Consider the following 115,343-nt stretch of genomic DNA (forward strand, 5'->3'; position numbering starts at 1 on the left):
ACAGGACTTATTCTTTGGATCCCCAAAAGTAAAAAAGCCCTTAAATACAGCCTTTGGTTCAGATGGAAGAAGAAAACCAAAATGTATAAGAAAGTATACGATTTACACAATATTCTTGGTTTTTATGCCGCTTTTATACTCCTTATCATTGGCCTTACAGGTATGGTGTGGGCACTGGAATGGTGGTCGCAGGGTGTATATAAGGTTACTTCGGGTGGCAGGATGATGCCTGAATGGAGAATGGCAAAATCCGATACATTGCATGTTGATACTCCTGCTAAAGATATTTATCTGGGAATTGATTCATTGTTTTCGGAGTTGTCGCAAAAAGCTCCTACAGCTCAAGCTTTTTCGATATATCTACCCAATGTAGAAGATAAGGCTTCAGCCATTATGATAACTGTATTCCCCGACAAGAAACTGTATTACAATGTAGATAGGTACTCGTTTGATAAATATACCTTTAAGCAGGTTGAGGTTGATCATCCGTATCAGGGCAAATATGAAAACAAAGATTTTGCAGACAAACTACGCCGTATGAATTATGATATTCATATCGGAGCCATAGGCGGTACAGCAGGCAGATTATTGGTATTTCTTTCTACTCTATTTGGTATGAGTCTGCCATTGACAGGATTGTATCTTTATATCAGGAAGAGAAAGAAGACGAAGGAGAAAAAGAGTAATATTGCTGAATAAGATTATCTACCCACTTGCAAAACTCTTTTAGTTCAGCTGCATTATAGCCATCCTTGCANNCCAATGATTTATTAGGGAATCGGACTTGTTTAATATCTGGTTTTCTATTGGTTTTATCTTTTGCAGAATGCCGTTGCCATCGGCGGTAATGAGTGCCGCTAGATTGATGTAGTCATTGCCTTCTCCCTTGTCTATGGGGAAGAGTTGTTTCTTTAGTTTCAGTGACCAATCGCATAGCTTTGCATTTCCTGTTTCATCGGCAAGCATCGTGGATGGGTACAAATTGTCTTTGTTGAGCCACACAGGTACAGCCACTGTGGTAAGTGGTGAACCTAATATCGTCCACATAGTGGTAAGCGTAGCCGGTTCCGCTTTCTTTACGCCTTGCACAACAATAACCGAAGAGGTAGAGTAGCGGGGTATATAATCTCTGAATGCTACAAAAACAGTCTTTGAAGTGTCTTGAGGCATCATGTCATATAAGTTTGTCCCGGTCAGCCCGTGTGTGAGATGACGTGAAACATCCTGTAACAAGAAACGATAAGAAAGTGATCCTGATAAAGCAGCCTTGTAAAATAACGGTTCGGCAGCCTGATAGCGGCTCAAGCCTTTATCTCTGGCTCTATCTCCCGAAAAAGAATAATTGGTACGTATAATATATCCCATAGGAGCTATGGACGGATCATTTGCATCGTATTTCTTGAAGGTATAATCGCCTGTTTCGTAATAGGCAGCTCCTCCTTGCGCATCTATCACCCCGAAGTTTGCATTTACATAAAGAGGCTTCGGCAATGTTTCCAGCATTTTTTCGAAATCGGCGAGCGTTGCACATTGTTGCAGAGCCATTTTTATGACGATACCTTCACGTTCTTCAGGTCCTACTTCTTTCTCATTCAGGTTGTACGATGCTGAGTTCATGATGGCAAAGCCTGTAGAATTATAACCTCCCCATAGTTCTTTGCCTGTCTTATCTGTACTGTTTACAATACCAATGTAATGATATTTGCCATCGCTAAAAGCCATTAGTTTATTCTGTAAGGCACTTGTATCCCTGTGTTTGTAGAGCAAGGGGCGTCCGTCGATAGTTCCTTTACCCGATATAATAGCGGTGGTACATGCTATGGCGTGACCGGAAATGATGAATAGCAAAAGATAAATAAAATAGGGGCGTTTCATAGTAACTGATTTTAAGACAGATAAAAGTAATATATTTTATTCTATATATATCATCTTTTTTGTCATACCTCCGTCAACTACAATATTTTGTCCATTAATAAAATCATTCGCCGGTTCGCAAAGAAACAGGCAAGTGCGAGCTATATCTTCGGGTTTGCCCACTCTGCCCGATGGGTGCTGCTTATGATCTTCGGGACGTAAATCGCCGTAATGCCCTGTGTCTATCCAGCCCGGACTGATACAGTTCACCGTTATATTATATTCACTCAGGGAAATAGCTAAAGCGTGGGTGAGCGATACGATTGCTCCTTTGGATGCGGCATAGGCTTCGGAATTCGGTTCGCTCATCAGGTAACGGGTAGATGCCATGTTGATTATCCGCCCGTAGGTGTTTAATTCTTTATTTAGTGAGCGGTGTTTTGCTAATGATTTGGCAAGTATGAATATAGGACGCAGGTTGATGTTCAGAACTTTGTCGAAGTCATCGACTGATACATCGAGTATTGACCCGAAATTGCTAACTCCTACATTGTTGATAATGATATCTATATTTCCTTTCTGGGAGATAATCGTATGAACAAGATCACTCAAAGCCCCTGCGTCAGCAACATCAAGTTGGGCGAACGAGCATTTATAGTTTCTCATCTCTTCGCTTAGTCGCTTTCCTGTCTCTTTATCCATATCACAAAAAGTAACATCTGCTCCTTCTTTGCAAAAAGCTTTTACTATACTTCTGCCAATGCCATTGGCTCCACCTGTGATAAATACTATCTTGTTTTGTAAACTCTCCATAAATTACTGTATTTATTTGGGGATGAATACCTCTTCAAATAATTTTTTCATTTTGCTTTTTACTTCCTCCATATCTACTTTATGCCCAAGCTCTTTTTCGAGCGATGTTACGCCTTTGTCAATAAACCCACAGGGATTGATAAGTGAGAAATAAGATAAATCTGTATTTATGTTGAACGCAAATCCGTGCATTGTCACAAAGCGGCTACTGCGCACACCGATTGCCGCAATCTTTCGTGTGCGAGCAGGGACTGTTGTGTCTATCCATACACCGGCTGCACCTTCCAGTCTTTCAGCTTTGATATTGTAAGATGCCAAAAAACGGATTATAATTTCTTCTAGGTTAAAGATATATTGTCTCAGACCGATGTCGTATGATTCGAGATCGAAGATAGGATAACCCACAAGTTGTCCCGGACCGTGATATGTAATATCTCCTCCGCGATCTATTTGGAAAAGTGATACTCCTTTTTCTTTTAGAAAATTTTCCTGAAACAGAAGGTTCTCATGCTTACCATGTTTGCCAATTGTGATCACATGTGGGTGCTCGCAAAACAAGAGGTAGTTTTCGGGCTGTTCCCCTTTCTCCTTAAGGGATAGGGCTTCAGCGAATAACTCTTGCTGGTATTTCCATGCATGCCCGTATTCTATGTTTTCTAGGTCTTTGTATATCATTGTGTTTGCTTATTTATTTAACTTTGCTCGGATTTTTATTTATAAAATCTTTCCAACTTGTAAATTTCTTTTCTTGTGTAGGGTTGTTTGTTTGGAAATAATGGCAAACTGCAGCGGCTAAACCATCGGTAGCATCCATCTGAGTTGGCATATTACTGTCGGATATATGGAGAAAATGTTGTAACATATAGGCAACTTGTTCTTTAGCTGCACGTCCATTTCCGGTAATTGACATTTTTATTTTCAACGGGGCGTATTCAAAAATGGGAATATCCCGCGATAATGCAGCAGCCATAGCTACCCCTTGTGCTCTACCCAGCTTGAGCATACTTTGCACATTCTTTCCAAAGAAAGGAGCTTCGATGGCTAGTTCATCGGGTAGGAATTCATCAATCAGCCCAATTATCCGTTCAAAAATCCGTCGGAGTTTCAGATAATGGTCGTCATACTTACTGAGTTGTAGTACCCCCATCGCTAATAGTTCGGGCTTGTTATTCACTACACGCAAGATACCGTATCCCATTACTTGTGTGCCGGGGTCGATACCCAATATTATTCGTTCTTTTTGTATCATACTACAAGCTTATTTCTTCCAATAATGTAACAAACCCCAAAGCCTTATTCCCAAACAGAGAGGTTAGCTCTTTCTGGAGGGCTTCGCCTTCTGTAGCATACCAGTGATTGAGCGTATCTACGTTCTTCACCTTGAACTGTAATGAATAGCTGGTTCCGCTTTCCTCATGCTGTGCGTGGATGCGTGCGAAACGAGGTTCGTGCAAGAAACCGCTATTCGTTGCTTTGATTATGTAAACATCTTTGATAAAACGGATATAATCGTTGCAGACTTCGTCTTCTACATGAAATGTAGTATTGAAAATGATCATTTGTCAGTGTTTTTTTTCTAAACAAAAATACGAAAAGTTTATGGGTTTTTCTTCAAGAATGAAACAAGCTGTTCTTGCTTATGGAATTTTATAGATTTAGATATCTATTAGAGAAAGATAATTATTGTAATTATGAGAAGTGTGTTTTTCTCCTGCTATTATCATTAATGTGGCACGTATAGAATAAAGATAAGGATACCCGACTGTTTATACTGATCTTACTTTACAAGTCATCTTTAAATTAAAGAGGTTGCTCCGAAAGAATTTTTCAGAACAACCTCTTTTAATATTTATATCAGTTAATTAAGGCTTTAAGTCGACAAAAGAAGACTTATTGTTTAGTACATTATTTACTTTTTCTGCAATTTTTGTTTCCGGCAACATAAATGATCCTTTCTGCTTTGTGTCTAGCGCTGATGCCGCCACTTCAATCTGATAAGAACCTTTGTCTGCTACCCATGCACTCTTTCCTTGATTGAAAGATGCCAGGTCGCGAAGAGTTAAACGTAAAGTTATTGTTTGTTCTTCTCCCGGTTTTAGCAATCGGGTCTTTGCAAAAGCCTTAAGTTCTTTTGCTGGTTTATCTATAACATTCGTTGGCGAGGATAAATATAATTGAACAACTTCTTTTCCTGCCACTTTCCCTGTATTCTTCACATTAACGCTTACATACAGTTCGTTGTCAAATACCTTATCACTTATTCTCATATCAGAATATTCAAATGTAGTATAAGACAGACCGTATCCAAACTCGTATGCCGGTTTCACGTTGAAGGTGTTGAAATATCGGTATCCTACATATACTCCTTCTTTATACATCACTTCGGTTGGTTTGTCGGCAGGAAGTCCCTGAAAATTGTCGGCAGAAGAAACGTCCTCATATTTTATAGGAAATGTCATTGATAATTTCCCCGATGGGTTTTCTTTCCCTGATAAAATGTCTGCGACAGAGTTTCCGGCTTCTTGCCCCGGAAGCCAAGCCATTAAGATTGCGTCCACTTTGTCTTTCCAGCTTGTAACTTCTATTGCTCCACCATTGTTGAGAACTACTATCACTTTTTTTCCTTGAGCGTGAAATATAGATGATACATTATCTATTAGGTTCAGTTCTTCTTGTGTCAGTTTAAAATCAGCTTCGATTTTTCTGTCGTCCAATTCTCCTGAACTTCTTCCGATGGCAATTATTGCAACATCATTTTTAGAGGCACTTTCTTTTATCATCGACTCTTTAAGCTTTGGCTGAGGTATGAGCGGAACTAANNGTTAGCCTTCAATGCTTCTTTTACTTTGGCTACCTCAGTATTTACAAATGGAGTATAAAATTGATCGAGCTTCTGATCTGTCGAATAGCCTGCATTCTTTAGTCCTTCTTTTAGTGATACAATATATGCCTTGTTTACATCTCCACTTCCCGTTCCTCCGGCAATGAGATTGTAAGATAAACTTCCGAAAACAGCCAGATTCTTTGTGCCCGGAGCAAGAGGCAGAGCATTCTCCTTATTTTCTAATAAGACCATACCTTCGGTTGCTGCCTGACGTGTGAGTTCTGCATGTTTTTTCAAATCGGGTTTATTCGAAAATTGATAATTTCTTATTTTGTTTGAAGATAAGATCATATCTAATATTCTCTTCACACAAATATCCAAATCCGCTTCGGTGAGAGCTCCCGATTTTAAATCATTCAGTATGTCTTCTTTTTGCGAAGGAATGCCCGGCATTAATAAGTCATTGCCGGCTTTTAGTTGTAGCGATGTGTTGTGTTCTTTCCCTTTACCCATCAGAGCCTCTAGTCCGTTGCTATATCCACCAAACCAGTCTGTTATAACTACACCTTTGTATCCCCATTCGTCTCTTAGTATTGTTGTCAGCAGATCATAATCGGCCGAAGTATATGTTCCGTTTATCTTATTGTAAGAAGACATTATGGTTGCCGGGTTTGATTCTTTAACTGCGATTTCAAAACCTCTTAAATAAATCTCTCTTAATGCCCTTTGAGATACGTTGACATTCAAGTCCATTCTATTTTTTTCACTGTTGTTTGCCGCAAAGTGTTTTACCGATGTTCCCGAGCCGTTCTCCTGTATACCGTTTATCATTGCTGCCGCAATTTTTCCTGTCAATAGAGGGTCTTCCGAATAGTATTCATAATTTCGTCCACAGAGTGGGTTACGCATAATATTGATAGCCGGAGCAAGTTGTATATCAGATCCGTATTCCAGCACTTCGTTTCCTATTGCTCGCCCTACCTGTTCTATCAACTTTGTATCCCAAGTGCAGGCTAATAGCGTACCCACAGGGAATCCAGTTGCATAAAATGTTTGATCTGTGTTCTTTCTTGTTGGACTGATGCGCACACCTGCCGGTCCGTCTGTCATTACAATGGCCGGTATACCATATTTATCAAGAGAATAAGTTGTGCCGGCTGCCCCCGGAACTAAATATTCCGTTCCTCCTACTACCATATCTTTAATCAGCCCTTCGAAACCTTTCATGCCCGTTCCCAACACCAGATTTATTTTGTCATCTAGTGTTAGGCGAGTCATTAAGTCTGAAATTCGTCTGTTGTGGGGTAAACGAGTGTCTTCATACGGTTGTAGTTTTCCGTCATTATTTAAGTCTAGGAATGTTTTTCCATCTACAACAATTTGTTTAGGTGGTTGTGCAAATAATTGAAAAGTTGCGACAATTAAACAAAAACCTGTTAAAATATATTTTTTTATCATATCAATATTTTTTTATCAATTTTATAATAACGTATTTTACACACCAAAGGCAAAATTAATACATATGCCCAAATGACGTATAATATACGCTATTGTTTTTCTATGTTGTATAACATACAGCATGAGAAATCATGTAATCAAAAAAAATAATATTAATTTAATAATCTAAAGAAGAGTTACTTATGGGGTCGTCGTACTTGGAAACGTTCAAAGCAGGGACAGAGAATATACACCCAGGACTATCTGTAGACTGTGTTATTATATCGTTTCATGAGCAAAAGATGAAGATATTGCTCAATAAATACAAATTGAATAAATTGTGGATGTTGCCGGGAGGTTTAGTCCATAAAAATGAAGATGTTGATGAAGCTGTGCAAAGGGTTTTGCTTCAGCGTACTGGATTGACTAATGTAAAGTTAAGGCAGTTTTATTTGTTTGGAAAGAAAGATCGTTGTAATATAGATAATAATAGAGAGTTGCTAGAAAGTTATGGTGTTAGTCCTGACGATATTCCCAACTTGATGAGCCGATATGCAACTATGGGCTATTTTGCTTTCGTGCGCTATGATCAGGTATCATTGAGCGAAGATGATGCAGACTTGAGTATGTGGTTTGATATAGATAAGATACCCAAGCTCAGTCATGACCATAATGAAATTATAAATCGGGCAATAAAGCATATACGACTGCTTATAGATATTATTCCTATCGGATATGAATTGCTTCCCGAAGAGTTTACGATAGTAGAGTTGCGCAAGATATATGAAGGTATATTGGGAGAGGAGCTTGATAAGCGTAATTTTAGAAAACGAATGCTGACATCTGAACTAATTGTTAGTCTCGATAAAAAGAGAGAAACCGATCCCTATCCTCAGCCAAACTTATACTGCTTCAATCTGACGAGGATCGAAGAGTTGCTGGATTTATGATATAATCATTTTGTTATTATTTATATGTATCCAAGTGTGTTTCATTCATGCTTGGATATTTTTTTCTTGTTTTATGTTTTAAAACATGTTATTTTGCAGTGACGTATATTGTACGCTATCGGATAATACTATACTTTTGTATCGCGTATTGAATACACCACATGTAATAATCTGAACTTAACAAAATTAATCCCTAATGTTTTAACATAAATATGAGAAATATAAATATTAAAAAAGGAATATATACCGCTGTCTTACTATCCTTGTTGGGTAGTACAACTATGTATGCGCAAAAGGTTGATGCGCTGAAGAAGGATACGGTTACAGCTGATACTAAGAAGGATGAAAAAAACATGATGTTGAATGCCAGTAGCAGTACCGGGCCTCGTACGGTAAATATCGGATTACCTGCGGGTGTTGCCGGGACATCGGTTATGGAAAATGGACTGCCTGTATCTTATTTTTACTGGCCGGTTCTTCCTACTAGAGCATGGCGATTGGATGCTTCAACTATAGGTTTCGAAACTCTTAACTTAAATCAGACAGCATTGCGTACGGGAGATGTCGGCATTTCTATCGCTACGTATGATAATCTCGGAACAGACAGAGTTTTTGGTAATTTTGATATTACCGGAAACCATTACGGCTTGATGAAAGCTACTGGTGCTATAAGTGCTCCGATCAATAAAAATGGACTTTCTTTTGCAGCAGGATTTTATCTTAATTATGATCCGGGAACATTAGATGTCCCTTTCAAAAAATACTATAGCGATCAAACCCAGATGTTTAAAGGTGCATTGACCCAGAAGTATAACGGAGGTAAAGATAAGATCAGCGTTATGTATAAATATATGAATACAAGAGGTATATCTATAAGTTATAGTCCTTTTTATTATAATGGTGATGGTAGTATAAAGGAAATTTCGGGTATAAAAATCGGACGATCTTCATTCTTTGAAAAATCAGGAAAGGTCTGGATGAAAGACATATATTCAGGTAATATGATTGAAGAAGATATGTTTGACCAAAATCGATGGAAAACGCATGAATTATATTTAATCGGTGAAAATAAATTTGAGAATAACTGGAAATTGAACTACACACTCAAATTGGCGCAAACTAAAGGTTCCAATTTGATTCAGGTATTGTTAGGCTCACATAATATTGAAGGTTATAATTATATGGATGGTAAACCTGTAGAAGGTAATGCCGGTATTCAACACTGGTTGTTTTCTACCCCTGAAATGACTATAAAAACTTTATCAGGTGTCTTGAATCTAAATAAAAAGACTAGCACGCATGATTTTAACATAGGCTTGATGGGTGCTATGTATAATCCCGGCGTTTTTTATACAAAAACTTCAACATACTACACTGATGTAAGAGAGAATCCATCAAAAGTTGTTGATAACTCTAGTCAAATATTTCAATTTGACCAATATGGGCAAATCAAAAGTATTTTGGGAAATGAAATGTATAATATAGGAACAGAATATGATAGTGGGTATGAAAGAAAATTAGCTTTGTATTTTTCTGATAAGTGGAGTGTGAGTCCAAACTTTAATATAGGATATGGTGCAAGGGTAGAATGGCAAAAAGTTAAAGGTACTTATGCACCTAGATATAGTAAAAATGGAGAACTTCTGTCTGTAACAGCACGTAATGCAGATGGTACATTATCGAAAGACAAATCTAAATATAAAGCAATAAATGATGATTATCTGAATCTTGTTTTTAATGCAGATGCTCTTTATAAGCTGACAAATAGCTTTGGATTACTGGCTGAGGCCGGATATAACAGGCAATCACCCCACTTGGAAAGCTATGCAGGCCAATACGAAGTAGATGCCAAACAAAATACAGTACTGAGTGGTGGTTTAGGTTTATATTTTAATCACCCGCTCGTAGAATTGGTGTCGAAAGGTACTTTTATCAGTAAAAATAATTATGTTGGACGTATGGACTTGAAATTAGGAAATGAAAGTGCTAATACGGTTATTTACTACGACATTCAAACGCTAGGATGGACAACAGACTTTATGTTTACGCCGTTTAAGTATTTCGATAATTCTTTGAAAAACTTTAATCTCCACTTTTTAGTGACATTACAAGACCCTGTTTACAAAAACTATTCGGTCAATCCTAAGTTCCCAAGTGGAGCGACGCTTCCGGAGCCTGTAAAATTTGATGATAAAAATGTACTTGTAGTTTCTAAGTTCTTACTCGAGATCGATCCTAGTTATTCATTCGGTATAGATAAAAATACAAATGCAAGAGTTTGGTTAAGTGGTCGTTATTATAGTAAGCAATATGCTAACTTGCCAAATAACTTATATTATAAAGGACATTGGGAAACATTTGGAGGTTTGAATATAAACTACAAAGGACACTTCGATTTTTATGCCAATTTTGTAAACCTACTTAACCAAGAAGGTATCGGAGGAACAATCGGAGGAACAGATCTTTACAATCAAGAGCAGGCGAATGCAGTCGCCGGAACTATACAGGGCGCAACCTATATTCGTCCGTTTACAGCAGAATTTGGTATTAAATACAGATTTTAATATAATATTTTAATAAATACAGATTATGAGAAAAGTTTTATTATTAGCTCTTTGGGGACTATCCTTATGTATGTATAGTCAAACCAAAGGCGATGCAAAGATGAATCAGTTTATAGATAATCTGATGCAGCAAATGACGTTTGAAGAGAAAGTGGGGCAGTTAAATCTTGCTGCATCACCTGCTCTGATGACGGGGACTACTTTTACTGAGAATATAAATGAAAAACTTACAAAAAGCCAACTCGGAGCTTTCCTGAATGTTATAAGTCCTGAAGAACAGAAAAAGGCTCAGGAAATAGTAACTACACAAACACGCATGAAAATTCCGCTTATTTTTGGATTGGATGTTATTCATGGCTACAAAACTATTTTCCCTATTCCGTTAGCTCTTTCATGTACATGGGATCCTGCGCTAATAGAGAAAACAGCACGCAGAGCGATTGTAGAAGCCACCAGTACTGGTATAAACTGGGTGTACTCACCGATGGTAGATATCTCTCGCGATCCGCGTTGGGGACGTGTGGCTGAAGGAGCAGGCGAAGATCCGTATCTTGGCGGACTTATTGCAAAAGCAATGATCAGAGGTATTCAGGGAGACGATCTTAGTGCTGATAATACAGCCATGGCATGTGTAAAGCACTTTGCCCTTTACGGAGCATCGGAAGCCGGGAAGGACTATAATACTGTGGATATGAGTAGGGTTCAGATGTTTAATTACTACATGGAGCCATATAAAGCAGCCGTAGAAGCCGGAACAGGAAGCTTAATGACATCATTCAACTTGGTAGAAGGAATTCCTGCTACAGGAAACAAATGGTTGCTTACAGATGTATTGAGAAAGCAGTGGGGTTTTGATGGCTTTATTGTTACTGACTTTACATCTCTCAACGAAATGATAGACCATGGTATGGGAGATCTGGAAGCAGTAACCGGCTTAGCTCTAAATGCGGGAGTAGATATGGATATGGCCGGAGAAGCTTTCTTAACGAAGTTAGCGGGATTAGTAAAAAAAGGTGTTGTAAAAGAAGCAGATATAGACGCAGCTTGTAGAAGAGTGCTTGAAGCTAAATATAAACTTGGTTTGTTTGAAGATCCTTTCCGCTATTTGAAACGTGTAGGAGAGCCATTGATAACACCGGAATCGAGAGCTTTGGCTCGTGAGGCTGCCAGAGAATCTGCCGTTTTACTGAAGAATGCAAACCAAACTTTGCCTTTACAGAAAAAAGGGAAAATTGCTTTAGTAGGTCCTCTTATGGATTCTAAATACGATATGATGGGTACATGGGCACTTACTGCAGACAAAAAATATTCGGTGACACTAAAGGAAGGTATCGAAAGTGCAGTGGGTAATAATGCGACTGTAGTATACGCAAAAGGTGCTAATAACGTTGATGATGAATTTATCTTTGATAAGTCAAATTTCTATGGTTTCCCTTTTGTATCCAAAGATCCAAAATCTCCGGAAGAGCTACTAAAAGAAGCTGTTGAAGTTGCAAAACAGTCAGACGTTGTAGTCGTTGCTTTAGGTGAAGGAAATAGCCAAAGTGGAGAATCGGCATCAAGAACAAATATTGATCTATTCGAAAACCAAAAAACATTGCTTAAAGAGCTTGTGAAAACAGGTAAGCCAGTAGTATTGGTACTGTTTAATGGACGCCCTCTTACATTAACTTGGGAAGATGAGAATTGTCCTGCCATCGTAGAGGCTTGGGCTCCGGGTAGTGAGGCGGGTAACGCTGTAGCAGATATCTTATTTGGCGATTACAATCCATCGGGCAAAATAACAATGACTTTCCCCCGTTCGGTTGGGCAAATCCCTATCTATTACAATCACATGAATACAGGTAGACCGTATGTAAAAGACGGGCCTCATAAGTTTAAAGCAAATTATATTGATGAGGTTAATGAGCCGCTTTATCCATTCGGGTACGGACTTAGCTATACTACTTTCGAATATGGAGATGTTAAGCTCAACTCAAATAAGATGAATGAGAACGGAAGTGTAGAGGCTAGTGTAACTGTATCGAATACAGGAAATAAAGATGGAAATGAAATCGTACAGTTATATATCAGAGATGAGGTTGCCAGTATTTCAAGACCGGTGAAAGAACTGAAAGGTTTTGAGAAAATCTTCTTGAAAGCAGGCGAAACAAAAACAGTTAAGTTTACAATAACTGCCGATCAGTTGAAATTTTACAATAATAATATAGATTATGTTTGTGAGCCGGGTATGTTTGAAGTCATGATTGGAAAGAATAGCCAAGATGTAAAATCAAGTAAATTTGAGTTGGTGAAATAATCGATTCTCTTAAATATTATAATTATAAAAGAAAACACCTTCGGATGAATAGTCCGAAGGTGTTTTATTATTATTTTGAGGTATCAGAAGACGAGGATGGAGATGCTCTGTTCTCAAACTCATACTTGTTTAACCATACTTTATTCCACCCCAACAGTTTGCCGTCCACAAACCTGAGTTTATATATTCCTTCATCAAACGCTTTATAGCCCCAGACTATGACATTGTCCTTAGCTTCCACTACTTCATATTGATCTCCCATAATAGAGGCAATTTGTTCTTGAGACATTCCTATGCTAATATTCCTGATGTTTTTATCTGCATTTTTCATGCTATTGTATGTGCTACATGAAAACAGGAGCATGCTGAAAGTAATTAAAAGTAATAGTTTTTTAGCCATAGCATTTGTTTTAGTTATTTTAGAATAAAGATAAAAAAAGTCCGTATAATATTATACGGACTTTACATATTTTATTTGATTACTCAAAATCTTAGTATCCTCTGATTGCTTTGATTCCCGGAAGAACTTTGCCTTCGATGAATTCAAGTAGAGCACCACCACCTGTAGAAACATAAGATACCTCATCTGCAAGGTTGAACTTATTTACAGCAGCAACAGAGTCACCACCACCTACAAGCGAGAAAGCTCCGGCTTTGGTAGCAGCAGCAACAGCTTCAGCAGTTACTTTTGTTCCTTGAGCGAAGTTGTCGAACTCAAATACACCTACAGGACCATTCCAAAGAATAGTTTTTGAAGCCATAAGTACATCTGCAATTTCTTTTTCGCCTTTAGGACCTATATCTAATCCCATCCATCCGTCAGGGATAGCGTTAGCTTCTGATATTTCAGTATTAGCGTCGTTGCTGAAAGCATCGGCTATTTTAGCATCACTTGCTATTACTAATTGTACGCCATTCGCTTTAGCTTTGGCTACAATTTCGTTAGCTAGGTCTAGCTTGTCATTTTCTACAAGAGAATTTCCGATCTTACCACCTGCTGCTTTGATGAAAGTAAATGCCATACCACCACCAATAACAAGATTGTTTACTTTATCCAATAGGTTTTCAATGATGTCGATTTTTGAAGAAACCTTAGCACCACCAATAATAGCAGTAAACGGACGTGCTGTATCTTTCAATACTTTTTCTACAGCGTCAATTTCTTTCTGCATTAGGTAGCCAAACATTTTGTGTTCAGCATCGAAGTAATCTGCAATAAGAGCAGTAGAAGCATGTGCACGGTGAGCTGTACCAAAAGCATCGTTTACATAAACATCCGCATAAGAAGCTAGTGTTTTAGTGAACTCTTTTTGGCTTTCTTTTATAGCTTTTTTTGCAGCAGCTTTTTCTTCATCGCTTGCATCTTCTGCCAAACCACGAGGTTTGCCTTCTTCTTCGGCATAGAAACGAAGATTTTCGAGCAATAATGCTTCTCCAGGTTGAAGGGCAGCAGCTTTTACTCCGGCATCTTCACCTACACAATCGTTTGCAAACTGTACATCTACACCAAGAAGTTTAGATACGTGAGCAAGAATATGTTTCAATGAATATTTTTCTTCTACTCCTTTTGGACGACCAAGGTGAGATGCTATAATTGGGCTACCACCATCAGCTACGATCTTTTTTAGGGTAGGCATAGCCGCACGAATACGAGTGTCATCTGTGATGTTGAATTGTGCATCTAGAGGCACATTGAAATCAACTCGTACAAAGACTTTTTTGCCTGCAAAGTTGAATTTGTCAATTGTAATCATGATTTGTTTTAGTTAAATATAAATAATATTATTGATTATCAATGCTTTGTTAGGGGCTGCCGCCCATTTTAAAAAGTGATACAAATATACTAAATTCTGTGAGAGATATTTTATGAAAAAATGAAATTATAGTAAAATTTGACAGAATATTAATTTAACCCGAAGATTTGTTAATCCGAATTTGCAAAAAAGATAAAACTTTAGCTCACTCATTTTATAGGTGATTAAAATGAGAATGTACTTCTCTATTTTCTATATTATATTTTTAAGATCAAAGGGTAAATCTTTAGCTTGGCTATAGTTCTTTTTGTACAATGCGTATCCGAAGATAATGTTTTTGTAGTGTTATGATTGTTAGATCACAATTAAGGAATGGAAATATAAAAAGTTGATTTATGTTATATCTGCTTTTTGATATTTATTTCTAGGCCTTTAAATACTTCATTCTGCTTAATTTTTTTTAACTCCGAATTATCGCTTTTAAGATTTAACATTTCTATTTTTGTCGTGCTTACTAAAAATGAAGATCAATATAAACTCAAAATAGAAGAAAAATATGGCACATGTTGATATTCGGGAGCTTACCGAAAGAATTCAAAGCAAAAGTTCATTCGTCGAATCACTCACAATGGGAATGGATCGGGTTATTGTGGGCCAAAAGCATCTGGTAGAGTCGTTGCTTATCGGTCTGCTCGCTGATGGACATATATTGCTGGAAGGTGTTCCCGGTCTCGCAAAAACGTTGGCAATAAAGTCTTTGGCGTCACTTATTGATGCTAAATATAGTCGTATTCAGTTTACTCCCGATTTGCTTCCGGCCGATGTGGTGGGAACAATGATCTATAGCCAGAAAACTGAAGAATTCTTAGTGAAACATGGGCCTGTATTCTCTAACTTTGTATTAGCCGATGAAATTAACCGTGCTCCGGCAAAAGTGCAAAGTGCTTTGCTTGAGGCTATGCAAGAGCGTCAGGTTACTATCGGAGAGAAAACCTACAAGCTGCCGTCTCCTTTTCTTGTAATGGCTACACAGAACCCGATTGAGCAAGAAGGTACTTATCCGCTTCCTGAAGCTCAGGTTGACCGTTTCATGCTGAAGGTGGTGATTAACTATCCGAAGAAAGAAGAAGAAAAATTGATCCTCAGAAATAACCTTGCCGGAGATTATGGTAGCCTTCAGCCGGTAATGAAAGCCGAAGAAATCATAAGTGCCCGTGAAGTGGTTCGTGATGTTTATTTGGACGAAAAAATTGAGAAATATATTGTAGATATAGTATTTGCTACTCGTTTCCCTGAAGATAACGGGCTGGCGTCTTTGAAAGGTATGATCGGGTTCGGAGCTTCGCCACGTGCATCTATCAGCCTTGCCCTTGCTTCAAGAGCTTATGCTTTTATCAAACGCAGAGGATACGTGATACCTGAAGATATACGTGCTGTATGTCATGATGTATTGCGTCACCGTATCGGCTTGACATACGAAGCTGAGGCAAATAATACTACATCAGATGAAATAATAAGTGAAATCTTAAATAAGATTGAAGTTCCGTAATTGATCACAGTCAACAGTTAACAGAGTGCAGTTAGCAATGTAATAAACTGAAATGATAACAAACAGTCTTGTATACGAAAAAGCTTATTCTTTTGCAATAAGAATTGTAAATGCTTATAAGTTCTTAAAAGATAAACAAGAGTTTGTTCTATCAAAACAACTGTTGAGAGCAGGAACTTCTGTCGGAGCTAATATAGCAGAAGCCAACGGCGCTATTTCGGATTCGGATTTTTCAGCTAAAATCAGTATAGCATATAAGGAAATATTGGAGACTAAATATTGGCTTTCTTTACTTAAAGATACCGGATATATTTCTCCTGATACTTTTAATGACGTGCATGAAGATGCTGATGAAATAGCTAAAATGTTATACTCTATATTAAAGATAACTCGAATAAATAAAATTTAATAATTGTTGACTGTTAACTGATAACTGTTAACTGAACAAGATGGAAACAAGCGAATTATTAAAGAAAGTACGTCAGATAGAGATTAAAACCCGTGGATTATCCCGCAATATTTTTGCCGGTCAGTATCACTCTGCTTTTAAGGGGCGTGGTATGGCTTTTTCAGAAGTGCGAGAATATCAGTATGGGGACGATATCCGCGATATAGACTGGAATGTAACAGCACGATACAACAAGCCTTATGTAAAGGTCTTCGAAGAAGAACGAGAGCTTACCGTTATGTTGCTTGTCGATGTTTCCGCCAGTCAGGATTTTGGTACACACCTTTCTGTAAAGAGAGATGTCGTAACCGAAATTGCTGCTACTCTGGCTTTTTCTGCTATACAAAATAACGATAAGATCGGAGTAATCTTCTTTTCTGATAAGATCGAAAAATTCATCCCTCCAAAGAAAGGGAAGAAACATATTCTGTACATTATCCGCGAATTGATCAACTTTCAGGCAGAAAGTCCCAAAACTGATATGGGAATGGCTCTGAAGTTTTTGACGAATGCTATAAAAAAGAGGTGTACAACCTTTATGATATCCGACTTTATTGATGTCAAAGATTACTACAATGCGCTTACGATAGCAAACCGTAAACACGATATTGTTGCGTTGCAGGTATACGATTCTCTCGAAACTCAGTTGCCTAGCGTTGGTCTTATGAAGATACTGGATGCAGAGACCGGAAGCGAACATTGGATCGACACATCGTCTCGTAAGGTAAGGCAGACGTATAAAGATTGGTGGCAGAAACAACAGGATAGTATGCAGACCTCATTCAATCGCAGCAAGGTGGACAGTGTATCGGTGCGTACCGATGAAGATTATGTGAAAGCATTGTTGGCTTTATTTAAAAAGAGAAGTTGAAAATAAAATCGATACATTGATATATGTTGAAATTGAAAAATATAATACTGCTTAGCTTATTCTTCTGTTTGAGTTTTGCGCTTCATGCACAAAAGTCGACCGTAAGGGCAACTATACAGCCGTCGGATATCTTGATTGGTGAGCAGGCAGTTATAAATGTAGAAGTTATTGCCCCCAAAGGGAAGAATATTATTTTCCCTGCCTACAAGGACACATTAATCAGGGGGGTAGAGGTTCTCGCGATGTTGAAGCCGGATACAACAATGACTGAGGTGATGACTATCAATCAGAAATACATTGTTACCTCATTCGACTCTACGCTGTATCATATACCTTATATGATGGTGATAGATGGCATAGATACCCTGAAGACAAATGATTTTGGGCTCAAAGTATCTGCTCCGCAACTGTCCGACTCTACGTTGGCATATCTCGAACGATTGAAAAATCATGAGACTGACTCTATCGATTTTGCCAAGCTTCAGATAAACGATATTAAGGATGTCCAATCTCCTCCATTTGTATGGCTCGATTATTTGGAATACTTGTATATACTTTTCTTGGCATCTCTTATTATATTATTGATCGCTGCCTTAATTTATCTCTATTACAGGAAAAAGAAAAAAGGATATTACTTTACTCCTAAAATTGTATTACCTCCTCACGTCGAAGCATTGCAGGGTCTTGATAAACTCAAGGACTCGAAAATGTGGCAGCGAGGGATGGAAAAAGAGTATTATACCGAGTTGACGGATATCCTCCGTAAGTATATTGGTCGCCGCTTTGATATTGCTGCTCCCGAAATGATATCGGACGATATTATTGCAGCTGTTCATCTAGTTACAGATACAAAATCTGCCACAGACGGACTTGCTCAAATCCTGAAACTATCCGATCTGGTGAAGTTTGCAAAATATACGCCTTTTGCCGATGAAAACGACCTTAGTTTGGTTAATGCATTCTTGTTTGTAAATCAGACCAAGATAGAAGAAAGACCTACTCTCGAAGAGCAGAAGGAAGGAAAAGAAGCGCAGGGAGCAACAAGTGCAACAGGAAATCAAAATATGAATAATAAACAAAGCTAAAAGATACAGAAATGGAATATGCCAATCCGAAATATTTATACTTACTCTTATTGCTTATACCTCTTATTGGGTGGTATATCTTTAAGCTAAGGAAAATGCAGGCTACATTCAAGTTGTCTTCTGGCTATGCATTCGAAAAAGCACCGTCGACACTGAGGGTATATATGCGTCACTTTCCCTTTTTGTTGAGGGTAATTGCTATTGCCCTTGTTATAATAGTGTTGGCAAGACCTCAGAGTGTCAATTCTTCAGATATATCCAAGTCGGAAGGGATAGACATTATTATGGCACTGGATATATCAGGAACCATGATGGCGAATGACTTCTCTCCAACTCGTTTGGAGGCTGCAAAAAAAGTTGCATCCGAATTTATCAACGACAGGCAAAGCGACCGTATCGGTTTGGTCATATTTGCGGGCGAGAGTTTTACTCAATGTCCCTTGACTACAGACCACCGGGTACTTCTCAACTTATTGAGCGAAGTTAAATTCGGAATGATAGAAGATGGTACAGCCATAGGGTTGGGACTAGCCAATTCCGTAAACAGGTTGAAAGACAGTCAGTCAAAATCTCGTGTTGTTATCCTGCTGACAGACGGTTCTAACAATGCGGGGCAGATTGCACCGTTAACCGCTGCCGAGCTGGCCGCATCATACGGAATACGTGTTTACACGATTGGTATAGGTTCGAGAGGAACGTCAGTGGCACGTGTCATGACTCCGTACGGAATGCAATCGATGAATGTATCGGGCGACTTTGACGAACGCACATTGACCGAGATAGCCTCTAAAACGGGAGGTTCGTACTTCCGTGCTACAGACAATACCAGTTTGAGTGGCATATATGACGAAATAGATCAAATGGAAAAGTCTCATATAAGTGTAAATACTGTGACAAAGCGTAAAGAGCTTTATTTGCCTTTTGCAATTATAGCTTTAGCGCTGATTGGAGGAGAACTTATTCTGCGACGTACATGGTTGAGAAATATTCCATAAATAAAATAAGTGTAAGCATTAATTATGAGTGTATTTAAGTTTGCAAATCCCGAATTCCTATATTTGTTCCTTGCCATACCGTTATTTGTCGTTGGCTTTATCTTATTGAATATAGCTAAACGTAAAAGTGTGGAAAAGCTGGGGACATTGTCTTTGGTGAAGAAAATGATGCCGGAACTATCGTTAAAACGTTCTTATCTTAAATTTTGGATAACGATGGTTGCTGTAGGATTTGGTATCATCGTTTTGGCTCGTCCGCAATTTGGAACAAAGGTTGAGAAAGTCGATAAAAAAGGGATAGAGCTGGTAATTGCTATAGACGTTTCTAATTCGATGATGGCGGAAGATATCAGCCCGAGCCGATTGGTAAAGGCAAAGCAAATATTGACTCGTATCATCGATGAACGTAAGAATGATAAGGTAGCAATTGTTGTTTTTGCAGGAGAGGCATTTATACAGTTACCTCTGACACCTGATAACCAATCGGCGAAGTTGTTCCTCGAAACTATCAATCCGAGTCTTGTGCCTGTGCAGGGTACTGCCATTGGTAGCGCTATAGATATGAGCATGAGTTGCTTTTCTAACGATGCGGATATAGATAAAGCTATTGTGCTTATCACAGATGGAGAGGGGCATGAGGGTAATGCAGAAGAGGCTGCTGCCCGTGCTGCGAGTAAAGGCGTGCATGTGAATGTAGTAGGAATAGGAACGGCAGAGGGTGCAATGATTCCCGAAGCTGAAAATTCACGAGACATAAAAAGAGACACACAAGGGCAACCCGTAGTTACCAAGCTTAATGAAGAAATGTGCCGTCAGATAGCCAAAGCCGGAGAAGGATTGTATGCGCATGCTGATAATTCTAACAGTGCGCTGAAAAGCTTGCAGGCAGAACTGGATAAACTACAGAAGAAGGAAATAGATGGTATCGCATATTCTGAATATGACGAAAAATACCAGATTTTTGCATGGGCTCTATTGGTTTTACTCTTTGTAGAGATTTGTATCTTCGAAAAGAAGAATAGAATATTCAGAAATATAAGGTTGTTTAAGTAAGATAAGTAATGCACGTTTTTTGTCATGCTAATTTAACGAAGAGCTTAGTCGGAGAGATATAAGATTTATTACTTTGTTTTGAAATGACATCATAATTGAATATCGACGAAATGAAAAAAATTATATTTATAACACTTTTTACCCTGATCGCAGTTAGTTTATCGGCTCAGAAAGAAGCACGCAAGGCCGTTCGTTCAGGTAATAAGGCATATAAAGACCAACGATACGGTGCTGCCGAAGCCGAATATCACAAAGCATTGAAAGATGATGCCGCATCTAAAGAAGCTTCATTCAATCTTGCAAATGCATATTACAAACAACAAAAATGGGATGATGCTTTGAAAGAGTATCAACATTATCTCACATTGGAGAATCAGAATCCCATCAAGATGAGTGCTGCTTGGAGTAATATGGGAAACACTTTCTTGAAAAAGAAAGCAAATGAAAAAGGACAAGGCCAACAAGCTCCCGTATCTCAGGGGCAGCAACCCCAACAACCCCAACAGCAGCAGGCGGATAACCTGAAAATGTCGATGGAAGCGTATAAGAACGCATTGCGTTTGAATCCGAAGGATGACAATACACGTTATAATCTGGCTGTTGTACAGAAAATGATACAAGACCGACAAAACGAAGATCAGAATAAGGATCAAAATAAAGATCAGAACAAAGATCAAAAACAAGACCAAAATAAAGATCAAAACCAAGACCAGAACCAGAACAAGGATCAGAAACAAGACCAAAAAGATCAGAAGGATCAAAATCAAATGTCGCAAGACAATATGCAGCAGATGTTGCAAGCTATAGAGCAAGACGAAAAAAATACTCAAGAACGCGTAAACCAAGCGAAGGCTCAGGAACGCAAGCAAAAGAATGAAAATAACAGAAAGCAGAATAAAGACTGGTAATAATGAAAAGAAGTAATATTCTCTCATTTCATCGGCTTTTAGTTTTGTTCTTCGCCTTATCTTTTTATATCTCTTTAGTAGGACAGGAGAACAAAGTGAGGATAAAAGCACCTGAAACGGTAACTGTCGGAGAGCAGTTTACAGTCGCTTATATTGTGGAAAGTGATAAGGAAGTGAAAGAACCTGTAATCATCAAAAATATGAATGGGTTTGAAATTCTTTACGGGCCTTCTTTGTCCGCATCAAGTTCTACCGTGTTTAAAAAAGGGAAGAGGGTACAGTCTTTTTCGGCTACATCAACCTATATACTTCGTGCACCCGAAAAGGGTAAGTTTTCTTTGCCACAGGCAGAAGTGAATCTCGATGGTAAGAAGTATAAATCGGAAAGTTTAAAGATAGAAGTACGATCACTGGAAGAGAATATAGCTAAGGTGAAGGATGTAGATGCTTTTCTAAAAGTGGTAGCCTCCAAGACCAGTGTTAACCTCTCGGATACGCTAACCCTCTCTTATCGTCTGTATACAACGAAGGATATATATAAGATCGTGGATGTAGACTTTCCGTATCTGAATGATTTCTATTCAAGTGATATAACCCGTTTGAGACAGTCATTTTCTGAAGAAGTGATAAACGGAAAAACATATAAAGTAGTGGAAATGCGAAAACTACTCTTGCAACCTCGCAAAATCGGAGAAATGGTATTGCCCGAGGGTTCAGTGACTGTTCAGTATTCGACTCCTACGGGACGTAAAGTAAGAGATATTTGGGGTGATGTATACGACGAGTCGGTGACTAACGACAAGGTGCTGAAAATAGATTCGGTGGTTATACGTGTTCAAGACTTGAAAGCTATATAAAGTAAAAATATTACTTTTGTGATAATCTTTAGAAAAATAAATTGAGAGAGTAATGAAGAGGTGTTCGTTTTTATTGATATTATTACTCATAAGTGTTTCAAAAATATTGGCCGATGACATCTCGTTTGTCATCAATGCTCCTGCGTCTACCGTAAAAGGAGCTCAGATACAACTGCAATATATATTGAAAGGAGGGAGTGGAAACAACATCCAGATTCCTGATGAGATAAGAGGATTTGATATTCTTTTCGGACCTTCTGTGTCTCAGGTTTATAGCTCTTCTAATATCAATGGGAAAGTTAGCTCTGAGAGCAATACAACTTTCACCTATGTGCTGATGGCTAATGCTGAGGGGACATTTACACTACCTGCTGCGTCAATTAAGGCTAATGGTAAGAATTATAGGTCGGGGACGGCTCAAATAAAAGTATTGCCACCCGATAAGAACGCACAGCCTCAACAGCCGGGACGTAATCCTCAAGTTATTACCCAGACATCAAAAGAAGGAAATGTGAGTCCTGATGATGCCTTTGTAAGAGCCATATTCTCTAAAACTAAAGTAAAAGAACAGGAAGCTGTTGTAGTAACATTCCGATTCTATACCGTACTTAATATCAGAGATGTTGGTAAAATACAATTCCCTGAATTTGAAGGCTTCATGACAGAGGATTTTGATATGGCCACAAACCGACAAATGACAGCTGAGCATTATAAAGGTCGAAACTACATGGCAATAGATGTAAAGAAGACCTTGTTGTTTCCCCAACGCTCGGGCAAGATAACCATTCCTTCGGGAACGATGGAGATTGTTTTTGAGGTTTCCTCAGGACGTAAAGTACAGACCTTCTTCGGACCTCAGGATGTGATGACAGAAGCTAAGAAGATATTGAAAACAACACCTGTTACTGTCGATATTTCGGCTCTTCCGTTACAAGATAAACCGGCTAACTTTTCGGGAGCAGTGGGTGCATTTACGTTTACGCCTACTATTTCTTCACAGAAAGTAAAAGCTAACGATGCTGTAACCATCAAGCTAAATATTTCGGGTACAGGTAACCTGAAGCTTATAAAGAATCCGGAAATAAAATTCCCTAAGGATATAGAGACTTACGATCCTCAGGTGAAAAACGATTATAAGTTGACTGAGAACGGTTTGTCGGGTACAAAGACGATAGAATATATGTTTATCCCTCGTTATCCGGGTAAATTTACTATTCCTCCTATCGAATTTTCATATTTCGATACACGTACCAATACTTACAAAACGGTATCTTCTCCATCTTACGAATTGGAAGTGGATAAAGATCCGAATGCAGGAAAGAATGTATCAACAAGTTATTCTAATCAGAAAGAACTGGAGATAAATCAGGATATACGCTATATAAAAACAGGCAGCTACTCATTTAAGAATCCGAACGACTTCTTTGTAGGCTCTCTTTCCTATGTTCTTTGCTATCTCATCCCGCTTGCATTATTTATTATATTCTCGATAGTATATAGGAAGCAAATACAGGCAAATGCAGATATAGCCCTGATGCGTACCAAGAAGGCAAATAAAGTTGCGACTAAACGTCTGAAACTGGCTAAACAATATTTGCTTACTCACAAAAAAGATAATTTCTACGAAGAGATACTTCGTGCAGTGTGGGGATATCTCAGCGATAAACTGACTATTCCGGTGGCTGATCTCAATAGAGAGAATATTGAAACAGAGCTTCGCAAATATGGAGTTGGAGACGATATTATAGGAACGTTTATAAATATACTCGATACCGGAGAGTTTGCACGTTATGCTCCGTCAGAATCGGACGATGCGATGGATAAGCTCTATAACGACACGGTAGATGCTATCGGTAAAATGGAAAATACAATCAAAAAAATAAAATAATGATGCGTGAGATGAAACGAGTCATATTATCATACTTATTCTTCCTTTTTGTATTCGTTATATCGTCGTATGCGCAAGATACGGCCAGTGTAAAAGTAGATAGTGCAACAGTCAAGCCTTCTGCTACGATTGCAGACAATAAGGGCGGTGATAATACTGTATTTGATAAAGCGAACGAGTTATACAATAGCGGAGACTTTCGCAAAGCAATAGATTTGCTCGAAAACGAAAAGAATGAACAAAAGAAACAAGGGTTAGAGTCTGCAGAATTATATTATAACCTTGGGAACTCATATTATCGAGTTAATGAAATTGCAAAAGCCCGCCTATATTACGAAAGAGCACATTTGCTCGATCCGGGAGACAGGGATACGAAGCATAATATAGATTATATTATGACTAAGATTGAAGATAAGATTCCTGTTGCTGATACGTTCTTTCTTAGCATCTGGTTCAATGGAGTGCAAAATCTGTTTAGCTCAAATAGCTGGGCGAATATCGGTGTTGTTTCATTTCTCTTATTGATCGGCTGTTTAGTGTTATTCTTCTTCACGAAACTGATTACGATTAAAAAAATAGCTTTCTATACCGGTATAGTATTCATTATAGTCGTTATATTTGCCAATGTGTTTTCGTTTAGGCAAAAGAGCCGCTTGGAATACCGGGACACAGCGGTAGTAATGGCTGCTTCGGCTCCTATGGTTAGCTCTCCCGATATAAATAGCAAAGAGCTTACCGTATTGCACGCAGGAACGAAGGTATCGATAACAAAAGAAGATCGTAACTGGCTTGAAGTAGAAATAGATAATGGTACAGTGGGCTGGATACAGCGCGATAAACTGGAAATAATCTGATTCCTTTTCTTCCATTTATATATTTACATGAGAATATTATTTTAATGAGTTTAGTAGAACGAATTTTACCCTATGAGAGGAATCTCTTTTTGTGGCTTAATGATCAGCATACCTCTTATTGGGATGTTTTTATGTGGATATATAGCGGCAAGCTTGTATGGCTTCCACTGGCAATCGTTGCAATAGGTGTTTTTGTCTACAAAATAAAATGGAAAGAGGCACTTCTATTATTACTATGTGCCGTTTTGGTTGGTGTGCTTTGTGACTATGTCTCTTCTTCTCTAATAAAGCCCTTTTTTGAACGTCTCAGACCTACCCATCATCCCGACTTTCAGAACTATGTAGACACTGTTCGTAATTACCGGGGAGGAAAGTATGGGTTTATATCCAATCATGCCGCTAATGGTTTTGGTATTGTCGCTTTTACATCTCTACTTTTCAGATATAAATATTATACAATCACCGTTCTTTTATGGGCATGCATAACAGGGTACTCCCGAATATACCTTGGTGTACACTTTGTATCCGACGTTGTTGGAGGTGCAATATGGGGTGCATTGGTCGGTATTTCTATGTATTATGTTTATTTAACCTCACGCAGGTATATCTTAAAAGTTCCTAAAGAAGAATTGAAAAATCCTGTCTACACAAAAGTTAGGGCTCAGATACTAATGTGCACGATTTGGGTTCTGGTGATTTCGATCGCCATTTATAGCGCAGTATTTAATATTCCCACATAAAATCCATTGTTTTTCAAAAAAGAATTTTATAACTTTAGAACATATTCCTAATCATTTACCATTTAAAACTTAGAGAGTATGACTAGAGTTATCAGATTTGCAGAGCTAAGAAGGATTAAGGACACCTTACCGGATGGAAGTATACACCAAATAGCAGAAAAGTTAGAACTCCCGGTGGAAACTGTATGGAACTACTTTGGCGGATATAGTTACGAAAAAGGTCAAAGCTGCGGAATTCATATAGAACCGGGCCCGGATGGAGGATATGTCTCTATTGATGATACCACTATTTTGGATATGGCTTTAGAAATGATGGAATCAAGGGAGGCCTAAGAGAATAAGAGAGACGAATACGCCAGAAAGTGTTCATCTCTTTTCAAATATATCTGAACGTTTTTAGCTGCAAACATGATAATTTGCAATACTGAGAAAAAACGATTACAAAATTTGTACAAGAAATTATATAAATATGCCGATTATGGAAGATAAATTAGTAACACTAGCTATTCATACAAATGAAAAAGCCCAAATATTAAAACATGTATTGGAAGGTGAGAACATTGAAGTACATATCAATGATGTAGATCTTGATAATCCCGGAGTATCAGCCGGAGTTCGTATCCGAATAAAAGAATCTGATCTTCCTAAGGCATTAAGTGTTGTAGAAAGTCGTCATTTGTTTAGCTACGATGAGGAAGAAACATATCGTACAGATGATGGACGACAAAGGATTTTAATCCCTGTGGACTTCTCCGATTACTCTCTTAAGGCTTGTCGTATCGCTTTCAATCTGGCTCGAGAGCTGGGTGCAAAGGTCAAAATACTCCATGTGTATTTCAATCCTTATTATCCTACTGCCCTTCCTATGGCAGAGGCTTTTGCCTATCAGGGGAAAGAGGAAAAGGAATTTCAAAACATAATAGAGAAAGTAAAAGAAAATATTCAACGCCTCTGCAATACCATCGATAAGAAAGTATCTGAAGGCGAATTTCCGTCAGTGAACTACTCTTATGTGCTTAGAGAAGGTTTGCCTGAAGAAGAAATAGTAACATTCACAAAGGAATATAAGCCATCAATCATCGTAATGGGCACTAGAGGGAAAGACCAGAAGGATGCCGACCTGATAGGTAGCGTAACAGCCGAAGTGATAGAAATGACACATGTGCCGCTGATAGCTATTCCCGAGAATACTCCGTTTAAGGATTTCAAGGATGTGAAACACATTGCATTTCTTACAAACTTTAGCCAAAGAGACCTTATTTCGTTCGACTTGTTAGCTAAATTATTACAACCTTATCAGGATATCCGTATCTCTTTGACTCATATTGCTGTGAAGAAATCGGATCAGTGGGACGAAATTAAACTTCAAGGTATTAAAACGTACTTCTCGAAGCAGTATCCAAATTTGAATCTCGATTATAAACTCATCGATACTTCCGATATGCTGAAAAGCCTTGACGAATATATCAAAGATGATGGAATACAGGTATTGGCACTAACAACCAGCAAACGCAATATATTTGCCCGGATGTTTAGTCCTAGTATCTCCCGCAAGATGTTGTTCCACTCAGATACTCCGTTATTTGTATTGAGAGGGTAGAGTGGCTTGATAAGACATATAGTTGTACTTTATATATCTATCCGTATCTCTGAAAAGATACGGATAGCTTTTTTAAAATAGAGCTTATGTAGCCTTATAATCTGGAATGCTACAAAGGAATAGTTTTTATTTGAAGTCTATACGAGAATAATATTATTGAATAATCTATATGAAATCGGAGATAAGAGGAATATTGGAAAATGGATTTATTTCAGAAAAAAAGGATTTAATAGAGCTGTATGATATAGATAATTATACGGAACGAGAATATGTTGTTGATTTCATTAAGAAAGAAAGTATTCGGTCTGTTGATGACTGGTTAAAGATAAGTCTAATAGATTTGGCTGCACGATTGAAGATAAATGATATTAATCTTTTAAATAATTACTTATCATATCTTGGCTCAGGTTATAGCTATTATCTGAAGTTAACCGTTCTTGATTATGCAGGTTATATGTACGAAACTTATAAGAATGAAAAGATAGATTATTCTTTTATAGAAGCTCTTTTGAGTAGTAATTATGATCGACTAATTGTAAAAATTCAAGCTTTGTTAATATTGATACTTATCTATCCGGGAAGAATAATATTCTATATGGAGAGGATCAAGAAATACTTAAAAAGATCAGAAGACTATAGAGCTCATATAAGATTGTATAATTCGTTTATGAATATAGATTACAGAATTCCAAAATCTTACATTGAAGACTTAATGCTAATAACAGAACAAAAAAGTTTATCTTCATCAAAAGCAGTGAAGAGTACTTTGGTTGAAATGAAAAGAAGCTTAGTTTAAAGAATAGACTATTTCATAGTATATTTGTAATTCGTTTACTTTTTTGAATAAACATTATCTAGATATGGTTAAGCTAGTGTAGAGCAAGAGAAAAGGTAACACGTAAAAACAATCAAAAAAGTGTCACTTTTGTCACCTTTTTGAGATTATAGATATAATGAGACTATCGAACAATAAATATATAACTCAATGAAAAAAACAGTATTAATTGCTATGACAGGATTTTCAATGTTGTTTGCAGGCTGTGGAGGAACGCAAAAAGCATCCCATGGAGAGGCTGCATTGACAGACTCTGTTCCTGCTGATTTTAAATATGAGGTTGATGCCTTTGCCGATCTCCAAATTCTACGTTATTACGTTCCTGGGTTCAATAACCTTTCGTTACAACAAAAGGAACTGGTCTACTATCTATCGATGGCAGCTATCGAAGGGCGTGATATTCTTTACGACCAAAATAATAAGTACAATTTGGCTATCCGCCGTGTGCTCGAAGCTATATATGAAAATTATAAAGGTGACAAGAATACGAACGATTATAAAGAGTTTGAGGTTTATCTGAAACGTGTATGGTTCTCTAACGGTATACATCACCACTATGGAGAAGAAAAATTCCTTCCGGGCTTTTCTAAGCAGTTTTTTGCCGAACAGGTTAAAGCCTTGCCCGATAACCTGATTCCAAGAACCCGTCGTTCGGGGAATGAATCTGTGAGTGCAGATGAATTTATAAAAGTGATTACTCCTGTCATGTTTGATCCGAATGTGATGGCTAAGAAAGTAAATCAGTCAGGTAACGACCTTATTCTTTCTTCAGCTAATAACTATTATGGAGAAGGCGTCACTCAGAAAGAAGTACAGGCTTTCTATGGAGCTATGAAAGATACGACAGATCAAACTCCGATTTCATACGGACTTAACAGCCGCCTTGTAAAACAAGGAAACAAGCTGGTAGAAGATGTGTGGAAAGTAGGAGGTCTTTATTCTCCTGCCATTGAACGAATCGTAGGATGGCTAGAGAAGGCTGAAACTGTAGCTGAAAATGATCAACAGAAAGCGGTTATCACTAAGTTGATCTCTTATTACAAAACAGGAGACCTAAAGACATTTGACGAATATGCGATAGCGTGGGTAGAAGATCTGAAATCTCAGGTTGATTTTGTAAATGGTTTTACCGAAGTATATGGTGATCCGCTCGGAATTAAAGCAAGTTGGGAATCGGTGGTAAACTTCAAGAATGTAGAAGCTACCAAACGAACAGAAGTTATCAGTACTAATGCTCAATGGTTTGAAGATCATTCTCCGGTGGATAAGCGTTTCAAAAAAGAAAGTGTGAAAGGGGTATCTGCAAAAGTAATTACAGTAGCTCAACTGGGCGGAGATTGTTATCCTGCAACACCTATCGGTATCAACCTGCCTAATGCCGATTGGATACGGAAAGATCATGGGTCAAAATCGGTGACAATAGAAAATATAATGGAGGCCTACGACGCTGCAGGAGCACATACAGGCTTTAATGATGAGTTTATGTGGTCTGAGCATGAAGTTAACTCAGTAAAGCAATATGGTTTTATAACAGACGTATTGCATACCGACCTTCACGAATGTTTAGGACATGGCTCGGGTAGATTGTTGCCGGAGGTTGATCCAAATGCATTAGGAGAATTCAGCTCGACAATAGAAGAAGCCCGTGCCGATTTGTTCGGTCTTTATTTCCTTGCCGATCCTAAGCTTGTAGAACTAGGCATAATACCGAATGCTGATGCATACAAAGCAGAGTATTATAAGTTTATGATGAACGGTCTTATGACTCAGTTGGTGCGGATAGAGCCGGGTAAGAATATCGAAGAATCACACATGCGTAATCGTCAGTTGATCGCTAAATGGGTTTATGAAAAAGGAAAAGCAGACAATGTAGTCGAATATAAAGTGAGAGACGGAAAAACATACGTTGTAGTGAACGATTACAATAAATTACGTACTCTGTTTGGGGATCTGTTAGCTGAAATTCAACGTATAAAATCGGAAGGCGATTTTAAAGGAGCAAAAGCGATTGTAGAAAATTATGCAGTCAAGGTAGACCAAAAATTGCATAGTGAAGTTTTGGCTCGTTATAAGAATTTGAATATGAAGCCTTACAAGGGATTTGTAAACCCGACTTTCGAATTGGTGAAAGATAGCAATGGTAAAATTACAGATGTGAAAATTAATTATAAAGAAGGTTATGCAGAGCAAATGATTCGATACTCGAAAGAGTTCTCTTCATTGCCAACATTTAATGATTAATGTTTTATAGACGTTAAGATAAATGCAAAAAAGATCGGAAATTATATCTCCGGTCTTTTTTATTTATATATTTGCTATGCTAAACACCATAAAAAAACATGTACTAGACGCAAATGAAAATCTTAATTATATCATCAATCTTCTTTCTTTCAACTCTTCCCTTGCTTTCGCAGTCCAAAAAAGATATTGCGGTACAAAAGGGAATAGAAGCAGTAAAATTAATGGACTGTGGAAAAGTAGAAGAAAGTATCACTCTGCTTAAGGAAGCTCAAAAGCTTGATCCGGCCAATATTGTGTATCCTTACGAAATAGCTTATGCGCATTGTCTCGAAGAAAATTATGAAGAGGCTATTAATATTCTGAAACCGATACAGGAAAATGAAGATGTTTCGGATACGTTTTTCCAGATGTTGGGTATTTGCTATAACTCTATAGGAAATAATGAAGGTGCAATAAAGACCTTTGAGGAAGGTATAAAGAAGTTTCCCGATTCAGGTGCTCTTTATTTTGAATTAGGAAATGCGTATATGGCTCAAGATGAAAAATACACTGCACTGTCTTATTTTGAGAAGGGAATCGCAGCAGATCCTAAATATCCTTCTAATTATTATTGGGCAGCTAAAATATATTTAGATACAGAAGATGAAGTATGGGGGATGCTCTACGGTGAACTGTTTATGAATCTGGAGCGTAATACACATCGCACGGTTGAGATGAGTAAGTTGCTCTATGAGACATATAAAAGTGAGATCACCATTGTGAGTGACTCTGCTGTGTCTGTCAGTTTTTGTAAATATGCAGGACTAGATTTAAAAAATAATTCGGAATCCTCTTTTGGTAGTGGTATTTACGAACCAATTCTTATGTTGTCTCTTCCGGATGTCAAAACTTTAGATTTGGCTACATTGAGTACGATTCGCACTAATTTTTTGAATATCTACTATAAAAATAATATAGAGAATATATATCCAAATGTACTGCTCGACTATCAAAAGTTGTTGATGAATGCCGGACACCTTGAAGCCTATAACTATTGGATATTGATGCAGGGAGATCCTTCCGAATTTCTTCAGTGGAAGTCGGCGAATGAAAGTAAATGGAAAAGCTTTACAGATTGGTTCTCCAACAATCCGATCAAGCTGTCTTCTAAAAACAAGTTTGTAAAAGACCAATATTGATTTTTAAAAGAATTGGAGCTTCAAACCAAACGATAATCTTAAATAGTCTTTTGGTTTAAGGTACTTGTTCGTAAAAGCACTTGCAAGATATAAGTCATTTGTACTTAGTTCGTAAAAGGCCGTAACAGACTTAGCAAAAAAACGCTTTTCGTGTGGAATCTTATACGTAAGCCTTTGTCCTATATAGACATTAAACCGCATCTTTGTAGAGAACGAATAGTAATCGTTTGGATATTTGTCGGGTTCACTTATCCAAAAATCGCCGTTAAGAATAGTGTTGATATACAAGCCACAGGCTAGCGGATCGATATAGAATCCTTTTGTCCCTATTGGCTTTGTCCAGGGAATAAAGTTTTGCTTCAAGGTAAAAGTTACCTTATTTTCTTTTGTTGAGTATTTAGGAAGAAATCCAAAGAACACATCCGTCTCCCATTGATTGTTTTTTCCATAATCCCATCCAGTTCCTATGGATATAAGTCCCATCCCGCCTGCATACTGAAATTTTATATGTGTAGGAATGAGATTGGCCCACTGATTCTGATATTTTTCTACACGTTTTTCGTAGCCATTCTGAGAATAGCCGGATAGGTTAAATAATAGGATGAGTGATAAAAAAGATATATATTTAATAAGCGACCACTTCATAGTCATAGGTGTTATCTGAATTTAATGTGAATAGTAAATATTTCTTTTTAGCTATATTGGGGGTGCCATAATAGATTATTCCATCATCGAAGAGATCGTCTACTGCTATGTTGTGATCGTGAGCATTGAGGCAAAATTGAAGATTCGGAAATTCTTTTATATAACGTTGAAATACATTGGCTATATTATTGTTGAACTGTTCTGAAAAAGGACGGACATGCATTGCCATTACTGTTTTATCGTATTCATCCTTCTTGTCTTTTATTTCTTGTTCTATAAATTGAAAGTCGGGTACAGGGAGCGAATAATCAAATTCCAAGGCATTGGTGTTTAAACATACAAATTTCGTCCTTCCGGCAATGAAAGAGAAATTTTCTTCTCCAAAAACCTTTCTAAAGACTTCTATTCCATTTGCGAGGCAATCGTGATTTCCCAATAAGACTACATAAGGTACTTTCAGTTTGTTTAGAATATCCCGTTGCCATAGAAATTCTTTGGTAAGCCCAAAATCTGATACGTCTCCTCCGTGAATAACGAAATCTATATCGTTTCTTTTATTTAGTGTATTCACAAAAGCCTCTGTTTCGTCATACCATCGTTGGGTATCGCCAATCATCGCAAACCGTATTCTTTCTTTGTTTCTACAAGTTTCCTCTATTCGCGCTATATTCTTTTTGTTGATATCTGTTTTCCCTGAAATGCGACCATCGTACGGATGATATTCGATCATCTCGCATGACTGAAATATACATAAAATACCAAGCAGTAATATTCCTATCGATTTTTTCATTTGACTTATTATTTGGAGGTACAAGAGTACTGCCAATAAATATAATTAGGAAAAGAAGCGAAGGCCTGTGCAATTTTATTGAGCTTTTTTAAGGATGTTTTAACGAAAAGTCCTTATCTATCCTTGATTCTTCGTGTCAACCATTCTCTAATAAATGATGCTTAGTGATTACTTGCGAAAAATATTCAGAGTTGTATCGTCATCGATAGAAACCAATCTCCAAGAGCAAAATAGGGACGTGATAAAAACAATAAAGAAGCGGAAGGTAATGGCTCAGAAATTTTATTTCGCCCCTGTGAATAAGTAGTTTATGTATATGTGTAAAAGGCTTCTTTGTTAAGGCTTATAAATAGGAGAGTTAATCAGGCCTTGTCTAATTAAATAATGCTTACCTTTATTTTCAAAATATATAACAATGAAGCTAAAAGAAGAACAAAAAAACAAATCGGTACTCACAACCAGTTATGTACTAACAAACGGCTCTCCGATAACTTTCGTTCTCTACGATGAGGACGGAGACTGGCAGTTGTTTGGTGATGATGAAGTTGATGACGAAGAGGATGCTTATCTGGTATCGGTAGACGAGATATTGGAAATGGAACCGATATTGAAGAAACTCCCTGATTTGCAACCGGGACAAGCTGCTACAAGAGAAAAAGATAGTACGCGCTGGTTTATAGTCGAGGATGAAGAATAAGGTACTCTAAGTCCCCGCGAAGAGTTATTGTCGTATTTTATATAGATATGTGACTAAGCATTTCCTTTTCTAAAGGCATTGAGATGTGAAGATGAGGTACGGCAATAAATACTTCAACCGCGACTTACCATCGTAGAATAATTCTTTCGCCTAATTCTTTTGCCAGAATCTTTTTTATTTCGTCCATTTCCTTAAGCTTTTGCATAAGGATAATAGCTCCGTCCCAGTCTTTCTCCTTTTGTCTCTTTTCCAGATCTTCTTTGATCTCCTTCATCTGCTTAGATATATGAGCATCTTTTAACTCGGTGACTGCACGAGGAACGTTTTTCCAGAGATGCTTTTCTTCGGCAAGAGGGGTGTCTTCCTTTTTAAGATTCTCACCGAATTGTTTTATATGCAGCTTACTCAATTGATACCTGTCGCTTACCAGCTCGGCTGCAATTTTGCTTATATGTGCGTCTGTATGCGCCAAAAAGTAACGACTTGGGTTGAAATATTCATTTGCCGAGTGTTCTATTGCATCTTCCAATATTGTTTTATACAGAGGATTTGTAAACCAAAAACCATCTCTTTGCAAGTCAAATTTTACCCAATCTATTACGGTTGTGGGCATATCGCCTGTTGCAGGATTGTTTTCTCCACCTTCGATCAATATTTCCATTCCATACCGGACAATAAAGTAGAGAATCGCTAACTCAAACTTATCAATGTTAGTCTTTTTTACAACGGGTTTTCCTCTATGCGCTTCAGACTGTGAGAGGTCAACGTTGATTGCCGATAGCTCAGGATCTATCTTCGGCTGAGGAGCCTTCTCTAGGTGAGCAAGCCTTTTCTTATTTACTTCCTGAATAAGTATCCGTTCGTCTATATTCAGTAGTATACTGCAATCTTTTATATATACACTGCGTATAATATTGTCGGGGATAACCGCAATGCTACTGACTATGTCGGAGATGAGGGTTGCTCGCTTTATAGGGTCATTGCCTGCATCATCTAATAGTAATTGTGTTTTGAAGCGTATGAAATCCACTTCATGTTCCTGTACATATTTTGTCAGCGACTCTGCATTTTGTTTGCGTGCAAATGAATCGGGGTCTTCACCATCAGGAAGGAGTACCACCTTTATTTTCATTCCTTCTTCAAGCAAGAGGTCTATCCCTCTCAGCGCCGCTTTTATACCGGCAGCATCACCATCGTAGAGTATAGTTACATATTCTGTAAAGCGATGAATGAGCCTGATTTGTCCGTGAGTAAGTGCTGTTCCTGATGATGCAACTACATTTTCTATACCCGCCTGATGCATCGATATCACGTCGGTGTATCCCTCTACCAGATAGCAGCAGTCGGCTTTGGTGATAGCTTGTTTTGCAAAATATATTCCATATAGTTCGCTGCCCTTGTGGTATATCTCACTCTCGGGAGAATTTACATATTTTCCTGTGTTCTCTGCCTTCTTTAGAATACGTCCTCCAAAAGCAACAACTTTCCCCGATAACGTGTGTACGGGAAATATAACTCGCCCCCGAAAACGATCGATAAGAGCGCCGTTACTCTCACTTTTTATAGTGAGACCTGTTTTTACAAGAAATTCTTCTTTATAGCCATTTCTTATAGCTTCCTGTGTGAGGCTGTCTCTTTGTTCGAGACTGTATCCGAGTTGGAATTTCTGTATAATATCTTCACGGAATCCTCTTTCTTTAAAATAGCTTAGACCTACAGATTTACCCTCGATATGTTCATGCAGAGTTTTTACAAAATGATTTCGGGCAAAGTCATTTAATATAAATAGGCTTTCACGCTCGTTGTAAGCTTGCTTCTGCTCATCGGTTAACTCCCGCTCTTGTATTTCGATGTTATACTTCTTTGCGAGATAACGTAGTGCATCGAAATAAGAGAGCTGCTCATGCTTCATAATGAAGTGAACAGCGGTTCCTCCTTCGCCACAAGCAAAGCATTTACATATATTCTTGGATGGAGAAACGTAGAATGACGGAGTTCTGTCTTCGTGGAACGGACACAGCCCTACATAGTTTATACCTCTACGCTTGAGCGTAACAAACTGAGATACTACATCCACTACTTGTGCAGCATCTATTATACGGTCTATGGTGGCTTGATCTATCATTTTTATTTACTAACACGAAAGTAATAAAAATATCCCAGTATAGATATTTTATATTTCTATGCCAAAGTTAAATTATACTTATCGGTCTTCCTCTTTCGTGAATATTCTACACAGTGTCTCTTATGATTAGGTTATTGGTATAGTGTAGAGATTTTTTACAAATTTTAGCAATGAAGATTGATCTTATTTGTAGATATATTTGTTACTATTTTTTAAGATTCTATCTATCAAGTATGTTTACTTATAAAGAACAAGCTATATTTGTAGATATTTCGGATAAAAATCTTGTATGATTGAAAGAATAAAAGAGTTTGTAAAAAGAATAATTCGATTTCTTACGTATGATATCTGGCGGATAAACAAACGCGAGAGATCGTCTCGTAAAATGGGATTGTACGATATTATTAAGTCTTTTATCCTCGCTATCAGGAATATTGATGGAGAGCAACTTTTTACACGTGCATCAGCATTGACATACAGTACCTTACTGTCTATCGTCCCCATGCTGGCTGTATTGTTTGCCATAGCTCGTGGGTTTGGTTTTCAGAATATTGTAAAGACTCAACTCTTTAGCTATTTTGCAGGACAAGAAGAGATCTTGAATAAAGCGACAGCTTTTATCGACAAATCAATTGAGTATGCTCAGGGTGGGATTTTCTTGGGCGTCGGCGTCATCTTGTTATTGTATACTGTAATCAATCTGCTTTCGAACATAGAAGATAACTTCAATAAAATATGGCAGATAAAAAAAGGACGTACCTATTTTCGGATGTTCACGGACTATCTGGCTCTTATCATTATTGCGCCTGTTTTTCTTATATGCAATGCCGGGGTTAATATTCTTTTGAGCACTACAGCTGAGCAACAGTATATACTGGGACTGGTTATTGGTCCTTTTATGAAAGTTGTTCCTTTTTTTATTACTATATTACTCTTTACAATACTCTATATTTACATCCCAAATACGAAGGTTAAGTTTACCAGTGCCTTATTAGGCGGTGTGTTTACGGGTATATGTTTTCAGGTATTCCAAATGCTGTATATCGGTGGTCAGATATGGATATCTAAATACAATGCGATATATGGTAGTTTTGCCGCTTTGCCTTTGCTGTTGCTATGGTTGCAACTGACATGGTTTTTTGTTTTGTTTGGTGTGCAGCTTTCTTTTGCTTATCAGAATGTAAATAAGTTTAGTTTCGAGCACGAAACTTCTAAAATAAGTCGTCGCTATAAGGACTTTGTTGCATTACTAATAATGACTTTGATCGTTAAGCGGTTTGAAAAAGGCGATATGCCTTACACTGCTGATGAACTTTCGGAGCAATATAAAATCCCGACAAAATTGACTAGTGATACTCTTTTTTATTTGCAGGATATCGGTCTTATTGTAGAGACTCCATCTCAAAACGCATTAGTACCCGCTTTTATACCTGCTTTGGATATCAATCATATTACCGTAAGTTATCTGTTTGAGAAAATAGAGATGTATGGTTCAGAGGATTTTGTGATTGATACAAATGTAAAATTCAGGAAAGAGTGGGAGACTATTTTAGAAATTAAAGAGCTTTCGGATAGCGAAAATGGGGACAAACTGCTCAAAAATTTATAATTCATACACGTGAAATCAGGTATTCATAATCTTACCGAGGGAAAAATATTCTCTACCTTAATACGCTTGGCTCTGCCGCTGATGGGTACAAGCTTTTTACAGATGGCTTACACGCTCATGGCTATGTCGTGGGTTGGCAGGCTGGGGACTGTATCTCATCCCGAAATAGCAACCAAATCGGAAGCTGCAATTGGTGCTATAGGGATGTTGTTGTGGTTGACTTCATCGGTCGCATATCTGGCTATGATCGGATCGGAGGTAGCAGTCGGTCAATCGATAGGTGCGAAGAAAATGAAACGTGCAGCTATATACGCCTCACATTCTACAACTACCTCTATTGTGCTTAGCGTGGTATGGGTATCTACACTCTTTATATTTGCTAATCCTATCTTGTCTTTTTTCAAATTATCTGCTGATATTACAGCCGATGCGGTGCTTTATTTACGAATACTCACTATTAGTCTTCCGTTTCAGTTCTTGTCCTATAATTTCGCAGGGATATACAATGGAGCAGGGCGAAGTACTGTTCCTTTCAAAAATAATGCAGCCGGGCTCGTGTTAAATATGATACTCGACCCTATATTGATGTTTGGTATGGGGATGGGATTGCACGGTGCCGCTATTGGTACAGTTGCTGCACAATTGTTTGTGTTTTCTTTGTTCTTTTATCAGATTAAATATGGTAATCGTATTTTAGGCAATTTCTCCTTCTTTATTAAGCCGAAAGGCATTTATCTTAAACGCATAATTTTTCTAGGAACGCCTGTTTCAATAATGAATTCATTGTATGCCATCATTAATATGAACTTGGCACGTGTTGCTTCTATTCATGGAGGGCATCTAGGGATGATGGCTCAGACAACGGGAGGACAGATAGAGGCAGTTACGTGGAATACATCACAGGGTTTTTCTACGGCGTTGAGTGCTTTTGTTGCTCAGAACTATGCTGCCAATAAATTGGAAAGAGGTAAAAAGGCATATATCTATACGATACGTGTTATGTTTACGTTAGGAATTTTTGTCAGTATTGCATTTATTTTGTTTGGTGCTCAAATTTTTGGAATTATTGTTCCTGAAGAGAATGCTATGCGAGCCGGAGCCGAATATTTGTTTGTAATGGGTTTAGTGCAGATTTTTATGATGTTTGAGCTGACTACACAAGGTATGTTTAATGGTATTGGCCGTACAGTAGAGCCTGCCGTGATAAGTATCACATTCAATGCGCTACGCATCCCTTTGGCTTATTATCTGGCTTCGCAAATGGGGATTGTTGGGGTGTGGTGGGCAATCGCTATATCTACGATATGTAAAGGCATAATACTGCCTGTTTGGTTTACGGTAGTCTATAAAAGAGTACAAAAACGAAGACCTAAGATTGCATAATCAGAATAAAAAAAGAGGCTTTAAAGCCTCTTAACTATTTATATATTTGCTGTGGGTTATGATTTATCAGACGCTCTTCTGCTAGTCGCTCAAACTTCGTACCCGGACGTCCATAGTTGCAAAACGGATAAATACTAATGCCTCCACGTGGCGTAAATATTCCTACCACTTCAATATACTTCGGATTCATCAGCTTAATAAGGTCTTTCATCATAATATTTACACAGTCTTCATGGAATGCTCCATGGTTACGAAAGCTAAATAAGTATAACTTAAGACTCTTGCTTTCTACCATTTTCACATCAGGTATGTAGTTGATGTGTATTGTTGCAAAATCGGGTTGCCCGGTAATAGGGCACAGACTTGTAAACTCCGGGCAATTGAATGTTACCCAATAGTCATTTCCCTGATGTTTGTTTTCGAAGGCTTCTAATACATCAGGAGCATAATTATCTTTATATTCGGTTTTTCCACCTAAATGGCTAAGTCCTTCTATTGTCATATTATAGTTTTGTCTTTAGATAGTTGTGTAATCCTTGTTTGCGCAATTTGCATGAAGGGCAGTGTCCGCAACCATCGGCAATGATACCGTTGTAGCAGGTCAGGGTTTGAGTACGAATGATATCGAAAACACCCAGTTCGTCAGCTAATTGCCATACAGCAGTTTTATCTCTCCACATCAATGGCGTATGTATTTGGAAATGTTCGTCCATTGCCAGATTAATAGAAGCATTCGCTGAAAGTATGAAAGTGTCTCTGCAGTCGGGGTAACCACTGTAATCGGCTTCTGATACTCCTGTTACAATGTGGCGTATACCGTGCGAGCGGGCAATGACAGCCGCAAAAGTAAGGAATAATAGATTACGTCCCGGTACAAACGTATTTGGATAAGAGTCTGCCGGTTTTTCCTGATCCATAACAATATCGTTTGTCAAAGAGTTGACGGATAGTTGGCTAATAATAGATGCGTCCAGCAGTTGGAACGGCACATTCGCTTTTTCGGCAATAGCCTTTGCTACTTCTACCTCTTTAGAGTGACGTTGCCCGTAGGTAAAACACAGCGTACGAATGGATGCGAAATTTTCTAATGCCCAGTAGAGGCATGTTGTTGAATCTTGTCCACCCGAAAACAAGACCAACGCTGATTCTGTTTTATTCATTCTATAACTTTGTTTTTTACGTGGTTAATCCTAAGATACACGGAGGAGAAATCTCTCTTCGGCTACAAAAGTAAGGATTTTAAAAGATTCTTTCCGAAAATATTTTCTTAAAAAGAATAATTATTATACTTTTGCACTCACCAAACGACTCCGTAGCTCAGCTGGTAGAGCAATTGACTCTTAATCAATGGGTCGAGGGTTCGAGCCCCTCCGGGGTCACATTTTACTGAGGATGAAGCTTGTAAATCAAAAGTTTACAAGCTTTTTTTATGTTTAGTTAGCTTTTGAATTAACGTAAGATTATCAAAGATTATGTTTATGTATTTTCAATTATTTTGGAATGCTTATAAATATTATTAATTTTACCCGCAATCTTTGAATAATCGTACCTTGATGAAAAACTCAGTACAAAAAAACCTTATATCCTAATGCGCAAATTCTCCAATAATGGATTTATCTAAACAGGTTTATGTAGACTTATTCGATAAGTATTATTTGGCATTGGTGAAATATGCATCCACTATTGTAGGTACAGATAATGCCGAAGATATTGTGCAGGATGCCTTTGTAGAATTGTGGGAACGAAGAAAGGAAATCGAAGTAGGAGAGCATATTTCTTCGCTATTGTATCGATTTGTGTATACAAAATCTATCAATAGGCTCAAACATATTGCGGTTATCAATAAATATTCTTCTGCCAAAATTGAGATATATAATGAAAAGCTGAAATATTTTTCTCCTGAAAACATCGATGTTTGGAAGAATATAGAAAATGCAGAATTGAAAGAGAAAATAGATAGCGCAATTGATACCCTGCCGCCTCAGTCGAAGAGTGTATTTAAATTAAGCTATATCTATGGACTGAAAAATAAAGAAATTGCAGAAACTTTAGCTATCTCTTTACGAACAGTAGAGGCTCATCTGTATCAATCCCGAAAGTTGTTGAAGGCGAGATTATCATATTTGTTGAGGCTTATTCTCGTTTTATGCTTCTTTAACTAAGTATGTTGTTCTATATAACTGTTTTAAGTATATCATAAAATAAATAAATGAGTACAATTGATAAAAGGATTATATTAGGATACCTTAATAAAACGGCTTCAGATGCAGAGTACGAAGCTATCTTAAAATGGATCGGTGAAGATGAAAATAATAAGAAATATCTTTTTGATCTAGAATCGCTTTACAATTCTATAGAATGGGATGACTCTTTATCCGATGGATACTTGGAATGCGAAAAAGATCGCCTATTAAAAAGGATATCCGATGTTCCACAAACAGATATGCCTGTAAAGAAGAAATTTAATTTTTCTTTCGTTAAAATTGCTGCATGTATTGTGGTGCTATTTTCAGCAATCGGATTTGGATATTTGTATCTTCACGACAATAAGAAAATGGGTAGAACAGGTTTGCTGTCAGTACAAAATGACGGAGTTAAAGCAAAGGAGGTTATCTTAGAAGATGGAACAAAGATTTGGCTAAACCAAAATTCAACGATTAGTTATCCGCCTACATTTGAAGGTGAAGAAGAAAGAAGAGTATATCTTACCGGCGAAGCTTATTTTGAGGTAACAAAAAATAAAAAATCTCCATTTTATGTCGAAAGTGAAGCTTTTAATGTGCGAGTTTTAGGAACTTCATTTAATATAAAGAGTTCCAATATGTCTAATATCTCTTCAGTAACTCTTGTAAATGGTGAGATTGAAGTAAAAGGCAATAATAATGAAGGGCATGTAACATTATCTCCCGGGCAAAAAGCTGAAATAAATCATACCGACCATCGGCTAAAAGTATACGAAACCAATGCCGTTCTTGATGTTTTATGGCATAATGATCTGATAACTTTCGAAAATGCGACGCTTCTAGATATCAGAGAAACTTTAGAGTCACTATATGAAGTTAAAATATACTTGGATCCTAGCTTAAATATCCGATCTAAATATTCAGGTGTTATAAAGAAACGTGATAGTATAGATTCCGTTTTGAACTCTCTCACAAATACAATACCATTCAAATATGAATATACTGGTAGAAGTATTCGAATATTACCCAATCAATAGCGTTGTATTGTTAATGAATATCAAAAAAGACACTTAGCCCTAAATTGGACTAAGTGTTTTTTGCTTCCAGCATGTTTTACTATTAAATAGAAAAATATTATTGTAGAACTAAAATCTAATTATTATGAAATAGAACCAATCGGGGCAGGCTTCCCAACCTATTTACAAATACAAGACGGTAACGTTAACCTTATTTTTATTAACGAAAAACAACAACTAAATGAAGAAAAGAAGCAATTCCTATTCTCCAAGGAAATATTTTACTCATTCAATGAGTGTCTTCTTCTTTTTGCTATGTTTTTGTATTGTAGCCAATGCACAAATAAACATAAACCAAAAAGGAGGTAAGTTTTCAGATATAATTAATATTATCAAATCACAATCGGACCATCAGTTTTTTTATGAAGACAAAATTGGGGATATAAAAGTCGGTCCATTAGAATTACATAATGCGAGTATTGAAGAGGTTTTGAACAAATCATTAGCAGGAAAAGGTGTGACATATAAGGTTGAAGATAAAGTTATTTATTTGTCTTCTGCCAACACGAATAACCCGACAAGGTCGCTCCAACAAAAAACAGTAACCATCAAAGGCAATGTAAAAGATGAAGCCGGAGAACCTTTGATTGGAGTAGCAGTCTCGGTAAAAGGAACTACTATAGGAACCTTGACAGATACCAAAGGGAATTATTCCATTACAGCAAACGAAGGTGATGAAATCGAGTTTTCTTACATCAGCTACCTCACTATAAAGCTTATTGCTAAAGGAGACATGACATATAACGTGGTAATGAAAGAAGATAACGTTGCTCTCGATGAAGTTGTAGTTACTGCTTTAGGAATCAAAAGAGAAGCGAAAGTGTTGACGTATAATGTTCAGGAACTTAAAGGTACAGAATTGACGGTTGTTAAAGATGCGAACTTTATAAATAGTCTGGTCGGTAAAGTTGCAGGTATGCAGATAAATCAGAGTGCATCGGGTATTGGCGGTTCGGCCAGAGTAGTTATGCGTGGGACGAAGTCAATTATGGGTAACAACAATGCGTTGTATGTTGTAGATGGAGTGCCATTGTATGATATAAGAGGTGAACAACCCGAAAATATATTCGAATCACCTGATGGTGGAGATCGCGATGCTTTTGCCAATATAAACCCCGAAGATATTGAAAGCCTATCGGTACTTAGTGGTCCTGCCGCTGCAGCTTTATATGGAAACCAAGGGGCAAATGGTGTAATACTAATTACGACCAAAAAGGGACAAAAGGGATTGAGAATTAATTATGCGAATAACTCTATTTTCTTAAAACCATTTGTTATGCCTGAGTTCCAAGATACATACGGCTCAAGAGACCAAAGCTTTCAAAGCTGGGGGGCTAAGAAAACTCCCGACATGCGNNTTCAGACAGGATATGTGGAGACAAACTCACTGACAGCCTCCTTTGGAGGAGAAACAAACACTACATACGTATCTTTCGCATCCACAAACTCGAGGGGAATCATACCAAATAATAAGTTGAACCGCTACAACCTTACAGTACGTAACACTGCTGATATTATAAAAGATAAACTTGAGTTTGACTTCTCCGTATCTTATATAAATGAAGATAACAGAAATATGATGACTCAAGGACAATATCATAACCCACTGCTACCTATTTATCTATTTCCGAGAGGCGATGATATCGATAACTATAAAATATATGAGACGTTCAACGATGTCCGCAATTTTAAGACTCAAAATTGGCCTTCAAAATATGGCAATCAGGGTTTAGGTATTGAAAATCCATATTGGACTGTTAACAGAAAGTTGTTCGAGAACAAAAGAGACCGCTACATCTTATATAGCGCACTAAAATATAAAGCTTTGGATTGGCTTAATCTGTCGGGACGTGCGAGAATGGATAATATGGAAAATACATTCGAAAGAAAAATTCATGCATCCTCTGATTTGCTCTTTGCATCCGAAACAGGAAACTATATGAACCAAAGAATGACAGACAAACAATTATATCTTGACTTCTTAGCTACAGCCGATAAGCGATTTGGCGATTTCAGTCTGACCGCTGCTTTAGGTACAAGTTACTTTGAGTACGACCAAAGACTTAATAGCTATGAAGGACATTTAGGTCTTGTTCCCAATCGCTTCTCTGAAGAAAATATAAATAAGAATGATCCTCAGACAAAAGTAAACCAAAGTGGGTTCAAAGACAATACACACGCTGTTTTTGCCACAGCTCAGTTGGGTTGGAAAAGCTTGGTGTTTTTAGATCTTACAGCTAGAAACGACTGGACTTCTACCTTAAAAGGTACTAGTGGTACAGGGGTATTTTACCCATCGGTTGGAGTTTCCGGGATTTTAAGCGATATGTTTGACATGCATAAAGCTCAAATCTCTTTTTTCAAACTGAGATTTTCATATTCGGAAGTGGGTAACCCGCCACCACGTTTCATCACGAAAGCTTCATACGAGTTGAATGATGGTAATTTGAAAACAGAGACGGCGATGCCATTCTCCAATCTGAAAGCCGAACGCACAAAGGCGTATGAAGCTGGTGCTAATATGAAATTTTGGGGTAATAGGATTAATCTCGATCTCACATATTACAATACAGATACTTACAATCAGTTGTTCCATTTTGAAGCAGCTCCAAGCTCAATATATTCCGACTATTATATCAATGCCGGAAAAGTAAATAACTGGGGTATTGAAGCTTCTTTAGGCTTTAGCGACAATTTCGGACCTGTCAGTTATTCTACCAGTGTGAATTTTACACTGAATAGAAATAAAATAAAAACGCTTATTCCTAAAGGAACTCTCGACCCAACTACCGGAACTCCCATCCTAGCCGAAGATGGTATAGACATGAGCTCTACAGGAACATATCGTATGCGACTTACGGAAGGCGGAACGTTAGGTGATATTTATGTTTCGACGCTAGAAAAAGATTCTAAAGGGAATATAAAAGTAGACCCATCTACAGGAGCGATAAACAGTGATCCTAACAATTGGGTGAAAGCCGGATCTGTTGCGCCTCGATACAATTTTGGATGGAATAATACGATTTCTTACAAAGGTTTTGATCTGAACTTCCTTGTAGATGCTCGAATAGGTGGAATCGGTGTGTCGGCAACTCAAGCCTTACTGGATAGGCATGGAGTTTCTAAAGCTTCGGCTATAGCACGCGATAATGGCGGTGTATTGGTGAACGGCAAACGAATGGATGCCGAGGCATATTATGCTGTTGCAGCCGGAGGAACAACAGGAGTCTTGTCCGAGTATGTATATAGTATGACGAATGTAAGGCTTCGCGAAGCATCTCTTACGTATACACTCCCTTCTAAATGGTTCAATCATAAAATAAGCTCTTTGTCTCTCTCTTTGATTGGACGAAACTTATGGATGATATATAATAAGGCACCATTCGATCCTGAATTGACTGCTTCTACGGGAACTTATTTTCAGGGACTGGATTATTTTATGCAACCAAGTCTCAGAAATATAGGATTTGGAGTTAAGGTTCAATTTTAAAGCAATGAATAATGAAAAATAATATATCTAAAATATTTAAGCTACTCTTCATGTCTTTGTTTGCAGTGATAGTATCTTATTCTTTTGTCTCCTGTCTTGAAGATAACGTAAATGAATATGCAGCTACAGAAGATGACATGAGCAAAGATGGTCTTTTTGTAGGAGGTCACTTCAATGCCATGCTTAAAGATGTAATACCTACATCGGATGTCGATGCTAACGACTATCAGCGTGCTCAAAATCTGACCGGTGATATTTTCTCCGGCTATATGGCTCATATCGGCACTTGGAACTCATCAAGTCACAACGGTACATATAATCTATATTTTGATAAATGGAACGATGTGGGGTTTGCAAATGGTTATACCAAAGTGATGGGACCTTATGCGAAGATTGTTGGTAAAACAAAAGACAAAGTATATTTGGCTATGGCTACCATCGTGAAGGTAATGGGGATGCACAGGCTGGTAGACAACTATGGGCCTATTCCTTACACCAAGTTCGGAACAGGAGGATTGACAACCCCTTACGATAGTCAGGAAGTTGTATATAAAGAATTCCTGAAAGAGCTGAAGGAAGCCACAAAAGAACTATCCGATTTTGTGGATGTAAATACTAAAGGGGATAAGCCTTTGGTGAAATACGATATGATATACGGCGGAGATGCTCTGAAATGGTTGAAGTTAGGAAATACGCTTCGATTACGATTGGCTATACGGATTAGTTATGTGGAGCCGGAATTAGCAAAGCTGCATGCCGAAGAGGCTGCAAATCAGAAGTATGGCTTATAGTCTGATGTTTCAGATATTGCACAACTGAAATCATACGGGGGGCATGCTGTTTATCATCCGCTGGAAACCGTATGGAACTCTTATGCAGATACAAGAATGGGAGCGTCAATGGACTCTTATCTGAATGGATTAAAAGATCCTCGTTTGCCTTCTCTTTTCCAACCGGCAGCAATTGATGGAGCTTATCATGGCGTTAGAAACGGATTATATATATTCGATAAGGCTCCGTATGAAAAAATGTCTGCGCCTAATGTTAGAAAAAATACACCAGTGTTATGGATGACCGCAGCAGAAGCTTATTTTTTGCGGGCAGAGGGCGCTATAAGAGGTTGGAATATGGGCGGTTCGGCAAAAGATTTCTATGAGCAAGGGGTGCGTGCATCTTTCACTCAATATGGAGTAAGCGGAATAGATGCCTATTTGACAAACTCTACTGATAAGCCGATCAGATTTCAGGATATGGTAGGATATTACAGTATAGCAGCCAGATCAACAATTACAGTAGCATGGAACGAAAGCGATTCTTTTGAAACGAAACTGGAAAGAATCATTACTCAAAAATGGATAGCAATGTTTCCCGAAGGGCAAGAAGCTTGGTCTGAATTCAGGCGTACCGGATACCCAAAGATATTTCCTATTATATATAATCGCAGCAGTGGTCAGATCAATACCACAGTTCAGATCAGAAGAATCGTGTTTCCTCAAGAGGAATACAACAAAAATAGGGAAGAAGTAGATAAGGCTATCGGCTTACTTAATGGACCTGATACGGGAGGAACTAAATTGTGGTGGGATGCTAAATAATTAAAAATATGAATGATATGAAAACATTATCAAATATACTGTTAATCTGTTTTTTGTTTTTTTCTCTGTCTTCGTGTTTAGATGAAGTAGATCCGGAAAACAAAATCGTAGGGCAGGTCGAGCCCAAAAGTGAAGAATATTATAAACAGTTGAGAGCTTACAAAGAATCCGACCATGCTGTGGCTTTCGGGTGGTTTGGCGGTTGGAATACAGAAACATCGTCTATGGGCACAAGATTAGTCTCGATACCCGACAGCGTGGACATTGTATCCATATGGGGCAAATATTGGGATATTACAGATGCGCAAAAAGCTGATTTGGCATATGTGCAAAATGTATTAGGCACAAAAGTTACATACACAATATTTGCGCACGAAGTGCCGGAGCCATTTGAAGCAACAACAGAGGGTGTAGGAAAGTACGCAAAAGCTCTTGCTGATACGATGTATAAATACAATTATGACGGACTAGACCTCGACTATGAACCCGGGTTTGGTGGCGTAGGTCCTCTTGTAGGGCATAACAATGCTTTGATGAAAGATTTTGTGTTGGCTCTCAGCAAGTATTTTGGACCTAAATCCGGAACAGGTAAACTACTGCTCATAGATGGCGTGCCTTATGCTGTACACCCCGAAATAGTGGAGTGTTTTAATTATGGAATTGTGCAAGCTTATGATTCTTCAGGCGAATGGGATTTGCAATATCGCTTTAATAATGCCTTAGCCAAAGGGTGGCCTGCCGATAAATATATTTTTACAGAAGACTTCGAAAAGTGGTGGAGTACAGGGGGAAAACCGAACGCAGTAGTCACAACTGCCGATGGGAAAGAATTCGTTGTACCTTCTCTTGAGGCCATGGCTCGCTTCAATCCTAAGGTAGATGATAAATATCAACGAAAAGGTGGTGTGGGTACTTATCATATGGAAAACGAATATAAACATACTCCTGATTATAAATATTTGAGGCAAGCTATTCAGATAATGAATCCGGCAAAAAAATGATTGTTAAACATTAATAGAAAATACATGAAACTAAATAATATTATAATTCTAAGTCTTTGCGCCATCATACTAATGGGATGTAAAGACAATGAAGACTATCGGGATGTTATTTATATGTCAGGTGTAGAAAACTCTGTTTCCAGACTGTTTACTGTAGACCCCGAACTAGCTGCATCTGAAATAGCATTTAATGTCTCGTCTTCAGACAAAATGGCTAAGGATATGATTGTCGATTTGAAGGCAGATTTATCTTTAATTGATTCATATAACAATCGGTTTATGAAAAATTATAAGCCTCTTCCTGAGGGTAGTTATAAACTGTCAAGACCAGAAATTGATACCAATGATACAAATAAAGAAAGTTTAAACCTGAACAGCAATCAGGTATTGATAAAGTCAGGGGCAAGTGTTTCTACTCCGATGAAGTTGTCTATAAGTGACCTCTCTAAGTTTGAAGAAGGTGTTACTTATGTTTTGCCGGTAAGTATCGTTAGTAATAATTTAGGGATGAGTATTCTGCGATCATCAGCAACAATCTATTTCGTTATTAATCAAACAATAGTTACGAAGGCTGCTGTTTTGACAAGTAATTATTTGCAAGTAGATTTCTCTAAAAACAATGATGTAAGTCTAACCGCTTTGCCTGCTGTAACTTATGAGACACGGATATATGTCAATAAATTTCAATCATATAATCCATATATCAGTAGTGTAATGGGACTAGAAGAAAACTTCCTTCTCCGATTTGGAGATACATCTATCAAGCCGAACCAATTGCAGATAGCCAAACCGGGTATTGCAAGTAAAACCGAGTTTTCGACAGAGAAATGGTTCCATATAGCAGCTGTTTTCGAAGGTGGAAATGTACGAATGTATGTGAACGGAGAGTTGGAGTCGAGCGGAAATATCGCAGGCGTTACAGCTTTAGACCTGACGCATGTATATGGTGACCCTATGTTTATGATTGGGCGCTCTGCCAAAGGACGAGGAATTGATGGGGCGGTGAGCGAAATGCGTGTTTGGAAAAAAGCATTATCTCCGGCCGATCTAATAAACAATATGTGTTATGTTGATCCTACTACTCCGGGATTAGTTGCATACTGGAGATTCAATGGTGCTGACGATAAAAAAGTAACCGATCTGACAGGGAATGGCTATGATGCAATGGCAGCTTATACGCTGAAGTTTATGGATCATGTAAGGTGTCCTGAGTAAGTAATCTTTATTTTATATAAGTACACAAAAAATCCGGCAAATATATTCTTTTGCCGGATTTCTTTTATCTTCGCCCTTAGTGCTGAAGCCTCTATGATATTTTTCTCATAAATTAGTGTTATTACCACCAATTATCACTTTCACTTATTGGCTTTGTTTCAATCTTTTTGTCTTGAATTATCGGGCTTTTTTGCTCTTTATTTGGTGGGTTGTTGAAAGCTTTTGAATCCTTTTGGGGAATTTCTTCTTCTACTTTGGAGAAAGAATCTACAGAAATCGTTCTTCCTTCTTTTTCAAGATAATTTTTTGCTTCTGTAATCTTTATACTTAATATAGGAACTTCCAGTAGAGGATCTAACACAACTTCACCATTAACAACGCAACCCGCATTTATGACAGCTGCCTTGGCTGTAATTGTACCTTCTATAACTGCTGTCGGGCCAAGTTCTAAACTCTCTGCACAAATTATATTACCTGTCACTTTGCCGTCAATGATGCAACCTGCGGCCGTTACACTACCGACAATGTGAGCATTAATGTCAACAGTAAGCGTATCGTCTACATAGAAATTTTTCTCTTGTCCCTCGGTTAGGTATAGTGAGCCTAATACAATTACGTCTCGTCCCAATTCTACGATTCTAGCAGGTTGAGGCTCAAGTTCATCAATTTTTCGCTTAAAGAGAAACATTCCTGATCTTTATAAAGTAATATTCTATACTATTATTTATTCTCCCGAAAAGTTAGCTACTACAGTAGTGGCATTTCCTATATCGATACCTACTGATGATTTAAATTTGCCATGTCCTACACGTAACGAGTTAATTGCATAGCCTCTACTTGCTAATGTTTCAGGATTATCTAAAACTGTTATTTCTGTGAATTTGCCGAATTCTTCCTTAAAGCAATCGATAAGTTCTTCATAATACATAGCACCTCCACACATGTATATACGGTTAGCCTTAACCAGGTTAGAGTCATTGATAACACTACGCAAGTTTGGAGATATTACTTCTTGATAATATGTTTGAATAACACTTTTACGTATTTCTCTTAAATCAATATTTTGACGATTCAAGAAAATATATCCGCGTTTGAATGCCTCATCAATTTGATGTGTATTTCTAAGCTCCAAATAATATTTGCTCTTCAGTTCATTTATCATCAGATTTACAGCATAACGAATTCCATGCGTACTGATCATTGTTTGCTCAATAATACCCGAATCTGTACTGAGGATAGATTCAAATGTTCCAAATCCACAACTGAATACAAAAAAATTTCCCGAAACCTGAGGTTCACCCTTGCGTATTCCGATTGTACATCCTACAATTTCAGGAATCACTTCAACCTTCTGTACTTCTAATATTACTCTTTTCTTATTCCCTGCATTATGTGTTGAAATGTCACAATCGAGCATATGAGTGCGTTGGAAAAATTCTATGGCTTTGTCTTTATAAATATAATAAGTAGAATAAGGAAAACCTGTGGTGATTGTTATCGGTTGCTCCACTTGATTTTCTACTAACAGCATAGCTGCTTTAGCTAATATCTGATAGTCTATATCATCCGGTGATGAGTTTATTAACTTATGAGGAGATTGACCTTCATTCAGGGCAAGGTCTCCGCAGATATACCATTTATTATTATGTTGAATTTTCAAGCCGTGAAGCAAATCCTTCGCTGTTTGTGACAGATTTGTATTATTGTTTTCAACTAAGCTGGGAAAAGATTGGATTTCATAAACCATAGCGATAAAATATTAGATTCGTTAATAATTATGGGGATAAATAAACTTTATTTTATGAAAGAAGAGGTTTCATAGCGATGAGTCCTTCGTATGTTGCGCCATGCTCTAATGCGAATATTTGCGCATTAAGTTTGCCCACTATTCTACCCGTACTTTTTATGGAGATAGATTCGGTTACGCATATATTACCTTCAATACGACCGAATACAACTAGATTTTTTGCATGAATATTTCCTCGAACTATGCCTGTTGTACCAATTACAACAGTATGAGCCTGTTTTATATCTCCTACTATAGTCCCTTCCGCGCGTATGTGATGCGTTTCTTCTACAGATCCATAGAGCACAAAACTTTTACAGATTATTGTAGGCGTTTGAGAGGAAAGATCAAACGAGTCTTGCCTAAAATCCTCCTTTTTAGCCATAGTCAATTACGTTAACAATATTTATATAGTCACATTTGTACAGAAATCCGGGCAATTCCTTAAAAACGAATTGTTGTTTACAAATATATATGAAAAGTAATATTAATCATTAAGAATTGCATATAAAATTTATTTTCATATGCAATTAATTCTCTTTGAAAAGTATAAAGGATATGATTTTGTTGTGGTGAATAGTCTGATAATTAGTTGTATATGCTTTCTCGTTTGTGCCAATTAATATAATAAGGGCTGGAAATAGAGGCTAAAAAACGAAATGAAAACTGCCTAATGTCGAAATAGTACTATTCATTCATCGGAAAAATGAAAGCTTGTTGAGTATCTGAAATATATATTTGGAGTTATAAGTCGTTGTAATAGAGTGGATGCTGACCGAATGAAAAAAAAGCTCATTCTAATTAACTTTTTATCTGATATTTCTTTAATGTTAGATTCAATGTCTTTGAATTTAATTCCTTAAGATATAATTATAGTATCACCACCCCTATTTATAATAGTAAGGATATGGAAACCGGTGGTAAGCTTGTAACAATTAAAAATCTAATTCAATCAAAGAAAACACAATCTCCTGTTTATTTATTGAATATAAAACCAAAATATAGTAATAAACCATTAAAATCTAAAATATATGGCTGGGAAAAGATTTCAAGGTGAATGGCCTAAAATCGGTATTCGTCCTACTATCGATGGACGCATGGGAGGGGTTCGAGAATCTCTTGAGAACCAAACAATGAATATGGCAAAAAGTGTGGTAGACTTGCTAACCTCTACTTTACGTTATCCCGACGGGTCGCCTATTCAGTGTGTTATTGCAGATTCCACAATTGGTCGTGTGGCAGAGAGTGCAGCCTGTGCCGAGAAGTTTCGTAGAGAGGGAGTGGGGATAACGATTTCAGTTACTCCGTGCTGGTGTTACGGTAGCGAAACGATGGATATGGAGCCGCATACAATCAAAGCTGTTTGGGGATTTAATGGTACGGAACGTCCCGGGGCAGTCTATCTGGCTGCAGTCCTTGCCGGACATGCACAGAAAGGATTACCTGCCTTTGGTATCTATGGACATGATGTTCAGAATGGAGGTACTACCGAAATACCTGGCGATGTAAGAGAGAAGTTGTTGCGTTTTGCTAAAGCTGCATTGGCTGTAGCAACTATGCGAGGTAAATCTTATCTTTCCATCGGTTCGGTGTGTATGGGTATTGCCGGTTCGGTAGTTAATACCGATTTTTTTGAAGATTATTTAGGTATGCGTTGCGAGAGTGTAGACGAGGTAGAAATTATTCGCCGAATGACACAAGGGATATACGATAAAGAAGAATATGAAAAAGCCTTAGCTTGGGCGAAGACCCACTGTAAAGAAGGCAAAGACACGATAAACCGGGACGATTTGAAAAAAGATCGTGCGGCAAATGATAAGGATTGGGAATTCATTGTAAAAATGACATTGATTGTTCGAGATCTGATGATAGGCAATCCTAAGCTGAAAGAAATGGGATTCGGAGAAGAGGCTTTAGGGCATAATGCTCTTGCCGCAGGCTTTCAGGGGCAACGCCAATGGACAGATTTTTATCCTAACGGCGATTTTACAGAGGCTATCCTCAATTCCTCTTTCGATTGGACAGGTATTCGCGCACCATATATATTAGCTACAGAAAATGATTCGCTGAATGGTACGGCAATGTTGTTTGGTTATCTTTTGACAAATACCGCTCAGATTTTTGCCGATGTGCGTACTTATTGGAGTCCTGAGGCTGTAGAACGAGTGACAGGGAAAAAGTTAGAAGGTTTAGCTTCAGGCGGCATGATTCATCTAATCAATTCCGGTGCTGCGTCTCTGGATGGGAGTGGTCGCCAAAGCGATGAGACAGGAAAACCTGTAATGAAACCTTTTTGGGATATTTCACAAGCCGAAGCCGAGTCATGTTTAGATGCTACTACATGGATGCCTGCCAACCGTGAGTATTTCCGTGGAGGAGGCTTTTCTTCTAAATTTCTTACTCGTGGTGGAATGCCATGTACCATGGTTCGACTGAACCTCATAAAAGGATTGGGTCCGGTATTGCAAATAGCCGAAGGGTGGACTGTAGATCTAGATCCGGATGTACACAAAATTTTGGATGAGCGTACAGATAAAGGATGGCCTACCACTTGGTTTGTTCCTCGCCTGACCGATGATCCTAATTTTAAAGATGTATATTCCGTGATGAACAACTGGGGAGCCAATCATGGTTCTATCAGCAGTGGACATATCGGAGCCGATTTGATAACGTTGGCTTCTATGCTTCGTATCCCTGTTTGTATGCATAATGTATCTTCGGATGATATTTATCGCCCCGCCGCATGGTCTGCTTTCGGGATGGATAAAGAAGGAGCTGATTATCGAGCTTGCCAGGTTTATGGTCCTCTTTATAAATAGTTTTTTGTACCTTCGACAATAAAAAACAGTATGATAAATAGTGAATATATAGAACGGTTTATAGAAGCTGCTCATCGTGTAGGACAAGAACGTCTACAGCTTTGTAGCAGTGGTAATTTGTCGTGGAGAGTGAATAAAGATTTAGCTCTGGTTTCGGGTACAGGTTCGTGGTTGCCACGTATTACCAAAGAAAATGTCGCTATCTGCAATATCTCCACAGGTATGCGTGTCGATGGTCCTAAGCCATCGATGGAAAGTGTTTTTCATCTCGGAGTTTTACGTCAGCGTAAGGATATGAATGTGGTACTACACTTTCAGTCAGAATTTGCGACAATTGTATCTTGTATGAAAAACAAGCCGAAAAGCTTTAATGTAGTTGCCGAAGTTCCTTGCTACTGCGGCAAAGAGATTGCGGTTATACCATATTATCGTCCCGGATCGAAGGAGCTGGCAGATGCTGTTACACATGCTCTGACAGATCATGATTGCGTGTTGATGAGTAAACATGGGCAGGCTGTGTGTGGAAAAGACTTTGATGATGCTTTTCAGAAAGCGGTTTTCCTCGAACTGGCATGTCGCATTATTGTGCGTGCAGGTGAAGGAAATTATGATATCTTGAGCGATGATGAAATTCGCGATTTGGAAGTTTATATTTTAGGAAAAACACAAAAATAATAACATGGCGTATTTGGCTCTGGATTTAGGGTCAGGAAGTGGACGGGCTATTGTAGGAACAATAGTGGACGGACGTATTTGCCTAGATGAGATCTACCGCTTTGGAAATGTTCCTGTAAAATTGGGAAATACATTGTGCTGGGATTTCTTGTCGTTATTCCAAAATGTAAAACAGAGCATTTATTTGGCCGTAAAGAAGGGGTATGATTTACAGGGTCTTGCTGTTGATACATGGGGCGTTGATTTTGGGTTGATAGACAGAGCGGGAAGATTATTGTCCAATCCCGTATGTTATAGGGATAGCCGTACGCAAGGTGTTTCTCAAAAAGCGGAGGCTATCATTTCTAAAAGAGACATGTATGCTATCACAGGTATTCAGCAAATGGAGATCAATACCGTTTTCCAGTTGCTGAGTATGAAAGAGCAGAACGCTCAGGCTCTTGCTATTGGCGATGGTTTATTATTTATTCCTGATCTGATAAATTTTTATCTTACAGGTAATATGTATAATGAATATACAATAGCCTCCACTTCGCAGCTGGTAAATGCTAAAACAAGAACGTGGGAAAAGTCACTATTCGATAAGTTGAATCTTCCTTTATATCTTTTCAAAAATATTATTGAGCCTTGTTCTCTAGTCGGAAATCTTACCGATGATATTGCACAAGAAACGAATACCCAAAATACTAAAGTATTTGCCGTCGGGTCGCATGATACGGCGAGTGCGATTGCTGCTATTCCGTTCGATGGAGAAGAATGGGCTTTTCTTAGTTCGGGAACATGGTCTCTGCTAGGGATACAAACGGACAACCCGATTTTGACGCAGGAGGCTATGGATAACGAATTTACGAACGAAGGTGGGGTTGGAAAGATCCTGTTTATGCGTAATATTTCGGGATTGTGGATACTTCAACAATTAATAGCCGAATGGGAGAAGAATGATGAAGGATGTTCTTACCAATACCTATTGTCGGAATGTGAAAAGTGTAAACCTTTCGGAAGCCTTATCAATAGCGACGATCCTGATTTTGCCATTCCCTCATCTATGAAAGATGCCATACAATCGTATTGCAAGCGGACAGATCAATCTGTACCTCAGACTAAAGGAGAGTTGGTTCGCTGTGTTCTCGAATCACTGGCAGTGAAATATCATTTTGTGATGAAGAAATTGGAGCAGTGTTCCGGCAGAACGATTAAATATCTTTCGGTAGTAGGAGGGGGAAGCCGCAACGAACAGTTAAATCAATTTATTGCAGATGCTCTGAATGTAGAGGTTGTGACCGGGCTAACAGAGGCTACAGCAATCGGAAATATTATTCAGCAAGCAGTAACAGATAAAAAAATAAAAAATATAAGGGAGGGACATCAGATTGTAAAAAACAGCTTTAACTTTAAAACCTATTATCCTCAGAATTCGAGAGAATGGGAGTTGTTTGCTACTAGAATGGAGCATTTGATAACGTAAAACAACAAATTTAAGACCAATATGAAGACCAAATCAGAAAAGCTTTTATTTATCGGAAAAGATGGACAAAACTATTTGTTCCCTTTTATTCTGATAACCTCTTTGTTCTTTTTGTGGGGATTTGCCCATAGTCTGCTGGATGTGTTAAACAAGCATTTTCAAGACTCGCTGCATCTATCAAAGGCGCAGTCGGGAGCTGTTCAGGCTTCGGCTTATGGGGCATATTTTCTGATGGCTATTCCTGCGGGATTAATTGCTCGTAAATTTGGTTATAAAAGCGGAGTCGTTGTCGGATTAGCTCTTTTTGCATTGGGGGCTTTCTGGTTTGTTCCTGCCGTAGAGATAAATACTTTTTGGGCTTTTCTTTTAGGACTCTTAATCTTGTTTTGCGGACTTACTTGCCTTGAGACAGTAGCCAATCCATATACTATTGTTTTAGGTTCGCCCGAAACTTCAGCAAGCCGTATCAATCTGGCTCAAACTTTTAATGCTATCGGTTGGATTTTAGGACCGCTTGTAGGCTCTATTCTTATATTTAAAAATGAGTCGGATCGGTCGACGATCGAATTATTTGTTGATGCTATTAAAAAAGTTTTTCTTGGTGCTAATGACGCGGTTGCAACTGTTGTAGAAACGGTTGGAGATCATACGAGCAATTCCGTTTTGATGTTTCCATACGTAGGATTGGGTTGTGTGGTAGTTATGGTTTTGGTGTTTTTCTTGTTTGCAAAATTGCCTGAAATAAAATCGGATAATCATAAAGATACGTCAATCCTAAGTAATAATACCGTAACGCTGGATCTGCCATTGATAAAACAAAGACATTTTGTGTTGGCGGTCGTTGCTCAATTTTTGTATGTAGCAGCGCAGACAGGTATTGGTAGCTTTTTTATAAATTACGCAATAGAAGTAAAAGAGTTGCAACTAACCGAAATACAGGCTGGTTTGTTACTTGGCCTAGGTGGTATGTCTTTATTTGCAATTGGTAGGTTTTCGGGAAGTATGATTATGAAGAAAATGAAGCCGGGATCTTTGCTTGGCTTGTGTGCTGCTATAAATACATTGCTGATGTTTTTTGTTATCATGAATCACAACCGGTTTGGGATAATTGCCCTGATAAGCTGTTACTTATTTATGTCTATCATGTTTCCATCTATATTTGCACTGGGTTTAAGAGATCTTGGTGATAAGACAAAAACAGCATCATCCATTTTGGTACTAACAGTTGTGGGGGGAGCCATCGCTCCATCGTTGATGGGGATATTAGGTGCCGAAAGTATGAATGTCGGATTTATTATACCGCTGATATGCTTCTTATATATATCGTTTTTTGGATATGTAGGTAGCCGGATAAAAGCTTAAATAGAATAAAACACTCTTTTCGTTTTTATATATTACTTTAATTAAATAAGGGACTATCTTCTATGGAGTAGTCCCTTTCTCATTCGTTTAATATGTTTTTGGCGGAATTAATTTATTAATAGAAATCGACTGATAAATTTTATTTCATGTCTTTGTTGTTGAATGCTTTTATTTACCTTTGTCAAAATCACAACGGGTTGGAGATAAGTGTTGAAAAACGTAAATAAGGATCGACTGTTATTCATGTATTTGATGATAGTTCTTATAGCTTTATATAAGGTTCCTTTAGCATTACAACTGATATTTTATTTACCTTAAGTTTATAATAACCCGGAAAATTAGTTTTCAGGAAGGAATCAAATAATAGCGTTGAAAGATGAAAGTAAGAACTCCTTATGACAGAAACGACTTAAATATTAAGAAGTCTGATAAAGTGCTGGAGGTGGGACCGGGGCATAATCCCTCGTTTCGCTCCAATGTTATTGCCGAAAAGTTTGTAGATACAAATTATCATCGGTGCGGAGATGTGAAGATTTTTCCTCATCAATCTTTTGTAAATGCTGATGGCGAAAATCTGCCATTCAAAGATAAGGAGTTCGATTATGTTATTTGCAATCAGGTACTGGAACATGCCGAAAATCCCGAACTGTTTGTCAAAGAGCAATCCCGGGTAGCATCCCGTGGATATATTGAAACACCCAGTCTTTTAGGGGAGTTTTTGTTTCCTAAAAAATCTCATAAATGGATTATACTCGATATCGACGGTAAGCTGGTGATGTATGAGAAAAGTAAAATGGAAGGAAACTATCTTAATAATTATGGCGAGCTTTTTCTGAATTACTTGCCTTATCAATCGCTCCCGTATAAACTCCTATGGCTTACCGATGGTGATATTATGATAAATCGCTATGAATGGGAAGGTGAGATTGATATTATTGTTAATCCGCAAGATGATTATTATTTATCGTTTTTTACCCGTCCTTGGGATAGAGAGATGGCTGCTAAAATAATTCCTCCTCGCTCTACCTCGTCCGAAATATGGACAGTATTACGTGCTTTGAGTTATATGGGCTTGTCTAAGCTGAAAAGCAAGTTTCAGCCTCACCCTATATTACTGAGCGAATATGTAAAGCAAAAAGAATTATCGGAAAAGAGCCCGAAATGATTTAACAATAATAAGAATGCAGGCATATTGTCGGAGCATTTTAATACCTTTGCAGATACTTGTAAAACGAATGGAAACTGAATGGTTACAGTATTATTATCAGGTGGATTAGGGAATCAGATGTTTCAGTATGCGGCTGCCAAGTCGTTGGCTATTCGTTTAAATACGACACTGTCTGTTGATCTATATACATTTTCTAAAAAAACGCAAGCTACGGTACGTCCCTACGAACTGGGTCTATTCAAGATAGAAGATGTAGTAGAAACATCGTCACTGAAAGCAAAAGCTGTAATTAAAGCCAGACCCTTTATTCAAAAGCACAGATCTTTTTTTCAGAGATTTGGAGTGTTTACCGATACGTATGCAATCTTATACCAACCGACTTTTGAAGCTTTGACAGGTGACGTGATAATGTCCGGCTATTTTCAAAATGAATCATACTTCAATAATATACCTGAGCTTTTACGGAAGGATTTTTCCTTCAAATATCCATTAACCGGGAAAAATAAAGATATTGCAGGGCAGGTTTCAGGAAATCAGTCTATTGCCGTTCATATACGCAGAGGGGATTATCTGAATAAGAATTCACAATCGAATTTTGCTATCCTTGAAAAAGACTATTACGAAAAGGCCATCAATTATATATCTGCGCATGTAAAGAATCCTAAATTCTATGTTTTCTCAGAGGATTTTGATTGGATAAAGGATAATCTTAACTTTAAAGAATTTCCTGTTACTTTTATAGATTGGAATAAAGGAAAAGACAGTTATATAGACATGCAGTTGATGAGCTTGTGCAAACATAATATTATAGCCAATAGTAGCTTTAGTTGGTGGAGTGCGTGGCTTAACAACAATGAAGAGAAAAGGGTAATTGCTCCCGAGCGATGGTTTGTGGATGAGCAAAAAAATAAATTGTTAGATTGTTTTTATCCTCAAGGGTGGATCAAGATCTGATAATATATTTTAGTGCCAAGATTATCTTATTATATACAGTTGAGTCTTTCAGGAGGGAAAAAGGTAACAGTATAATAACATACAATAAAGTGTCACTTTTGTCACCTTTTAACATAATTGTAAGATTATGCTGTTTATAATGAGTGTTTTACAAAAAGTGACAGTTTTTATTAAAATAGCCGATTATGCCAAAAGTATCGATATTAATGCCAGTTTATAATGCCGAGCAATATTTGTCTCAGGCATTAGACAGTATTGTATCGCAGAGCTTCGAAGATTGGGAGCTGATACTTATAAATGACGGGTCTACCGATCGCAGTGAGTCTATTATTATGGACTATGATGACGAACGAATTTTTTATATAAAGAATCCTGTCAATCTGAAATTGATAAAAACGCTAAATAAGGGTCTTGATTATTGCGGAGGACAATATATAGCTCGCATGGATGCAGATGATATTTGTCACCCCGATAGGTTGAAGCGCCAAGTTGAGTATCTCGACTCACATCCCCAAGTACTGATGTGTGGCACTGCCGCTACGGTGATTGATAATAGTGGGAAGCAGACAGGAAATATTCATAATCTGACGAGTGATGATTATCTTCAAATCAACCTGATGTTTTCCCCTTCTTTTATTCATCCGAGTATGATGATTCGCACCGAAGTGCTGAAACAGAATAAGTACGATGAGGCGTATAAGCATTTGGAAGACTATGACTTGTGGTGCAGGATAGCCAAGCTCGGCAGGGTTGCAAATATTGATGATGAACTACTCCAGTACAGATGGCACGACAGCAATGTATCGGTGTTGAATAGTAAAGTGCAGAGCGAACTGAAAGATGAGCTTATAAAAAGAGAGTTGAGCCGACTCGACTTAATCCCTACAGAATTGGAGCTATACTGCCATAAAGTAACTTTCCAGTTGTATGCATTGGGGAATAAGTTGGATGTCCCTGTTGACCGATTTGACGATATAGCCAATTGGTTTACGAAGCTGATTCGACAAAATGAAATAAAGCATATTTATTTACAGTCGGCACTGATTGCTTTTCTTTGGTCTCGCTGGGCAGTGTTGTGCATTTCGCAAAAGAAGTATGGGAAAGTATTATTCCCTCCTTTTGCTAAATATAATCCCGCTATATTGAGCCGACTAATAAAATTGATCTTTTTCTTAAGAAAAAAATAATGACAGATACAGAAGAACTTAGAGAAATATATAATCCTGATGGTTCTGAATTAAGGACGCTACAGCTGAAGATGTTGGATATATTATCTATTGTAGCCAATATCTGTGACAAGCATAATATCCCATATTGGATAAGCGGCGGTACTTTGCTTGGCGCTATCCGGCATGGAGGATTTATTCCCTGGGATGATGATATTGATATCGAATTGCTTTTTCCCGACTATCAGAAGTTATTGAAAATACTACCTAATGAGTTGCCGGACAGTCTGTACCTGCAAACGCCTAAAGAAAAAAGTTATAGGTTGTTGTTCTCTAAGGTGAGAGACAGACATTCTATTGTTTATTCCGAAGAGGAGGATATGGCGAGCTATAAGGAGAAAGGTATATTCATCGATATCTTTCCTGAAGAAAGAAGCTATCGGTGGATGAAGAATATTGTTGACTTCTTTTACGGAAGAGCATTTAGGCGTCTGAAGAGAGGGAGGCCATTCTTCTCACTGACATACTTTTATGAATACGCAACATCTTTGTTGTTATACCCTATAGGAGTGCTGTTGAAATATACAGCCAGAGGGATTTGTTCCATTACAAAACCTGATAACATACTACATAGCTATGGAATAGGAAACTCTACGAATCACAATGCAGGGTATATGTTTCCGGTAGGAAAAGTTATCTTCGAAGGGAAAGAATTTTCAGCACCGAAAGAACCTGAAACATATCTGAAAAAGCAATATGGCGATTACATTATCATTCCTCCCAAAGAGAAGCGGGCAACTCACTTTCTTAAAGTTGAATATTTATAGTCCCATCGTCTTGAAGAGCTCTCTTTCTTTCGCTTTTGCCTTGTTTAGAGATGCTTGATCCTGAAGATTTATTCCATACTTTGATGGAGAAGGGATGGTTAGTTTAGTTCCTAATGGTATGCTGTTGATATTCTTTATTTTATCTTTGTTCTCCTCATAGATATATACACAGAACGATTTGTGTCCATAATACTTTAGTGAAATATTACGTAAGGTATTACCTGGTTCTATCGTTATGATTGCCAGAGGTGTATTTCCTTTTGTGGCTGTTGGTTGCTCAGTCTTTTGAGTTTGAGGCTTTATCGAGTTTTCGCTCGGCAAGGTTTTCTCAGTTACAATGGCAATTGAATCTTGTTCTTTCGCTTTAGCTATAGAGTCGGAGGATACGGCAAGAGTATCAGTTTTTTTGTCATCAATATTTTGGTTGTCAGCAACTATGGCTGTGCTATTATTCTGAATAGGACCTTCGGTCAGGAATCTGGCAATTTCTTGGAAATACAATCCCCCGATCAGGAATGCTGCAATAATAAGGAATATAAAGAATCCTAAGGAAACGAATTTCTTTCTTCTCTTAGCAGCCTGTCTTGTCTCTTGCACTAGCTTTTCGTATTCTAGGTCTTTTTCTTTAGCAGCTAATTTAGCCTCTTCAATCCTCTGCTTATACTCTAGTATTCTTTCTTCAGAGACCTCATCGGTTAGTGGTTCAGATATATTTTCAGTTTCACTCGGAGTTATAGTATCATTATCAGATTGGGTCTCTTCTTCTTTAGGGATCTTTGTATCCTCTACCTCTTCTTCCTCTAATGGTGCTTCCTCTGTATGAGGGGCAGTGTTTTCTGTCTCTATTATAGTGGTGTCTCCACTTCCTAATTCAGGCGTAAAGTCTTCATTCTCTACTTCTTGTGGATCTGCTGTTCGGGTAGGAGAGACTTCATTTGTATCTTCATCTACAGAAACATCTTCTTCCTCATCAGCCTCTTCTATATTTACTGTTTCGTCTTTTTCTATATTATCAAAAGAAACACCTTCTTCTAAAACGACACTCTCGAAGTGGGCGAAAGGACGGTTTATAGCTTCCTTTAGTAACTTGTCAGGAGTGAAGCTCAGTTTATAATGAGCCGCTATTTCGATAGCTTCACCGGTATTTACATCTACACTTTTACGTGCATTTACTTTTACCAGTTTAAAAGTCCCAAAGTCTTTTATCTTTACAGACTCGTTGCTTTCTATCGTTTCTGATATAACAGCTATTAACTCACGCAGAAATACTTCGGCTTCTTTTTTTGTAATCTCCTGTTTCTTAGCCAGAAGATCAATCAAATCCTGTAGACTAAGACGGTCATTCATTTATTTCAAGTTTTTTGAGGTTCTCTTTTATGGTTTGTCCGGGGCGGAAAGATAAAGTGATTTTAGGAGGAACTAGAAAACGCTGTTTCGAAACAGGATTGACAGAAATACGCTCAGCCTTCTTCTTTGTTTCAAACAATCCAAATCCCTGAATATTAACAGAGTTGTTTTCTTCTAGGTTTGAATTGATGATAGAAACTGTGGCTTCCAACACTTCTGATGTCTGACGCTGTGTCCAGCTCAAACGTTTTGCCAGTGCGGCTATTAATTCCTGGTTCGTCATAGATATTCCTATTAAGGTTAAATAACTTCTCCGTACAGATCAAACGATTGGGTGTCAGTTATCTTAACATTATAAAATTCCCCAATATTAAGCATTTTATTTTTCTTTATCAAGACCTCGGGATCAACTTCCGGCGAATCGTACTCGGTACGACCTATGTAATAGTCGCTCTCCTCTTTATCTACAACCACTTTCAGAGTTTTGCCTATTTTCTCCTCATTCGTCTCGAAAGCTATTTTTTCTTGAGCCGACATCAACAAATCCATTCGTTCTTGCTTTGTAGCGTCTGATATGCTGTCCTTGTAATTATCGTATGCGTATGTGCCATCTTCATGCGAATAAGGGAAAGCGCCCATTCGTTCGAAGCGCATATCGTTTACAAACTGCAATAGTTCTTCAAAGTCTTTCTTTGTTTCGCCCGGATGACCTACCATTAATGTTGTACGCAGATGTATATCCGGTACTTCTTCTCGGATGCGCTTCATCAGGTCGTATGTGGCTTGCTTGGATATGTTGCGTCGCATTTTAGTTAGCATATTATCGCTAATATGTTGTAGAGCTATATCCAGATATTTGCACACATTATCGTTTTCTCGCATCACCCTTAGCAGATCGTAAGGGAAGTTTGCCGGATATGCATAGTGGAGGCGTATCCATTCCACCCCTTCTATTTTTGAAATACGTTCGATCAGTTCGGGGAGTTTGGCTTGCTTGTAATTATCGTATCCATAGAATGACAGATCTTGCGCTATCACCTGAAACTCTTTTACACCCGTAGCTACCAGATTCCTAACTTCTTCTTCTATCTCTTCTATCGGACGTGATTGGTGCTTGCCCGTCATGATAGGAATTGAGCAGTAAGAACAAGTTCTGTTACATCCTTCCGATATTTTTAAATAAGCATAATGTTTTGGAGTAGTTATGCTTCGCTCCAAGGCTATATCTTGCTTGAATGATTTTCCCAAATCAGAGATTAGCATTTTCCAGTTGAACTTACCATAGAAATTATCTACCTCCGGAATCTCGGCTTTCAGCTCGTCCATGTATCTTTCGGTGAGGCATCCCATCACAAAAAGCTTACTAAGTTTTCTTGCTTTTTTTGCTTCTGCAAATTCAAGAATCATATTTATGGATTCTTCTTTTGCATCCCCTATAAATCCGCAAGTATTGATTACAGCAATCTCTCCTTCCGGTTTATCGGGGTCGTGCTTTACTGTATATCCATTTGCTAAAAGCTGTTTCATCAACAGCTCTGAATCCACCAGATTTTTAGAACAACCCAGTGTTATAACATCGATTCTGTTTTTTTTCATTCTTTATGCTCCAAAAAGACTGTCGACAAACTCCTTGCGTGTAAAAACTTGCAAGTCGTCGATTCCTTCTCCTAATCCAATATATTTTACCGGAATTTTAAATTGATCGGAAATACCGATGACTACACCTCCTTTTGCCGTACCATCTAGTTTTGTGATAGCTAAAGCCGTAACATCGGTAGCGGCTGTAAACTGAGTGGCTTGTTCAAAAGCATTTTGTCCTGTTGAGCCGTCAAGCACAAGCAGAACTTCATGGGGAGCCTCGGGAACAATCTTTTCCATTACCTTTTTTATTTTGGTAAGTTCGTTCATCAGGCCAACCTTGTTGTGTAAGCGTCCGGCAGTATCTATGATTACCACATCCGCATTGTTTGCTTTAGCAGAGCTCAGCGTGTCGAAAGCAACTGATGCAGGATCGGAGCCCATTGCCTGTTTTATTACAGGTACGCCAACTCTTTCTCCCCAAATAACCAATTGTTCTACAGCAGCAGCACGGAATGTATCCGCAGCTCCTAAATAAACTGATTTGCCTGCTTTCTTAAACTGATTTGCTAATTTCCCGATTGTCGTTGTTTTCCCAACACCATTTACTCCGACAACCATTATCACATAAGGCTTGTAATTTTCGGGTGTAGAGAAGCCTTCTGTATCTGTGGTATTGTTTTCTGTTAGCAGATGAGCAATTTCCTCCCGAAGAATTGAATTTAGTTCATCTGTGTTGATATATTTATCCTTTGCAACTCTTTTCTCTATTCTTTCTATGATTTTTAATGTAGTGTTTACTCCTACATCCGAAGTGATAAGCACTTCTTCCAAATCATCTAATACGTCATCGTCTACCTTCGATTTGCCGGCTACAACACGTGATAGTTTAGAAAACATAGATTCTTTGGTTTTCTCCAAACCTTTATCTAGAGTTTCTTTTTTTTGCTTCGAAAAGAAATCGAATAGTCCCATAGTTTACTCTTTATTATCAAGTAATTATCGCATACTTGTTTAATGTTAAAACAGGCTTATTTCCTGCTATACAAAGCTACGAAATGGATAATAAAAAACCTCCCCACATGAAAATGAAGGAGGTTTTTTAGATATTTTTAACAAGATTATTTCGTGAAATAGTCTTTTACTGATTCATTCGGAACCATTTCTTCTTTAAATGTGTAAGCTCCTGTTTTAGGAGATTTTACCATTTTGATTACTTTTGCATAGTTACGACCGTCTTTCGATGAAGCGTCGCGGTAACCTGCTACTGCTTTCTTTGCCATGGTTTATATTGTTTTTACTTTATTTCTTTATGTACAGTAACTTTCTTAAGAACAGGATTGTATTTCTTCAATTCTAATCTTTCGGTAGTATTTTTTCTATTCTTTGTAGTGATGTAACGTGATGTGCCTGGCATACCACTTGCTTTGTGCTCTGTGCACTCAAGTATCACTTGGATTCTATTTCCTTTTGCTTTCTTAGCCATTTCTTGATCCTCCTAATTTATGCGTTCAAAAAACCATCTTCAGCCGCTCTTTTAAGCGCAGCATCCAATCCAATTTTATTGATTGTACGAAGACCGGCAGCAGAAACATTCAGGCTGATCCAACAATCTTCTTCTACCCAGTAGAATTTTTTTCTGAAAAGATTGACATTAAATTTTCTCTTAGTCTTTCTGTTTGAGTGAGAAACATTATTGCCAACCATAGCTTTCTTTCCTGTAATTTGACAAATCTTGGACATTGCTATTGTATTTATTATATGTTTATTTTTTAGTTTTATCGTGCAAAATCGGGTTGCAAATTTAGTTATATTTTTCAAACCTACAAATATTTAAAAGGTTAAAGTTACACTAAACGCAATAAATAAATTAATTGATTTTGAAAATGTAAGGAATACGCAGATTGTTGTAAATTTGTTCTCGATATGAGTACCAAACGTATTTTGATTACAGGAGCCAGTGGCTTTATAGGGAGTTTTCTTGTCGAGAAGGCTTTGGAGGAAGGGTATGAAACTTGGGCAGGCGTGCGTAAAAGCAGCAGTCGTGAGTATCTGAAGGATGATCGTATTCAGTTTTTAGACCTGAACTTTGGGGATAAAAATAAATTGAAAGAGCAGTTATCTGACTTTAAAGAGAAATATGGCAAGTTTGATTATGTCGTACACAATGCCGGAGTCACTAAATGTTTAGATGCCGAAGATTTTGATAAAATAAATTTTCGATATACAGCCAACCTTATCGATGCATTGCGAAAAGTAGAAGCTGTTCCCGATAAATTTGTATTGATGAGCAGTCTCAGTGCTTTTGGTGTAGGAGATGAAGAGGATTATACTCCTATTAAGATAACCGATACGCCGAATCCTAATACGGCATACGGGAAGAGTAAGCTGAAAGCAGAATGTTATCTGCGCTCGATGGACGATTTTCCTTATATAATATTGCGTCCTACAGGTGTATATGGGCCTCGAGAAAAGGATTACTTTCTGATGATAAAGACTGTCAAATCCGGTCTTGATGTGGGTGCGGGTTTTAAGTCACAACACCTGACTTTTATATATGTGAAAGATTTGGTGGATGCCGTATTTCTTGCGCTGAAGACGGAACTCAAGAATAAAGCTTATTTTGTAGCCGACGGAGATGTATATACAGACAAGGAATATACGCAGTTGGTAAAGCAAGTTATAGAAAAGAAGCACGTGTTGAGTCTTAAAGTTCCTTTGTGTATATTGAAGGCTGTTTCTGTAGTGGCAGAAAGTATTTCTAGGATAACGAAGAAGCCTTCTACCTTAAATAGAGATAAATATATAATAATGAAACAACGCAATTGGGAGTGTGATATAACCCCTCTTGTAAACGATCTAGGTTTTACTGCTAAATACAACTTGAAGGATGGGCTTGAAGAATCTGTGAGTTGGTATAAAGAAAATGGATGGTTGTAGAATTAGCTTTTATCTCTAAAAATGTGTAACTTTACATAGAGGTTTATGTTGAAAAAGATAAGTAGACCTGAAAATATTTAATGTGTAAAGTGGGGTTGCCTACTTTTTATCTGGCACATCTTAGTTTATCTATATCTGTAAAATATGTGTCACTAATCTTTTTGATTCTTCTATCGTGGGTCTTATAACTTCGAAAAAATATCTCAAATTGTTTCTAACAAAAACATCTTAAATAAAGTAAATGCGTATAAATAAATATATCAGCGATAGCGGTTATTGTTCGCGACGAGAGGCTGATAAACTGATAGAACAGGGGAGTGTTACAATTAATGGAAAAAGAGCTTCTATCGGAAGTCAGGTGCTGGCCGGGCAAGAAGTGAAAGTTTATGGAGAGACAGTTACCTGTAATACTGAGCCTGTCTTTATTGCTTACAATAAGCCGATCGGAATTGTAAGTACGACAGATTTGGATGAGCCCAATAATATTATTGATGCCGTGGGACATGACGAACGGATATTTCCGATAGGGAGGCTTGATAAGGATTCGCAAGGTCTTATAATCCTGACCAATGAAGGAGATATGGTGAATAAGATGCTGCGTGTCGACAATAATCATGAAAAAGAATACCATGTAATTGTGGATAAGCTTATAAATGAGGATTTCGTTAAAAAGATGCAAGGCGGAGTGCCAATACTAGGAGTTGTTACTCGTAAATGTGAAGTGGTTAAAACCGGGACTCATTCGTTTAATATTATATTGCGACAGGGACTGAACCGCCAAATACGGCGTATGTGCGAATATCTCGGATATAATGTAGTGAGGCTCGAGCGCATACGAATAATGCATATAAAGTTGGGTAATATAAAAGTTGGTCAATGGCGTAATATTACAAAAGAAGAATTGGAAATACTGCGTAAGAAAACAGCATCTTCTGTAAAAACTGAGAGTCCGCCGAAAAAGAAAACAAAACCACAAGAAACAAAGACTCCTCAAACTAAAGGCAAGTCTGCTAATTCATACAAAGAGAAAAAGATGCCGGTAGGATACAGAGAAGGCGGTAGTGGTATGAGAAATGGGAAATCAAGTGTAAGGAAGATAACCCGAAAATAAAAAGAGGGTGGCAGAGGGCCTTTTTTTTAGTCAAAAGAAATGTGTAAAAAAGATAACTCCACTTTACAAAAAGGCTAAAAAGGTGATTGTCACCATAACAAACAGCTTTATAGCCCTTAAAAATAATAAACAAAATTATTTGATAAGGAAAAAAATATTAACTTTGTACAGCTTTTCAGAAAGCATGTTTTATAACATAATTTCACATCTTCTCAAAAGCTTTTAAGTTGGATATACTCGATTTTTTAACTATAAAAATTAAAACAAAATGATTAAAGTAGGTATTAACGGTTTTGGACGTATTGGACGTCTTGTTTTCCGTGCTGCACAAAAAAGAAATGACATTCAGATTGTAGGTATCAACGACCTTATCGACGTAGAATATATGTCTTATATGTTGCGTTACGATACTATGCACGGTAGATTTGACGGAACAGTTGAAGTTAAAGACGGTAAATTGGTTGTTAACGGAAACGCTATCCGTGTAACTGCTGAAAAGAATCCTGCAGACTTGAAATGGAACGAAGTAGGTGCTGAATATGTTGTTGAATCTACTGGTCTTTTCCTTGAAAAGTCAAAAGCTCAAGGTCACATCGACGCTGGTGCAAAATATGTAGTAATGTCAGCTCCTTCAAAAGACGATACCCCTATGTTCGTTTGTGGAGTTAACACAGATAAATATGTAAAAGGAACTCAATTCGTTTCTAATGCTTCTTGTACTACAAACTGTCTTGCTCCTATCGCTAAAGTATTGCACGACAAATTTGGTATCGTTGAAGCTTTGATGACTACAGTACACGCTACTACTGCAACTCAAAAAACAGTNNTCTACCGGTGCTGCTAAAGCTGTAGGTAAAGTTATTCCTGAACTAAACGGAAAACTTACAGGTATGGCATTCCGTGTTCCTACATTGGATGTTTCTGTAGTTGACCTTACTGCTCGTCTTTCTAAAGAAGTATCTTACGATGATATCTGCAAAGCTATGAAAGATGCATCAGAAGGCGAATTGAAAGGTGTTCTTGGATATACAGACGAAGAAGTAGTTTCTTCAGACTTCCTTGGCGATGCTCGTACTTCAATCTTCGATGCAAAAGCTGGTATCCAATTGAGCCCAACTTTCGTTAAAGTAGTTAGCTGGTATGACAATGAGTGGGGATATTCTAACAAATGTCTTGATCTTATCGCAGCTATGGCTAAAGTAAACGGATAATACAAGTTATCAAATATAGAGAAAGCCTCTTACTTTAATTAGTGAGAGGCTTTTTGTTTGCTTTCAATTCTTTAATGCAACTTTTTTGTTTGTTTTTGCATCTAATAGTATATAAACTAAATATATCATTAATATGAAAAACATAACCTTATTCCTGTTTTTTGCTACAATAATACTTTTTTTGCCTGTAGCTGGATGTAGTGATGATAACGATGGTGAAATGGTCTTGGTTGAATATACTAATCCAAGCGAGAATAATCCAGTTAATACTCTTGGTTGGCTAAAAGAAAAGAAAGAAACTGTTAAAAAAGAGGTTGATGTGCGCTATGCCAGCAATGGAGGGTCAGCTAAAAATCTTGGAGGCTTTATTGAACAGCTTGCTTACAAAGGAGAAGATTACTATGAAATCAGATATGGAGAGTTTATTACAGGAAGTTCTTCCAAGTTAAAAGATTCTATGTTTGATTTTAATAGCAATGTCTATGATTCCCTGGGAAATCTGTGTGTCTCTATTATTGGAGGGGATGCGATAGCTACCCAGCCGGGTTATGAAAGTTTTTCTGATTTTTGGCAAGTAGCTACATTTAAAACTTTATTGTGGGAATATACAATAAAAGAACAATGATGTGTAAATGATTTTGAAAGATTCTTTATAGATAAACAAAGCCCACTCCATTTGGAGTGGGCTTTGTTTTCATATTATTATATTAGATCCAACGAACAAAAGCAAAATCCTGACGATGTGCCATATCCGCATGCTTCGGATATACACGGTAAGCAAAGTTGCATAGTCCCGGAATCTTGGCTATTGAATCCAATTCAAAATATAATTTCGAACCCTCTGCCTTAATAAGCTTAAAGTCTTGAGAAGAGATAAACTTGTCTGTTTTCTTATCCGCATCATATTCGGTAAGCACACAGTCTATGCCCAAATCGCCTTTCATATCTCTCTTGTCAATAACAACTTCCACTTTAATCTTTTCACCTTCAGTAAAATTGTTTGATGCAAGCGGAGTTCCGTCTTTTATATTCTGACCATTGAAAGTAATCTTCTCTACTACAAGCTTGTCCCAATTAGTGGCAGTATCTTCTTTCCATGCTGCCAATTCTTTCGCCTTAGCATAGTTATTTGCTGTAACCAGTTTGATGCGTTCTCTTTCAGGCTTATAGAAGTTCTTGATGTAATCATCAATCATTCGCTTAGTTGTATATTCAGGCGCAATATTAGCGATCGAGTTCTTTATAAACTGTATCCACTCAGGCGAATATCCTTTAGAGTTACGTGCATAGTAAAGAGGTAATATCTCATTCTCGAAAGTAGAATAGATCTCAGCTGCATCTAATTCATCTTGATAAGCCTGATTAGAATAAGTACGTTTATCAGTAAGGCACCAGCCGGCTTCTTTTTTGTAACCTTCGTACCACCATCCGTCAAGTACAGAGAAGTTAAGAACTCCGTTCATTTCAGCCTTTTCGCCTGATGTACCTGAAGCCTCAAGCGGACGAGTCGGTGTATTCAACCAAATATCTACTCCCGAAATTAAACGTTTCGCTAAACGCATGTCATAGTTCTCAAGGAAGATTATCTTACCAAGGAATTCAGGACGGCGTGATATTTCTACAATCTGTTTGATCAAGCCTTGCCCTGCTCCATCTGCAGGATGAGCCTTACCTGTGTATAAGAACTGGATTGGATATTTTTCATTATTTACCAGCTTTGCCAAACGGTCAAGGTCTGTAAACAGCAAATGTGCACGTTTGTAAGTAGCAAAACGACGTCCAAATCCAACGAGTAATGCGTCGGGGTTGATTTTATCTACAATATTGAAAATCGCTGAAGGAGCCTTCTGGCTCTTTATCCAGCCTTCTTTCATCTGTTCCTGCACATAGCTGATAAGACGTTTTTTCAAGATAGAACGAACATTCCATAGCTCTTCATCTTTTACACTATATATATTATCCCAGATTTCGTGATTGGACTGATCATCATAGAAACTCTTGTCAAATGTTTTTTCATACAACAACTTCATTTCTTTTGCTGTCCAAGTAGGCATATGAACACCGTTTGTTACATGCCCTACGTGTAACTCTTCGGGGAAATAAGCCGGCCAAACTGGCTGGAACATCTGACGAGAAACAATACCATGCAGATAACTAACTCCATTAGCCTCAAGACAAGTGTTCAGCGCAAATACACTCATGCTGAATTTTTCACCACTTCCCGGATGCTCACGTCCCATGTCTACAAAGTCTTGCCAAGAGATATCTAACCGTGCAGGATAGTTTCCTAAATATTTACCAAGAAGACCTTCGTCAAAATAGTCGTGTCCTGCAGGAACAGGAGTATGCACAGTATACAAACCTGAAGCACGTACAACCTCTAACGCTTGATTAAATGTAAGACCTTCTCCTTCGATCAGGTCGAGCAAACGCTGTACATTAATAAGTGCTGCATGGCCTTCGTTGCAATGATAGATTTCCTTTTTGATGCCTAATTTGTTAAGCAACAAGATACCTCCGATGCCAAGTAAATATTCTTGTTTCAGACGATTTTCCCAATCTCCACCATATAATTGGTGAGTAATAGGTTTGTCATACTCGCTATTCAAGTCGATATCCGTATCGAGTAAGTATAGGCTTATACGCCCTACATTCACTTTCCATATATTTGCGTATATATCTCTATCCGGATACGGAACAGCCAAAATCATCTGATTGCCATCCTCATTCAGCACGGGCTCGAGAGGAAGGTCTCCGAAGTTTTGAGGCTCATAGTTTGCTACCTGCTGACCGTCAGGAGAAATAGACTGGGAGAAATATCCGTAACGATAGAGGAAGCCCACTCCTGTAAGATCTACATGACTGTCACTTGCTTCTTTTAGATAGTCTCCGGCCAAAACGCCTAAGCCTCCCGAATATATCTTTAATACATGAGTAAAACCATATTCCATACTAAAATATGCAACAGACGGTTTTGATGTATCAAATTTTTGAGACATATATTTATCGAACTTCTTAATAACGTTATCTACTTTATTCATTAAGGTAGCGTCTTTAAGAATCTCTTCTATTCTTTCATTAGATAATTTATGAAGCAATAGAACCGGATTATTGTCTGAATCTTTCCAAAGTTCCGGATCAAATTCGGCGAAAAGATCAGTAGCTTCATTGTTCCATACCCACCATAAATTACGTGAAATTTTTTCAAGCGGTAATAATTCTTTTGGTAAGTTCACTTGTGTATGCGCACTTCTCCATGTAGGATTATTCGAATAACTTGCTTTAATTCTCATAGATGTTATATATTTAAACTTGTGATTATCTGATGTTGTTATGTATAATTGTAAAAATACAAATATAACATATTTAGCAACCTTTATCGTTATATTACCTAATTATAACTTTTATAAAAGCTGCAAACGTTTGCAAAGTTTAATTTACTTTCTTTCAGAAGCTTTAGCTAATGCTATATCATAGGCTTCTTCATAATATTTGAAAAAATGCCCCCAATCTGCCAATGCTGCCCTATCGAGTGCAGCCTTACGCAAGATACGTTCTTGCTCTGCACTTTTGGTCGTCATTTCAAACACTCTGTTACAAATATCTTCTGATACTTCTATAAAATTATAATCGTCTCTGGTTACCACTTCTGCTCCGTCATCCATTCCTTTTTCATCTCCCTCTTTACGCATCCACAAGCCAAATCCGGCTAAAGATGTAGTAATAGTAGGAACTGAAAAAGCAATACTTTCGTGAGGCGTATATCCCCAAGGCTCATAATATGAAGGGAAAACAGATACATCCATTCCTATCAACAAGTCATAGTAAGGAATATTAAAAATCCCATCATTCCCATTCAGATATGAAGGAACAAAGATAATTTTCACTCTATCTTCCTTTCTGTTCTGTAGGCGCAAATACGAAATTTGATTCAGGATAGAGTCATTATTCATATTTTTCAGCCAGTGAGTAATATGAGGAAAGGTCAATGATGTATCAGGGGTTCCCTTTTTGCTCAATCTTTCTTGCAGGTCTGTACGGGGAGTATCTATCCACGCCGGAACCATAATGAATGCAATCACATCTTTTTCGAGTTGCTTAATGTGCTCCAACCTATTCATAGCATCGATAAATACATCAAGCCCCTTGTTTCTGTATTCATAACGTCCGCTTGTTACCACCAGAAGGGCATCTTCTTGTATATCATATCCTAATAACTTTTCGGTAACATTGATTAGTTTTTTTCTTGCTGCAAGACGCTTGGCTTCGTGTTCTTCGCCAACAGGTATAAAGTCTTTCTCAAAACCATTTGGTGTTACCAAAGGTTCACGGTGAAGTAATTGCTTGCATTCTTTAGCGGTTATATCGCTCACTGTAGTAAAACAATCTACTTCCTGAGCAGCCGTTTTCTCCACAGAATGCTTTGCTTGCATATTTAATTCACGAGCCATCTGATCGCTATCGTATGCAAACAAATAGTTGTATAATGGTTTGCCATTCCCTGCTATAGAGCGGCCGATGGATGTAGCATGGGTAGTAAACAGTGTGCCAACTTTTGGCAAACGATCTTTTACATAGAGTGCGCCTATCCCGAGCATCCACTCGTTGAAGTGTGCTATGACTTTCTTTTTGTCAAGATTATAATATCCATAGAAACTTTCGATAATAGCACCTGTAGCATAGGCAAACATACACGCTTCGTCGTAATCGCCGTACGCATGCAGAGAGTCTACCCCAAATTTGTGCCACATGTAGCTATATATCTCATCTTTATGAGCAAAGAGGCTTTCAAAGTCAACAAGTATCACAATAGGTTCACCCGGAACGAGCCATCTCCCGACTCTTACCTTCAACCTATCGTATATCGAAATTGTCTTTACCCATTCGGCAAACAACTTGTTGTCTTCTTGAAACCAAGGGCTTGTAGTCTCTTTCCAAATATCAGGACCGATGAAGATTGTTCTGTCTTTATACTTTTCCTGCATTGTTTTTGCTTTGGTCGACAGCACGGTGTAAATGCCTCCAACCTTGTTACATACCTCCCAGCTTGTTTCAAAAATATAATCAGGATTATTGAGTCGCTTTGCCATAAATGATGCTAATTCGTGTCTTACGTTTATGAATAAATAGAATTAAATAAAAGCAAATAAGGGCTATCGTTCTCTTTTTTTAGTAACTTTGCCCTCGCTTTTAGAAACCGCAAAGGTAACAAAGATAATAAACATATAAATATATTTTGACTGTGAGTAGTAGAAGAAAGCTTAAAAAAAGTATAAACGAATCAATAGATTTATTATATACTGACTGTGTATTTTACAAAGTATTTGTAATAGATGCTGACCAGGCAGCTGCAGATAAAGTAATAACCCGAATAGTAGAAACTCAGGAAGAATTTCTGAAGAGAGTGAATGTAAACGAGGGAAAAGAAGTTAAAGGCAGAGTAAAAACTTATTACAAAAAGGTTAAAGCTGATTTCAAAGAGCAGATCAACTCTATTGCCAAAGAAATAGAATCTTTAGGTTAATGAAAAGTATATGTAATTTTATCCTCCGCCTTATAGGTTGGAAGATTACAGGTCTGAATAATTTACCAGACAAATGTGTTATATGTGTTGCCCCACATACCAGTAACTGGGATCTACCATTGGGATTGATTGTTTATAAAGCGATGGGACGAAAAGCATCCTTCCTGATTAAAAAAGAATGGTTTTTCTTTCCCATGAATCTATTATTCAAATTGTTGGGAGGGATTCCTGTCGACCGTTCCAGAAAGTCATCACTAACAGAGCAGATGGCAGAAATATATTCTAAAAGAGAAAATTTTCAACTAGCCATAACACCTGAAGCCACTAGAAAAGCCAACTCTGAGTGGAAAAAAGGCTTTTATTTTATAGCTATGGAAGCCGATGTGCCTATTGTAATTGCAGCTCTTGACTATGGCAAGAAGGAGGCAAACTTCAAGCAGATAATAATGCCTACTGGTGATGTAGAAGGAGATATTGCCAAAATAAAAGCCCTTTACAAAGATGTAGTAGCTCGTCGTCCCGAACACTTCTCGATATAAGAAAAAGGATAACAAAACAAAAATATTTATTATTTTTAAAACTCTGGCTTAAACATTTAAGTCAGAGTTTTTTGTTTGTTCTTGTTTCTTAATCTCATTTTTAATTTAGGCTTGAGTGAAATATAATCAAAAATCACCCCCCAATAAACGTTTGAACATAACACCTTAAATACTGTTTATTTATATACATGACCTTAAATTTATATTGTAAAAACAAAGTCTTGGTGATTTATAAAACAGGTGTGCATGCAACGAACCGACTCTATTTCCGTCTAAAAGATAATTTACAATATAAATGAATATGCGTATATACATTGCTTTATTTATATGTATAATTCCGGAGGATAATTCAATATAGAATATTAATCATAAAGAAAAAACTACATAAATATTGACAAAATTAAAAGATAAACATTATGAAACACTTTTTAAAATCAGCAACCTTTTTTGTTACACTTCTTACTTTAGCTTTCGTTATTCAAAGTTGTAATTCTGTAAAACCTATCGAAAAAGCTCAACTAGAAGGTGGTCCTTGGGTTTTAAAAACGCTCAAAGGAGAAGCTGCACAAACAGCATTTTCGGGAGAACTTCCGAATATAAATTTTGATTTTTCGAAAAACCTGCTATCTGGTAGTGGAGGTTGTAATCGTTATACAGGAGGTTTTACATTGAGTGAAAAAAATATATTTTCTGCGCCTCAATTAGCATCTACTATGATGGCATGTATGCATGCGAATAAGGAATCTGAGTTTTTAGCAGCTTTATCAACTCCTAACCTTGTGGTTTCTCTATCAAAAGAAGGGCAACTGACATTTTCGGAAGGAAAAAATGTATTATTAGAGTTCGAAAAGTCTCAAAAAACAGCCACTTCGGAAGTAACAAACATTGTTAATGTTGATAATATATCAGGAAAATGGACTTTGAGTTCTATCGAAGGGGAAGACATGGCAGCATTATTCCCCGACAAACTAGCCTCGATGGAAATAACAACAGACGGTAAAGTTTTTGGTAATGCGGGATGTAATACCTATCGCAGCACTTTCACTTTAGAAGAAAACACGATCAGATTTGGCCCTGCCATGTCGACCAAAATGGCATGTCCGAGCTTAAAAGGCGAATCTCTATTTCTTTCTAAATTGTCTACACCTCTACAAGCAGCTTTAACAGGAGATAAACTCACCTTTTTGAGCGAAGGCAAAGTTGTATTGGAATTTACAAAAGACACAGGCGATAAATAAATAACGATAAAAACAAGATAATATGGAGCTGTATTTAAGTAGAATACAGCTCTTTTTTTTATTCAATACTTTTTTTACATTTTCACTGTAACAAATTTTTGGGTTGTTTCGTCTTAGTAATAGAAAGTGGATGAAAGCGCACATCTAACAAATTTATAACGACTCAAATATAAAAACATNNTGAAAAAGTATTTAATTTGTCTAGTATTAACTATTGCGTTGGGCCAGATAGCATACGGCCAAAGTTTAAACAAGTTGATGGATAACTTATCTAAAGTAGAAAACATTGAAACCGTTAAAATCGGACCTTTTATGATGACTTTAGGAAAAGCATTCGGAGGAGTGGGTGATATGCCGGTTGCCAGAGGAATACATTCGATGGAAGTATATGACCTATCAAGCTGCAACTCTTCTGTAAAGCAAAATCTAACCGACCAAATGGCGAAATTAAAAGATGGGGACGGTTACGAAACGCTGCTCATGGCTAAAGACAAAGATGATAATGTACGCATTATGATGAAAAAGAAAAACAATACAATAAGCGACATGGTTATACTTTGTATGAGTGCAAACGACCCGACTATAGTGAAGTTTTCGGGTAAAATAAAAGAAGAGGATCTGACCCAATTAGTTCAGAAATACGACAAATAGCATCTATTAAAATTACGTAAACACAATTATAAATAAAAAAACAGAACATTATGAAAAAGTATATTTTTTCTTTAGTATTGACCTTCGTTGCAGTACAATTCACTTATGCTCAAGACTTGAATGGTTTTATGTCTGAGTTTTCGAAACAAGAAGGTGTACAACGACAATTAGTAGATCGCTCTATGCTCGATATGTCGATGAAGGCAGCCATGACTGCTGATTCAACCGGGCAAATGGTTTCCAAAATGCCGGCATTCATGCAAAAGATAGACTCTATAGAAGTTCTTGCTATTGAAAAATATAGTCCTGAGGTAAAAACTAAATTTCTGGAAGGTATTCAAAGTTTCAAAGATGGAAATGGATATGCAACCCTACTATCTGTGAATGAAGCCGACGACAATGTGAAAATTATCTCGCACAAAGAAGGTGACTTATTTACCGGTGTATACATTCTGGTATTAGATAATGAAGATGCTGTGATTGTAAAGATGTCCGGCAACCTTACCGAATCGGATCTGACGGAAATACTTAAAGAACAAAATAAAAACAAATGAGATGGATGCAGAAACTTTTAAAAAAGTGTTTCTACCATATCATCAGAAGTTATACCGAATAGCATACCGAATAGTACAGGATACAGCCAATGCAGAAGACATAGTGCAAGAAACGTTCATCAAGCTCTGGAACAAGAAAGACGAATTGGAGCAGATCGAAAATACAGAAGGCTTTGCCATTATCATCGTTCGCAACACTTGTCTCGATTACCTGAGAAAAGCAAAGAATGACTATCATACGTCATACGACACCGAAATACCCGAGAGCTCATCTCTGTCTAAGCAATTGGAAATACAGGATGACGCTGCATATGTAAAAGATCTGATAAATAAGCTACCCGATCAGCAACGGCAGGTGATAATGATGAAGCACTGGGATGGATATACCGATGAAGAAATAGAAAACATTACCGGAATAAGCCCCGGAAACATACGGGTTATACTATCCAGAGCAAGGAAAACGATAAGAGAGCAATACTCTAAAATAGAACAAAGATGAAGACAAGCGAAATAAAAAAATTAGTCGAAGCTTTTTACAATGGAGAGACTACAATAGAAGAAGAAAAGCTATTGCTAAGTTATTTTCAGAGTGAAGATATTGCGGAAGAATTGCTAAAAGAAAGGGATTTATTTCTCGACTTATACAAATCCAAGCCTATTGACGTTCCTCTTCATTTAGAAGCGAAGCTAGGCACTCTGATAGATGAACTAGCAGCAAAAGAAACAGTGAAGGTAGAACTAAAACCTGCATCAAAGAAGAAATATATACTGAGGTGGGCAGGAAGCATCGCCGCGGGTATAGCTATATTAATCACAGCAGGCATATATTTCAATAAACAGGAAAAGGCAACAACGGCACCTATAGCTCAGACCATTGATAAGACTATCGACAAGGCTGACGAACAAAAGATAAAGGAAGCGCAAGAAGCACTAGTCTTGTTATCGTCGAAGTTCAATAAAGGTATGGATCAACTGGCTTTAGTATCAACAAATCTGGATAAAACAAACGAAATATTAAATAAAACTTTCAACAGAAAAAAAGATAAAGAATCATGAAATTAAAAGGATTACTAACAGCATTTGTGTTTATGCTCAGCATTGTAGCTGTTCAGGCACAAGATAAAATGTTTGAAAGATTCTCTAACAACAAGGATATCACAACTGTATACATTTCTAAAGCTCTTCTGTCTATGGTTCCGAATATGGATACCGGAGGTATGAATGTAAAAGGTTTGGCAAATAAGTTGGAACAACTCGAAATATACACCAGCGAAAACAAAAACTCTGTCAAACAGATGATGCTTGAAGCTGAGTCTTTGAAGAAGAATAAGGCATTCGAATCTTTGATGTCTGTAAGAGAGAGCGATCAGATAATCAATTTTTATGCACAGAAAGACGGTAACAACAAATTCAAAGACTTGGTAATGGTTATAAGTCAAAATACCGAATGTACTATTATTCGTATCGTAGGTAGTTTTACGATGGAAGATATCAAAAAAGTAATGGATAAAGATAAATAGAAAGATATACTATCAAAAAAGACGCATTTTACAAAATGCGTCTTTTTTATTTATATCAGATAGTTAAATCCTTTTATGGAGATTATTCCATCTCTTTAGCCTGATTCCATAAAGCATCCATCTCGGCTAAGGTCATATCTTTTAAATTCTTATTCTGCTTTTTTGCTTCTTGTTCTATGTAATTGAAGCGGTGTATAAACTTCTGATTGGTACGTTCCAGAGCATTATCCGGATTGACTTTATACAAACGAGCTGCATTAATGAGGCTAAAAAACATATCTCCGAATTCAGCTTCTGTTTTATCTTCATCCATTTTTGATATTTCGTTTTTCAACTCTTGAAGCTCCTCAGAAACTTTATACCAAACGTCTTCTCGGTTTTCCCAGTCGAATCCTGCGTTGCGAGCTTTATCTTGTATACGGTGAGCCTTTGCAATAGATGGTAATGATGCCGGAACACCTTCAAGAATGGTTTTGTTTCCTCCCTTTTCTTTTAGTTTTAGTTGTTCCCACGATTTTTCAACCTCTCCCGCTGTTTTCGCAGCATCATCTCCGAATACATGAGGATGACGATATATTAATTTGTCACACAAAGAATGACATACATCAGCTACATCGAATGTTCCTTTCTCTTCGCCGATTTTTGCATAAAATATAACATGTAACAAAACATCTCCGAGCTCTTTTTTGATAGCCTCATCACTATTCTGAATAATGGCTTCGCAAAGTTCATAAACCTCTTCTATCGTATTGGTACGCAAGCTCTCATTTGTCTGTTTTGCATCCCACGGACACTTTACCCGCAACTCATCCATGATATCGAGCAAACGTCCAAAGGCTTCCATTTTTTGTTCTCTTGTATGCATCATCGTATATAAATTTAGAGAAAGCAGGCTGCTGCCTGCTTTCATTTTATTTTACTTCTTCTTTTTTCTTTTTGAAATTATCCAATCCTTTTTTCAGGAATTCGATGTATTTATTTACATCTTCATCGTATGCGTATGATGGTCCTATTGGTTTTCCGGCATGGTCTAAAAGAACATAATAAGGCTGAGAGTTTGTCGCAAATTTATGTCGTTGCAGATAACTCCATTTGTCACCAATAGTTCTCAATTTTGTAGTCTTACCGTTTTCCTGAACTTCCATCACTTCACTCAATTTGGTTTTGTCGTCTACCATCAGGGTGATGAGTACATACTCTTCGTCAAGCAATTGTTTTACACGCGGGTCTGTCCAAACAGAAGCCTCCATTTTGCGGCAGTTTACACAGCCATAGCCCGAAAAGTCTATAATAACAGGTTTGTTTTTCTCCTGAGCATATTTCATGCCTGCCTCATAATCTTCAAATTTGGCATGAACAACTCCATTATAAAGGCTAAAGTCCTGAGTATATAATGGTGGTGCAAATGCACTGATTGCTTTAAGAGGAGCACCCCATAACCCTGGAACCATATACACCGCAAAAGCAAATGAAACAATAGCCATAAGTAAGCGTGGAATAGATACATATTTCAGATCACTGTCGTGCGGTAGTTTCAATTTACCTAATAAGTAAACTCCAAGTAGAACGAATATCACAATCCATAATACGAGAAATACTTCACGGTCTAATATACCCCATTTGTATGCAAGGTCGGCTACTGATAAGAATTTCAGTGCCAGCGCCAGTTCTAAGAATCCTAATACAACTTTTACTGAGTTTAACCATCCGCCCGACTTCGGCATACTTTCGAGCCAAGAAGGGAATATTGCAAATAGAGAGAATGGAATCGCCAAAGCTACAGCAAAGCCCAACATCCCGATTGCGGGAGCTATTATGCTACCCGACCCGGCAGCCTGTACCAACAATGTGCCTATGATAGGCCCGGTACAAGAGAATGAAACGAGTGCTAGTGTAAAAGCCATGAAGAAAATACTGATAACACCTGTTGTAGAATCGGCTTTCTGATCCATTTTGTTCGTCCATGAAGACGGTAAAACCATCTCGAATGCACCGAAGAATGATATGGCAAATACAACCAACAAAGCAAAGAATAACAGATTGAATATGGCACTCGTAGCTAAATCATTCAGAGCACTGGCTCCAAATATTCCGGTTATTAATAATCCGAGGGTAACATATATAATGATAATTCCCACTCCGTAGGTAATCGCATCTTTTATTGCTTTTCCTTTGTTTTTCTTATTTCGTTTAAGGAAAAAACTGACGGTCATAGGTAGCATCGGCCATACACAAGGTGTAAGTAGGGCAATAAGCCCACCGCCAAAACCTCCCAAGAAAATCCAAAGGAGAGACATGTCTGAGGTATCACCCGCAGCACCATAAGCTTTCAGTTCGCTTATTACAGGTGTCCAAAGTTCTTCGCTACTTACGTTTGCTGTAGTACTTGATACCGATGAAGATAAGCTGTCGGCTTGAACTTGTTCGGCTGATAATCCTTCAGAGGCACTATCGGATTCGCCTGCTTTAGCTGCAATAACTGTAGCCGGTAAATCTTTTGATTTGAAATCCAGATCAATTTTTATTGGAATACACTGCCCGTCAATCTCGCTACATACCTGTCCACGAAAATCACCTTCGAGAGCAAAAGCAGCTTTGTCGGTTATTTTAAGTTTTTGAACAAAAGTAGCCTGATTCTCATAATAGCCATACTCCATCTGAAATATGTCGTCATATTTTTTCTTCAACTTGGAGTTGACTGCTTGCAGATTACCGATTTTAGTTGCACCCTTCAGCTTATCGATTGATATCGTTGTGGGCATCGGTCCATTTTCGGGAATAGTTATGTCAAAAATATGCCATGTAGGATCTATTCGAAAAGTTGTTGTTAATTCAACTTCTCCGTTTCCTTTATCAACAAGCTTGGTTGTCCACGACGCAGGTTGTTGCGCATAAAGCGATACTGACAGAACGATTGATAGGAAAAATAAAAATGATATTTTTTTCATAGAAAGTATCTATACGAATTATTTTAAAATAAGAAGTCCAAAGTTAGTAAAAAGACTCTATATAGATAGATAGCCCAATTGCTTTTATGATTAATTTACTTATTTATATTTATAGATATTTACTTATCGTAATAGTCTTTATTTTTTATTAATTAATACTTAAACTTGATATATTCGGGTTCTTCTTTTATTTCTGAATATGGAGAATAGCTTTGGTCGCTATGGCGCACATAGCGTCCGTCCTCAATAGATTTGTCTACGTACTTCTGTGGTATAATATATCCCATCATCTCAGCCAGTACATATATTGTGCTCGAATTGTTGATCAGCTTGGTTACAGGATCAATGTATTTATCCATTACGGAATTAATCCTACTTTCGTTCTTCTGTATGGTTATAAGTGGAATATCATATTGGGCAATACCATTTTTCCAAGGGCCGTGTCCTTTACCTAGTATCTCTCCATGATCCGAAAAGTGGAAAAAGACAGCCGTGGAGTCTTGTTGCATCACCTTGTATATTTCACGCATTACCCTGTCGGTATGATGTATAGAACGGTCGTAGTCTGTTTGCAGGGATGAACCCGAGCTTGGTATTGCTTCGGCATCTATATTATCATACCTATCCGAATAGTTATTATGGCTTCCTACCAGATGTATAATAAAGAACTGTTTTTTACCGGGTTTATGCTCTTCTTTTAGTATCGGGATAAGATCGAAATCGTCATTAGCTAGATACCCTCCTTTAGTAAATACCGCTTTGTTTGTTCCGGCAGCTAAATAACCTAAATAAGAATCTTGAATCCCCGACGCTCCTTGATTAGACAACCAATAAGTTTCATATCCCGCATCATTTGCTAGGTTTATAAGTGTTTTCTCTTGATAAAACGGGGTCATATCTGTTGGCGATGCAAAAGACAAGGCTATTCGTAAAGCATTTCGTGTAAAAGCTGCTGCCGCAATACCATCATAGTAATTTATAGAGGAGGGTGTAGTCTGTGCCAAGCTATCCAAAAACGGAGTTGTTTTTATCGGATAACCGTACAGAGAAAGATGTTTGCGATAGGCACTCTCTCCGATAACAATATATATTTTTTCGGGTTTTTGTACTGTATCGCTGAGTAGTAATCCTTCGGGAAGCTTTTTACTACTCTGATCAGAGAACTTTCGTAGTTGCGCCATCTCTTCTTGGTAAGCTATAATTGTTGCTATATTGCCATAGAGAATCGGTGCATACATATTTGCTTTATCTTGCCCTACCCGAATAGGGAATTCTGTAAACAGGTCTTCTTGATATTCGTAAGCGATGCGTTTATAGCAGACAAATGGTAGAAATAAAAAGATATAAATCAATAATCCGATTAAAGACCATTTTATAGAGAGCCTAGCTTCCTTAAGTTCTTTTTCGGATAACCACAGAAGAAGAGTTGTCGTAGTTAATGCTATCAGACCACCGATCACTACTCCACCTTTCAGCATACTCGCAGCTTCTGTCGTATGCGTTTCGAATATCGAAGCCATCATATCCAGCGAAATATCGCTCCCTAAGACAAATGCGAAATAGGCATTGAACGTAAGTATAAATGCGAGTATAAATGTAATTATAAATGTGTATTTGGTCTTGGCTAATATATTTAGGACGAATAGGAATGAAGCTGCATGTATGGCCATCGGAACACTGGGCGCTAAATCGATAGGCAGAAAGGCTATCAGACCAATATATATTAGAGCCAGTATAGTAAATTTATATCTGTATATAAGTTTTCCTATCCACTTTGTATATTCTTTAATCTTAGTCATTAACGGGGTAAAAAGTCGTGCTTAAGTTGATGAGCAAAGATATTATTTTTTGCTATGAAATTTATATTAAAAGATGTTCTTTTTTATTTAATTTTTTAATACATTCGCTTCCTATTTTAACATTTTACACTATGAAAAACTGAATTTATGAAAAAGAAATTATTTTTATGCCCATTTATTTCTTTAGTATTGTTAGCCTCTCTTAATGCCCAAAATAATTATAAAAAAGGCTATGTTATAACCAATGATAACGATACAATATCTGGCTTGATCGATTTTAGGACGGATGCCATAAATGCAACACGATGTACATTCAAATCTGAGCAGGCTGAAAAAACATATTATCCTGGTGATATTGCTGGTTATAGATTCTCAGATGAAGGAAAATATTATGTAACACGTGACGTGACAATAGATAGTATTCCCCAGAAATTCTTTCTAGAATATCTTGTAGAAGGTGTGATGAACCTTTATTACTATGATACGACTGCTAAAAAATACTTTTTCTTCGAGAAAGATGGTAAGATGATAGAAATCTCGAAAGTGCCAGATGTTGAAAGGGATCGACGTATTATTCTGGATAATAAATATAAGAATTTTATTAGCTATTATTTTAATGATTATCCATCTATTGTGAATAATTTGAATAAGATGGATTTTAGTCAAAAGACTTTTATTGAAATAGCAAAAACATATCATGATAAAGTATGTACTACGGGAGAAGAATGCGTTATCTTTGAAAATAAGCATCCGGATGAAAATTCTATCAAAACGGCATTCTCTGTTTATGCAGGAGTACAGCTACAAACTTATTCTTTGAATAGTTATTCGGGATATAGCTACTCTACCCTTAACAGAATGCAACCTGTTATAGGAGGAAAGATGAAATTGTTTAATCCTCGCTGGTCTAGATCATTTGCCTTGCAATTGGATATGTCTTTTTCGCGTTTTTCTTTTTCTCAAGCTCTTCCATATTTTCTTGATGGAGAATCAGAATTCAAATTGAAAGCTATAATTATTACAGGAAAGTTAGGTGCAGAGTACAAATTTTCATTAAACAAAATACAGCCAATGATAGGTGCCGGAATAGCTTATACAAACTTGCTGGGGGACGACAGTAAATTTATGGTTAGCGAATGGTCTGATAATTGGCAAAAATACGAACTTCGAAGCCCATTTGTAGGTTGTTATCTTAATATAGGAGCATCTTATATGCTGAAAAACAAACATTCTGTCTTTGTTCAGGCTTCAATGGAACGATATCTGAAAGAAGATACATCAAAAGAAAACTATAATGATCGATTCAAATCCTATAACATAGTTTTAGGATATACCTTCTAATGGGATAATACGAAATAAAAAATCCTTTACTTNNAAGTAAAGGATTTTTTATTTGTTCAACGCTTCTTTTAGAGCTTTTACTGCCTCTTTTATATTGGCACTTTCTTTTAGTAATGTGATAAATTTACTTCCGATAATTGCTCCACTAGCATTCCCTTGTGCTGCTTCTAACGTAGCTTTGTTAGATATACCGAATCCAATCAAACGGGGATTGCGAAGATTCATTTCGTTTATTTTTCGGAAATAAGCTTGCTTTTTATCATCAAAATTACTCTGTGCACCAGTAGTAGACGCAGACGAAACCATGTAGATAAAGCCATCGGTATGTTCATCTATCAGGCGAATACGCTCATCTGATGTTTCAGGGGTGATGAGCATAACTATTTTTATATCGTATCTGTCTGCTATTGGTTTATATTGAGATATATAGTCATTGAATGGCAGATCGGGAATGATAGCTCCGTCTATACCTGTTTCTTTGCATTGTTTGCAAAAGTTCTCAAAACCATATTGCATAATCGGATTGAGATAACCCATCAGGATGAGAGGTATCGTTACCTCGCTACGGATGTCTTTCATTTGTTCGAACAAGACCTTTAATGTCATGCCATTGCGAAGAGCAATTGTTCCACTTTCCTGAATAGTCGGGCCATCAGCCATCGGGTCTGAAAATGGAATGCCTATTTCTATCAGGTCCATACCGTTTGATTCTAATTCGCGAATAACATTGCAGGTATCATCTAATTGCGGAAACCCTGCAGTAAAATAGATGGATAATATATTCTTTTGTTTCTTTTCAAACAGTTGCTTTATTCTATTCATTTCTCAGTTGTTTTATAAATTGATCAAGTAGTTGTATGTCTTTTAACCCCGGTTCTATTTCAAATTTGCTATTAAGGTCTACTCCATATAGCCGAGGGTGCTTTATTGCTTTCATTTGCTGAATGTCTTCAGCTGATATCCCTCCACTAAGGAAAAATGGAGTATCTCCATTATAAGTATCTAGTATTGCCCAATCGAATTTTTTCCCTGAACCGCCATATTGTGGGGTTTTGGTATCGAATAAGAAATATCCCCGAAGCCCCTCGTATGCTTTAGTCTGTTCAAAGTCATAAGACTCGGAAATACAGAAAGCTTTAATTATAGGCATAAACTTGTTTAACTCGCTACAAAAGTTTGGAGATTCGTTTCCGTGCAATTGGATTAAGTCTAACTTATATTTGTCAATCATTTCAACGATGAAATCTATTCCTGAATTCACAAATACGCCTACTCTTTTGATATTACTAGAGTCTATATTCCCTACGTCTTGCCATAGTTGATAATCGATATAGCGGGGTGATTTCTGATAGAATATCATACCCATATAATCAATAGGTAATTTGTTTAACTCCTGTATATTCTCAGGATATTTCATCCCGCAGACTTTTATCTTCATGCCAATTGGTTTATAAAGTCTTCCAATGCTTTCCCCGGATTACTTGTTTTCATAAAATTTTCTCCCATCAGGAATCCTTTATATCCTGTCTGTTGCAGATCGATGACTGTTTGAGGTTCAGATATACCACTTTCGGATATCTTAATAAAGTCGCTCGGTATCTTATCTGCCAAGTCAAAAGAGATTTGTATATCTGTAACAAAGGTTCCCAGATTGCGGTTGTTGACCCCTACAACGTCTACTTTATCATTGATATGATGAAGTTCCTGCTCATTATGAATTTCCAACAAAACATCAAGGTGTAGTTCCTTTGCTTTCTGTGCCAGTTGTTTCGTTTCATCTATCGTCAGAGCTGAGGCAATCAGTAATATGGCACTGGCTCCCGATATTTTAGCCTGATACAATTGGTATTCATCCACTACGAAATCTTTACGTAATAATGGCGTTTTTGTAAGACTTCCGGCTAATTCTAGATCAGCTAATTCCCCTCCAAAGAAATCCATGTCGGTAAGTACAGATATTGCACTAGCACCGTTTTGGGAGTATAGAGGAATTACATCTTCTATTTTTGCATCTTTAAAAATCCAGTTACGAGAAGGTGAACGACGCTTAAATTCCGCAATAATTCCTGTTCTTGAATTCTTGATAGCTTCTTTAAAAGAGGCAGGAGTAGTGATTGTCGATAATCTTTTTTCTAACTCGTTGATAGAAGTTTCTTTTTTATTTCTTTCTACTTCCAACCGTTTGTTTGCAATTATCTTATCTAAAATACTAGTCATATCTTATTTCTTTTCTATTGTTTTTCTTTCTTCAGAACGTTAATAACAGAGGCCAATGCTACAATGCAAATGCCAAACATACCTATCAGTGCATAAGAATATCGCAAGTTGGTTGCACTTGCAATATAGCCAATTAGAGGAGGTCCCATCAAAAAGCCGAGGAAACTCACACTGGATACTAATGTCAGTGCTATACTTGTTGATATTTTTGTTTTCTGTCCGGCAATACTATACACTGTGGGCACAATACCCGCCGTACCCAATCCGATAATCATAAAGGCTATGATAGTAGTTATGAAATGCGGAAAAGCTACAGCAGCGAACAGTCCTGTTGCTATAAGGATACCTCCTACTTGAACAACACGTTGCGAGCCCCATTTCTGAGTGGCTTTGTCGATAACAAATCGTCCTGATGCCATGGTTATCATATATGCTGCGAGCCCGATAGGAGCCATATGTGCGGGAGTCCCTACTACATCTATCAGATAAAGCCCGCTCCAGTCGGCCATAGCACCCTCGGCAGCCATACCACAAAATGCAACAATACCCAGTAAGAACAGAAACTTCTCCGGCTTATTCTTTTTCCTAGCTGCAATATCCGACGGGTCTTTTTGCTTTTTAAGATCAGCCTGAAGATAGCGCATATTGAGATAGACAGCTATAAGAACAAGTGTTCCGATGATGCAAAAATGATAGATAGGTTTGAACTTTAGCGATGCCATTAACAGCCCTACGGATGCACCGGCCAATCCTGCCAAGCTCCACCCTCCATGAAAGGAGGCCATGATCGGTTTATTATAAGTAGCTTCAAGCGTTACAGCCTGAGTATTGACTGATATATTGCAGAAATTGCCGCAAAAGCCGAAAAATATAAGACTCATAATCAAGGCATATTCAGAACCAGAAAGCCCTATAAGTAGTAATGCTAAGACATAGCCTGTAAGAGCTAAGGGTAGAATACGTTTACTTCCTACTCTGGATATGAGTAAGCCTGATATAGTCATCCCGCATATTTGTCCGATAGGGATCATTAACAGGATAGTACCCCATGCGGCATCACCCAGTCCCAACGAATTCTTTATGTCGGGAATTCGGCTAGCCCAGCTGGAAAAGCACATACCCGAACAAAAATACAGACAGAAAATAGCTAGTCGTATACGTTCTTTCGATGTTGTATTGGTCGTTATATCCATTATTTACGAGCTAATAGCTCTATTTTGTTTAACCATTTTTCCCGTTGTTCGGGAGTCGATCCTTTTATTGTTGCCAGATAAGTTGTTCTGATATTTTTGATACCGCAAAATGCGCCGATATTTTTTCTTATCATTTTTCCTCCGATATCTTTCACTATCCATTTGTAATAAAAAACAGGAGCATCCATTGTACTGATGATTTCAGATGTTTTTCCCATCAATAGCTTTTTGGGAAACGGAGACTTTTCCTGATATTCAAAAGTGAATCCTGGAAGGAATAACCTTTCTATAAATCCTTTCAATAGAGCAGGAGGGGATGCCCACCATGTAGGGTAAATCCAAACAATATGTTCTGCCCATTGCAACTTGTCCCAAGCTTCCAACAGATCGGGTTCAAGTTCCGTTCTTTTGCGATAGCCATACATCAGTATGGGGTTGAAGGTCATTTCAGCGAGGATGATCTCTTTTACTTCATTTCCTTTTGCCAGAGTACCTTTCTTGTATTGCTGATGCAGCCCAAAGCAAAAGCTTTCTTTGTCGGGATGTCCGTTAATTATTAAAACTTTTTTCATATCAGAGTATCGTTGATATATTAAGTGTTTAACTCCAAGAATCTCAAAAATGTATCTTTTAGCCTTCCGCTTTCTATTGTTTCCCGCGCTTGTGCAATGCTATCTTCAAAAGACATATTCGGATCAATTGTCTGAATTGCTATAGCAGCATTTGCAATCACCGCATTTTTTTGTGCTTTAGTCGCAGTATTGCAGATGATATTATCAAAAATCTTAGCGGCATCTTCCGGCGTTGCGCCACCGTCCAGGTCGGCTTCTTTGCAACGTTCAAAACCAATTAGTTCGGGGCTGTATATTTTTTCTTCAAATTTATTGATTATTTTGAAATCTCCCGTTAATGATATTTCATCATATCCGTCTAAACTATGTACAATCGAATAATCTACATCCGTTTGTTGATACATATAGAAATATAGACGTGCCATTTTCAGATTGAAAACACCTAATACCGTGCGCTTTGGTTTTATTGGGTTAACCACAGGTCCCAGCATATTGAAGAAAGTACGAACACCAAGTGCCTTACGTACGGGGGCAACCACCTTAAGCGCATTGTTGAACAGTGGGGCATGTAAGTAAGCGATATTGGTTTTGTCCAAAGATGCTTCCAGCTTGCTTACATCGGATGTGAATTTCACACCGTGCTGTTCCATTACATTGGATGCTCCACTGACTGAGGTTGCACCGTAATTACCATGTTTGGCAACCTTATATCCTGATGCGGCAACAACGAAGCAAGACAGCGTTGAAATGTTGAATGTATTCTTATTATCTCCGCCTGTACCTACTATGTCGATAGGGTTGTAAGCCGCCAGTGCATCTACATTGGCTCGCAGATCTAAAAGTGCATCTGCAAATCCGAGAAACTCATCAACGCTGATGCTGCGCATAAGAAAGACGCTGATGAATGCTGCAATTTGCGAATCATTATAGTCTCCGGCAGCCATCTTTGTCAATATTTCCTTTGCTTCACATCTGTTGAGATATTGATGCTCAAAGAGTCTGTTTAATATTTGTTTCATGTCTTTAGCTGTTAACTTATAGCTTTTAGCCGTTATTATATTTGCTAACGGCTATCAGCTAAGAGTTTATTTTACGGAACCAGATGTTCTAGTGTATTTGTTGTTTTCGCAATCTCTTCGTCGCCTAGCTCATGGTTCGATAGTTCTCCATCGAAATAACGATCATACGCAGCCATATCGATAAGCCCGTGGCCCGAAAGATTAAATAGAATTGTTTTTTGCCTTCCTTCCTCTTTTGCTTTCAATGCTTCCTGAATAGCTGTGTGTATAGCGTGTGATGATTCAGGAGCCGGAATTATACCTTCCGCTTTAGCAAACAATATAGCCGCTTCGAATGTATCGAGTTGCTTTACATCTACAGCTTCTATATATCCGTCTTTTTTCAACTGTTTGACAATGGTTCCTGCACCATGGTACCGAAGGCCACCCGCATGGATATTTGCCGGCGCAAAATTGTGCCCAAGTGTGTACATCGGTAGTAGTGGTGTATATCCGGCTTCGTCACCAAAGTCATATTCGAATTTACCTCGGGTCAGTTTAGGACATGATGCTGGCTCTGCCGCAATCAGGCGTACTTCTTTTCCTTCGGTCAGTTTATGGCGCAGAAAAGGGAATGTGATACCGGAAAAATTCGATCCGCCGCCAAAACAGCCTATTACTATATCGGGATATTCTCCGGCTATTTCCATTTGTTTTTCCGCCTCCAACCCAATGATCGTTTGATGCAGAGATACATGATTCAGAACACTGCCTAATGTATATCTACAATTCGGTGTGTTTAATGCCAGCTCTATGGCCTCCGAGATAGCTGTGCCGAGGCTTCCCTGATAAGTCGGGTTTTCTGTAATTATTTTACGTCCGGCTTTCGTACTCATACTCGGCGAAGCTATAACTTCGGCTCCATATGCTTGCATAATAGATCGGCGGTAAGGTTTTTGGTGGTAACTGATCTTAACCATATATACAGCCAGATTCAGATCGAAATGACTTGCTGCATACGATAAGGCTGCACCCCATTGTCCGGCTCCGGTTTCGGTTGTGATATTTGTTATCCCCTGCTCTTTACAGTAGTATGCCTGCGCTATTGCCGAGTTTAGTTTGTGAGAACCTACAGGGCTGACACTTTCATTTTTGAAATAAATATGAGCCGGTGTGTCCAACGCTTTTTCGAGACCGTAGGCTCGTACTAGCGGTGTAGGACGGTAATTCTTATATAGTTCCCGTATCGGTTCGGGGATTTCTATCCAACGGTCGGTATCATTTAGTTCCTGTTTAGCTAGCTCTGTGGCAAATATTGGTTCCAGATCACTTACCTCTAATGGCTTTTTTGTTGCCGGATGAAGCGGTGGTAGAGGTTTGTTTTTCATGTCCGCCACAATGTTATACCAGCTTCTAGGAATGTCGTTCTCGCTTAATAAGATTTTCTTTTTCATTATATTAGTATTAATTATTGGTTCAGAAAGTTTTTTACTATTGTTTCTCCGGCAGGAGTTAAAACAGACTCGGGATGGAATTGTACTCCATGCACATCAAACTCCTTATGCTTTAGCGCCATTATCTGTCCGTTATTGTCCGTTGCTGTTATTTCAATACAGTCAGGAAGTCCGTTATTGTCTACTATCCATGAATGATAGCGCCCAACTTCTAATTCGCTCCCTAGCGTATCAAATATATAATCGGGTTGTGTGATGTTAATCCGGGTTGCTACTCCGTGATACACATCTTCTAGGTTTTTCAACTGAGCACCAAAAGCTTCGCCTATTGCCTGATGTCCAAGGCAAACACCTAATATTGGTTTTTTGCCTGCATATTGTTTTATCAGGGGTAATAATAATCCGGCTTCGGAAGGGACACCGGGACCCGGAGAAAGAATAATTTTATCATATTTAGCAACATCTTCAAGTGCTATTTTATCATTCCTGAAAACATCCACATCTGTATAGCCCAGCTCCTTTACCAAATGAACAAGATTGTATGTAAATGAATCGTAGTTGTCGAATATCAGAATTTTCATATCGAAAGTTACTTTTAATTTTTTAATTCTTCGGCAAACCGAATAGCTTTGGCTAAAGCTCCCAGTTTGTTTTTTACCTCCATTACCTCTGTCTCAGGATTTGACTTGGAGACAATTCCTCCTCCCGCCTGATAGTATAGTGTGTTATTACGACTTAAGAATGTACGTATCGTAATAGCCTGATTAAGGTCTCCGTTAAAACCGATATAGCCAATGCAGCCGCCATATACACCACGCATTTGTTTTTCGATATCTCGTATCAGTTGCATCGCGCGCACTTTGGGTGCACCCGAGAGTGTTCCGGCCGGAAATGTATCGGCAAAAACAGATATACTGTTATTGTCTCTATCTACAGTTCCACTGACACGAGAAACGAGGTGAATCACATGCGAATAGAATTGAACATTTTTGTAAAACTCTACTTGCACGTCGTGACAGTTGCGACTGAGATCATTCCTTGCCAAATCGACAAGCATGACATGCTCTGCATTTTCTTTTTCATCATTCAGTAAGTTCTCTGAAAGGATGCGGTCTTTCTCATCGTCTCCGGTGCGGAAATACGTTCCGGCAATGGGGTCTATATAAGCTTTGTCTTTTGTTACCTTGCAATGAGTTTCGGGTGATGAACCGAAAATGCGGTACGAACCAAAGTCGAAATAGAAGAGGTATGGCGAAGGGTTGATAGAGCGTAAAGAACGATATACTTTGAAGTCGTCTCCCGCAAATTTTTGAGTGAAGCAGCGAGAAAGAACAATCTGAAATACATCGCCACGCTTGCAATGTGCGATTCCTTTCTTTATCATTTCCTGATGCTCTTCATCGGTGATCATCGATTGCTCGTCTCCGATCGCTTCGAAATTGTAGGATGGGATATTGTTATTCGTTAGGATAGCTTCAAGTTCAGGTGTCTTTTCTTGGGTGCCTTCCACTATGTTTTCTACGATGGTAAGTTCATTTTTCAGGTGATTAATAACTAATATGAAACGGTACAATATGTAGTAAAATTCAGGTACATCCGCATTTCTTAGTTTTGTATTCACCGGATCAACAGCCTCAAAATAGCGAATGGCATCGTAAGAAGTATATCCAAAGAACCCGTTTATATTTGTCTTGTTTTCTCCTTGTACATCAAATTGCTTGATAAAAGCATTGAACTTATCTGTAAGCTTTTCGTGTCCTAGCAAGGTTTCCTGATGCGTTGTATTGTTCGGATAAGTCGTGGTTATTTCATCATTGTCTACTCTGAATCTAGCAATAGGACTTATTCCTATAAAAGAATAGCTGTTTTCTCCACCGTGATAATCGGAACTTTCCAGTAAGGCAGACTCCGGATACACATCTCTTACTTTTAGATAAATTCCGACAGGAGTCTGTAAATCTGCCAGAAGGTTTTTTGTCTTTACCTGTATATTGTATTTCATACTATTTAGCTGATATTGTTAATCTATTCTCTGTTTAGCGATTGCGATAGTTTATATAGGTTTCCATGTCTTTGTCGCCACGCCCGGATAGGCAAAGCACAACTACATCGTCGGCATTGAATTGCTTTTTGTTCAGAGCACCCAAGGCATGAGCCGATTCTATGGCAGGTATTATTCCTTCCAGTTTGGTGAGTTCAAAAGCAGCATCCATGGCTTCATCGTCTGTCACGGCAAGTACTTCAGAGCGACCGATCTGAGCAAGGTGTGCGTGCATCGGTCCAATCCCCGGATAATCCAGTCCGGCTGATATGGAGTAAGGCTCTTCTATCTGTCCGTCCTCCGATTGCATGAGCAGTGTTTTACAGCCATGTATAATACCTAATCTGCCTAAGTGGATTGTTGCAGCCGATTCACCTGAGTCTATTCCTTTTCCGGCCGCTTCGGCAAGTACGATCTTTGTTTGGGGCTCATCTATAAAGTGATAAATTGTCCCCGCTGCATTGCTTCCTCCCCCTACACAAGCGATCAGATAATCGGGCGTTTCACGACCTTCTTTTTCTAAAAGTTGCTTACGGATCTCTTTGCTTATTACAGATTGCAGACGTGCCACCATATCGGGATAAGGATGAGGCCCTATGGTAGAACCAATCACATAGTAAGTATCGGATGGATGACTGCACCAGTCACGGATAGCTTCATTTGTGGCATCTTTCAATGTCATGTTTCCACTGGTTACAGGAACTACCGTTGCTCCCAACATTTCCATCTTCTGTACATTGAGCTTTTGCCGTGCAACATCTGTTGCTCCCATATATACAATACACTCCATATTCATCAGAGCACATACTGTAGCAGTGGCTACACCATGTTGTCCTGCTCCTGTTTCGGCAAGTATGCGTGTCTTACCCATACGGCGGGCTATAAGGATTTGTCCCAAAGCATTGTTTATCTTGTGCGAACCTGTATGGTTAAGATCTTCACGTTTGAGATATATCTTGCATCCGTATTTTTGGGAAAGCCTATTTGCTAAATAGAGAGGCGATGGGCGTCCTGCATAATCTCTTAACAGGTCGTTATATTCTTTCTGAAAGCTGGGGTCGTTTATGATATCCAGATATGAGTTCTTTAATGTTTCCACATTGTCATATAAAATCTCAGGAATATATGCTCCTCCAAATTCTCCATAAAAGCCATTTGTATCAACTGCGAATTTTTCCATCTTATATAGTGTTTATTTTATTGTCATAAAAAAAGCCTATCGTGAGTTACGATAGGCTTTGTATTTTAAAAATTTTCTATTTGTAAATACACACCGATTTGGCTCACGACTTTTTGAGTTGAGAGTGCCACCACCAATATGTATTTGTTAATAGAAGATTCATTATACTTTCTTTTTGTTCTTGCAAAGATATAAAAAAAAAGAAACGAACAAATGCTTGACATATATTTTTTGATTTGATTAAGAATTGTTTAAATTTTAATCCTCCCTCTGCTTATCACTATGAAAGCCTATATCTTTGTTAAGACAGTATCAACCACCGAATCCTATTCGTACATAATAAATATTTAAACATGAAAAATATGCGTAATTTCATTCTCACTCTCCTTATCTTATTTTCTATCTCAGTGAATGCCCAACACAAGTCGCTAAGCTTTAATAACAATGGAAAATTTAAGATTATCCAGTTTACCGATATCCACTATAAGAAGAATGTTCCCGAATCGGCAGTTGCCTTAAAGCTAATCAGTGAAGTGCTTGATGCCGAAAAGCCGGACTTAGTTGTATTCACAGGTGATGTCATTTATGCGAAGCCGGTAAAAGAAGGACTCGATGATATCTTCAACCTTGTGATAAAAAGGAAGATACCTTGGGCCTATGTATTCGGAAACCATGATGACGAACACGAAACGTCTCGTCAGGAACTCATGGATTTCGTAACCCTCAAACCATACTGTCTTGCTCAGGCAGGAGACAAGTCTCTGAAAGGAGTAGGGAACTATATCCTCGAGGTGAAGGGAGCTTCGGAAGATAAGGTAAAGTCGGTTCTTTACTTTTTCGATTCAGGAGCTTATGCACCTATCAAAGAGGTTGGTCCTTATGACTGGCTTGCATTCAATCAGGTAGAGTGGTATAGAGCTCAAAGTGCTGCATACACCAAACAAAATGCCGGAGTGCCTTACCCTGCTCTTGCCTTTTTCCATATCCCGTTGGTTGAATACTCGATGATGAAAGCTGAGAAATACGACCAGCTGATAGGAAGCCGTGATGAGAAAGAATGCCACGGAAAGATGAACACAGGAATGTTTGCAGCCATGCGCGAAGCCGGAGATGTGATGGGTACTTTTGTAGGGCACGACCACGACAACGATTATATAGGAGAATACTATAACATATATCTCGCTTATGGACGTTATTCGGGAGGCAATACCGAGTACAACAACCTGGGTAAGAACGGATGCCGTGTCATAGAGCTCGAAGAAGGCAAACGAACTTTCTCTACTTATATCCGACTACTGGGTGGTGACAAGTTATACCCTGTAACTTACCCTGATACATTTGCCAAAAAAGCAGAAGTAAAACAATAAAATAAATGTAGAGAGGCTGTCAAAAAAACAGTCTCTTTACAATTCTACTCCTTCATATTTGGAAATCACTGAACGCCATACGTTGGGTATGCGCATCGATGATTGTGTATCTGCATCATAAGTAACGAAAACGGATTCGCAACGGCATTTTACTTCATCGTTTTTCACACTTCGTATTTGCTGAAGAAATACGCCGCTTTTGTCGCCCAGCTTTGTAATCTTGGTATCAACAACAATCTTTTCTTTGTAATAAATCGGGGAAAAGAAATCCACGTCGATATGCGCCAGTACAATCATTCCCTCAATCCAACTGACCGAAGCAGGCTTGATTACTTCAAAATAATTGGTTTTTCCTAAATCAAAAAAACTGAAGTATACATTGTTGTTTATATGTCCTAGTGCGTCTATATCGTTGAACCGGATTTGAACAGGGAGTGTAGCTTTAAATGTTTCTGGTTTTATTTCCATTTGTCTTATCTGAATACTATATCGTTTACAACAGGCATGCCTGCATGTTCATTCAATTTTGCTATTAATTTATCTTTAGCCATCATGAGCTCGGAACGTAATACCGATGAGCTGAGTGATACATATAGCACCCCATTCCGCAGGTAAATATTTGTTGTATAAGATGAAATCATAGACCCCAGAAGCTTCGACCAGCCTGTAACAGCCCTGCTCTCGGCAAACTTTCTTTTGAAGAATTGATTCTCTTCAAAAAACTGTCTGAGTACTTCACCTATACTTTCTGTATTTCGTTTTCTCATAAGGCTTTATTCTTCTTTTGTACGACTTCGCCACCGCTTACTTCGTAGAGGTGATAACTGCTGTTTGTATGTGACAGTATTTCGTCGAGATGTTCACGGTTTGTATCGGTAACGAATATCTGCCCAAAGTCTTTATCCAATACAAGTTTTACTATTTGCTCTACACGTGTCGAATCCAGTTTGTCGAATATATCGTCGAGCAACAGCACAGGTGTTGTTTCGGTTGCCTTGCGTAGAAAATCGAATTGGGCAAGCTTCAACGCAACAACGTATGTCTTGTTCTGACCTTGCGACCCTACTCGTTTTATCGAATAGCCATCCATCTGCATATCCAAGTCATCTTTGTGCACACCGATACTCGTGTATCCTAATATGCGATCTCGCTCCCGCTTTTGTTTCAGCGAACGTGCAAAGTCTGCATCGTCGAAATGCGATTCGTACCGTAGCTCTACTTTCTCATTTGATAAACAGATAAAATCATAGAAACGTTGAAAGATAGGAATGAATTTCTCGATAAAATCTTTACGTTTCGAATAGATAACCTTTCCTTCTTCTACCAGTTGTTCGTCCCAAAGGTCGAACAAAGTTTCGTCGATATACGAATCTGTTTTCAGGAGTGCGTTACGCTGTTGCAATGCTTTATTGTAGCGGATGAGAGAATGCAGATATTCCTTGTCGAACTGCGAAAGGAACATATCCATAAATTTTCTTCGCTCGTCACTTCCTCCATTTATAAGTTCGGTGTCGGAAGGAGAAACCATGATAAGAGGCAGAAAGCCGATATGATCGGATAGGCGTTCATATTCTTTTTTGTTCCGCTTGAATTGTTTCTTCTGTTTCCGTCTGAGGCTGCAAAAGAACTCTTCTTGCTTGTCGTCCAAGATATACCATCCCTGTATAACGGCAAAATCGGCATCGTGCCTTATATTTTGGCTGTCGATGGGGTTGTTGTGGCTTTTGCAGAACGAGAGATAATAGATGGCGTCCAACAGGTTTGTTTTTCCCATACCGTTACTACCCAAGAAGCAATTGATCTTGGGAGACAGATTGAGTTCTGCCTGCTCTATATTTTTATAGTTGAGTATGGATAACCGCTCTAATATCATGCTCTGTAGAATTAATAGAATACAAAAATACGATTTTTTGTGAGGGTTACTAAAGTTTTTAATCCAATAGTTACATCTAAACATCAAAGGTAATAAAACGGCATCAGTGTAACGTGTTTGTTCTTATTTGTTTACTATGAAAAAGGTGACAAAAGTGACACTTTCTAGTCAGGTCGTATTATGTCACCTTCTTTCACTTCGCTCCTTTTCACTTTTCGGTACAAATGGGGTGGAGGGAGGCAGTAATCCCTGATAAAGACATATTCCGATTCTTCTTTCTTTTGGGTTATTGTTTCCGCCTCATCTTCAATCTGTACATCCTGCAAATTATCTGAATCAGAAACCTGTTCGGTTGGTTCAAAAATAAGCTCTCCCTTTTCTATTTTCTTTTCGAACGGTGCATTATTCATCAGTTTCTCTCGCAGCTCATTCAAACTATCCTTCGTTTTAGGGTCTTGTACGATTATCGTTAGGGGTTGACTCTGCTCTTTGTTTTCTTCTTCCTTTGTTTCGTTGTGCGACAATACCAGCCTGATAGCGTGTGTGTCGGGGGCATATTCTTTTTGTCTGACCACACGGGTTTTCAGTACTAGTTTGTCGGGATTCTCTTTGTCAGGTACATAGGTCGTTCGCACCTCTGTGAGGGTGTAGCCTTCGAGCTTTTTCTTTAACGATCGGCGGGCAGTGATTGCCAGCGTCTCATCCCTGCTTTCAATTGCCGCTTCTATTGCTTTTCTAAATTCGGGCTTCTTGTCTCGCCATTCATAGAATGATTTGCGGGTTATTTTCAGGTGTTTGCAAATCTCTGTGATAGAGTATGTGTCTTCTTCTATCAGCGAGACAATCTTTTCTGCCAGTCTTTCTGTATACTTTGCCATATCTGTTATAATAATGTTGTTTATAATAGATAATTATTTAGAAAAGTGATGAATATGAATGAAAGGGCTTATTACGATAAAGAGTTGGAATGCTTCGTTACCTCAGTATGACGAGGGGAATAATGTCGTTGTTCTTTAGGGTAAATTATAGAGGAGATGATATTAATGATAATTATATCATATTTTTATCAAGCTATTATGGCTTTTATTTATATATTGCATTAGTTTCATTTAAAAATACTATTAATATGAAAAATCAAATAATATTAATGATATTTCTGTTTGGCTTTTTTGTTTCCTGCTCTGATGATAATTCGTTAGAGATAAAATCAGATCCTTTTATTCAAGTGAAAGCATTTTACAATATAGGCAATGCCAATGATAAACATCTAGATGTAAATTCGAAAGTTTTTGTATATTATGGAAAGTGTCTATGGGGAATTACTGATTATGAATTGAAAGATGATGGGAGATTTGTTAGCAGAGATGGAACTGATGTAATTAGCCCTGAACAACAAGGTGTAATTAGAGACATCGATGGTGTTAATTTTAAACTTTTATATCTGGACAAGGAAATTACTGTTTTCGTGAAAAGTAGTTATGGCAATATGCTTTCAGGTACATGTTATCCATCGGTTAGCGATTCCGCACAGTTAGTGTGTAATTTTAGTTATTGAATATAAGCTATACTATATCTGTATAGAATCCTTATTTGCATTTGCTGCGCTTCGGTCGGCATTATTTGTCATTCTGAGCGATAACGAAGAATCTTCTTTTTTTCATTAGAAAAAACTTCTTTATCAAATTGGCAAGATATATAAACAGAATAAATAAAAAACGGTCGGATTTTTTCCGACCGTTTATGATGATGAACCCGCTTTTTAGAGTTTTGTTTATAACAAGAAGTTATTTTATGTTCGAAACACTTCTCTGAGCTGTAATTGCTGAGCTCTTAGGTGTTGCCTTACGTGTTGTGAAATCAAACTCGGTAGACTTGTTGCCGCTGAATGATTTCCATTTCAATTTTAACTTCACTGTTTTACCTTCTGTGTCAGGTAAGTTGTTGATATTAAATGCTACTAGCCCATCAGCTTCACGTCCATAGGTATCTCCACTTGCATTATGTCTGAATTCCAGTTCATAAGGGTTTGATGGATTGGTATTTACTAACAGATTTACGTAATGAGTTTTACTTGCATCACCGAACAAAGTTCTGAATCTGAGAGTAAGATAGCCATCTTCGGCAATAGTTACCCAGTCGTTCACTATTTCGATAGGATCTGTTCCGTATTTTGCATCGTTTTCAGCACCTAAGTTGGGAACGGTTTGTTTTGTAAGGATGCTGTCTATCCAGTTTATATGTATAGCCTTCGTGTATCCTTGGCTAGGTTTGTCTACTTCGTCATAGTTGACAAGTGCCCTGACTTCTCTGTTGCCGTAAGGCGAAGTTGTCATATTGGTAGGCAGTAATGTTGTCTTTTCGTCCAGCTGTAGGAAAAAAGAATTTCCGCTAGTCGGCTTTACAGTTACAAGTGCATTTGGATACCTCCAACTTGAGTCATCATCATCATCCAAACACGACTGAAAAAAGATAGTCATGCCGATGATCCCAATAGTCATTAAAAAAAGTTTCAACGCTTTCATAGTTCTAACATCATTAATTATTTGATTCTATATATATGATGAGTTAGATGTCAGAAAAGTTGCAGCATGCTATAATTAAAAAATATTAATAAAACCCTCATCTATTAACAATACGGGAGATTATAGCCTGTTGTTGATTGGTTGACCCTATCTGATAGCCGGGAATATACTATGAACAATAGAATGTTTTTTTTACAGAAGTTTAAACGTGTACCCTTGTTCTTTTAGCCACTCTATACTTTGGGGTAAAGCATATTTCATGTTCTTCTCGGCTTTTAGCGAGTCGTGAAAAACGATCACAGAACCATCTCGGGTATATCTTTTTACGTTTTCGAATACCTTTTCAGGAGTAATTAGTTTACTGTAATCTCGGGTAACTACATCCCACATCACAATTTTATAATAGCGTCTCAGGGTAAAGAACTGAGATACTCGCATGTGACCATGTGGCGGACGGAATAGTTCCGAATCGATATATTCCGAAGCCAGTCGGGTATTTTCAAGGTATCTTTTTGAGAATTTGCGTATACCTTGCACATGGTTGAAAGTATGATTGCCTACACGATGTCCTCTTTCCAATACCATTTTATAGATATCGGGATGTTTGCGAACATTGTCTCCTACACAGAAAAATGTCGCTTTAATTTCATATTTGTCCAAAAGATCTAATACCCACGGGGTAATGTCGGGTATGGGCCCATCATCGAATGTGAGATAGACTGTTTTTTGTCCTTCTACAGGTTTGCGCCACAATGCTCCCGGAAACAGCATCCGGTATATCTTAGGGGGTTGTTCTATTAGCATAATCGATATAATAAACAAACAGATAATCGNNCGATTATCTGTTTGTTTATTTATTCTAGTTAGATCTGTATTTTTGCAAAAGACGAGGATTATATTTCTGCATCAGACCGGCGATGTGTTCGGCCATTGCATGTTCTTCTTTTTCCGCTATAGTATCTTCACCCGACAGGTAGAAGCCTCTCATTGTTACCCGCATAAGAAAATCGAGAGGGTGTCTGCTTTCACTGAAGCTTACCCCATTGCTAAGGTATAGTTCAGATAGGCTCATCAATTTGTTGAGGAGCACTTTATATTTAGCTCTGTCGTAGCGTTGATAGATATCCAATATCTGAATTTCGGTATTTATATAATCCCGTATATCAGAACTACATGTGATCATGTCTGTTTGTTTCATGCTGGCGTACCATTCCAAAGAGCCGTTTGATCTGTACATGATTTCGTCTATTATTTTTTGAGCCTTGTCAGCATGTCCGAGTTGGTAATATGCTTCAGCAAACATAACAGACTCTCCACCGCGCGGAACAGTGTTGCCCGGTATTTTTGTTATACATGCATCAAGGGCTTGGAGTGCTTTCTCATTGTCGCCTTTTTCTAACAAAGCAGAGATGAGTTCGCCAAACAATACACGGAACGTGCGGCACATTCTCAGGTTGTTTTCATCCAGATATACTTTCGGATTTTCGATACCTCCCCATTTGTACTTGTTGACCATATTGTCGAACATCACATCAGTATTTACTCCTGTACTGTCTGCTACACCCGGAATGATACGGCATATAATACCTTCTTTGATCGATTGTTTCTCCAATTTCAAAGGTGGTTCGCCGATAGTCATCGCATAATAGATGCCACGTTTCCAGTCGTCGTTGTTGATATTGTTCAACATTTCCAATATCATCATTTCCTGTCTGTAGATACCGCCCTTGTTGTCTCCAAGGTTGAATATAAACTGAGATTGCGGACTTGCACCCATTTTCTTCCAGTCTACTTTCGATTCATTCACAGACATTTTCAATACACTACTTGGTATTACAACACCTTTGTCGATGCCGAATGGATTGCGAGGGGCATAGTTGTCTTTGGTTTTCAGTATATCCAATACCTCGCTCACTTGCATGGTATCTTTATATGCTGATGTATCATAATAGTCGTTGAAGTTGATTCTTCCCAGCCATGCTCCGTCCTGAGAGTTTTTAAGCTCACGGGTAATAATACTTTCAATATCTTTTCGAGACAGAACGTAAGCCGATTGTCCTTTAGACCCTTGATAGCGGTCTGATTCCCAATTGATAGGCAGTGGCGACGAATCGTATGCCTGACGACGCATTTGGTCTACATACCAGTCTGTTTGCAGGTAGCTGAGGTTACATACACGCACATCGGTGCGGAAACCTTCTACTTCCTGAGCATACCATAATGGGAATGTATCGTTGTCTCCCATCGAGAATAAAATACTATTCGGCTCGCATCCTCTGAGGTAGTTCATCCCAAAGTCACGCATTGTATATCTGTCGGAGCGGTCGTGATCGTCCCAGTTTTGCCCTGCCATTTGTATCGGTATAAACAGCGATAAAGCTGTGGAGATTCCGGCTGCAACTGTGCTTGGTACCCATTTGCTTAATGTTTTCCATATAAAGGCAACACCAAACCCTATCCATATACAGAAGGCATAGAACGATCCGGCATAAGCATAGTCACGCTCACGTGGTTCGAATGGTTGCTGATTCAGGTATATGATAATAGCGATACCTGTCATAAAGAATAACATAAACGTTACAAGGAACTGTTGCTCACCTTTACGTCCTTTGGTCAACTGGAAAACAATACCGAGAATACCCAGTATGAGTGGCAACATGTAATATTTATTATGCCCTTTGTTCTCTGTAATATCCGGAGGAAGATTCCCTTGTGGTCCACGTCCGAGCAATTCGTCAATAAAGCTGATACCTGTAATCCAGTTACCGTTGCTTATATTTCCTACCGACTGGATATCATTCTGGCGGCCTGAGAAATTCCACATGAAGTAGCGGAAGTACATAAAGTCTAGCTGGTAGCTAAAGAAGAATTTCATGTTCTCAAACATTGTCGGAGGCACAGATGGGTCTTTGATGTTTGCCCAGATCTGATAACCCAGAACATGTCTGTCTTCGGTAGAATACATACGAGGCAACAGCATATTGTTCGTTGTAGCGTATGTAGGGATAGTACCTGTTACTACGTATTCGTCTTTTTGGTCAGGTGACTTCTTTACTATCTTATCGTATGTTTTCTTTTCGCTTTCAGGTGCTGCCATTCTGCCTGTAGAAGGGTCTTTCTTCTCGGTTGAAGCATACGTCCTGCCATAGAATAGCGGTCTGTCGCCATATTGTTCACGGTTGAGGTAACTTGCCAGCGTAAATACGTTTTCGGGCGAGTTCTGATCCATCGGAGTATTCGCTATCGAACGGATAGGTATTAAAGCAAAAGATGAATAACCTACCAGTATAACAAGTAGACACAGAACGGTTGTATTCAGAAAACGTGCGTTGATTCCTTTATAAAAGAATAAGAAGCCAGCGAGTGCAGCAATCAAAACGATCCACAGTACTACACTAGAGCCTATAAATACAACGCCGCTTAGAGCTAAAGCAATAAATGTAGCGATCTTGGCTCTTTTGATGCTTCCCTTCGATGAAAGAGTTTCATATATTGCCCAAACAATAGAAATTACTGTCAGTAGAATATATGATAACGCACCTGTATTATATGAGAATCCGAGGCTATTGACAAACAGCATCTCGAACCATGCTCCTACTTTTGTAAATCCCGGGATAATACCATACATAAGAATTACAATCAGCAACAGTGAGCCTGCCAAGGCAAGCAATATGCCTTTTACATCAGCGTGTTTTGCTTTTTTGAAGTAATATACCAAAACAATGGCAGGGATACAAAGCAAGTTAAGCAAATGGACACCGATAGATAATCCCATTGCATAGGCTATAATCACAAGCCACTTGTCTGCTCCCGGCTGATCGGCACGGTTTTCCCATTTCAGGATTAACCAGAATACAAGGGCTGTAAACATAGACGAATATGCATACACTTCACCCTCGACAGCCGAAAACCAGAATGTGTCGGTAAACGTATATGTAAGGGCTCCAACCAATCCGCTTCCGATGATGGCTATAAGTTGCCCCATAGTCATTTCTTTATCGGTATCAGTATATATGAGCTTTTTAGCAAGATGTGTAATAGTCCAAAACAAAAATAGGATGGTGAGTGCACTTAATAGCGCAGACATACTATTTATCATTGCAGCAACTTGGCTGGGATCGGAAGCAAATAACGAAAAGAACTTCCCTGTGAGCATAAAGAATGGCGCACCGGGTGGGTGTCCAACTTCCAATTTATAGGCTGAAGTAATAAACTCGCCACAATCCCAAAAACTGGCTGTAGGTTCAATTGTCATCAGGTAAACAATAGCGGCTACGGCAAAACTAAACCAACCAAAAATATTGTTTATCAGGTTATATTTCTTCATAATGAACAGTTATTGAATGATATGCTGCTTGATTAAACAGTTGTTTTTTATACATTTGGGTGCAAAGATAGTTAAATCACTGAAAGTATTATTTTTTATTGCTTGGTTTTTAGTTGCTAAATTCAAAAACTTCTTAAAATAGAGGGTTTTCCTTTCTCTTTGAAACAAGGGGTTAGATGATGAGTCACATTTCTTTAAATAATATGCGGGTATGTGTTCTTATTTTTTTCTACATTTGCTAAACAAACTAAGACTCAAAAATGAAACAATAAATAAAACTATGATGAGAAAATATTATTTCCTGTTCTTGGCTTTGGCCGTAAGTTTCTTTATGGTATCGTGTTCCGGTAAATACGATGGAGCCATATCAAGCTATATCGAGTCTACTGAAGGACAAACTTCTAAAATAGAAGTTAAGGTGAATGAAGTGAAGGAGTTAAAGAAAGTAACGGTAGGCGACAGTATCAACTTCCTTAATATGAAGGCTGAAAAAGAACTGAAAGCCCGGATCGAACAGGCTGAGAAAGAATTGGCAAGCTATCAGCAAGATCTTGTGAGAATAGGCACATCGTCGAAAGTTGTAACTGACGCATATACCGTTCAATTGACAAAGACCCAGCAAACAATTGATTCACTGAAAGCTGTAAAACCCGAACCTACTCGGTTGTATGAGGGACAAAAGACCGATCAGGTTTTGGCTGTTGTTGTGGAATGTAAGTATACAGTAACCAATGAGGCTAAAGAAAAAACAGATGTAGTGAAAAATTTTGTACTGTCGGTAGATGGCAAGACTTGCTATGGTGCAACGGATAATCCGGATATGAGTGCAGAAAAATAAATTAATAATATACGCGTTTGTAAAAGCTTCACTTTTTATATGGTGAGGCTTTTTTGTTAAATAGATAAATAAAAAAGTTTATTTTTATACTCGATGCAACTTTTTGAATTTAACTCGCATCTTATTTAATAGAGAGAAAAACGAATGGACGAACTGCAATTAATCACCGGATGTAAACGTGGTGAGTCATGGGCTCGTAAAGAACTTTATGAGTTACATGCTCCTGCCATGATGTCTGTTTGCATGCGGTATGTTAATGATAGGGAGACAGCCAAAGATTTAATGCAGGATGGGTTTGTAAAGGTATTTACCAAGATACATACCTATTCCGGAACGGGTTCTTTTAACGGTTGGATGCGTCGGGTTTTTGTAACAACTGCTCTTGAGCATTTGCGCCGCAACGATATACTTCGTGTGACTTCAGATATAAATGAGTATGACGAAGCGATGGAAAGCGGTGATGTTTCGGCATTGGAACAACTCTCTGTGAATGAGATATTGGCTTGTGTGGCTAAATTGCCTAACGGGTATCGCACTGTTTTCAACCTGTTTGTGATCGAAGGATATTCGCATAGCGAGATAGCAGATATGCTTGGTATAAACGAAAGTACATCCCGGTCTCAATTTATAAGAGCCAGGAAAATTTTACAAAAAAATGTGGAATCTTTAATTATGCATGAAAATGCAGCAGAACGAAAAAAAATATAAAGACCAACTTGACGATTTCAGTAAATTGATAAAGCAGCGGCTCGAAGATCACCGTATGCCTGTCGATGAAGATAGCTGGAATGCAATAGAGCAGCGCATCAAACCTGTGAGCAACAGGCGTACGATGTGGTGGACTATTGCCGGGGCTGCTGCTGCCGTCATTTTGCTAGTCTTGTTGATGTTGCCTCTAAAAGAACAGGACTATATTACCCAAATAGGCAGTGGTGCAACGCCTGCTAAAATAACAACCTTTGTAGAAAAAGATAATAATGCCGTAAATGGCAAGGATAATGTCGTAAAAGAAGAAAATAAAATAAAAATAACTAAGAAATCTTCAGGAAGCGTCCGGTTGATTTCGCAACAAGTAAGTGAAGCAGTATCGATAGATGACAGTTCGTCCGGCACAACGAAATCTGTTGAAAATTCTCTGTTAATGATAGATACTGTGCAGCTTGCTCAAATTGGCAATTCTCTCGGAGTTGCGGAGCCTGATAGCGAGTCCGATTTACCTGAAGTAAAGAAAGATTCTGTTCCTTCTCGTGTTTATAAAGATGTAAAGAAAAGTAATGAACCAACTAGAATCCTTATTGAAAAATCGAAGAGACAAGACAAATGGTTATTAGCCGCTTCTTTCTCTTCGGGAGGAAGCGCTTCATTTGGAGGAGGGGGACCGGATAAGAATGGTTATTATTCTATGATGAATTCCCTTCCTTCGAGTGAGAGCGGTGCACTTTCTGATGGAGGACATAATTCATACGGAAAGGAGTTTTTGGATTACAACGACTTTACAAATGTAAGTCACTCTGTTCCGTTATCATTTGGTGTTACTGTTCGTAAAGATCTGACTGATAGGATAGGTTTCGAGACCGGGTTGGTATATACTTACTTGTCTTCTAAATTTAGGAGGAGTGGAACATCTTATCACACCGCCAAGCAAGAATTGCATTATTTAGGTATTCCTCTCAATGCTGTTGTGTATCTCTGGAATAACCCGAATTGGAATATATACGTATCTGCCGGAGGAATGGTAGAAAAAGGTTTGCGAATGAATTATTCGCAGAGCGTTATACAGCGAGAAGAGTCTAATTCTTTAAATTATTCTACCCATCAGAGTGTTCGGGGTCTTCAATGGTCTTTGAATGCTTCTGTGGGCGTAACATATAAATTTTATAGTGATTGGGGAATATACTTCGAACCTCGCTATTCTTATTTTTTTGACAATAATCAGCCGTTTAGCATACGTTCAGAAAACTCTCATGTCTTTGGACTGAGTGGAGGTTTGAGATATTCGTTTTAGAGTTTACATATTAACCTTAAATAAAAGTACAATGCAAAAGTTATTTTACATGTTCTTTTTTCTTTTGATATCACTACTAATTGGTTGTAGTGATAAGGATGAGTCTGGAGATGGATATGAGGTGGTTACATATAAGATCAACGAACCCATATTTATGAAAGCTGCTGATTTTCGTAACTCTGTAAAAGTAAAAACTACTCCTGTGGAAATCAAAAAGCAGGGTAAAATTTCTTTCTATAAAGGCTATTTGTATATTTCTGAGCCTGAAAAAGGAATTCATATTATAGATAACAGAAATCCGTCTAATCCAAAGAATATAGGATATATAGAGTTGTTGGGAAATGTGGATTTGGCTATTCGAAATGATATTCTTTATGCCGATGCTTATGTGGATCTGGTGTGGTTTGATCTCACAAATCCGGCAAAGCCTGAATTGAAGGGACGCATAGAACAGGCCTTTACATATGCATTGCCTGAAACGCAAAATAATTTTGGTTATGATCATGATATGTGCTATACCCAAAATACGAATAAAAATATCGTAGTTGGGTGGAAAGTTGTAGAAAGAAAAATGTTAGGTTTAAAATTTCCATGGTCATCTCCTATTAATGATTCGGTGCTATCAAACAACAAAATAGAATCAGTAGTAAGTCCTTCTGCTTCGAAGATTACTTTTTATAAAGATTACTTGTATGTTGTTTTAAATGGCAGTGTGAAAGTTTTCTCATTAGGTGATAACAAAACAGTTAACCTAATTCATGAGTTGCCTTTTGACTACAGCATGAGGTCTATTATTCGTTATAATGATAACTTACTTATAGCAACATATCGAGGAATACTCATCTGTTCAGTTAAAAACTATCCACTATATCCTCAAAAGCAATCTTTTATAGAGCTTGTAGGTGATGGTTTCCCTATTGCTATAGACGGGAATTTTGTTTATGTGACAGTTGGCACAGGAAATAGTAATGAAGCAAATACTAACGAATTAGTTATAATTGATATTAGTGATGTGAAAAATCCTAATAAAATAATATCATATCCAATGACAAACCCTAAAGGGTTAGCTCTAAATAACGGTACTTTGTTTCTGTGTGATGACGGATTAAAAATATTTAAAACGGACGATCCTCTGAAATTAATGTCAAATCAATTGAAGCATTATAAAGGTATGGCTGGTTTTGATGTTATTTCTCATGAAAATCTGCTGCTGATGGCTACTGATGAGGGGCTGTATCAGTATGATTATTCAGACCTTCAAAATGTAAAAGAATTGAGTAAGATCGCTATAGAAAAGTAAATCAAATTTTTAATTTTGTTGGAGCATCAGTTTTTTATAGCTGGTGCTTTTTTATGGATAGAATATGCCGAACTGTTTAAGCTAAATAGAGGGAATACTTTCATATAACTAAAAAAGCATATCTTTGTGTCCAGAAAACTAGAGACATAATGAATTTCCTTGCACATGCTTACCTTTCTTTCGGAGATCCTGAAATATTAGTGGGGAATATGATTGCCGATATGGTAAAAGGTAAACAGATAGAACAATATCCCGAAGGGATAAAACGTGGTATACATATACACAGGCAGATAGATACTTTTACCGACAGGCATCCCATACCCTTGGATACGATGACTATATTCAAGGAATCGGCAGGCAGATATGCCGGTCCCTTTTTAGATGTCTCTTACGATCATTTCTTAGCTCTCGACGATAGTAGCGAGCCCGGGGAAGGTTGGGAGGCATTTGCTCAGAAATGTTATGCCCAGATAGAACAAAGTGTGAAGCATCTTCCTTCTAAGTTTTGCTCGATGTATATGTATATGAAAAAAGAAGATTGGCTTTATAATTATCGCCACAGATGGCTGATAGAACGAAGCTTCGAAAGGCTGAAAAACAGAGCAAATTATCTTGATGATGATGCACCTGTATTTGCCGACTTCGAAAAGCATTATAAAGACATACAGGAGAGCTATAAATTATTCTTCCCTCAGTTGAAGGCATACGTAGAGGATATATCGGGTGAAGATATATAATCCCGAGAGTCTGAATGATTATAGTACGAGGAGGATTCATATTACTGATCAATCTAAAATCTATTATCTTTATACACAAAATATAAACTAAAGTAGATTAGGGAGTTAAATTAGATATACACTTAATATTTTGCAAATACTATTAATATATGAAGATACTTTTGATAGGAGAATATAGTCGGGTGCATCTTACTCTTGCCGAAGGTCTGAGAAGTATGGGGCACGAAGTTGTAGTTGCGTCAGACGGAGACGGTTTTAAGAACTATCCGAGGGATATTGACTTGTCTCGTAAAAGTTCGGGTATAATAGATACTTTGACGAGTCTGATATCCGTTCTTGGAAAATTTAAAAAGTTTAAGGGCTATGATGTTGTTCAGCTGATAAATCCATGCTTTACTACCCAGAATGTAAAGGTAAATAATTACTTGTATAAGAAGCTGAAAAAGAATAACAAGAAGGTTTTTTTAGGAGCTTTTGGCGACGATTCTTATTGGGTAAAGGCATGTCTTGGCAACGAAATATTTGATTATTCCGAGTTTTTTGTTGACGGCAAACCTATAAATGTGGACTTCAACCAACGGTTTATCGACAAATGGATAGATACTCCTCTCGAANNACGAAGACTCTAACGTAATGATGGCAAATACATCCGATGGGATAGTTGCTTGCTTGTATGAGTATTATGTAGCTTATGAACCATTTTTTAAAGGTAAAGTAAGATATATCCCTCTGCCTTTAAATACCTCCGAAATAGAGTTTCAGCCCATAGCAGACGAACCCGAAAAAGTAAATTTCTTTATTGGGATCAACAAGGTAAGAGAGAAGTTTAAAGGGACTGATGTTATGGAACGGGCATTGGCCAGGGTAAAAGACAAATATCCTGATAAGGTGATTGTTACTCGTGTAGAATCGGTTAGCTATGATGTATATCAAAAGTTGATGTCGGAGGCACATGTTGTGCTCGATCAGCTGTATTCGCATACTCCTGCCATGAATGCGTTGCTGGCTATGGCGCAAGGTAAAGTGCTGATAGGAGGGGGAGAGCCTTATATTTACGATCTATACGGCGAATATGATAATAGGCCAATAATAAATGTGCACCCTACCGAAGATGATGTCTTCGAGAAGCTGGAATGGGTAGTATTGAATAAAAAACAAATACCCGAAATATCAAGAAAGAGTCGTGAGTTTGTAGAAAAAAATCATGATTTCCTTACTGTCACTAAGAAATATCTTGATTTTTGGAAATAAAAGTATTTATAGCAGATCTTCTCTTAGCTGTAAGAAATATTATAATAAAGCGAGGATAATTCGACTCTGAATTACCCTCGCTCTCTTTATTTACTACTCACTATAAAAACCTATATGCCTAATTTATCTGCTTATCTGCTTCTGGTCGCTCTTTCTCTGTTCGATGCCAGTCTGTAGTTTCCTCTTTCTTCAGAAGATGAACGTTTTACATTCGACTCTTTCCTGGTCTCTCTGCTGGAAGACGGTCTGCTGCTAATGTTATTATTAGTTCTTTCAGTTTGTCTGTTATCGTATCTTTGTTCTTTATTATTGTTTCTTCCGCTGTTTAAGTTTCTGTCGTTGTTGCGACTTTGTTCACGTCCATTGTAATTATAATCTTTGCGGTTATTGTCTTTTTTGTTATGGTTATATCTGTCATTATCTCTTCCGTTGTATTTATATTCGTTACCCCTATAGTTGTTGTGTTTGTTGCCCGAATACCATGCTACTCTATTGTTGCGGCTGTCTCTGTAACGATAATCACGGCTATCACGGATGATCACTTGAGAGTGGTGTCCTTTATAACGACCATAGTCTCTGCAGTGTATATGGTTGTATCTCCAAGGGTTTGCTACATTTACCAAAACTACTTTGTGCATTCCGTACAAATCGTAATTGCGATAAGCATATGGTAAATAACGAGCCGAGATCCATCTTCCTCTGTCAAAATAGAAGAATAGCCCTGAATTGACATTGAAGTAACAGTTAATATCAGGCATGTAGTAATAGTCTACATAATCGTATCCCACGGGTCCCCAAGCAGGTTGACGTCCTATATTGATACTAATATTTATATTTTGAGCTTCTGATGTATTGTAGAATGATGCTACACCGATCAATAAAGCGAATGCTAATAGAAACTTTTTCATGACTATATGTATTAAAAGGTGAATACTTTTTTTATCTCTTTGTATCTTTGATTCGATTAATATCAGAAAGATTAATCGGCAGAGACTTGTTTAACGTTAATTAACGAGGGGTTTCTTTTGTTATGCTGTGTAAATGTCTTATTTTTAATTTGTTGTTTGCATTTTGTGGATAAGTGAGCTATCTGCGTTTGTATATTAAAAAACTAAATAAGCAAGATTGGATAACCCTTCATCTTATCATATTTCCGTTATTTGTAGTGCTAATTAATTATTAATAAAACAAGAACTATTATGGATCAGAAATTTTGCCAAAGTTGCGGTATGCCTCTTAATGTGAATGAAGATTTCGGAAATAATGCCGACAACAGTAAGAACGAAGATTATTGTCGCTACTGCTTTGCTGATGGTAAGTTTACGCAAGACTTTACAATGGACGAAATGATTGTGCATTGTGCTCAGTTTGTAGATGAATTTAATAAAGACTCGGAGCAAAAGATGACAAAAGAACAAGCTATAGAACAAATGAAAATGTATTTTCCAAAGCTGAAGCGTTGGGCGCAAGCATAATTACTCTTAATGAAGAAAACTACCCAAAGCGAATACGAAAAAGCGGTAAATAATGTAGTTGATTATATCAATGGTCATCTGTTTGAAGTGCCCGATATAAAAAGGTTGTCTGAGATAGCTAATATCTCCGAATATCATTTTCATCGTATATTTAAAGCTATAATTGGGGAAAATATAGGGGAGTATGTCAATCGTCTTCGCTTAGAATATATTGCAGAATATTTGCAGATGACAAAGCATACGTTGAGCGAAATCGCCGTGAAAACCGGCTATGGAACAAAGTATGCCTTGTCAAAAGCATTTAAGAAGCATTTTGGTATTTCTCCTTCGGCTTTTCGTATGCAGGAAGAGGATGCGTCCAATTTTTTCAGAAAAACAGAGAGAGCGGTCATCGCCCTTGTTCCTGAAATAAGAAAAATCCCCTCCAAACAGGTTGTGTATATTCGTATAATAGACAGCTACGGTGCTGCGGAGTCATATACAATCGCATGGAAGAAACTGGGACAGTTTGCAAAAGAGAACAATCTTGTGAATGATAAAACTGAGTTTATAGGACTCAGTTTCGATAACCCAACTATAACACATCCTCAAAATTGTAGATTTTATGCTTGTTTTACCGTAGATAGAGAAGTGAGACCTCAGGGAGCTTTCGGCGTGCAAAAGATAAGTGGGGGGATGTATGCTATTTTTACACTTAGAGGTTCATATAGCGGATTGCTGGATATGTATTATAATATCTACCTCAGGTGGTTACCGCAAAGTGGCTATAAACTGCGGGGTGGGTATGCTTATGAAAAATATCTGAATAGTCCGAACAATGTTTCGGAGGATGATATATTGACTGAAATATACATTCCCATTTCTAAGTTGGAAAATTTTGATCAGCCACTATTTTTGTAATTTCTATTTTAGGGAGGTATAAACTAACCAAATCAAATTCAATTAGACTCTCCATCCCGAACCTCCCCAAAGGGGAGGTACTTGCTCTCAGAATGATGAGTTTTGATTCACTTTACAATTTATAGTTCTTCTGTAGAAGAATCAACGGTCGATGACCGAAGAAAGTTAAGGAAGGAAGTCAAAAAATAAAAGATCAAGAAAATTTCACTGTTAAAATCCATTGGTAACCGGAAGTCCGCAAGAAGCAAGAATTCCTCTCAGAATGTCGGTACGACTAGTGATTAAAAAATCGAATAATCAACGTCATTCAGACTGCGTTCATCCCAATATCCATTGGACGTATAAAAGTATGAAGAATCGAAAAGTATGCTGTTTCATATTTACAAAAAGTACTGTTTCATATTTACAAATTCGGCTACATTTATCGCCTCTTTTATAGTACAGATCAAATAATCGACTAGAAAATAAGACTATAGACAGAAGGCTCGATTGCCAGCTATTTTTATAATTATTACTTTTACAACAAGAGGAGTTAGAACCTTTATTTTTGAAAAATATGAATATAATCAAGCTTACAGAAGAAAATCTATTTACAGAACATATTTGCTGTGCAATTAGTAGTAAATCTACAGCCAAAGGAGTTGAAGCTAAGAAAGAGTGGTTGAGTAAACGGTTTAAGGAAGGTTTGAGATTTATAAAGTTCGATGTAAAAGGGAAGGTCTTTATAGAGTATATTCCTGCAAAGATTGCTTGGGTTCCTGTCGATGCGGAGGGCTATATTTTTATCAATTGTTTTTGGGTATCGGGCTCGTTTAAGGGAAAAGGTTACGGAAAACGTTTGTTGGCAGAGTGTGAAGAGGATGCCCGTTCACAGGGTTATAAAGGTGTGGTGTTGATCGTTGGAAATAAAAAGAAACCTTTCTTGTCAGACAAAGCTTTTATGCTTCATAATGGATATGAGGTGTGTGATACTTGTGACCCTTATTTTGAATTGATGGTAAAAAACTTCGATCAAAGAATAACAATGCCTTCTTTTAAGCAATCAGCAAAGTGCGGGATGGGAGACGGCGTAAGAGGTATCGATATTTTTTATACAGAGCAATGTCCTTTTACCGTTCCTTACATAAAATTGTTAGAGCCTATAATCCAAGTCTCAGACTATCC

105 protein-coding genes, 1 tRNA gene and 2 pseudogenes (1 of these 108 running past the window's edge) are annotated in these 115,343 nt (G+C 37.9%); 62 read left to right on the plus strand and 46 right to left on the minus strand.

Translation table 11 applies throughout. The features are described from left to right. The coding region (locus tag B3P17_RS11285) for a PepSY-associated TM helix domain-containing protein (RefSeq protein ID WP_291105522.1) at positions 1-699 on the plus strand (699 nt) is incomplete at its 5' end. A gap of 1,212 nt (positions 700-1,911) precedes the next feature. Here B3P17_RS11285 and B3P17_RS11290 read toward each other — a convergent pair. From B3P17_RS11290 to B3P17_RS11315, 6 genes are all read right to left on the minus strand, one after another. Beyond that, a complete protein-coding gene (locus B3P17_RS11290; RefSeq protein WP_252638285.1) occupies positions 1,912-2,667 on the minus strand; it encodes an SDR family NAD(P)-dependent oxidoreductase in 756 nt (251 codons plus the stop codon). A gap of 12 nt (positions 2,668-2,679) precedes the next feature. After that, positions 2,680-3,342 carry a lipoyl(octanoyl) transferase LipB gene (gene lipB, locus B3P17_RS11295; RefSeq protein WP_252638284.1) on the minus strand — a complete coding sequence of 221 codons (663 nt, stop codon included), beginning with the start codon at positions 3,340-3,342 and terminating at the stop codon, positions 2,680-2,682. 13 nt (positions 3,343-3,355) lie between these two features. Further along, positions 3,356-3,916 (minus strand): crossover junction endodeoxyribonuclease RuvC, encoded by a 561-nt coding sequence (ruvC, locus tag B3P17_RS11300; protein WP_252638283.1) that lies wholly within the window; start codon positions 3,914-3,916, stop codon positions 3,356-3,358. 1 nt (position 3,917) lies between these two features. After that, entirely contained in the window at positions 3,918-4,226 is a 309-nt protein-coding gene (locus B3P17_RS11305) for a DUF4286 family protein (protein WP_135103460.1), read from the minus strand. Positions 4,227-4,529: 303 nt separating this feature from the next. Beyond that, positions 4,530-5,447, minus strand: a complete 918-nt coding sequence (locus B3P17_RS11310) for a glycoside hydrolase family 3 C-terminal domain-containing protein (protein ID WP_291105527.1) — start codon at positions 5,445-5,447, stop codon at positions 4,530-4,532. Positions 5,448-5,482: 35 nt separating this feature from the next. Beyond that, entirely contained in the window at positions 5,483-6,949 is a 1,467-nt protein-coding gene (locus B3P17_RS11315) for a glycoside hydrolase family 3 protein (RefSeq protein WP_291105529.1), read from the minus strand. A gap of 182 nt (positions 6,950-7,131) precedes the next feature. Here B3P17_RS11315 and B3P17_RS11320 point away from each other — a divergent pair, with 182 nt between their 5' ends. From B3P17_RS11320 to bglX, 3 genes are all read left to right on the plus strand, one after another. Further along, positions 7,132-7,878, plus strand: coding sequence for an NUDIX hydrolase (locus tag B3P17_RS11320; RefSeq protein ID WP_252638281.1), 747 nt, complete (start codon positions 7,132-7,134; stop codon positions 7,876-7,878). Positions 7,879-8,090: 212 nt separating this feature from the next. Next, entirely contained in the window at positions 8,091-10,442 is a 2,352-nt protein-coding gene (locus tag B3P17_RS11325; RefSeq protein WP_291105531.1) for a hypothetical protein, read from the plus strand. Positions 10,443-10,467: 25 nt separating this feature from the next. Beyond that, complete coding sequence (bglX, locus tag B3P17_RS11330; RefSeq protein WP_291105533.1) at positions 10,468-12,741, plus strand: beta-glucosidase BglX; 2,274 nt, start codon at positions 10,468-10,470, stop codon at positions 12,739-12,741. Between the two features lie 70 nt (positions 12,742-12,811). Here the strand turns inward: bglX and B3P17_RS11335 are convergent, their stop codons facing one another. Together B3P17_RS11335 and B3P17_RS11340 are read right to left on the minus strand one after the other, a co-directional pair. Next, the gene (locus tag B3P17_RS11335; protein ID WP_291105535.1) at positions 12,812-13,141 is read right to left on the minus strand and encodes a hypothetical protein; all 330 of its coding nucleotides are present in this window, start codon (positions 13,139-13,141) and stop codon (positions 12,812-12,814) included. 91 nt (positions 13,142-13,232) lie between these two features. Next, positions 13,233-14,495, minus strand: a complete 1,263-nt coding sequence (locus B3P17_RS11340) for a phosphoglycerate kinase (protein ID WP_252638277.1) — start codon at positions 14,493-14,495, stop codon at positions 13,233-13,235. A gap of 556 nt (positions 14,496-15,051) precedes the next feature. Between B3P17_RS11340 and B3P17_RS11345 the strand changes: the two genes are divergently transcribed. The 16 genes from B3P17_RS11345 to B3P17_RS11420 all read left to right on the plus strand — a co-directional run bounded on the left by B3P17_RS11345 (position 15,052) and on the right by B3P17_RS11420 (position 31,597). Beyond that, a complete protein-coding gene (locus B3P17_RS11345; RefSeq protein WP_135103472.1) occupies positions 15,052-16,044 on the plus strand; it encodes an AAA family ATPase in 993 nt (330 codons plus the stop codon). 52 nt (positions 16,045-16,096) lie between these two features. Continuing rightward, the gene (locus B3P17_RS11350; protein WP_135103474.1) at positions 16,097-16,453 is read left to right on the plus strand and encodes a four helix bundle protein; all 357 of its coding nucleotides are present in this window, start codon (positions 16,097-16,099) and stop codon (positions 16,451-16,453) included. Positions 16,454-16,493: 40 nt separating this feature from the next. After that, positions 16,494-17,363 carry a DUF58 domain-containing protein gene (locus B3P17_RS11355; protein WP_252638276.1) on the plus strand — a complete coding sequence of 290 codons (870 nt, stop codon included), beginning with the start codon at positions 16,494-16,496 and terminating at the stop codon, positions 17,361-17,363. Between the two features lie 23 nt (positions 17,364-17,386). Then, complete coding sequence (locus B3P17_RS11360) at positions 17,387-18,448, plus strand: hypothetical protein (RefSeq protein ID WP_006844554.1); 1,062 nt, start codon at positions 17,387-17,389, stop codon at positions 18,446-18,448. Positions 18,449-18,459: 11 nt separating this feature from the next. Continuing rightward, positions 18,460-19,443 (plus strand): vWA domain-containing protein, encoded by a 984-nt coding sequence (locus B3P17_RS11365; RefSeq protein WP_006844555.1) that lies wholly within the window; start codon positions 18,460-18,462, stop codon positions 19,441-19,443. A gap of 24 nt (positions 19,444-19,467) precedes the next feature. Next, positions 19,468-20,496 (plus strand): vWA domain-containing protein, encoded by a 1,029-nt coding sequence (locus B3P17_RS11370; RefSeq protein ID WP_252638275.1) that lies wholly within the window; start codon positions 19,468-19,470, stop codon positions 20,494-20,496. 110 nt (positions 20,497-20,606) lie between these two features. After that, positions 20,607-21,404 carry a tetratricopeptide repeat protein gene (locus tag B3P17_RS11375; RefSeq protein WP_252638274.1) on the plus strand — a complete coding sequence of 266 codons (798 nt, stop codon included), beginning with the start codon at positions 20,607-20,609 and terminating at the stop codon, positions 21,402-21,404. 2 nt (positions 21,405-21,406) lie between these two features. Then, positions 21,407-22,261, plus strand: a complete 855-nt coding sequence (locus B3P17_RS11380; protein ID WP_252638273.1) for a BatD family protein — start codon at positions 21,407-21,409, stop codon at positions 22,259-22,261. Between the two features lie 52 nt (positions 22,262-22,313). Next, positions 22,314-24,149: a BatD family protein gene (locus B3P17_RS11385; protein WP_252638272.1), complete on the plus strand. Its 1,836-nt coding sequence runs from the start codon at positions 22,314-22,316 to the stop codon at positions 24,147-24,149. Positions 24,150-24,160: 11 nt separating this feature from the next. Beyond that, complete coding sequence (locus B3P17_RS11390; RefSeq protein WP_252638271.1) at positions 24,161-25,003, plus strand: tetratricopeptide repeat protein; 843 nt, start codon at positions 24,161-24,163, stop codon at positions 25,001-25,003. A 44-nt stretch (positions 25,004-25,047) separates the two neighbouring features. Further along, entirely contained in the window at positions 25,048-25,743 is a 696-nt protein-coding gene (locus B3P17_RS11395; protein WP_252638270.1) for a phosphatase PAP2 family protein, read from the plus strand. A 78-nt stretch (positions 25,744-25,821) separates the two neighbouring features. Then, the gene (locus B3P17_RS11400) at positions 25,822-26,076 is read left to right on the plus strand and encodes a DNA-binding protein (protein WP_135103488.1); all 255 of its coding nucleotides are present in this window, start codon (positions 25,822-25,824) and stop codon (positions 26,074-26,076) included. A 145-nt stretch (positions 26,077-26,221) separates the two neighbouring features. Further along, positions 26,222-27,343, plus strand: a complete 1,122-nt coding sequence (locus tag B3P17_RS11405) for a universal stress protein (RefSeq protein ID WP_006844563.1) — start codon at positions 26,222-26,224, stop codon at positions 27,341-27,343. Between the two features lie 169 nt (positions 27,344-27,512). Next, a complete protein-coding gene (locus B3P17_RS11410; protein ID WP_252638269.1) occupies positions 27,513-28,139 on the plus strand; it encodes a hypothetical protein in 627 nt (208 codons plus the stop codon). Between the two features lie 189 nt (positions 28,140-28,328). Then, entirely contained in the window at positions 28,329-30,419 is a 2,091-nt protein-coding gene (locus tag B3P17_RS11415; RefSeq protein ID WP_252638268.1) for a dipeptidyl peptidase 3, read from the plus strand. Positions 30,420-30,532: 113 nt separating this feature from the next. After that, entirely contained in the window at positions 30,533-31,597 is a 1,065-nt protein-coding gene (locus B3P17_RS11420; RefSeq protein ID WP_252638267.1) for a tetratricopeptide repeat protein, read from the plus strand. A 3-nt stretch (positions 31,598-31,600) separates the two neighbouring features. Here the strand turns inward: B3P17_RS11420 and B3P17_RS11425 are convergent, their stop codons facing one another. Together B3P17_RS11425 and B3P17_RS11430 are read right to left on the minus strand one after the other, a co-directional pair. Next, on the minus strand, positions 31,601-32,242 hold the full coding sequence (locus B3P17_RS11425; protein ID WP_252638266.1) for a hypothetical protein: 642 nt from the start codon (positions 32,240-32,242) through the stop codon (positions 31,601-31,603). Then, positions 32,223-33,032 (minus strand): metallophosphoesterase family protein, encoded by an 810-nt coding sequence (locus B3P17_RS11430; RefSeq protein WP_252638265.1) that lies wholly within the window; start codon positions 33,030-33,032, stop codon positions 32,223-32,225. Before B3P17_RS11430 ends, B3P17_RS11425 begins: the two co-directional genes overlap by 20 nt. Positions 33,033-33,447: 415 nt before the next feature. Here B3P17_RS11430 and B3P17_RS11435 point away from each other — a divergent pair, with 415 nt between their 5' ends. Beyond that, entirely contained in the window at positions 33,448-33,729 is a 282-nt protein-coding gene (locus tag B3P17_RS11435; RefSeq protein ID WP_006844569.1) for a hypothetical protein, read from the plus strand. Between the two features lie 124 nt (positions 33,730-33,853). Here B3P17_RS11435 and dnaG read toward each other — a convergent pair whose 3' ends face one another. Beyond that, complete coding sequence (gene dnaG, locus B3P17_RS11440) at positions 33,854-35,854, minus strand: DNA primase (protein WP_252638263.1); 2,001 nt, start codon at positions 35,852-35,854, stop codon at positions 33,854-33,856. 289 nt (positions 35,855-36,143) lie between these two features. Between dnaG and B3P17_RS11445 the strand changes: the two genes are divergently transcribed. Together B3P17_RS11445 and B3P17_RS11450 are read left to right on the plus strand one after the other, a co-directional pair. Continuing rightward, positions 36,144-37,463 carry a YihY/virulence factor BrkB family protein gene (locus B3P17_RS11445; protein ID WP_252638262.1) on the plus strand — a complete coding sequence of 440 codons (1,320 nt, stop codon included), beginning with the start codon at positions 36,144-36,146 and terminating at the stop codon, positions 37,461-37,463. Positions 37,464-37,472: 9 nt separating this feature from the next. Continuing rightward, positions 37,473-38,846, plus strand: coding sequence for an MATE family efflux transporter (locus B3P17_RS11450; RefSeq protein ID WP_252638261.1), 1,374 nt, complete (start codon positions 37,473-37,475; stop codon positions 38,844-38,846). 34 nt (positions 38,847-38,880) lie between these two features. Here B3P17_RS11450 and queF read toward each other — a convergent pair whose 3' ends face one another. Beyond that, entirely contained in the window at positions 38,881-39,348 is a 468-nt protein-coding gene (gene queF / locus B3P17_RS11455) for a preQ(1) synthase (protein ID WP_252638260.1), read from the minus strand. 1 nt (position 39,349) lies between these two features. Further along, the gene (gene queC, locus B3P17_RS11460; protein WP_252638259.1) at positions 39,350-40,006 is read right to left on the minus strand and encodes a 7-cyano-7-deazaguanine synthase QueC; all 657 of its coding nucleotides are present in this window, start codon (positions 40,004-40,006) and stop codon (positions 39,350-39,352) included. Positions 40,007-40,152: 146 nt separating this feature from the next. Between queC and B3P17_RS11465 the strand changes: the two genes are divergently transcribed. The 7 genes and pseudogenes from B3P17_RS11465 to B3P17_RS11495 all read left to right on the plus strand — a co-directional run bounded on the left by B3P17_RS11465 (position 40,153) and on the right by B3P17_RS11495 (position 49,406). Beyond that, positions 40,153-40,225: transfer RNA gene (locus tag B3P17_RS11465), tRNA-Lys, on the plus strand. A 228-nt stretch (positions 40,226-40,453) separates the two neighbouring features. Then, complete coding sequence (locus tag B3P17_RS11470; protein WP_252638258.1) at positions 40,454-41,008, plus strand: RNA polymerase sigma-70 factor; 555 nt, start codon at positions 40,454-40,456, stop codon at positions 41,006-41,008. A gap of 47 nt (positions 41,009-41,055) precedes the next feature. Beyond that, a complete protein-coding gene (locus tag B3P17_RS11475) occupies positions 41,056-42,066 on the plus strand; it encodes a FecR family protein (RefSeq protein WP_252638257.1) in 1,011 nt (336 codons plus the stop codon). Positions 42,067-42,337: 271 nt separating this feature from the next. Next, positions 42,338-45,595, plus strand: a complete 3,258-nt coding sequence (locus tag B3P17_RS11480) for a SusC/RagA family TonB-linked outer membrane protein (protein WP_422653395.1) — start codon at positions 42,338-42,340, stop codon at positions 45,593-45,595. A gap of 50 nt (positions 45,596-45,645) precedes the next feature. Then, positions 45,646-47,190, plus strand: a pseudogene (locus B3P17_RS11485) (RagB/SusD family nutrient uptake outer membrane protein). Between the two features lie 17 nt (positions 47,191-47,207). Beyond that, complete coding sequence (locus B3P17_RS11490; RefSeq protein WP_252638254.1) at positions 47,208-48,191, plus strand: glycoside hydrolase family 18; 984 nt, start codon at positions 47,208-47,210, stop codon at positions 48,189-48,191. Positions 48,192-48,215: 24 nt separating this feature from the next. Continuing rightward, positions 48,216-49,406: a DUF1735 and LamG domain-containing protein gene (locus tag B3P17_RS11495; protein WP_252638253.1), complete on the plus strand. Its 1,191-nt coding sequence runs from the start codon at positions 48,216-48,218 to the stop codon at positions 49,404-49,406. Positions 49,407-49,527: 121 nt separating this feature from the next. On the opposite strand, the gene B3P17_RS11500 is transcribed toward B3P17_RS11495, so the two are convergent. Genes B3P17_RS11500 through B3P17_RS11510 form a run of 3 tightly spaced genes read right to left on the minus strand, consistent with a single transcriptional unit; the run spans position 49,528 to position 51,577 of the window. Beyond that, a complete protein-coding gene (locus B3P17_RS11500) occupies positions 49,528-50,094 on the minus strand; it encodes a bactofilin family protein (protein WP_252638252.1) in 567 nt (188 codons plus the stop codon). A gap of 36 nt (positions 50,095-50,130) precedes the next feature. After that, entirely contained in the window at positions 50,131-51,153 is a 1,023-nt protein-coding gene (locus tag B3P17_RS11505; RefSeq protein ID WP_252638251.1) for a ParM/StbA family protein, read from the minus strand. 52 nt (positions 51,154-51,205) lie between these two features. Next, positions 51,206-51,577: a bactofilin family protein gene (locus tag B3P17_RS11510; protein ID WP_291105552.1), complete on the minus strand. Its 372-nt coding sequence runs from the start codon at positions 51,575-51,577 to the stop codon at positions 51,206-51,208. A 646-nt stretch (positions 51,578-52,223) separates the two neighbouring features. Between B3P17_RS11510 and B3P17_RS11515 the strand changes: the two genes are divergently transcribed. The 8 genes from B3P17_RS11515 to B3P17_RS11550 all read left to right on the plus strand — a co-directional run bounded on the left by B3P17_RS11515 (position 52,224) and on the right by B3P17_RS11550 (position 61,628). Then, positions 52,224-54,011, plus strand: coding sequence for an L-fucose isomerase (locus B3P17_RS11515; RefSeq protein ID WP_252638249.1), 1,788 nt, complete (start codon positions 52,224-52,226; stop codon positions 54,009-54,011). Between the two features lie 30 nt (positions 54,012-54,041). Continuing rightward, positions 54,042-54,686 (plus strand): class II aldolase/adducin family protein, encoded by a 645-nt coding sequence (locus tag B3P17_RS11520; RefSeq protein WP_252638248.1) that lies wholly within the window; start codon positions 54,042-54,044, stop codon positions 54,684-54,686. 4 nt (positions 54,687-54,690) lie between these two features. Next, a complete protein-coding gene (locus B3P17_RS11525) occupies positions 54,691-56,151 on the plus strand; it encodes a rhamnulokinase (protein WP_252638247.1) in 1,461 nt (486 codons plus the stop codon). 21 nt (positions 56,152-56,172) lie between these two features. After that, positions 56,173-57,513, plus strand: coding sequence for an L-fucose:H+ symporter permease (gene fucP / locus B3P17_RS11530; protein WP_252638246.1), 1,341 nt, complete (start codon positions 56,173-56,175; stop codon positions 57,511-57,513). A 376-nt stretch (positions 57,514-57,889) separates the two neighbouring features. Continuing rightward, on the plus strand, positions 57,890-58,678 hold the full coding sequence (locus B3P17_RS11535; protein WP_252638245.1) for a class I SAM-dependent methyltransferase: 789 nt from the start codon (positions 57,890-57,892) through the stop codon (positions 58,676-58,678). 81 nt (positions 58,679-58,759) lie between these two features. Then, the gene (locus tag B3P17_RS11540; RefSeq protein ID WP_252638244.1) at positions 58,760-59,635 is read left to right on the plus strand and encodes an alpha-1,2-fucosyltransferase; all 876 of its coding nucleotides are present in this window, start codon (positions 58,760-58,762) and stop codon (positions 59,633-59,635) included. Between the two features lie 185 nt (positions 59,636-59,820). Beyond that, the gene (locus B3P17_RS11545; protein WP_252638243.1) at positions 59,821-60,822 is read left to right on the plus strand and encodes a glycosyltransferase family 2 protein; all 1,002 of its coding nucleotides are present in this window, start codon (positions 59,821-59,823) and stop codon (positions 60,820-60,822) included. Beyond that, positions 60,822-61,628 carry a LicD family protein gene (locus B3P17_RS11550; protein WP_252638242.1) on the plus strand — a complete coding sequence of 269 codons (807 nt, stop codon included), beginning with the start codon at positions 60,822-60,824 and terminating at the stop codon, positions 61,626-61,628. Before B3P17_RS11545 ends, B3P17_RS11550 begins: the two co-directional genes overlap by 1 nt. Here B3P17_RS11550 and B3P17_RS11555 read toward each other — a convergent pair. The 7 genes from B3P17_RS11555 to rpmB all read right to left on the minus strand — a co-directional run bounded on the left by B3P17_RS11555 (position 61,623) and on the right by rpmB (position 66,296). Next, on the minus strand, positions 61,623-62,975 hold the full coding sequence (locus tag B3P17_RS11555) for an HU family DNA-binding protein (protein WP_252638241.1): 1,353 nt from the start codon (positions 62,973-62,975) through the stop codon (positions 61,623-61,625). The two genes, B3P17_RS11550 and B3P17_RS11555, sit on opposite strands and share 6 nt — an antisense overlap. Continuing rightward, positions 62,968-63,258 (minus strand): HU family DNA-binding protein, encoded by a 291-nt coding sequence (locus B3P17_RS11560; protein ID WP_006842170.1) that lies wholly within the window; start codon positions 63,256-63,258, stop codon positions 62,968-62,970. The genes B3P17_RS11555 and B3P17_RS11560 overlap by 8 nt, the downstream gene beginning before the upstream one ends. Before the next feature lie 17 nt (positions 63,259-63,275). Next, positions 63,276-64,571: a 30S ribosomal protein S12 methylthiotransferase RimO gene (gene rimO, locus B3P17_RS11565; protein WP_252638240.1), complete on the minus strand. Its 1,296-nt coding sequence runs from the start codon at positions 64,569-64,571 to the stop codon at positions 63,276-63,278. A 3-nt stretch (positions 64,572-64,574) separates the two neighbouring features. Then, positions 64,575-65,528: a signal recognition particle-docking protein FtsY gene (gene ftsY, locus B3P17_RS11570; protein WP_252638239.1), complete on the minus strand. Its 954-nt coding sequence runs from the start codon at positions 65,526-65,528 to the stop codon at positions 64,575-64,577. Between the two features lie 146 nt (positions 65,529-65,674). Beyond that, on the minus strand, positions 65,675-65,836 hold the full coding sequence (locus B3P17_RS11575; protein ID WP_006842173.1) for a DUF4295 domain-containing protein: 162 nt from the start codon (positions 65,834-65,836) through the stop codon (positions 65,675-65,677). Between the two features lie 14 nt (positions 65,837-65,850). After that, positions 65,851-66,039 (minus strand): 50S ribosomal protein L33, encoded by a 189-nt coding sequence (gene rpmG / locus B3P17_RS11580; RefSeq protein ID WP_006842174.1) that lies wholly within the window; start codon positions 66,037-66,039, stop codon positions 65,851-65,853. Positions 66,040-66,056: 17 nt separating this feature from the next. Further along, a complete protein-coding gene (rpmB, locus tag B3P17_RS11585; protein WP_006842175.1) occupies positions 66,057-66,296 on the minus strand; it encodes a 50S ribosomal protein L28 in 240 nt (79 codons plus the stop codon). A gap of 183 nt (positions 66,297-66,479) precedes the next feature. Between rpmB and B3P17_RS11590 the strand changes: the two genes are divergently transcribed. From B3P17_RS11590 to B3P17_RS11605, 4 genes and pseudogenes are all read left to right on the plus strand, one after another. After that, positions 66,480-67,493 (plus strand): NAD-dependent epimerase/dehydratase family protein, encoded by a 1,014-nt coding sequence (locus B3P17_RS11590; RefSeq protein ID WP_252638238.1) that lies wholly within the window; start codon positions 66,480-66,482, stop codon positions 67,491-67,493. 241 nt (positions 67,494-67,734) lie between these two features. Next, entirely contained in the window at positions 67,735-68,604 is an 870-nt protein-coding gene (rluF, locus tag B3P17_RS11595; protein WP_291105562.1) for a 23S rRNA pseudouridine(2604) synthase RluF, read from the plus strand. 268 nt (positions 68,605-68,872) lie between these two features. Continuing rightward, positions 68,873-69,815: pseudogene (locus tag B3P17_RS11600) on the plus strand (type I glyceraldehyde-3-phosphate dehydrogenase). Positions 69,816-69,948: 133 nt separating this feature from the next. Beyond that, positions 69,949-70,440, plus strand: coding sequence for a hypothetical protein (locus B3P17_RS11605; protein ID WP_252638236.1), 492 nt, complete (start codon positions 69,949-69,951; stop codon positions 70,438-70,440). An 82-nt stretch (positions 70,441-70,522) separates the two neighbouring features. Here the strand turns inward: B3P17_RS11605 and glgP are convergent, their stop codons facing one another. Beyond that, positions 70,523-73,108: an alpha-glucan family phosphorylase gene (gene glgP, locus B3P17_RS11610; RefSeq protein WP_252638235.1), complete on the minus strand. Its 2,586-nt coding sequence runs from the start codon at positions 73,106-73,108 to the stop codon at positions 70,523-70,525. A 144-nt stretch (positions 73,109-73,252) separates the two neighbouring features. Continuing rightward, the gene (locus tag B3P17_RS11615; protein ID WP_291105565.1) at positions 73,253-74,905 is read right to left on the minus strand and encodes a glycogen/starch synthase; all 1,653 of its coding nucleotides are present in this window, start codon (positions 74,903-74,905) and stop codon (positions 73,253-73,255) included. Between the two features lie 152 nt (positions 74,906-75,057). Between B3P17_RS11615 and B3P17_RS11620 the strand changes: the two genes are divergently transcribed. The 8 genes from B3P17_RS11620 to B3P17_RS11655 all read left to right on the plus strand — a co-directional run bounded on the left by B3P17_RS11620 (position 75,058) and on the right by B3P17_RS11655 (position 79,841). Then, positions 75,058-75,339 (plus strand): hypothetical protein, encoded by a 282-nt coding sequence (locus B3P17_RS11620; RefSeq protein ID WP_252638233.1) that lies wholly within the window; start codon positions 75,058-75,060, stop codon positions 75,337-75,339. After that, on the plus strand, positions 75,339-75,878 hold the full coding sequence (locus B3P17_RS11625; RefSeq protein WP_006842186.1) for a 1-acyl-sn-glycerol-3-phosphate acyltransferase: 540 nt from the start codon (positions 75,339-75,341) through the stop codon (positions 75,876-75,878). Before B3P17_RS11620 ends, B3P17_RS11625 begins: the two co-directional genes overlap by 1 nt. Positions 75,879-76,294: 416 nt before the next feature. Continuing rightward, on the plus strand, positions 76,295-77,116 hold the full coding sequence (locus tag B3P17_RS11630; RefSeq protein ID WP_252638232.1) for an META domain-containing protein: 822 nt from the start codon (positions 76,295-76,297) through the stop codon (positions 77,114-77,116). 258 nt (positions 77,117-77,374) lie between these two features. Next, a complete protein-coding gene (locus B3P17_RS11635) occupies positions 77,375-77,767 on the plus strand; it encodes a DUF4252 domain-containing protein (protein ID WP_291105567.1) in 393 nt (130 codons plus the stop codon). Positions 77,768-77,817: 50 nt separating this feature from the next. Beyond that, on the plus strand, positions 77,818-78,321 hold the full coding sequence (locus tag B3P17_RS11640) for a DUF4252 domain-containing protein (protein ID WP_252638230.1): 504 nt from the start codon (positions 77,818-77,820) through the stop codon (positions 78,319-78,321). A gap of 1 nt (position 78,322) precedes the next feature. Beyond that, positions 78,323-78,820, plus strand: coding sequence for an RNA polymerase sigma factor (locus B3P17_RS11645; protein WP_252638229.1), 498 nt, complete (start codon positions 78,323-78,325; stop codon positions 78,818-78,820). Then, positions 78,817-79,377 (plus strand): hypothetical protein, encoded by a 561-nt coding sequence (locus B3P17_RS11650; RefSeq protein ID WP_291105570.1) that lies wholly within the window; start codon positions 78,817-78,819, stop codon positions 79,375-79,377. The genes B3P17_RS11645 and B3P17_RS11650 overlap by 4 nt, the downstream gene beginning before the upstream one ends. Continuing rightward, a complete protein-coding gene (locus B3P17_RS11655; RefSeq protein ID WP_252638227.1) occupies positions 79,374-79,841 on the plus strand; it encodes a DUF4252 domain-containing protein in 468 nt (155 codons plus the stop codon). Before B3P17_RS11650 ends, B3P17_RS11655 begins: the two co-directional genes overlap by 4 nt. Before the next feature lie 82 nt (positions 79,842-79,923). Here B3P17_RS11655 and mazG read toward each other — a convergent pair whose 3' ends face one another. The 3 genes from mazG to B3P17_RS11670 all read right to left on the minus strand — a co-directional run bounded on the left by mazG (position 79,924) and on the right by B3P17_RS11670 (position 84,588). Further along, entirely contained in the window at positions 79,924-80,706 is a 783-nt protein-coding gene (mazG, locus tag B3P17_RS11660; protein ID WP_252638323.1) for a nucleoside triphosphate pyrophosphohydrolase, read from the minus strand. Between the two features lie 46 nt (positions 80,707-80,752). Beyond that, a complete protein-coding gene (locus B3P17_RS11665; RefSeq protein WP_252638226.1) occupies positions 80,753-82,789 on the minus strand; it encodes a protein-disulfide reductase DsbD family protein in 2,037 nt (678 codons plus the stop codon). Between the two features lie 152 nt (positions 82,790-82,941). Further along, entirely contained in the window at positions 82,942-84,588 is a 1,647-nt protein-coding gene (locus B3P17_RS11670; protein WP_291105573.1) for a phosphoethanolamine transferase, read from the minus strand. Positions 84,589-84,735: 147 nt separating this feature from the next. Here B3P17_RS11670 and B3P17_RS11675 point away from each other — a divergent pair, with 147 nt between their 5' ends. Continuing rightward, positions 84,736-85,929, plus strand: coding sequence for an outer membrane beta-barrel protein (locus B3P17_RS11675; RefSeq protein ID WP_252638224.1), 1,194 nt, complete (start codon positions 84,736-84,738; stop codon positions 85,927-85,929). Between the two features lie 48 nt (positions 85,930-85,977). Here B3P17_RS11675 and trpA read toward each other — a convergent pair whose 3' ends face one another. The 10 genes from trpA to trpB all read right to left on the minus strand — a co-directional run bounded on the left by trpA (position 85,978) and on the right by trpB (position 95,584). Then, the gene (gene trpA / locus B3P17_RS11680) at positions 85,978-86,751 is read right to left on the minus strand and encodes a tryptophan synthase subunit alpha (RefSeq protein ID WP_252638223.1); all 774 of its coding nucleotides are present in this window, start codon (positions 86,749-86,751) and stop codon (positions 85,978-85,980) included. Continuing rightward, positions 86,744-87,367 (minus strand): phosphoribosylanthranilate isomerase, encoded by a 624-nt coding sequence (locus B3P17_RS11685; RefSeq protein ID WP_252638222.1) that lies wholly within the window; start codon positions 87,365-87,367, stop codon positions 86,744-86,746. The genes trpA and B3P17_RS11685 overlap by 8 nt, the downstream gene beginning before the upstream one ends. After that, a complete protein-coding gene (gene trpC / locus B3P17_RS11690) occupies positions 87,364-88,146 on the minus strand; it encodes an indole-3-glycerol phosphate synthase TrpC (RefSeq protein WP_252638221.1) in 783 nt (260 codons plus the stop codon). Before trpC ends, B3P17_RS11685 begins: the two co-directional genes overlap by 4 nt. Positions 88,147-88,160: 14 nt before the next feature. Beyond that, positions 88,161-89,339 (minus strand): MFS transporter, encoded by a 1,179-nt coding sequence (locus B3P17_RS11695; RefSeq protein ID WP_252638220.1) that lies wholly within the window; start codon positions 89,337-89,339, stop codon positions 88,161-88,163. Then, positions 89,339-89,911, minus strand: coding sequence for an NAD(P)H-dependent oxidoreductase (locus tag B3P17_RS11700; RefSeq protein ID WP_252638219.1), 573 nt, complete (start codon positions 89,909-89,911; stop codon positions 89,339-89,341). Before B3P17_RS11700 ends, B3P17_RS11695 begins: the two co-directional genes overlap by 1 nt. A gap of 20 nt (positions 89,912-89,931) precedes the next feature. Next, on the minus strand, positions 89,932-90,930 hold the full coding sequence (trpD, locus tag B3P17_RS11705; protein WP_252638218.1) for an anthranilate phosphoribosyltransferase: 999 nt from the start codon (positions 90,928-90,930) through the stop codon (positions 89,932-89,934). A gap of 71 nt (positions 90,931-91,001) precedes the next feature. Then, positions 91,002-92,366 carry a TrpB-like pyridoxal phosphate-dependent enzyme gene (locus B3P17_RS11710; RefSeq protein ID WP_291105602.1) on the minus strand — a complete coding sequence of 455 codons (1,365 nt, stop codon included), beginning with the start codon at positions 92,364-92,366 and terminating at the stop codon, positions 91,002-91,004. A gap of 11 nt (positions 92,367-92,377) precedes the next feature. Next, positions 92,378-92,944: an anthranilate synthase component II gene (locus tag B3P17_RS11715; RefSeq protein ID WP_252638217.1), complete on the minus strand. Its 567-nt coding sequence runs from the start codon at positions 92,942-92,944 to the stop codon at positions 92,378-92,380. 14 nt (positions 92,945-92,958) lie between these two features. After that, positions 92,959-94,365, minus strand: coding sequence for an anthranilate synthase component I family protein (locus tag B3P17_RS11720; RefSeq protein ID WP_252638216.1), 1,407 nt, complete (start codon positions 94,363-94,365; stop codon positions 92,959-92,961). A 34-nt stretch (positions 94,366-94,399) separates the two neighbouring features. Continuing rightward, the gene (gene trpB, locus B3P17_RS11725; protein ID WP_252638214.1) at positions 94,400-95,584 is read right to left on the minus strand and encodes a tryptophan synthase subunit beta; all 1,185 of its coding nucleotides are present in this window, start codon (positions 95,582-95,584) and stop codon (positions 94,400-94,402) included. Positions 95,585-95,946: 362 nt separating this feature from the next. On the opposite strand from trpB, the gene B3P17_RS11730 reads away from it, so the two are divergent. Then, positions 95,947-96,951 carry a metallophosphoesterase family protein gene (locus B3P17_RS11730; RefSeq protein WP_252638212.1) on the plus strand — a complete coding sequence of 335 codons (1,005 nt, stop codon included), beginning with the start codon at positions 95,947-95,949 and terminating at the stop codon, positions 96,949-96,951. A gap of 36 nt (positions 96,952-96,987) precedes the next feature. On the opposite strand, the gene B3P17_RS11735 is transcribed toward B3P17_RS11730, so the two are convergent. From B3P17_RS11735 to B3P17_RS11750, 4 genes are all read right to left on the minus strand, one after another. Beyond that, positions 96,988-97,419 carry an acyl-CoA thioesterase gene (locus B3P17_RS11735; protein ID WP_252638210.1) on the minus strand — a complete coding sequence of 144 codons (432 nt, stop codon included), beginning with the start codon at positions 97,417-97,419 and terminating at the stop codon, positions 96,988-96,990. A 5-nt stretch (positions 97,420-97,424) separates the two neighbouring features. Continuing rightward, complete coding sequence (locus B3P17_RS11740) at positions 97,425-97,718, minus strand: DUF721 domain-containing protein (RefSeq protein WP_006842206.1); 294 nt, start codon at positions 97,716-97,718, stop codon at positions 97,425-97,427. After that, entirely contained in the window at positions 97,715-98,824 is a 1,110-nt protein-coding gene (gene recF, locus B3P17_RS11745; protein WP_252638209.1) for a DNA replication/repair protein RecF, read from the minus strand. The genes B3P17_RS11740 and recF overlap by 4 nt, the downstream gene beginning before the upstream one ends. Positions 98,825-98,988: 164 nt before the next feature. Then, positions 98,989-99,702 carry a hypothetical protein gene (locus B3P17_RS11750; RefSeq protein ID WP_291105582.1) on the minus strand — a complete coding sequence of 238 codons (714 nt, stop codon included), beginning with the start codon at positions 99,700-99,702 and terminating at the stop codon, positions 98,989-98,991. A 248-nt stretch (positions 99,703-99,950) separates the two neighbouring features. On the opposite strand from B3P17_RS11750, the gene B3P17_RS11755 reads away from it, so the two are divergent. Further along, entirely contained in the window at positions 99,951-100,379 is a 429-nt protein-coding gene (locus tag B3P17_RS11755; RefSeq protein WP_252638203.1) for a hypothetical protein, read from the plus strand. 229 nt (positions 100,380-100,608) lie between these two features. On the opposite strand, the gene B3P17_RS11760 is transcribed toward B3P17_RS11755, so the two are convergent. The 3 genes from B3P17_RS11760 to B3P17_RS11770 form a co-directional block, all read right to left on the minus strand. Further along, on the minus strand, positions 100,609-101,346 hold the full coding sequence (locus B3P17_RS11760) for a NigD-like protein (protein ID WP_252638202.1): 738 nt from the start codon (positions 101,344-101,346) through the stop codon (positions 100,609-100,611). Positions 101,347-101,538: 192 nt separating this feature from the next. Further along, positions 101,539-102,150, minus strand: coding sequence for a polysaccharide deacetylase family protein (locus tag B3P17_RS11765; protein ID WP_291105585.1), 612 nt, complete (start codon positions 102,148-102,150; stop codon positions 101,539-101,541). A 55-nt stretch (positions 102,151-102,205) separates the two neighbouring features. Continuing rightward, on the minus strand, positions 102,206-105,673 hold the full coding sequence (locus tag B3P17_RS11770) for a protein O-mannosyl-transferase family (protein WP_252638200.1): 3,468 nt from the start codon (positions 105,671-105,673) through the stop codon (positions 102,206-102,208). A gap of 280 nt (positions 105,674-105,953) precedes the next feature. Here B3P17_RS11770 and B3P17_RS11775 point away from each other — a divergent pair, with 280 nt between their 5' ends. The 6 genes from B3P17_RS11775 to B3P17_RS11800 all read left to right on the plus strand — a co-directional run bounded on the left by B3P17_RS11775 (position 105,954) and on the right by B3P17_RS11800 (position 111,804). After that, positions 105,954-106,511, plus strand: a complete 558-nt coding sequence (locus B3P17_RS11775) for a hypothetical protein (RefSeq protein ID WP_252638198.1) — start codon at positions 105,954-105,956, stop codon at positions 106,509-106,511. 144 nt (positions 106,512-106,655) lie between these two features. Next, positions 106,656-107,219 (plus strand): RNA polymerase sigma factor, encoded by a 564-nt coding sequence (locus B3P17_RS11780; protein ID WP_006842213.1) that lies wholly within the window; start codon positions 106,656-106,658, stop codon positions 107,217-107,219. Next, the gene (locus B3P17_RS11785; protein WP_252638197.1) at positions 107,194-108,516 is read left to right on the plus strand and encodes a porin family protein; all 1,323 of its coding nucleotides are present in this window, start codon (positions 107,194-107,196) and stop codon (positions 108,514-108,516) included. Before B3P17_RS11780 ends, B3P17_RS11785 begins: the two co-directional genes overlap by 26 nt. Positions 108,517-108,547: 31 nt before the next feature. Further along, positions 108,548-109,816, plus strand: a complete 1,269-nt coding sequence (locus tag B3P17_RS11790) for an LVIVD repeat-containing protein (RefSeq protein WP_252638196.1) — start codon at positions 108,548-108,550, stop codon at positions 109,814-109,816. Positions 109,817-109,965: 149 nt separating this feature from the next. After that, a complete protein-coding gene (locus tag B3P17_RS11795; protein ID WP_252638194.1) occupies positions 109,966-110,553 on the plus strand; it encodes an ACP phosphodiesterase in 588 nt (195 codons plus the stop codon). A 633-nt stretch (positions 110,554-111,186) separates the two neighbouring features. After that, the gene (locus B3P17_RS11800; RefSeq protein ID WP_291105598.1) at positions 111,187-111,804 is read left to right on the plus strand and encodes a glycosyltransferase; all 618 of its coding nucleotides are present in this window, start codon (positions 111,187-111,189) and stop codon (positions 111,802-111,804) included. A gap of 131 nt (positions 111,805-111,935) precedes the next feature. Here the strand turns inward: B3P17_RS11800 and B3P17_RS11805 are convergent, their stop codons facing one another. Further along, positions 111,936-112,712: a hypothetical protein gene (locus B3P17_RS11805; protein WP_252638191.1), complete on the minus strand. Its 777-nt coding sequence runs from the start codon at positions 112,710-112,712 to the stop codon at positions 111,936-111,938. A 291-nt stretch (positions 112,713-113,003) separates the two neighbouring features. Here B3P17_RS11805 and B3P17_RS11810 point away from each other — a divergent pair, with 291 nt between their 5' ends. From B3P17_RS11810 to B3P17_RS11820, 3 genes are all read left to right on the plus strand, one after another. After that, a complete protein-coding gene (locus B3P17_RS11810; protein ID WP_252638190.1) occupies positions 113,004-113,279 on the plus strand; it encodes a zinc ribbon domain-containing protein in 276 nt (91 codons plus the stop codon). 9 nt (positions 113,280-113,288) lie between these two features. Further along, positions 113,289-114,179: an AraC family transcriptional regulator gene (locus B3P17_RS11815; protein WP_252638189.1), complete on the plus strand. Its 891-nt coding sequence runs from the start codon at positions 113,289-113,291 to the stop codon at positions 114,177-114,179. Between the two features lie 556 nt (positions 114,180-114,735). Beyond that, positions 114,736-115,343 carry the 5' portion of a GNAT family N-acetyltransferase gene (locus B3P17_RS11820; RefSeq protein ID WP_252638188.1) on the plus strand. It continues 154 nt past the right edge of the window, so 608 of the gene's 762 nt are visible here — the first part of the coding sequence; the start codon lies at positions 114,736-114,738; the stop codon falls past the right edge of the window.

The sequence above is a fragment of the Dysgonomonas sp. UBA7630 genome, assembly GCF_002483985.1.
Lineage (GTDB): Bacteria > Bacteroidota > Bacteroidia > Bacteroidales > Dysgonomonadaceae > Dysgonomonas.

Excerpts from the sequence above, each read along its gene's own strand:
- B3P17_RS11290 (WP_252638285.1), bottom strand. The coding sequence starts at position 2,667 with ATGGAGAGTTTACAAAACAAGATAGTATTTATCACAGGTGGAGCCAAT.
- lipB (WP_252638284.1), bottom strand. The coding sequence starts at position 3,342 with ATGATATACAAAGACCTAGAAAACATAGAATACGGGCATGCATGGAAA.
- ruvC (WP_252638283.1), bottom strand. The coding sequence starts at position 3,916 with ATGATACAAAAAGAACGAATAATATTGGGTATCGACCCCGGCACACAA.
- B3P17_RS11305 (WP_135103460.1), bottom strand. The coding sequence starts at position 4,226 with ATGATCATTTTCAATACTACATTTCATGTAGAAGACGAAGTCTGCAAC.
- B3P17_RS11310 (WP_291105527.1), bottom strand. The coding sequence starts at position 5,447 with ATGATAAAAGAAAGTGCCTCTAAAAATGATGTTGCAATAATTGCCATC.
- B3P17_RS11320 (WP_252638281.1), top strand. The coding sequence starts at position 7,132 with ATGGGGTCGTCGTACTTGGAAACGTTCAAAGCAGGGACAGAGAATATA.
- B3P17_RS11325 (WP_291105531.1), top strand. The coding sequence starts at position 8,091 with ATGAGAAATATAAATATTAAAAAAGGAATATATACCGCTGTCTTACTA.
- bglX (WP_291105533.1), top strand. The coding sequence starts at position 10,468 with ATGAGAAAAGTTTTATTATTAGCTCTTTGGGGACTATCCTTATGTATG.
- B3P17_RS11335 (WP_291105535.1), bottom strand. The coding sequence starts at position 13,141 with ATGGCTAAAAAACTATTACTTTTAATTACTTTCAGCATGCTCCTGTTT.
- B3P17_RS11340 (WP_252638277.1), bottom strand. The coding sequence starts at position 14,495 with ATGATTACAATTGACAAATTCAACTTTGCAGGCAAAAAAGTCTTTGTA.
- B3P17_RS11345 (WP_135103472.1), top strand. The coding sequence starts at position 15,052 with ATGGCACATGTTGATATTCGGGAGCTTACCGAAAGAATTCAAAGCAAA.
- B3P17_RS11350 (WP_135103474.1), top strand. The coding sequence starts at position 16,097 with ATGATAACAAACAGTCTTGTATACGAAAAAGCTTATTCTTTTGCAATA.
- B3P17_RS11355 (WP_252638276.1), top strand. The coding sequence starts at position 16,494 with ATGGAAACAAGCGAATTATTAAAGAAAGTACGTCAGATAGAGATTAAA.
- B3P17_RS11360 (WP_006844554.1), top strand. The coding sequence starts at position 17,387 with ATGTTGAAATTGAAAAATATAATACTGCTTAGCTTATTCTTCTGTTTG.
- B3P17_RS11365 (WP_006844555.1), top strand. The coding sequence starts at position 18,460 with ATGGAATATGCCAATCCGAAATATTTATACTTACTCTTATTGCTTATA.
- B3P17_RS11370 (WP_252638275.1), top strand. The coding sequence starts at position 19,468 with ATGAGTGTATTTAAGTTTGCAAATCCCGAATTCCTATATTTGTTCCTT.
- B3P17_RS11375 (WP_252638274.1), top strand. The coding sequence starts at position 20,607 with ATGAAAAAAATTATATTTATAACACTTTTTACCCTGATCGCAGTTAGT.
- B3P17_RS11380 (WP_252638273.1), top strand. The coding sequence starts at position 21,407 with ATGAAAAGAAGTAATATTCTCTCATTTCATCGGCTTTTAGTTTTGTTC.
- B3P17_RS11385 (WP_252638272.1), top strand. The coding sequence starts at position 22,314 with ATGAAGAGGTGTTCGTTTTTATTGATATTATTACTCATAAGTGTTTCA.
- B3P17_RS11390 (WP_252638271.1), top strand. The coding sequence starts at position 24,161 with ATGAAACGAGTCATATTATCATACTTATTCTTCCTTTTTGTATTCGTT.
- B3P17_RS11395 (WP_252638270.1), top strand. The coding sequence starts at position 25,048 with ATGAGTTTAGTAGAACGAATTTTACCCTATGAGAGGAATCTCTTTTTG.
- B3P17_RS11400 (WP_135103488.1), top strand. The coding sequence starts at position 25,822 with ATGACTAGAGTTATCAGATTTGCAGAGCTAAGAAGGATTAAGGACACC.
- B3P17_RS11405 (WP_006844563.1), top strand. The coding sequence starts at position 26,222 with ATGGAAGATAAATTAGTAACACTAGCTATTCATACAAATGAAAAAGCC.
- B3P17_RS11410 (WP_252638269.1), top strand. The coding sequence starts at position 27,513 with ATGAAATCGGAGATAAGAGGAATATTGGAAAATGGATTTATTTCAGAA.
- B3P17_RS11415 (WP_252638268.1), top strand. The coding sequence starts at position 28,329 with ATGAAAAAAACAGTATTAATTGCTATGACAGGATTTTCAATGTTGTTT.
- B3P17_RS11420 (WP_252638267.1), top strand. The coding sequence starts at position 30,533 with ATGAAAATCTTAATTATATCATCAATCTTCTTTCTTTCAACTCTTCCC.
- B3P17_RS11425 (WP_252638266.1), bottom strand. The coding sequence starts at position 32,242 with ATGAAGTGGTCGCTTATTAAATATATATCTTTTTTATCACTCATCCTA.
- B3P17_RS11430 (WP_252638265.1), bottom strand. The coding sequence starts at position 33,032 with ATGAAAAAATCGATAGGAATATTACTGCTTGGTATTTTATGTATATTT.
- B3P17_RS11435 (WP_006844569.1), top strand. The coding sequence starts at position 33,448 with ATGAAGCTAAAAGAAGAACAAAAAAACAAATCGGTACTCACAACCAGT.
- dnaG (WP_252638263.1), bottom strand. The coding sequence starts at position 35,854 with ATGATAGATCAAGCCACCATAGACCGTATAATAGATGCTGCACAAGTA.
- B3P17_RS11445 (WP_252638262.1), top strand. The coding sequence starts at position 36,144 with ATGATTGAAAGAATAAAAGAGTTTGTAAAAAGAATAATTCGATTTCTT.
- queF (WP_252638260.1), bottom strand. The coding sequence starts at position 39,348 with ATGACAATAGAAGGACTTAGCCATTTAGGTGGAAAAACCGAATATAAA.
- queC (WP_252638259.1), bottom strand. The coding sequence starts at position 40,006 with ATGAATAAAACAGAATCAGCGTTGGTCTTGTTTTCGGGTGGACAAGAT.
- B3P17_RS11470 (WP_252638258.1), top strand. The coding sequence starts at position 40,454 with ATGGATTTATCTAAACAGGTTTATGTAGACTTATTCGATAAGTATTAT.
- B3P17_RS11475 (WP_252638257.1), top strand. The coding sequence starts at position 41,056 with ATGAGTACAATTGATAAAAGGATTATATTAGGATACCTTAATAAAACG.
- B3P17_RS11490 (WP_252638254.1), top strand. The coding sequence starts at position 47,208 with ATGAAAACATTATCAAATATACTGTTAATCTGTTTTTTGTTTTTTTCT.
- B3P17_RS11495 (WP_252638253.1), top strand. The coding sequence starts at position 48,216 with ATGAAACTAAATAATATTATAATTCTAAGTCTTTGCGCCATCATACTA.
- B3P17_RS11500 (WP_252638252.1), bottom strand. The coding sequence starts at position 50,094 with ATGTTTCTCTTTAAGCGAAAAATTGATGAACTTGAGCCTCAACCTGCT.
- B3P17_RS11505 (WP_252638251.1), bottom strand. The coding sequence starts at position 51,153 with ATGGTTTATGAAATCCAATCTTTTCCCAGCTTAGTTGAAAACAATAAT.
- B3P17_RS11510 (WP_291105552.1), bottom strand. The coding sequence starts at position 51,577 with ATGGCTAAAAAGGAGGATTTTAGGCAAGACTCGTTTGATCTTTCCTCT.
- B3P17_RS11515 (WP_252638249.1), top strand. The coding sequence starts at position 52,224 with ATGGCTGGGAAAAGATTTCAAGGTGAATGGCCTAAAATCGGTATTCGT.
- B3P17_RS11520 (WP_252638248.1), top strand. The coding sequence starts at position 54,042 with ATGATAAATAGTGAATATATAGAACGGTTTATAGAAGCTGCTCATCGT.
- B3P17_RS11525 (WP_252638247.1), top strand. The coding sequence starts at position 54,691 with ATGGCGTATTTGGCTCTGGATTTAGGGTCAGGAAGTGGACGGGCTATT.
- fucP (WP_252638246.1), top strand. The coding sequence starts at position 56,173 with ATGAAGACCAAATCAGAAAAGCTTTTATTTATCGGAAAAGATGGACAA.
- B3P17_RS11535 (WP_252638245.1), top strand. The coding sequence starts at position 57,890 with ATGAAAGTAAGAACTCCTTATGACAGAAACGACTTAAATATTAAGAAG.
- B3P17_RS11540 (WP_252638244.1), top strand. The coding sequence starts at position 58,760 with ATGGTTACAGTATTATTATCAGGTGGATTAGGGAATCAGATGTTTCAG.
- B3P17_RS11545 (WP_252638243.1), top strand. The coding sequence starts at position 59,821 with ATGCCAAAAGTATCGATATTAATGCCAGTTTATAATGCCGAGCAATAT.
- B3P17_RS11550 (WP_252638242.1), top strand. The coding sequence starts at position 60,822 with ATGACAGATACAGAAGAACTTAGAGAAATATATAATCCTGATGGTTCT.
- B3P17_RS11555 (WP_252638241.1), bottom strand. The coding sequence starts at position 62,975 with ATGAATGACCGTCTTAGTCTACAGGATTTGATTGATCTTCTGGCTAAG.
- B3P17_RS11560 (WP_006842170.1), bottom strand. The coding sequence starts at position 63,258 with ATGACGAACCAGGAATTAATAGCCGCACTGGCAAAACGTTTGAGCTGG.
- rimO (WP_252638240.1), bottom strand. The coding sequence starts at position 64,571 with ATGAAAAAAAACAGAATCGATGTTATAACACTGGGTTGTTCTAAAAAT.
- ftsY (WP_252638239.1), bottom strand. The coding sequence starts at position 65,528 with ATGGGACTATTCGATTTCTTTTCGAAGCAAAAAAAAGAAACTCTAGAT.
- B3P17_RS11575 (WP_006842173.1), bottom strand. The coding sequence starts at position 65,836 with ATGGCAAAGAAAGCAGTAGCAGGTTACCGCGACGCTTCATCGAAAGAC.
- rpmG (WP_006842174.1), bottom strand. The coding sequence starts at position 66,039 with ATGGCTAAGAAAGCAAAAGGAAATAGAATCCAAGTGATACTTGAGTGC.
- rpmB (WP_006842175.1), bottom strand. The coding sequence starts at position 66,296 with ATGTCCAAGATTTGTCAAATTACAGGAAAGAAAGCTATGGTTGGCAAT.
- B3P17_RS11590 (WP_252638238.1), top strand. The coding sequence starts at position 66,480 with ATGAGTACCAAACGTATTTTGATTACAGGAGCCAGTGGCTTTATAGGG.
- rluF (WP_291105562.1), top strand. The coding sequence starts at position 67,735 with ATGCGTATAAATAAATATATCAGCGATAGCGGTTATTGTTCGCGACGA.
- B3P17_RS11605 (WP_252638236.1), top strand. The coding sequence starts at position 69,949 with ATGAAAAACATAACCTTATTCCTGTTTTTTGCTACAATAATACTTTTT.
- glgP (WP_252638235.1), bottom strand. The coding sequence starts at position 73,108 with ATGAGAATTAAAGCAAGTTATTCGAATAATCCTACATGGAGAAGTGCG.
- B3P17_RS11615 (WP_291105565.1), bottom strand. The coding sequence starts at position 74,905 with ATGGCAAAGCGACTCAATAATCCTGATTATATTTTTGAAACAAGCTGG.
- B3P17_RS11625 (WP_006842186.1), top strand. The coding sequence starts at position 75,339 with ATGAAAAGTATATGTAATTTTATCCTCCGCCTTATAGGTTGGAAGATT.
- B3P17_RS11630 (WP_252638232.1), top strand. The coding sequence starts at position 76,295 with ATGAAACACTTTTTAAAATCAGCAACCTTTTTTGTTACACTTCTTACT.
- B3P17_RS11635 (WP_291105567.1), top strand. The coding sequence starts at position 77,375 with ATGGATAACTTATCTAAAGTAGAAAACATTGAAACCGTTAAAATCGGA.
- B3P17_RS11640 (WP_252638230.1), top strand. The coding sequence starts at position 77,818 with ATGAAAAAGTATATTTTTTCTTTAGTATTGACCTTCGTTGCAGTACAA.
- B3P17_RS11645 (WP_252638229.1), top strand. The coding sequence starts at position 78,323 with ATGGATGCAGAAACTTTTAAAAAAGTGTTTCTACCATATCATCAGAAG.
- B3P17_RS11650 (WP_291105570.1), top strand. The coding sequence starts at position 78,817 with ATGAAGACAAGCGAAATAAAAAAATTAGTCGAAGCTTTTTACAATGGA.
- B3P17_RS11655 (WP_252638227.1), top strand. The coding sequence starts at position 79,374 with ATGAAATTAAAAGGATTACTAACAGCATTTGTGTTTATGCTCAGCATT.
- mazG (WP_252638323.1), bottom strand. The coding sequence starts at position 80,706 with ATGCATACAAGAGAACAAAAAATGGAAGCCTTTGGACGTTTGCTCGAT.
- B3P17_RS11665 (WP_252638226.1), bottom strand. The coding sequence starts at position 82,789 with ATGAAAAAAATATCATTTTTATTTTTCCTATCAATCGTTCTGTCAGTA.
- B3P17_RS11670 (WP_291105573.1), bottom strand. The coding sequence starts at position 84,588 with ATGACTAAGATTAAAGAATATACAAAGTGGATAGGAAAACTTATATAC.
- B3P17_RS11675 (WP_252638224.1), top strand. The coding sequence starts at position 84,736 with ATGAAAAAGAAATTATTTTTATGCCCATTTATTTCTTTAGTATTGTTA.
- trpA (WP_252638223.1), bottom strand. The coding sequence starts at position 86,751 with ATGAATAGAATAAAGCAACTGTTTGAAAAGAAACAAAAGAATATATTA.
- B3P17_RS11685 (WP_252638222.1), bottom strand. The coding sequence starts at position 87,367 with ATGAAGATAAAAGTCTGCGGGATGAAATATCCTGAGAATATACAGGAG.
- trpC (WP_252638221.1), bottom strand. The coding sequence starts at position 88,146 with ATGACTAGTATTTTAGATAAGATAATTGCAAACAAACGGTTGGAAGTA.
- B3P17_RS11695 (WP_252638220.1), bottom strand. The coding sequence starts at position 89,339 with ATGGATATAACGACCAATACAACATCGAAAGAACGTATACGACTAGCT.
- B3P17_RS11700 (WP_252638219.1), bottom strand. The coding sequence starts at position 89,911 with ATGAAAAAAGTTTTAATAATTAACGGACATCCCGACAAAGAAAGCTTT.
- trpD (WP_252638218.1), bottom strand. The coding sequence starts at position 90,930 with ATGAAACAAATATTAAACAGACTCTTTGAGCATCAATATCTCAACAGA.
- B3P17_RS11715 (WP_252638217.1), bottom strand. The coding sequence starts at position 92,944 with ATGAAAATTCTGATATTCGACAACTACGATTCATTTACATACAATCTT.
- B3P17_RS11720 (WP_252638216.1), bottom strand. The coding sequence starts at position 94,365 with ATGAAATACAATATACAGGTAAAGACAAAAAACCTTCTGGCAGATTTA.
- trpB (WP_252638214.1), bottom strand. The coding sequence starts at position 95,584 with ATGGAAAAATTCGCAGTTGATACAAATGGCTTTTATGGAGAATTTGGA.
- B3P17_RS11730 (WP_252638212.1), top strand. The coding sequence starts at position 95,947 with ATGCGTAATTTCATTCTCACTCTCCTTATCTTATTTTCTATCTCAGTG.
- B3P17_RS11735 (WP_252638210.1), bottom strand. The coding sequence starts at position 97,419 with ATGGAAATAAAACCAGAAACATTTAAAGCTACACTCCCTGTTCAAATC.
- B3P17_RS11740 (WP_006842206.1), bottom strand. The coding sequence starts at position 97,718 with ATGAGAAAACGAAATACAGAAAGTATAGGTGAAGTACTCAGACAGTTT.
- recF (WP_252638209.1), bottom strand. The coding sequence starts at position 98,824 with ATGATATTAGAGCGGTTATCCATACTCAACTATAAAAATATAGAGCAG.
- B3P17_RS11750 (WP_291105582.1), bottom strand. The coding sequence starts at position 99,702 with ATGGCAAAGTATACAGAAAGACTGGCAGAAAAGATTGTCTCGCTGATA.
- B3P17_RS11755 (WP_252638203.1), top strand. The coding sequence starts at position 99,951 with ATGAAAAATCAAATAATATTAATGATATTTCTGTTTGGCTTTTTTGTT.
- B3P17_RS11760 (WP_252638202.1), bottom strand. The coding sequence starts at position 101,346 with ATGAAAGCGTTGAAACTTTTTTTAATGACTATTGGGATCATCGGCATG.
- B3P17_RS11765 (WP_291105585.1), bottom strand. The coding sequence starts at position 102,150 with ATGCTAATAGAACAACCCCCTAAGATATACCGGATGCTGTTTCCGGGA.
- B3P17_RS11770 (WP_252638200.1), bottom strand. The coding sequence starts at position 105,673 with ATGAAGAAATATAACCTGATAAACAATATTTTTGGTTGGTTTAGTTTT.
- B3P17_RS11775 (WP_252638198.1), top strand. The coding sequence starts at position 105,954 with ATGATGAGAAAATATTATTTCCTGTTCTTGGCTTTGGCCGTAAGTTTC.
- B3P17_RS11780 (WP_006842213.1), top strand. The coding sequence starts at position 106,656 with ATGGACGAACTGCAATTAATCACCGGATGTAAACGTGGTGAGTCATGG.
- B3P17_RS11785 (WP_252638197.1), top strand. The coding sequence starts at position 107,194 with ATGCAGCAGAACGAAAAAAAATATAAAGACCAACTTGACGATTTCAGT.
- B3P17_RS11790 (WP_252638196.1), top strand. The coding sequence starts at position 108,548 with ATGCAAAAGTTATTTTACATGTTCTTTTTTCTTTTGATATCACTACTA.
- B3P17_RS11795 (WP_252638194.1), top strand. The coding sequence starts at position 109,966 with ATGAATTTCCTTGCACATGCTTACCTTTCTTTCGGAGATCCTGAAATA.
- B3P17_RS11800 (WP_291105598.1), top strand. The coding sequence starts at position 111,187 with ATGATGGCAAATACATCCGATGGGATAGTTGCTTGCTTGTATGAGTAT.
- B3P17_RS11805 (WP_252638191.1), bottom strand. The coding sequence starts at position 112,712 with ATGAAAAAGTTTCTATTAGCATTCGCTTTATTGATCGGTGTAGCATCA.
- B3P17_RS11810 (WP_252638190.1), top strand. The coding sequence starts at position 113,004 with ATGGATCAGAAATTTTGCCAAAGTTGCGGTATGCCTCTTAATGTGAAT.
- B3P17_RS11815 (WP_252638189.1), top strand. The coding sequence starts at position 113,289 with ATGAAGAAAACTACCCAAAGCGAATACGAAAAAGCGGTAAATAATGTA.